General features: G+C 70.0%; 74 protein-coding genes. 38 read left to right on the plus strand and 36 right to left on the minus strand.

Annotation, left to right across the window (positions count from 1 at the left end):
* A partial coding sequence (locus tag ACFPZ3_RS47705; protein WP_379521054.1) for an AAA family ATPase occupies positions 1 to 1,130 on the minus strand: 1,130 nt, incomplete at its 3' end.
* Positions 1,131 to 1,907: 777 nt separating this feature from the next.
* Between ACFPZ3_RS47705 and ACFPZ3_RS47710 the strand changes: the two genes are divergently transcribed.
* The 3 genes from ACFPZ3_RS47710 (at position 1,908) to ACFPZ3_RS47720 (ending at position 5,049) form a co-directional block, all read left to right on the plus strand.
* Positions 1,908 to 3,176, plus strand: a complete 1,269-nt coding sequence (locus tag ACFPZ3_RS47710) for an AAA family ATPase (RefSeq protein WP_379521055.1) — start codon at positions 1,908 to 1,910, stop codon at positions 3,174 to 3,176.
* A 104-nt stretch (positions 3,177 to 3,280) separates the two neighbouring features.
* Complete coding sequence (locus ACFPZ3_RS47715) at positions 3,281 to 3,823, plus strand: RNA polymerase sigma factor (RefSeq protein ID WP_379521056.1); 543 nt, start codon at positions 3,281 to 3,283, stop codon at positions 3,821 to 3,823.
* Entirely contained in the window at positions 3,820 to 5,049 is a 1,230-nt protein-coding gene (locus tag ACFPZ3_RS47720) for a CU044_5270 family protein (protein WP_379521057.1), read from the plus strand. Before ACFPZ3_RS47715 ends, ACFPZ3_RS47720 begins: the two co-directional genes overlap by 4 nt.
* Before the next feature lie 161 nt (positions 5,050 to 5,210).
* On the opposite strand, the gene ACFPZ3_RS47725 is transcribed toward ACFPZ3_RS47720, so the two are convergent.
* The 3 genes from ACFPZ3_RS47725 to ACFPZ3_RS47735 all read right to left on the minus strand — a co-directional run bounded on the left by ACFPZ3_RS47725 (position 5,211) and on the right by ACFPZ3_RS47735 (position 6,569).
* The gene (locus ACFPZ3_RS47725; RefSeq protein ID WP_379521058.1) at positions 5,211 to 5,618 is read right to left on the minus strand and encodes a hypothetical protein; all 408 of its coding nucleotides are present in this window, start codon (positions 5,616 to 5,618) and stop codon (positions 5,211 to 5,213) included.
* Between the two features lie 12 nt (positions 5,619 to 5,630).
* On the minus strand, positions 5,631 to 5,876 hold the full coding sequence (locus ACFPZ3_RS47730) for a hypothetical protein (RefSeq protein WP_379521059.1): 246 nt from the start codon (positions 5,874 to 5,876) through the stop codon (positions 5,631 to 5,633).
* Positions 5,877 to 5,948: 72 nt separating this feature from the next.
* Positions 5,949 to 6,569 carry a TetR/AcrR family transcriptional regulator gene (locus ACFPZ3_RS47735; protein ID WP_379521060.1) on the minus strand — a complete coding sequence of 207 codons (621 nt, stop codon included), beginning with the start codon at positions 6,567 to 6,569 and terminating at the stop codon, positions 5,949 to 5,951.
* A gap of 72 nt (positions 6,570 to 6,641) precedes the next feature.
* Between ACFPZ3_RS47735 and ACFPZ3_RS47740 the strand changes: the two genes are divergently transcribed.
* The 3 genes from ACFPZ3_RS47740 to ACFPZ3_RS47750 all read left to right on the plus strand — a co-directional run bounded on the left by ACFPZ3_RS47740 (position 6,642) and on the right by ACFPZ3_RS47750 (position 10,105).
* The gene (locus ACFPZ3_RS47740) at positions 6,642 to 8,063 is read left to right on the plus strand and encodes a DHA2 family efflux MFS transporter permease subunit (protein ID WP_379521061.1); all 1,422 of its coding nucleotides are present in this window, start codon (positions 6,642 to 6,644) and stop codon (positions 8,061 to 8,063) included.
* Positions 8,060 to 8,824 carry an SDR family NAD(P)-dependent oxidoreductase gene (locus ACFPZ3_RS47745; protein ID WP_379521062.1) on the plus strand — a complete coding sequence of 255 codons (765 nt, stop codon included), beginning with the start codon at positions 8,060 to 8,062 and terminating at the stop codon, positions 8,822 to 8,824. The genes ACFPZ3_RS47740 and ACFPZ3_RS47745 overlap by 4 nt, the downstream gene beginning before the upstream one ends.
* Positions 8,825 to 8,917: 93 nt before the next feature.
* On the plus strand, positions 8,918 to 10,105 hold the full coding sequence (locus ACFPZ3_RS47750) for an RtcB family protein (protein ID WP_379521063.1): 1,188 nt from the start codon (positions 8,918 to 8,920) through the stop codon (positions 10,103 to 10,105).
* Here the strand turns inward: ACFPZ3_RS47750 and ACFPZ3_RS47755 are convergent, their stop codons facing one another.
* Complete coding sequence (locus ACFPZ3_RS47755; protein WP_379521064.1) at positions 10,106 to 11,095, minus strand: LacI family DNA-binding transcriptional regulator; 990 nt, start codon at positions 11,093 to 11,095, stop codon at positions 10,106 to 10,108. It abuts the gene before it with no gap.
* 362 nt (positions 11,096 to 11,457) lie between these two features.
* Between ACFPZ3_RS47755 and ACFPZ3_RS47760 the strand changes: the two genes are divergently transcribed.
* The 4 genes from ACFPZ3_RS47760 to ACFPZ3_RS47775 are packed head-to-tail and all read left to right on the plus strand — an operon-like array spanning position 11,458 to position 15,267.
* Positions 11,458 to 13,116 (plus strand): discoidin domain-containing protein, encoded by a 1,659-nt coding sequence (locus tag ACFPZ3_RS47760; RefSeq protein ID WP_379521065.1) that lies wholly within the window; start codon positions 11,458 to 11,460, stop codon positions 13,114 to 13,116.
* A gap of 17 nt (positions 13,117 to 13,133) precedes the next feature.
* Entirely contained in the window at positions 13,134 to 13,976 is an 843-nt protein-coding gene (locus ACFPZ3_RS47765; RefSeq protein WP_379521066.1) for a DUF1996 domain-containing protein, read from the plus strand.
* A gap of 3 nt (positions 13,977 to 13,979) precedes the next feature.
* Positions 13,980 to 14,555, plus strand: coding sequence for a DUF305 domain-containing protein (locus tag ACFPZ3_RS47770; RefSeq protein ID WP_379521067.1), 576 nt, complete (start codon positions 13,980 to 13,982; stop codon positions 14,553 to 14,555).
* Between the two features lie 10 nt (positions 14,556 to 14,565).
* Complete coding sequence (locus ACFPZ3_RS47775; protein ID WP_379521068.1) at positions 14,566 to 15,267, plus strand: phosphotransferase; 702 nt, start codon at positions 14,566 to 14,568, stop codon at positions 15,265 to 15,267.
* On the opposite strand, the gene ACFPZ3_RS47780 is transcribed toward ACFPZ3_RS47775, so the two are convergent.
* The 6 genes from ACFPZ3_RS47780 to ACFPZ3_RS47805 are packed head-to-tail and all read right to left on the minus strand — an operon-like array spanning position 15,228 to position 23,058.
* Positions 15,228 to 16,031 carry an SDR family oxidoreductase gene (locus ACFPZ3_RS47780; protein ID WP_379521069.1) on the minus strand — a complete coding sequence of 268 codons (804 nt, stop codon included), beginning with the start codon at positions 16,029 to 16,031 and terminating at the stop codon, positions 15,228 to 15,230. The genes ACFPZ3_RS47775 and ACFPZ3_RS47780 overlap by 40 nt on opposite strands.
* A gap of 38 nt (positions 16,032 to 16,069) precedes the next feature.
* Entirely contained in the window at positions 16,070 to 16,690 is a 621-nt protein-coding gene (locus ACFPZ3_RS47785) for a phosphotransferase (RefSeq protein ID WP_379521070.1), read from the minus strand.
* Positions 16,687 to 17,418, minus strand: a complete 732-nt coding sequence (gene narI, locus ACFPZ3_RS47790; protein ID WP_379521071.1) for a respiratory nitrate reductase subunit gamma — start codon at positions 17,416 to 17,418, stop codon at positions 16,687 to 16,689. Before narI ends, ACFPZ3_RS47785 begins: the two co-directional genes overlap by 4 nt.
* Positions 17,415 to 17,969: a nitrate reductase molybdenum cofactor assembly chaperone gene (gene narJ, locus ACFPZ3_RS47795; RefSeq protein WP_379521072.1), complete on the minus strand. Its 555-nt coding sequence runs from the start codon at positions 17,967 to 17,969 to the stop codon at positions 17,415 to 17,417. Before narJ ends, narI begins: the two co-directional genes overlap by 4 nt.
* The gene (gene narH, locus ACFPZ3_RS47800; RefSeq protein WP_379521073.1) at positions 17,966 to 19,567 is read right to left on the minus strand and encodes a nitrate reductase subunit beta; all 1,602 of its coding nucleotides are present in this window, start codon (positions 19,565 to 19,567) and stop codon (positions 17,966 to 17,968) included. Before narH ends, narJ begins: the two co-directional genes overlap by 4 nt.
* On the minus strand, positions 19,567 to 23,058 hold the full coding sequence (locus ACFPZ3_RS47805; protein WP_379521074.1) for a nitrate reductase subunit alpha: 3,492 nt from the start codon (positions 23,056 to 23,058) through the stop codon (positions 19,567 to 19,569). The genes narH and ACFPZ3_RS47805 overlap by 1 nt, the downstream gene beginning before the upstream one ends.
* A gap of 45 nt (positions 23,059 to 23,103) precedes the next feature.
* Between ACFPZ3_RS47805 and ACFPZ3_RS47810 the strand changes: the two genes are divergently transcribed.
* The 3 genes from ACFPZ3_RS47810 (at position 23,104) to ACFPZ3_RS47820 (ending at position 28,402) form a co-directional block, all read left to right on the plus strand.
* Positions 23,104 to 24,279, plus strand: a complete 1,176-nt coding sequence (locus ACFPZ3_RS47810; protein ID WP_379521075.1) for an MFS transporter — start codon at positions 23,104 to 23,106, stop codon at positions 24,277 to 24,279.
* Between the two features lie 677 nt (positions 24,280 to 24,956).
* Complete coding sequence (locus ACFPZ3_RS47815; RefSeq protein ID WP_379521076.1) at positions 24,957 to 26,645, plus strand: ABC transporter transmembrane domain-containing protein; 1,689 nt, start codon at positions 24,957 to 24,959, stop codon at positions 26,643 to 26,645.
* Positions 26,645 to 28,402, plus strand: coding sequence for an ABC transporter ATP-binding protein (locus ACFPZ3_RS47820; RefSeq protein WP_379521077.1), 1,758 nt, complete (start codon positions 26,645 to 26,647; stop codon positions 28,400 to 28,402). Before ACFPZ3_RS47815 ends, ACFPZ3_RS47820 begins: the two co-directional genes overlap by 1 nt.
* Before the next feature lie 379 nt (positions 28,403 to 28,781).
* Here ACFPZ3_RS47820 and ACFPZ3_RS47825 read toward each other — a convergent pair whose 3' ends face one another.
* From ACFPZ3_RS47825 to ACFPZ3_RS47835, 3 genes are all read right to left on the minus strand, one after another.
* On the minus strand, positions 28,782 to 30,197 hold the full coding sequence (locus ACFPZ3_RS47825) for an alpha/beta fold hydrolase (protein ID WP_379521078.1): 1,416 nt from the start codon (positions 30,195 to 30,197) through the stop codon (positions 28,782 to 28,784).
* Positions 30,198 to 30,642: 445 nt separating this feature from the next.
* Entirely contained in the window at positions 30,643 to 31,077 is a 435-nt protein-coding gene (locus ACFPZ3_RS47830) for a GNAT family N-acetyltransferase (protein WP_379521079.1), read from the minus strand.
* Positions 31,078 to 31,167: 90 nt separating this feature from the next.
* The gene (locus ACFPZ3_RS47835) at positions 31,168 to 33,234 is read right to left on the minus strand and encodes a S9 family peptidase (RefSeq protein ID WP_379521080.1); all 2,067 of its coding nucleotides are present in this window, start codon (positions 33,232 to 33,234) and stop codon (positions 31,168 to 31,170) included.
* 33 nt (positions 33,235 to 33,267) lie between these two features.
* Here ACFPZ3_RS47835 and mshB point away from each other — a divergent pair, with 33 nt between their 5' ends.
* Genes mshB through ACFPZ3_RS47850 form a run of 3 tightly spaced genes read left to right on the plus strand, consistent with a single transcriptional unit; the run spans position 33,268 to position 35,113 of the window.
* Positions 33,268 to 34,173, plus strand: a complete 906-nt coding sequence (gene mshB, locus ACFPZ3_RS47840; protein WP_379521081.1) for an N-acetyl-1-D-myo-inositol-2-amino-2-deoxy-alpha-D-glucopyranoside deacetylase — start codon at positions 33,268 to 33,270, stop codon at positions 34,171 to 34,173.
* A gap of 11 nt (positions 34,174 to 34,184) precedes the next feature.
* Positions 34,185 to 34,601, plus strand: coding sequence for a DUF6113 family protein (locus tag ACFPZ3_RS47845; protein WP_379521082.1), 417 nt, complete (start codon positions 34,185 to 34,187; stop codon positions 34,599 to 34,601).
* A gap of 17 nt (positions 34,602 to 34,618) precedes the next feature.
* Positions 34,619 to 35,113: a flavin reductase family protein gene (locus ACFPZ3_RS47850; protein WP_379521083.1), complete on the plus strand. Its 495-nt coding sequence runs from the start codon at positions 34,619 to 34,621 to the stop codon at positions 35,111 to 35,113.
* A gap of 124 nt (positions 35,114 to 35,237) precedes the next feature.
* Here ACFPZ3_RS47850 and ACFPZ3_RS47855 read toward each other — a convergent pair whose 3' ends face one another.
* Positions 35,238 to 36,257, minus strand: coding sequence for a hypothetical protein (locus ACFPZ3_RS47855; protein WP_379521084.1), 1,020 nt, complete (start codon positions 36,255 to 36,257; stop codon positions 35,238 to 35,240).
* A gap of 21 nt (positions 36,258 to 36,278) precedes the next feature.
* On the opposite strand from ACFPZ3_RS47855, the gene ACFPZ3_RS47860 reads away from it, so the two are divergent.
* The gene (locus tag ACFPZ3_RS47860; protein ID WP_379521085.1) at positions 36,279 to 36,686 is read left to right on the plus strand and encodes a hypothetical protein; all 408 of its coding nucleotides are present in this window, start codon (positions 36,279 to 36,281) and stop codon (positions 36,684 to 36,686) included.
* Between the two features lie 40 nt (positions 36,687 to 36,726).
* Here the strand turns inward: ACFPZ3_RS47860 and ACFPZ3_RS47865 are convergent, their stop codons facing one another.
* The 8 genes from ACFPZ3_RS47865 to ACFPZ3_RS70355 form a co-directional block, all read right to left on the minus strand.
* Positions 36,727 to 39,213, minus strand: a complete 2,487-nt coding sequence (locus tag ACFPZ3_RS47865) for a penicillin acylase family protein (RefSeq protein ID WP_379521122.1) — start codon at positions 39,211 to 39,213, stop codon at positions 36,727 to 36,729.
* 85 nt (positions 39,214 to 39,298) lie between these two features.
* Positions 39,299 to 40,666, minus strand: a complete 1,368-nt coding sequence (cysS, locus tag ACFPZ3_RS47870) for a cysteine--tRNA ligase (protein ID WP_379521086.1) — start codon at positions 40,664 to 40,666, stop codon at positions 39,299 to 39,301.
* Positions 40,667 to 40,687: 21 nt separating this feature from the next.
* Positions 40,688 to 42,532, minus strand: coding sequence for a sigma factor-like helix-turn-helix DNA-binding protein (locus ACFPZ3_RS47875; protein ID WP_379521087.1), 1,845 nt, complete (start codon positions 42,530 to 42,532; stop codon positions 40,688 to 40,690).
* A 48-nt stretch (positions 42,533 to 42,580) separates the two neighbouring features.
* The gene (locus ACFPZ3_RS47880) at positions 42,581 to 44,401 is read right to left on the minus strand and encodes a UvrD-helicase domain-containing protein (protein ID WP_379521088.1); all 1,821 of its coding nucleotides are present in this window, start codon (positions 44,399 to 44,401) and stop codon (positions 42,581 to 42,583) included.
* Between the two features lie 5 nt (positions 44,402 to 44,406).
* Positions 44,407 to 46,899 carry a hypothetical protein gene (locus ACFPZ3_RS47885; RefSeq protein WP_379521089.1) on the minus strand — a complete coding sequence of 831 codons (2,493 nt, stop codon included), beginning with the start codon at positions 46,897 to 46,899 and terminating at the stop codon, positions 44,407 to 44,409.
* 220 nt (positions 46,900 to 47,119) lie between these two features.
* On the minus strand, positions 47,120 to 47,896 hold the full coding sequence (locus ACFPZ3_RS47890; protein WP_379521090.1) for a class I SAM-dependent methyltransferase: 777 nt from the start codon (positions 47,894 to 47,896) through the stop codon (positions 47,120 to 47,122).
* Positions 47,897 to 47,998: 102 nt separating this feature from the next.
* Complete coding sequence (locus tag ACFPZ3_RS47895; protein ID WP_379521091.1) at positions 47,999 to 49,069, minus strand: ABC transporter substrate-binding protein; 1,071 nt, start codon at positions 49,067 to 49,069, stop codon at positions 47,999 to 48,001.
* A gap of 17 nt (positions 49,070 to 49,086) precedes the next feature.
* On the minus strand, positions 49,087 to 49,317 hold the full coding sequence (locus ACFPZ3_RS70355; RefSeq protein WP_465263590.1) for a putative acetyltransferase: 231 nt from the start codon (positions 49,315 to 49,317) through the stop codon (positions 49,087 to 49,089).
* 105 nt (positions 49,318 to 49,422) lie between these two features.
* Between ACFPZ3_RS70355 and fdxA the strand changes: the two genes are divergently transcribed.
* From fdxA to ACFPZ3_RS47910, 3 genes are all read left to right on the plus strand, one after another.
* A complete protein-coding gene (fdxA, locus tag ACFPZ3_RS47900; RefSeq protein WP_103960331.1) occupies positions 49,423 to 49,749 on the plus strand; it encodes a ferredoxin in 327 nt (108 codons plus the stop codon).
* 103 nt (positions 49,750 to 49,852) lie between these two features.
* Positions 49,853 to 50,923, plus strand: a complete 1,071-nt coding sequence (gene dapC / locus ACFPZ3_RS47905; RefSeq protein ID WP_379521092.1) for a succinyldiaminopimelate transaminase — start codon at positions 49,853 to 49,855, stop codon at positions 50,921 to 50,923.
* A gap of 92 nt (positions 50,924 to 51,015) precedes the next feature.
* Complete coding sequence (locus ACFPZ3_RS47910) at positions 51,016 to 51,675, plus strand: DUF4178 domain-containing protein (protein WP_379521093.1); 660 nt, start codon at positions 51,016 to 51,018, stop codon at positions 51,673 to 51,675.
* 162 nt (positions 51,676 to 51,837) lie between these two features.
* Here the strand turns inward: ACFPZ3_RS47910 and ACFPZ3_RS47915 are convergent, their stop codons facing one another.
* Positions 51,838 to 52,656, minus strand: a complete 819-nt coding sequence (locus tag ACFPZ3_RS47915) for a hypothetical protein (RefSeq protein WP_379521094.1) — start codon at positions 52,654 to 52,656, stop codon at positions 51,838 to 51,840.
* 37 nt (positions 52,657 to 52,693) lie between these two features.
* Here ACFPZ3_RS47915 and ACFPZ3_RS47920 point away from each other — a divergent pair, with 37 nt between their 5' ends.
* The 6 genes from ACFPZ3_RS47920 (at position 52,694) to ACFPZ3_RS47945 (ending at position 57,474) form a co-directional block, all read left to right on the plus strand.
* Positions 52,694 to 53,527 carry a 2,3,4,5-tetrahydropyridine-2,6-dicarboxylate N-succinyltransferase gene (locus ACFPZ3_RS47920; protein ID WP_379521095.1) on the plus strand — a complete coding sequence of 278 codons (834 nt, stop codon included), beginning with the start codon at positions 52,694 to 52,696 and terminating at the stop codon, positions 53,525 to 53,527.
* Complete coding sequence (dapE, locus tag ACFPZ3_RS47925; protein WP_379521096.1) at positions 53,527 to 54,582, plus strand: succinyl-diaminopimelate desuccinylase; 1,056 nt, start codon at positions 53,527 to 53,529, stop codon at positions 54,580 to 54,582. The genes ACFPZ3_RS47920 and dapE overlap by 1 nt, the downstream gene beginning before the upstream one ends.
* A gap of 229 nt (positions 54,583 to 54,811) precedes the next feature.
* A complete protein-coding gene (locus tag ACFPZ3_RS47930) occupies positions 54,812 to 55,609 on the plus strand; it encodes an LOG family protein (RefSeq protein WP_379521097.1) in 798 nt (265 codons plus the stop codon).
* Between the two features lie 11 nt (positions 55,610 to 55,620).
* Entirely contained in the window at positions 55,621 to 56,205 is a 585-nt protein-coding gene (locus ACFPZ3_RS47935) for an LOG family protein (protein ID WP_379521098.1), read from the plus strand.
* A gap of 94 nt (positions 56,206 to 56,299) precedes the next feature.
* The gene (locus ACFPZ3_RS47940; protein ID WP_379521099.1) at positions 56,300 to 56,926 is read left to right on the plus strand and encodes a hypothetical protein; all 627 of its coding nucleotides are present in this window, start codon (positions 56,300 to 56,302) and stop codon (positions 56,924 to 56,926) included.
* Between the two features lie 29 nt (positions 56,927 to 56,955).
* On the plus strand, positions 56,956 to 57,474 hold the full coding sequence (locus tag ACFPZ3_RS47945) for a DNA-3-methyladenine glycosylase I (protein ID WP_379521123.1): 519 nt from the start codon (positions 56,956 to 56,958) through the stop codon (positions 57,472 to 57,474).
* Here the strand turns inward: ACFPZ3_RS47945 and ACFPZ3_RS47950 are convergent.
* The 3 genes from ACFPZ3_RS47950 to ACFPZ3_RS47960 form a co-directional block, all read right to left on the minus strand.
* Complete coding sequence (locus tag ACFPZ3_RS47950) at positions 57,434 to 59,689, minus strand: polysaccharide lyase 8 family protein (RefSeq protein WP_379521100.1); 2,256 nt, start codon at positions 59,687 to 59,689, stop codon at positions 57,434 to 57,436. The two genes, ACFPZ3_RS47945 and ACFPZ3_RS47950, sit on opposite strands and share 41 nt — an antisense overlap.
* A 36-nt stretch (positions 59,690 to 59,725) precedes the next feature.
* On the minus strand, positions 59,726 to 60,481 hold the full coding sequence (locus ACFPZ3_RS47955; RefSeq protein WP_379521124.1) for an enoyl-CoA hydratase-related protein: 756 nt from the start codon (positions 60,479 to 60,481) through the stop codon (positions 59,726 to 59,728).
* Positions 60,482 to 60,585: 104 nt separating this feature from the next.
* Positions 60,586 to 61,383 (minus strand): PaaX family transcriptional regulator, encoded by a 798-nt coding sequence (locus tag ACFPZ3_RS47960; protein WP_379521101.1) that lies wholly within the window; start codon positions 61,381 to 61,383, stop codon positions 60,586 to 60,588.
* A 159-nt stretch (positions 61,384 to 61,542) separates the two neighbouring features.
* Here ACFPZ3_RS47960 and ACFPZ3_RS47965 point away from each other — a divergent pair, with 159 nt between their 5' ends.
* Complete coding sequence (locus tag ACFPZ3_RS47965; protein ID WP_020545024.1) at positions 61,543 to 61,710, plus strand: DUF3117 domain-containing protein; 168 nt, start codon at positions 61,543 to 61,545, stop codon at positions 61,708 to 61,710.
* Positions 61,711 to 61,788: 78 nt separating this feature from the next.
* Complete coding sequence (locus tag ACFPZ3_RS47970) at positions 61,789 to 63,210, plus strand: leucyl aminopeptidase (RefSeq protein ID WP_379521102.1); 1,422 nt, start codon at positions 61,789 to 61,791, stop codon at positions 63,208 to 63,210.
* On the opposite strand, the gene ACFPZ3_RS47975 is transcribed toward ACFPZ3_RS47970, so the two are convergent.
* Complete coding sequence (locus tag ACFPZ3_RS47975) at positions 63,211 to 63,849, minus strand: O-methyltransferase (protein WP_379521103.1); 639 nt, start codon at positions 63,847 to 63,849, stop codon at positions 63,211 to 63,213.
* A gap of 185 nt (positions 63,850 to 64,034) precedes the next feature.
* Here ACFPZ3_RS47975 and sigE point away from each other — a divergent pair, with 185 nt between their 5' ends.
* Complete coding sequence (gene sigE, locus ACFPZ3_RS47980; protein ID WP_379521104.1) at positions 64,035 to 64,667, plus strand: RNA polymerase sigma factor SigE; 633 nt, start codon at positions 64,035 to 64,037, stop codon at positions 64,665 to 64,667.
* Position 64,668: 1 nt separating this feature from the next.
* Positions 64,669 to 65,196, plus strand: coding sequence for an anti-sigma factor family protein (locus tag ACFPZ3_RS47985; RefSeq protein WP_379521105.1), 528 nt, complete (start codon positions 64,669 to 64,671; stop codon positions 65,194 to 65,196).
* 162 nt (positions 65,197 to 65,358) lie between these two features.
* Here the strand turns inward: ACFPZ3_RS47985 and ACFPZ3_RS47990 are convergent, their stop codons facing one another.
* Entirely contained in the window at positions 65,359 to 65,622 is a 264-nt protein-coding gene (locus tag ACFPZ3_RS47990; RefSeq protein WP_379521106.1) for a hypothetical protein, read from the minus strand.
* Between the two features lie 448 nt (positions 65,623 to 66,070).
* Between ACFPZ3_RS47990 and ACFPZ3_RS47995 the strand changes: the two genes are divergently transcribed.
* Both ACFPZ3_RS47995 and ACFPZ3_RS48000 read left to right on the plus strand, forming a co-directional pair.
* Complete coding sequence (locus ACFPZ3_RS47995) at positions 66,071 to 67,261, plus strand: S1C family serine protease (protein WP_379521107.1); 1,191 nt, start codon at positions 66,071 to 66,073, stop codon at positions 67,259 to 67,261.
* A 316-nt stretch (positions 67,262 to 67,577) separates the two neighbouring features.
* The gene (locus ACFPZ3_RS48000) at positions 67,578 to 67,946 is read left to right on the plus strand and encodes a sec-independent translocase (RefSeq protein WP_379521108.1); all 369 of its coding nucleotides are present in this window, start codon (positions 67,578 to 67,580) and stop codon (positions 67,944 to 67,946) included.
* 61 nt (positions 67,947 to 68,007) lie between these two features.
* On the opposite strand, the gene ACFPZ3_RS48005 is transcribed toward ACFPZ3_RS48000, so the two are convergent.
* From ACFPZ3_RS48005 to ACFPZ3_RS48015, 3 genes are all read right to left on the minus strand, one after another.
* Positions 68,008 to 69,144 (minus strand): Mrp/NBP35 family ATP-binding protein, encoded by a 1,137-nt coding sequence (locus tag ACFPZ3_RS48005; RefSeq protein WP_379521109.1) that lies wholly within the window; start codon positions 69,142 to 69,144, stop codon positions 68,008 to 68,010.
* A 200-nt stretch (positions 69,145 to 69,344) separates the two neighbouring features.
* Positions 69,345 to 69,824: a DUF1003 domain-containing protein gene (locus ACFPZ3_RS48010; RefSeq protein ID WP_379521110.1), complete on the minus strand. Its 480-nt coding sequence runs from the start codon at positions 69,822 to 69,824 to the stop codon at positions 69,345 to 69,347.
* The gene (locus ACFPZ3_RS48015; RefSeq protein ID WP_379521111.1) at positions 69,821 to 71,023 is read right to left on the minus strand and encodes a magnesium transporter MgtE N-terminal domain-containing protein; all 1,203 of its coding nucleotides are present in this window, start codon (positions 71,021 to 71,023) and stop codon (positions 69,821 to 69,823) included. Before ACFPZ3_RS48015 ends, ACFPZ3_RS48010 begins: the two co-directional genes overlap by 4 nt.
* Positions 71,024 to 71,119: 96 nt before the next feature.
* On the opposite strand from ACFPZ3_RS48015, the gene ACFPZ3_RS48020 reads away from it, so the two are divergent.
* A complete protein-coding gene (locus tag ACFPZ3_RS48020) occupies positions 71,120 to 72,067 on the plus strand; it encodes an EamA family transporter (RefSeq protein ID WP_379521112.1) in 948 nt (315 codons plus the stop codon).
* On the opposite strand, the gene ACFPZ3_RS48025 is transcribed toward ACFPZ3_RS48020, so the two are convergent.
* Positions 72,051 to 72,419, minus strand: a complete 369-nt coding sequence (locus ACFPZ3_RS48025) for a hypothetical protein (protein ID WP_379521113.1) — start codon at positions 72,417 to 72,419, stop codon at positions 72,051 to 72,053. The two genes, ACFPZ3_RS48020 and ACFPZ3_RS48025, sit on opposite strands and share 17 nt — an antisense overlap.
* 160 nt (positions 72,420 to 72,579) lie before the next feature.
* Here ACFPZ3_RS48025 and ACFPZ3_RS48030 point away from each other — a divergent pair, with 160 nt between their 5' ends.
* Positions 72,580 to 73,512, plus strand: a complete 933-nt coding sequence (locus ACFPZ3_RS48030; protein ID WP_379521114.1) for an HpcH/HpaI aldolase/citrate lyase family protein — start codon at positions 72,580 to 72,582, stop codon at positions 73,510 to 73,512.
* On the opposite strand, the gene ACFPZ3_RS48035 is transcribed toward ACFPZ3_RS48030, so the two are convergent.
* On the minus strand, positions 73,502 to 74,047 hold the full coding sequence (locus ACFPZ3_RS48035; protein ID WP_379521115.1) for a DUF6529 family protein: 546 nt from the start codon (positions 74,045 to 74,047) through the stop codon (positions 73,502 to 73,504). The two genes, ACFPZ3_RS48030 and ACFPZ3_RS48035, sit on opposite strands and share 11 nt — an antisense overlap.
* A complete protein-coding gene (locus ACFPZ3_RS48040) occupies positions 74,044 to 74,733 on the minus strand; it encodes a hypothetical protein (protein WP_379521116.1) in 690 nt (229 codons plus the stop codon). The genes ACFPZ3_RS48035 and ACFPZ3_RS48040 overlap by 4 nt, the downstream gene beginning before the upstream one ends.
* Before the next feature lie 102 nt (positions 74,734 to 74,835).
* Here ACFPZ3_RS48040 and ACFPZ3_RS48045 point away from each other — a divergent pair, with 102 nt between their 5' ends.
* Entirely contained in the window at positions 74,836 to 75,813 is a 978-nt protein-coding gene (locus tag ACFPZ3_RS48045; protein WP_379521117.1) for a CPBP family intramembrane glutamic endopeptidase, read from the plus strand.
* A gap of 337 nt (positions 75,814 to 76,150) precedes the next feature.
* Entirely contained in the window at positions 76,151 to 79,042 is a 2,892-nt protein-coding gene (locus tag ACFPZ3_RS48050) for a DUF6242 domain-containing protein (RefSeq protein WP_379521118.1), read from the plus strand.
* A 15-nt stretch (positions 79,043 to 79,057) separates the two neighbouring features.
* Here the strand turns inward: ACFPZ3_RS48050 and ACFPZ3_RS48055 are convergent, their stop codons facing one another.
* Positions 79,058 to 79,459 (minus strand): NUDIX hydrolase, encoded by a 402-nt coding sequence (locus ACFPZ3_RS48055; RefSeq protein ID WP_379521119.1) that lies wholly within the window; start codon positions 79,457 to 79,459, stop codon positions 79,058 to 79,060.
* 74 nt (positions 79,460 to 79,533) lie between these two features.
* On the opposite strand from ACFPZ3_RS48055, the gene ACFPZ3_RS48060 reads away from it, so the two are divergent.
* Both ACFPZ3_RS48060 and ACFPZ3_RS48065 read left to right on the plus strand, forming a co-directional pair.
* Positions 79,534 to 80,160, plus strand: a complete 627-nt coding sequence (locus tag ACFPZ3_RS48060; protein ID WP_379521120.1) for a DUF6758 family protein — start codon at positions 79,534 to 79,536, stop codon at positions 80,158 to 80,160.
* 74 nt (positions 80,161 to 80,234) lie between these two features.
* Positions 80,235 to 80,951 carry an MBL fold metallo-hydrolase gene (locus ACFPZ3_RS48065; protein ID WP_379521121.1) on the plus strand — a complete coding sequence of 239 codons (717 nt, stop codon included), beginning with the start codon at positions 80,235 to 80,237 and terminating at the stop codon, positions 80,949 to 80,951.
* Positions 80,952 to 81,009 lie beyond the last annotated feature (58 nt).

The following is an 81,009-nucleotide window of genomic DNA, read 5'->3' on the forward strand; positions in this document are numbered from 1 at the left end:
TGCTCGCGCCAGAACACGACGAACTCCCGCAGCAGGCGCGGCAGGTCGAAACGGCCGTCCCGCAGGACGAAGCTGTGCGGATCGGCCATCACGTACTGTTCCGATGCCGCGCCGAGCACCCGCAGGATGACCTCCCGGTAGATCGGGTTCGCCACCTCCAGCGGAGGCTTCTCCTTGACCAGGCCCAGATCGCGGACGTAGGACAGGTCGTCGGAGAAGGTGAGGTCGAGGTCGGGGAAGTCTCCGGCCAGGATGGGCTCGATCACCCGCTTGACCCGGGGCTCGCGCAGCCGGGCGACCAGCGTGTCCAGATGGGTGGCGCGCGCCCGGATCAGCCGCTCCTTGGCATCTTCCACCTGCCTGGCGGTGATGGCACTGGTCGCTTTCATCTTTATGGTGATCTCATAGGCGAGGGAGTTGACCAGCCACGGTTGTCCTTGGGTCAGCTCGAAGACCCGGTCCACGGCGTCCTTGGTGAACTCCTGGCCGGTCGCCTGGGTGTGCTGGTCGTAGAGCTCGGCGATCTCGTCGGTGGTGAAGTCGCCCAGGCGCAGCGACTCGGCGATGATGTTGAACGGGCTGGCGGGGTTCGTCCGGCCGGGGTCGCCGCCCGAGGCGACCTTGTAGTCACGCGGTTCGCGCAACCCGCACAGCACCACGGACGCGGGGAACGGCTGGCCCTCATGCCGCGCGTTGTGACCGTGGCGGAGCTGGCTGAGGATGCTGACCATGCTGTTGCCCTGCAGGGCGTCGATCTCGTCGAGGAACAGCACGATCCTGCGCGGGCTGCGGTGGCACCACTCGCTCAGTGCCGAACCGAACCGGCTGCCCGGCGTGACCTCTGGCCAGGGATCCGGCGGCAGCAGCTCGTCCGGCCATCCCGCCCACTTGGCGGCCTCGCGGAGGGAGTCCAGCAGAAGCGACTCCGCGGCGGCGTAGTCGTCGCCGGCCGACTTGGCACGCTCGCAGGAGAACATCAGGGCGGCGGTGTCGCCCTCGGCGGTCAGCTCGGACGCTAGCGTGCCTAGCGCGGTCGTCTTCCCGGTCTGCCGGGGCGCGTGCAGCACGAAGTAGCGATCCATCTCGATGAGCTCGCGCGCCTGCGGGAGCCGCTGCGTGGGGGGCAGCATGTAGTGATGCTGGGGGCCGCATGGGCCGGTGGTGTTGAAGTATCTCGCTCGCGGTGGCCGCATGGTCACATTCTGCCATCCCTTTGTTCGAGCCGTACCTGCCACCATGAAGCCGACGCCCAAGGTGCTCTCCAGTTCGACGTTGTGGTGACGGAGACGAATTCGTCCGCTCCTGGCCGGATCATCGCGATCGGTGAGGCCAAGTGCGCCCTCTCACCCATGGACGTTCAGCAACTCCAGCGGCCGGAACATCTGCGCGCCCTGCTGCCGGACGCCCAGGTGGATCAGCCAAGTTGTTGTTGTTCGCGCGCTCGGGGTTCACCGACGAACTCAAGGAGGTAGGCCGGGGGCGGAGCCGATGTGGAGACCGTCGATCTCCATCGCCTGTATCAGGGTGAATGACCTCGAAATGGGAGGAAGGTGCTTCGTGCAGGAGGTTGAGCATGCTTCTGCCTGGTTGCCGTGTGGCGAAGTTGGAGCTGCACGCCGTAACCTAATTAGTATGCTTCGGAGCATACAAGTTAGGTGACAACCGTGAACAAGCCAGAAAGAGTGTTGTCGAGAGATGCCGAGTGGGCCGCGCTCGCCCAGTTCGTACAGCATCCAGACCCTCACCTTCGTCTCGGCGTCGTGTCGGGGCGGCGTCGGGTGGGCAAGAGCTTTCTCCTTCGTGCTCTGGCCGAAGCCGCAGGCGGCCTCTATGTCACGGCGGTCGCCGAGGAGGGCAGGGTCGCCGCACGGCGCCGGTTGGCGGTGGAGATCGCGCGGTACGCGGGGGTGGCGGCCGAGCTGATCGCCGATGCGAGCTGGGAATCTCTCCTCTCCACGGCCATCGATCTCACATCTGGACGCGGCGGGAACGCGCCGGGAGTTCTCGTCATCGACGAGTTGCCGTACTGGATGGCGCACTCTCCTGAAGTGCCTGGTCTGCTCCAACTGCTCTATGACCAGTCACAGGCGGGTCAGGGCGTGCCCGGCGGGCGCGTGATCGTCTGCGGTTCGGCCATGTCCGTCATGAACGAGCTGCTCTCCGGCACCAAGACACTGCGCGGTAGGGCGGCACTCGATCTCTTCCTGCAGCCCTTCGACCTGGGCACTACAGCGCGGCATTGGGGGATCGAGGACTCCGCGGCGGCGCTGCGGTTGCACGCGATTCTCGGTGGTTCTCCCGGGTACCGGAACCTGGCCAATGTGGCGCCGCCACAGACCGTCGCCGGCATGGACGATTGGGTGCCTGCCACCGTTCTAGATCCGCGGCAGGCGCTCTTCTCGGCGAGCGAGGCCGAATATCTGCTGCGAGAGGATCCCAAGTTCACCGGGAGCGCGTTGCACTACGCGATCATCAATGCGGTCGCGAATGGGGCCAGTAGCCCGGCCAAGATCGGTGGGTTGCTGGAGCAATCCCGTACATCGCTGACGCGACCCATCGAAGGGCTGGTCAGCGCCGGATACCTGCGGTCCGACACCGACCCGCTGTGGGAGAGACGTCCCGTGATCACGGTTATTGATCCCATCGTGCGTTTCCACAATCTGATCACAGTGCCGCAGCGAGATCTCGTGGACACGGGGCAAGCGGCTCAGGCTTGGCGTCGCTCGCGTCCGACGTTCGTCGCGCGCATTCTGGGGCCGCACTTCGAGCTCTGCGCCAGGGAATGGCTTCGGAGTCAGGCCGATCCCGCCCTGCGAGGGAACGCGAGCACGGTGACGGCCACGGTCGTCAACGACAAGAAGGGGCAGGCCAAACACGAGATCGACGTCGTGGCCCTGGACAAGAGGGCGGGGCGGGCCGACATCAGACTCATCGGCGAGGCCAAGGCGACGGTCGCGCGAAGGAACGTGGCCGACCTGGCGCGGCTGGAACAGCTCAAGGCACTGCTGGGCGAACACGGGCATGACACGGGCTCGGCCGTGCTTGCGCTGTTCTCGATGGAGGGGTTCCAGCGGGACCTCGTTGAGGTGGCGCGTCGCAGGGGAGATGTGCTGCTGGTGGATCTGCCCGTCCTCGTCGGTGGTGGGGAGCCGGTGGCGGTGCCTCGCGTACGGTGAGTGCGGCTTGCCCGGCAGGAAATTTCGGTTGATGCGTAACAACGGGAGGGCTTGGACCACTTCCTGGTGTCAGAAGAACGCATCCCGAACGAAGGGGCTGGGCGGTGGCGGATGATGCGCACCGGTTCACCGGCATGTACGACGAATGCCGGCAACGTGTGTGGGCCTACGTGGTCAGTCGCGCGGGCCGGCAGGTCGCGGACGAGGTGGTGAGCGAGACGTTCGCGATCGCCTGGCGGCGGTTGGACGATGTGCCCGAGCCGGCGCTGCCGTGGTTGCTCGGTGTCGCGAGGAACGTGCTGCGTGACAACGTGCGTGCCGAGATTCGCAGGGAGGCGCTGGCCGCGGAGCTCAAGGCCTGGACCGAGGGGGACGTGGCCGATCAGGTGACCGAGCGGATGGGGGTGCTGCGGGCGCTGGCCTCGTTGCCTGAGGACGATCGCGAGATCCTCATCCTCCTCGCCTGGCACGGGTTGTCGCCCAAGGAGGCCGCCCAGGTCATCGGGTGCTCGTCGGCGGCGTATCGGGTGCGGTTGCACCGGGCGCGCAAGCGCCTCAAGCGAGCGATGGAGGCGGTGCCCGAGACAGGGCCGCCTGCTGCGCCGTCCATGCCCCACGTGCGGAACCTCAGCGAGGAGTGGTCATGAACCCCATCGACGAACTTCGGGCGGCCAGGCCCGGGCATCTCGGCGACCGGCCGGTGGATGAGCGGACCAGGGCCGTGGAGCTGGCCCGGGCCATGTCGCGGCCCCGGGAGGCGGGACGTCGGCCGGGGCGGCGGAAGATCGTGCGACCGGCGTGGGGGCTGGGGCTGGCGGGGGCTGTGGCGGCCGCGACGGCGGTGGTGATGGTCGTGTCAGGGAACGGGGCCGGGAATGGGAACGGTATCGGGACCGGGAATGGGAACGGGACCCTGGCGACGACGTCGCGGGCGCCCAGCGGGCAGGGCGTCGTGGCGACCGCCGGCCCCAGCGCCTCGGCGGCGCCCAGGGTGAGGTTGTCGGCGCGGGAGGTGCTGCTGGCGGCGGCCGAGAAGGCCGATCAGCGGACCGAGGGCAGTGGCGACTACTGGCACAGCGTGTCGGTGGGCAGGAACCTGTACACGGCCAAGGACGGCGGCTACCTGGTCATGGATCAGGATCGCAGCGAGGGGTGGACGCCCAGCGCCACCGGCGGCGAGCAGTGGTCGCGGAGCGCGTCGCTCGGCGCGAAGCCCGCCACCGAGGAGGATCGGACGGCCTGGGAGCAGGCGGGGGCGCCGTCCGAGATCGAGGCGCTCGTGCCGGGCAAGGGCGGCGGGAAGGGGAAGTACGGGGCGATCACCTTGTCCACCTCCCCTGGGCGGGCCACGACGAGTCACAGTCCGCTGGTGGATGGCGACAAGGTGTTCTGGCTGGGGCGGAACGTCACCATGAAGGACCTGCGCGCCCTGCCGGGCGAGCCCGGTGAGCTGAAGAAGTGGCTGATGGCCTCCTACGAGGGGCACGGGACCGAGTCCACGAGCGAGAAGATGTCCGGGGACGCGTGGTTGTTCCGGGTCAGCGTGGGGCTGATCATGGACATGCCGGTGACGCCGGAGGTGCGGGGTGCGGCGTTCCGCATGCTGGCCGACCTCGACGACGTGAAGGTCACCGGGGATGTGACCGATGCCGAGGGGCGGCAGGGTACGGCCGTGTCGGTGGAGGAGAGCGGCACTCAGGGGAGTGTCTACGAGAACCGGCTGGTGTTCGACGAGGAGACCGGGCAGGCCCTGGCCAATGAGCAGGTGGTGGTGAAGCCGGGCGGGTTGCAGGCCGACTTCGAGCCGGGCACCGTCTGGAACTCCAACGCACTGATCGAGGCTGGCTGGACGGATGACAAGCCGGCCTCCTGATTCCGCCGCCGATCGGGGGTCGCGGATCACGCTCTGAGGATGCGGTTGAGGGCCCGTCAGAGAAGGGCCCCGCTAGGGAAGGGCCCCGCCGGAACAGGGCTGCTCAGAGAAGGGCCTGCCAGAAAAGGGACCCGCCAGAGAAGGGCTGGCCAGAGAAAGGGCTAGCCGCTCTGGCGGGCCTCGTCGTTGGCGTTCGTGCGGATCTGCTGGATGCGCTGCTTGGTCAGCCCGAGCAGTTCGCCGATGTCCCCGTCGGACAGGCCCAGCTCGTGCATGTGCTTGACCCGTTTCTTCAGCGTGCGCGTGTAGTCCTCGGCGATCGCGGCGGCCTGGCGCTGGAGGGCGGCGAAGTCGTCGAGGTCCTGCTCGGACAGGCCGGGCAGCGTGTAGTGGAAGACGGGCGCGGGGGGCTGGGCGCTGTCGCCGAACAGGAACGGGAGCCCCTCGGTGACGTCCCCGTGCAACTCCTTGAGTGTGCGGGCGGACATGCCGCCGGCCACGCCGTCCACCTGGGCCAGCCACAGATTGCCCGCCATGGTGACGTGGACGTCGACGCGGTCTGCGGTCATCGGGTGCTCCAGTCAGTCCTTCAGCCAGCCGTCGCCGAACAGATGCGCCAGCCCTCGTTCGAGGGAGTCCACCAGGTGCGGTGTCTCCCCGGGGTAGAGCGGGAGGATCGCGCGGGCCGCGACCCGGCCCTCGGCGTCCCACAGCAGGAGGAAGCGTTGCCGCCTCGTCGTCTCCGCCCAGTCGCAGCGCAGGCCGTGGAGGTGGGAGAGCCCGATGATCCGATCGCGGATGGCCGCGTAGTCGTCTCGTTCCACCACACGCGGCAGACTATATCCCTTGACTACCATCGACAAGGGGTCTTGTCTGCGCTGATTCGCCATGCGTGTTGGTTAGGGCGTGGCCCAGGCCCGTACGAAAGTGTCCACGGCGGCGCCGGCCATGGCGCGGAGTTCCGCGTCCTCAAGCTGGCGGGTGCCGAGCTGGGAGCGGGCCTCCAGCGGGCCGAGGAGCAGGGCCATGAACTGCTCGGCCGCGAGGTCGGGGTCCTTGGCGCGCAGGCGGCCGGCGAGGGCGAGCCGGGCCAGGCGGTCGGCCACGGCCCCGTTGAGGCGGTCGGGGCCGCTCTCCTTGACGATGTCGAGAATGTCGGGGAAGTGGGTGATCTCCGAGTAGAGGAGCCGGCGCAGCGCGCATGAGCGGCCGTCGGTGTGCAGGCGGAGCAGGGCGTGGGCGACCTCCTCCAGCGTGGCGCGCAGGTCGTCGCCGGGCGTGGCGAGCGGCTCCAGGGCGGCGACGCGCTCGTCGAGCGTGGTTTGGGCGGCGGCCTCGATGGCGTGCCTGAACAGGGTGGCCTTGTCGGTCATGTGGTTGTAGACCGTCGGCTTGGCGACGCCCGCCTCGCGCGCGATGTCCTGCACGCAGGACTGCGCGTAGCCCTGCCGGGCGAACACGGTGAACGCGCCTTCCAGGATCGCCTGGCGCTTGTCGATCCGGCCGCGGGTGGTGGTCATGTCTTCGATTGTACTCATCGGTTCAAATCAGTGAACTTGCCATAGAACGTATGAGGTAATTATGTTGAACCCATGAGTTCAAATACCGACGATCGGATGGATCGGCGGCTGCTGTGGACGATCGGTGTGGTCCTGCTCGGAGGGATGCTGGGCATCCTCAACAGCACGATGGCGGCCGTCGCCACCGACACCCTGGCGGCGGTCTTCGACACCTCGCTCAGCACGGTCGGCTGGACGTCCACCGGATACCTCCTCGCCGTGACGGCCACCATCCCCTTCACCACCTGGGCCGTCGACCGGTACGGAGGCAAGCGGCTCTGGGTGGCGGGGCTGATCATCTTCCTGGCCGGGTCGCTGGCCGCCGGGCTGGCCTGGGACGTGGGCAGCCTGATCACGTCCCGGATCGTGCAGGGGCTCGGGGCCGGGCTGCTCGACCCGCTCGTGCTGATCCTGCTGGCCAGGGCCGCGGGGCCGCGACGGGCCGGGCGCGTGATGGGGCTGATGGGCCTGGTGTTGTCCCTGGGACCGGTGCTCGGGCCGATCGCGGGCGGCGCCATACTCGGCGCGATGACGTGGCGGGCGATGTTCCTGATCAGCCTGGGCGTCGGAGTCGTGGCGCTGGTGCTGGCGCTGCGGGCGATCCCCGCCGACTCGCCGGGCGAGCAGAGCCCCTCCCGGCTGGACGTCCTGGGCCTGGCGCTGCTCGGGCCCGGGTTCGCGGCGGTCGTGCTGGGGTTCTCGCAGACGGCCGAGCAGGGGGCGATCGGGGCGTGGCAGGCGCTGGTGCCACTGGCCGCCGGGGTCGTGCTGCTGATCGGGTACGCCGTTCACGCGCTGCGCGGGCGTCGTACTCCACTGATCGACCTGCGGTTGTTCCGTAGCAGGAGCTTCAGCGCGAGTGTCGCGATCATGGGGCTGGGCGGCATGGGGCTGTTCTCCGGGCTGTTCGCGCTGCCCCTGTACTACCAGCAGGCGCACGGGCACGGCGTGCTGGCGGCCGGGCTGCTCATGGCCCCGCTCGGGCTCGGCGGCGCCATCGCCATGCCGCTGGCCGGGCGGATCTCCGACCGGATCGGCGGGCGCGGCCTGGCCGCCGCGGGGGCGGTCGTGGCGATCGCGAGCGTGTTCGCCCTGACGCAGGTGGGCCCCGGCACGCCGGAGGTGTGGCCGGCGCTGGCGGCGCTCACGTTCGGGCTGGGCAGTGGCAGCTTCAGCGCGCCGACCATGGGGTCGCTCTACCGGACGCTGCCCGAGCCCATGGTGGCCCAGGGAAGCTCCGTGCTGTACATGCTGAACCAGCTCGGCGCGGCGATCGGCGTCGCCCTCGTCACGCTCGTCGTCCACGGCGAGGCCAGTGCGATGAGCGGTCTGCGTGGCGTCTTCTGGGTCGGTGTCGTGTCCAACCTGATCGTTCTGGCCCTCATTCCGTTGCTGCCCGGCAGGGCGGGGCCGGCGGCGGTCGTACCCGAGGAAGAACTTGTGAGGAACACGTGATCGTGATCAGCGGAGGCACCGACGGGATGGGCCGGGCGCTCGCCCGGACCTGTCTGGAACGAGGCGACACCGTCGCCGTCGTGGGGCGGGACGCGGCCAAGGTGCCGCCGGGAGCGGTGTTCATCCAGGCCGATCTGAGCCTGATCGGTGAGAACCGGCGGGTGGTCGAGGAGATCAACGCCAGGTTCCCGGTCGTGGACGCGCTGGTGTTGTGCGCGCGGTTCTTCCGTACGCACCGGTTCGTGACGGAGGAGGGGATCGAGGGGACGTTCGCGCTGGACTACCTGAGCCGGTTCCTGCTCAGCCACGGGCTGACCGCGCCGAAGACGATCGTGAACGTGTCGGGGCCCGGGCAGCCGGACGGGCGGATCCACTGGGACGATCTGATGCTGGAGCGGCGTTATGACGGAATGACGGCGCAGTTCCAGGCCGGGAAGGCGAACGACCTGCTGGGCGTGGCGTTCGCGGCGCGGCACGCGGACCGTACCCGGTATGTGCTCATGCATCCCGGCGGGGTGTCGACGAGCGTCGCCGGTGAGTACGACGCGGCGACGCTCGCGCACGTCGAGGCGCTGAAGCGGTACGGGATGCCGGTCGAGGAGGGCATCAAGCCCATCGTCGCCCGCATCGACGACCCGCCCGCCGAGCCGCTCAGCGCCTTCATGCGGGACCGCCGCATCGGCCTGGACCTGCCCTCCTTCGACGGGCGGGCGGCGGAGCGGCTGCACGAGCGCACGCTGGAGCTGATCGGTCCGAAGTAGTACGGCAATTAGCGCAAATTCGGTTGCAGGGGGTAGGGGGACTCTGGCCTGATAGATCGCGTTCGGGATGTGGCCGGGAGGAGGCGATACGGGATGACGTACAACGAGGTGACCGGGACCAGGCACCCCCTCAGGATGTGGGCGGAGCCGGAGACGGTCGATCCGCAGGCGATGCAGCAGCTGCGCAACGTGGCGAACCTGGAGTGGGTCCACGGTGTCGCCGTCATGCCGGACGTGCACCACGGCAAGGGCGCGACGGTGGGCTCGGTCATCGCGATGAAGGACGCGGTGTCGCCGGCGGCGGTCGGCGTGGACATCGGGTGCGGGATGACGGCGGTGAAGACCACCTACAAGGCTTCGCAGCTGCCCGACAACCTGGCCTACCTGCGCGGCAAGCTCGAACAGGCCGTGCCGGTGGGGTTCTCGCACCACAAGCGGCCGGTCGACCCGGGCAATGTGCACGGGATGAAGACGGCCGGGTGGGCGGAGTTCTGGAAGAGCTTCGACGACCTGGCGCCGGCCGTGATGCCGCGGCGCGAGCGGGCCGAGGTGCAGATGGGCACGCTCGGCGGCGGCAACCACTTCCTGGAGGTGTGCGCCGACGACGAGGGCGTGGTCTGGGTCGTGCTGCACTCGGGTTCGCGCAACATCGGCAAGGAGCTGGCGGAGCACCACATCGGGGTGGCCCGCGGGCTGTCGCACAACAAGGGGCTGGTGGATCGCGACCTGGCGGTGTTCCTCGGTAGGACGCCGGAGATGGACGCCTACCGTCGCGACCTGTTCTGGGCCCAGGACTACGCGCGGCGCAACCGGACGCTCATGATCGGCCTGGTGTGCGACGTGCTGCGGCGGCACCTGCCGAACATCGGGTTCGACCAGCCCATCTCCTGCCACCACAACTACGTGGCCGAGGAGCGGTACGACGGCGTGGACGTGCTCGTGACCCGTAAGGGCGCGATCCGGGCGGGCAGCGGTGACCTGGGGATCATTCCTGGCTCGATGGCCACCGGGACCTACATCGTCAAGGGCCTGGGTAACAGCCTGGCCTTCAACTCGGCCTCGCACGGGGCGGGGCGGAAGATGAGCAGGAACAAGGCCAAGAAGACGTTCACGGTCAAGGATCTGGAGGAGCAGACCCTGGGTGTGGAGTGCCGTAAGGACTCCGGAGTGGTGGATGAGATTCCGGGGGCGTACAAGGACCTGGAGTCCGTGATGGCGGCGCAGACGGATCTGGTGCAGGTGGTCGCTCACCTGAAGCAGCTCATCTGCGTCAAGGGCTGATCATGTCGACTCCCTGACGACGAGGTCGGCCGGGAGGAGCAAGGGGGCGTTACGGCCGCCCTCGAACAGGCCCAGCAGAAGGTCCACGGTCGCGGTGGCCCAGTCGGTCATCGGGCTGTGGACCGTGGTCAGTGCCGGGGTGGTGTAGAGGGCGGCCTCGATGTCGTCGAAGCCGACCACCGCGACGTCGTCCGGCACCCTGCGGCCCGATTCGCGCAGGGTGCGCAGGGCGCCGATGGCCATGAGGTCGTTGGCGGCGAAGACGGCGTCCAGGCCGGGGTCGTCCTGGAGGAGCTGGCGCATGGCGTCGGCGCCGGAGATCCGGGTGAAGTCGCCGATGGCGACGATCGAGCGGTGGCCGGTCTCGCGCATGACGGCGGTGTAGCCGGTGAGGCGTTCCTGTGAGGCGATCATGTCCAGCGGGCCGGTGATCGTGGCGACACGACGTCTGCCCTGGCCGAGGAGATGGCGTACGGCGAGGGCGGCGCCGCCGAGGTTGTCGTTGTCCACGTAGGGGACGGCCGGGTTCGTGCGGCCGAGCGAGACGATCGGGATGCCCTTGCGCGCCAGCGTGGAGGGCAGCGAGTCGGCGCCGTGCATGGACACGAGCATGACGCCGTCCACGTGACTGGCCGCCACGTACTGGGCCACCCTGGTCCGGCTGTCCTCCGAGCCGGCCAGCATGAGCACCACCTGCTTGCCCGCCGCCTCCAGTTTCCTGCTGGCCTGGCGGACCACGGCCGAGAACATCGGGTCGTCGGAGACCAGGCCCTTGGGCGGGTCGGAGACGACGAGGGCGACGGCGTTCGTACGGCGGGTAGCGAGGTTGCGGGCGGCGGCGTGCGGGACGTAGCCGAGCTCCCTGACGGCCCTCAGCACGACCTCGCGGATCGACGGGGCGACGGTGGAGGCGCCGTTGATCACGCGGGAGACGCTGGACTTGGAGACGCCGGCTCGGGCGGCGACGGCTTCGAGGGTGGGGCGGTTCACATATCCCTCCTGAGAGAGCGCTCCCTCAGAAGGGTGGGGTGCGGGTGGTGGGGGAGTCAAGACAGGGTTCGATTCCGATGTTTCTCTAGGCGGGGAACGGGTCCTCGGGCATTCCGGCGCAGGGTAGGGCGTCGTGGCTGGTCAGTGTGTACGGGACGCTGGCTGAGAAGCGATGAGAGAGCGCTCTCTCATGCGTCAGGGAGGTTTCCAGAGGGTTAACGCGGTCCTTGACAGAGATAAGAGACGCGAGCACGCTCCATCTCAGGGAGCGCTCCCTCGAACCATCCCCCCAGTTTGACGGAGACGTCGTGAGTCCACCCCACAGCCCACGCGTGCGTCGCCTGGCGACACTCGTTGCTCTCATGATCACCATGGCCTTGGTGGCCGTGCTGCCCGCCGGCGCCGCCGACACCCTGCTGTCCCAGGGCAGGCCCGCCACGGCCTCCTCCTCCGAGAACGTCGCCTTCCCCGCCTCCGCGGCCGTGGACGGGAACGCGGGCACCCGCTGGTCCAGCGCCTTCGCCGATCCCCAGTGGATCCAGGTGGACCTCGGCGTTTCCGCGAGCATCAACCGGGTCGAGCTGAGCTGGGAGGCCGCGTACGCCACCGCGTTCCAGGTGCAGGCCTCGGCCAACGGCACGACCTGGACCACCCTCCACTCCACCACCACCGGCGCGGGCGGCAACCAGAGCCTGACCGTCTCGGGCGCCGGCCGCTACGTCCGCGTCCTCGGCACCCAGCGCTCCACCCAGTACGGCTACAGCCTCTGGGAGTTCAAGGTGTACGGCCCCGGCGGCGGCGACGGTGGCGGGGACCGGTTGTTGTCCTACAACAAGCCCGGCGTCGCCTCCAGCTCGCAACACGACGGCAACTGCTGGGAGTGCACCCCGGCCAGGGCGTTCGACCTGGACCCGGCCAGCCGGTGGGCCACCTCGGCCTGGTCGGACCCGGGCTGGATCTACGTGGACCTGGGCGCGACCGCGCAGATCAGCAAGGTCGTGCTGCAGTGGGACCCGGCCTACGCCCGGTCGTTCCAGATCCAGACCTCCCCGGACGCGAACACCTGGAGCACCGTCTACACCACCACGACCGGCACCGGATTCAAGCAGACGCTGAGCGTGAGCGGCACGGGGCGGTACGTGCGCATGTACGGCACCCAGCGCTCAGGCGCCTACGGCTACAGCCTGTGGGAGTTCCAGGTGTACGGCACCGGTGGCAACCCCACCGACCCGCCGGCCCCGCCGAAGGACCCCGCCAACCCGCCCGCCCTGGTGTGGAGCGATGAGTTCAACGGCTCCTCGGGCAGCAAGCCCGACGCCGCCAAGTGGCGGGCCGACCCGGGCACGGGCCCGAACAACGAGTTGGAGTACTACACCAACCACGACAACGCCTCGATGGACGGCCAGGGAAACCTGGTCATGGAGGCGCGCAAGCAGGCCACCGCGGGCTCCGCCTGCCCGCCCGACCCGCTGACCGGCAGCACCACCTGCCAGTACACCTCGGCCAGGATGAACACCGGCACGAAGTTCCACTTCACCTACGGCCGGGTCGAGGCCAGGGTCAAGGTGCCCAAGGGCAACGGGTTCTGGCCGGCGTTCTGGATGATGGGGGCCGACTTCCTGACCGGGCGGCCTTGGCCGTACAACGGCGAGGTCGACATCATGGAGATCCTCGGCAAGGACGTGAAGACGTCCTACTCGACCGTCCACGCGCCTGCCTACAACGGCGGCGGGGGCATCGGGGGGCCGTACACGCTGCCGAACGGCGCCGACTACTCCGACGACTTCCACGTCTGGGCCGCCAACTGGGACAGCAAGGGCATCGTGTACACCCTCGACGGCCGCACGGTGTTCACCCTCAGCAAGGACCAGGTGGAGCAGACACGCGGCCCCTGGATCTTCGACCACCCCTTCTACCTCATCCTCAACCTCGCCATCGGCGGCGACTGGCCGGGGCCGCCCAACGCGGCGACGCCGTTCCCGTCGCGCATGCTCGTCGACTACGTACGGGTCTACCAATGAGCACCAAGGGAGCCGCCATGCGCACCTCTCGTCTGATCGCCCTGTTATCTGTCCTGCTCGCGACGTTCGCCGTGGCTCCGCGCCCGGCGATGGCCGAGCCCGTACGGGTGGCGGAGTTCCTCGCCGACTGCCCGTTCAGCCACCGCCTGCCCGACGACCCCATCGTCTTCCCCGGTCTGGCCGGCGCCTCGCACATGCACAGCTTCTTCGGCAGCCGGGTCACCAACGCCCACACCACGCTGGCCGACCTGCAGGTCGGCGGCACGAACTGCAACCCGGCCGTGGACAAGTCCTCCTACTGGGTGCCGACCCTCTACCGGGACGGCGCGCCCGTGGAGCCGGCCATCGTCACCTTCTACTACCTCGGCGAGGGCGTGCGGGACGACATCATCGCCCGCACCCAGGCGACGCCGCTGGGGCTGCGGATCGTGGCGGGCAACGCCAAGGCGACCGGGCCCGACAACACGACGATCTCCCGGTGGTCCTGCCTGCACGCCGGGCAAGTGGGGGCCTCCAAGGACTTCGTGAACTGCCCGTCGGGGACGATGCTGGAGTCGTACCTGGACTTCCCGCAGTGCTGGAACGGGCGGGACCTGGACTCCGCCGACCACAAGAGTCACATGGCCTATCCGGTGGCGGGGCAGTGCCCGAGCACGCATCCCGTGCCGGTGCCGAAGTTGCGGCAGGTCATCCGGTACCCGGTGAGCGGTGACCCCTCGCACTTCCGGCTGTCGTCGGGAGGCGGGTTCACGATGCACGGCGACTTCTTCAACGCCTGGCCGGTGGCGGAGATGGAGCGGCGGGTGCGGGACTGCATCCGGCCGATCTTCAAGTGCGGCGCCGACGGGCGTCCTTCGTAGATCATGTTCGCGGTCCGGGCGGAGTCCTTCCGCCCGGACCTGTTCTGGGGAGTGCCCGTGTTGCGGTGTCTGCTGATCATCCTGTTCCTGGCGGGGTGCTCCGCCGCTCCTCCCTCCGTGCCCGAGCCCGAGGCCCGGTTCACGACGACTGACGTGGCCTGGATGCAACTCACCGACGCCCTGCACACGCGGGCGCTGCCGGTGCTGGAGCTGGCGCCCGACCGTGCCGGGCGTCCGGTCGCCGATCTTTCCGTACGGCTCCGCACGACGCACGAGGCCGGGCGCGGGCGGTTGCGGGCACTGCTCGCCACGGCCGGGATCACCGGCGACAACCCGCACACTCAAATGGACATGCCCGGCATGCCCACGGCGGTGGAGGTGAAGAAGCTCACCAAGCTGAAGGGCGAGTCCTTCGACCGGCGGTTCTCGGGCCTGATGAAGGCCTATCTGGATCAGCTCGTGCTGGTGGCGAACGGGGAACGGAGCTCGGGCGGCGCGGCGGAGGTGCGGGATCTGGCCACCGCGATGGTCCGGGAGCACGGCGAGGAGCTGGCCGAGCTGGATCGCATCTCCGCGTAAATTGGGGCGCATGGAACTGCTGGGGGCCGGGCGGAGCGCGGATGTGTACGCGATCGGCGACGGGCGGGTGCTGCGCCGCTACCGGTGGGCGATCGACGTCGAGGCAGAGCTGGCGGTCATGACGTACGTGGCCGCGCACGGTTATCCCGTGCCCGAGGTCTATCCGGGTGAGAGCGGCTCCACCGACCTGGTGATGAGGCGACTGACCGGGCCGACGATGTTGCACGCCCTGTTCGCCGGGGAGATCGCGCCGGAAGAGGTGGGCGCGATCCTCGCGCGACTGCTGCTGCGGCTGCACGAGATCCCGGCCCGCACGTCCGGAAGACCGGGCGACCGCATCCTGCATCTGGATCTGCATCCCGACAACGTGATGCTGACGCCGGACGGGCCCATGGTGATCGACTGGGCCAACTCCAGGGAGGGCGACCCCGCGCTGGACTACGCGCTGTCGGCGGTGATCCTCGCCGAGGTGGCCGTGAACCCGGACCTCGGGATCGAGGAGGGAGTGCGGCCGGTGCTGGCGGCGCTGGTGGCGCGGCTGGGCGACGCCCTGGACGTGGGCGAGCCCCTGGACCTGGCCAAGGCGCGCAGGGGCGAGAATCCGACGCTCAGCGAGCGGGAGATCGGGCTGCTGGACGAGGCGGTGGCGCTGGTGCGGAAACTGCGGGCGGATCAGCGCCAGGCGCCGCCGGCGGCGGCCTCCGCCACGTAGGTCTCGAAGGGTTTCGGCGGGCGGCCGGCCACCTGACTCACCGTCTCGCCCACCGGCTGGTCGCCGAGCGCGCGGAGGTCGGCGAACGTCTTGGCCGCGTGGATCGAGTCTCCGGAGAAGCCGTTGGCCGCGATGTAGTCTTCGTCGCCGCCCAGGTAACGCACCTCGCGGCCGCTCGCCTGGCTGATGATCCGCACGGCCTCCTCGAACGACAACGAGCGCGGCCCCGTGATCTCGTAGGTGCGGCCCGCGTGGCCGTCGCCCGTGAGGGCCTCGGCGGCGACGGCGGCGATGTCGCCCGCGTCCACGAACGCCTGGCCCACGTCGCCGAGCGGCAGCAGCACCTCGCCCGACATGATCGCCGGGTGGAGGAAGCCCTCGTCGAAGTTCTGGTCGAACCAGCTCGGGCGCAGGATCGTCCACTCGGCCCCGCAGCCGCGCACGGTGCGCTCGGCCGCCAGCAGACGCTCGTCGCCCATGGTCTCGATGCCCCCGCTGGACAGCAGCACCACGCGCTCGACGCCGCGCTCCACGGCCAGGGACACGAACGCCGGATCGACCGGCGTGCCGTCGGGGGCCATGAGGTAGAGGGCGGACGCGCCGGACACGGCCGCCTCCCATGTGTCGGGCGCCGACCAGTCGAACCTGGTCTCGCCGCTTCTGGAGGCGGCACGCACGGTGTGGCCGGAGGCGCGCAGCGACTCCGTGACGCGGCGGCCGGTGGAGCCTGTGGCACCGAGGACAAGAATCACCTGCTCAGTCATGCCCCAAGCCAAGCAAAGGGCACCGACAGAAACAACCGTTACTCGGTCCAGGCGGCGGTGGCGTCGAGGCGGTCGCGCCAGAGTTTCTCCCCGTCACCGCCGGGCTCCCAGCGGGCGCAGAAGTCGAGCAGGTCGTGGCAGCGCGTCACCATGGCCGTCTGGCGTTCCTGCCAGCCGGGGACGGGGTCTCCGTACGCGGTGAAGAAGTGCGGCAGCAGCGGGACGTGCTCCGCGTGATGGCTGCGTACGATCCACTCCAGCCAGGCCAGGTCCTCCACCGGCCGCCCCGGGTGGGCCCACTCCCAGTCGAGGATCGCGGTCGTCTCCAGCGTGGCCGGGTGGAACAACATGTTCTGCGGGCCGTAGTCGCCGTGGACGATGCCGAGCCGGTGGATGCGCGACAACATGCGTCCGCACTCGGCGAACACCTCCGCCGCCCGCCCCTCGTCGATCAGGTCCTGACCGTGGGAGCCGTCGACGAAGCGGGTGGTCAGGCTCGTCGAGGTGACCTGGTGGACGCGTGGGACAGGGAGGCGGCCGCGCAGGCGCCGCAGGTATCTACTCTCCGTGCTCAGTCTGAAAGCCGCTTCGGGTCCCTGGTAGCACTTCACGACCAGGGCGCCGTCGCCGAACGTGCTGTTGGTGTACCCGTGCTTCACAAGGGTCGATTCTGGCCTACCCGGGGACCTCTCGGGCGCCTCGGCGCGCCATCCGCGCGGCTCCGATACACGATGTAAGGACGGAACAAATAGCCCAGCGGAGCGGAAAGCGCGTGCACCAGGCGGCTGAACGGGAAAAGTACGAACAGCGCCATCCCGATCAGTGTGTGCACCTTGTAAAGACTGCTCGCCTGGCTCATCGCCATGGCGTCGGGCTGGAGCACGAAGATCCCCCGGAACCAGGGTGCGACCGTGGTGCGATAGCTGGCCTCGCTGGGCACGAACCCCACGATCGTGGTCATCACGCCGGCGAGGATGGCGGCGCCCAGCACCACGTACATGATCTTGTCGTTGACCGTGGTCGCCAGGAACACCGGGCCGTTGGTGCGGCGGCGGTAGATCAGCAGGCCCAGTGCCACCAGCGTGGCCAGGCCGGCCAGGCCGCCCCAGATGAGCGCGTTGGTGTGGTAGGCCTCGTTGGAGACGCCGATCGCGTCGGTCCAGCCGATCGGGATGAGCAGGCCGGTCACGTGGCCGACGATCACGAACAGCAGGCCGTAGTGGAACAGCGGGCTGGCCACGCGCAGCAGCGGGCTCTCGTAGAGCTGGGAGGAGCGGGTGGTCCAGCCGAACTTGTCATACTTGTAGCGCCAGAGCAGCCCGCCCACGAAGATCACCAGGGTGAGGTACGGCGCGACCACCCAGAGCGCGCTCTCCGCCCAGGTCACCGGTAGCCTCCCACGCTCTCGGCCGGTGGCCCGCCGGAGGCCAGGCGTTCCGCTCTCGCCCGGTCGGCGGCGCTGATCGGCGGCAGGGCGGCGCACACCGTGTCGATCACGTGCCGGTACGGCGAGTCGCGCTCGGTCAGTGCGGTGCGCAGGAGTTCGAGCCCGGCCCGGTGCCCGGCGAGCAGGTCGGCGCCCGAGGGGTCGAGGGCGGCGAACTCCAGCATCACCGGCAGGAAATCGGGCAGTTCGTCGTCCATCAGCTCCCAGCCCGCCGCCCGGTAGCGGCCCTTCAGCGCGGCCAGCGACTCACCGCGCCGGCGGGTGTCGCCGTCGGCGTAGTAGGTCAGGTAGAGGCAGCAGCGCCGCTGCATGTCGAAGGTGTCCACGTAGTGCGCGGCCAGCTCGCCGGAGCCCAGGCTCGATGCCAGCGCGAGGAACGTGCCGAAGTGCGGTTCCGCGGCCTCCTCGATGAGGGGGAGGCGGTGCCAGAACCGTTCGTCGGGGTAGGCGAGCAGGTGCGCGGCGGCCTGCCAGACGACGGCTTTGTTCATGCCTTGCCTTTCTTCGGCGGGAACAGGCCCGCTGGGGCGCCCCGGCCGTCCCAGTTGAGGAGGTTCACCCGGTCGCGGGTTACCTCGTCGCTGGTCTGGCGCTCCTTCAGGCCGTGGAAGCTCTCGATCGAGACCGGCACAGGACGGCCCGAGGCCTCGCCGAACGGGCCCTGCATGCCCGGCCCCCCGTCGTAGTCGAGGCTGCAGCCGCCCTCGTCCACGACGCCGGGCTCGTTGCCGTAGGCGGTCGGGATCACGTAGCGATCGTTGTACTTGGCCAGGGCCAGCAGGCGGTACATGGCGCCCAGGTCCTCCTCGGACAGGCCGACGTCCGGGAGCACGGGCTCGTCGCCGAGGTTGACCGCCCGCATGTACGAGCGCATCGCGGCCAGGCGGCGCAGCGCGGCCGTCACCGGCTCCGGGTCCCCGGCGGTGAACAGCTCGGCCAGGTAGCCGATCGGGATGCGGAGCGATTCGATGGCGGCGAACAGGTTGGCCGCGTCCTCCCCGTCGTGGCCCGTGGTGGACAGGGCGTCCACGACGGGGGAGAGCGGCGGGACGTACCAGACCATGGGCAGCGTGCGGTACTCCGGGTGGAGAGGGAGCGCTATGCGATACCTCTTGATCAGGTCATAGATGGGCGATCTGCGGGCGGCGTCCAGCCAGTCGGAGGGCAGCCCGGCCGTCTCGGCCACCGGATCATCCGGGTCGATGAACAGGTCGAGCTGGGCCTCGTACAGATCCCGCTCGTCCGTCACCGAGGCCGCCTCCGTGACGCGGTCGGCGTCGTACAGCAGCACGCCCAGATAGCGCAGGCGGCCCACACAGGTCTCCGAGCAGACCGTCGGCAGGCCCACCTCCACCCGGGGATAGCAGAACGTGCACTTCTCGGCCTTGCCGGTCTTGTGGTTGAAGTACACCTTCTTGTACGGGCACCCCGTCACGCACATGCGCCAGCCCCGGCACTTGTCCTGGTCCACCAGCACGATGCCGTCCTCGGAGCGCTTGTACATGGCGCCGGAGGGGCAGGAGGCCACGCACGACGGGTTGAGGCAGTGCTCGCAGATGCGCGGCAGGTAGAACATGTACGCCTGCTCGAACTCCAGCTTGACCTCCTCCGACACCTTCGCCAGCACCGGGTCGGGCGAGGGGTCGCCGCCGAGGTTGTCGTCCCAGTTGGAGCTCCAGCGGATCTTCGTCGGCTGACCGCTGATCAGGGATCGGGGCGGCGCCACGGGGATGTCGGCGGAGAGCGGGGCGTTGGTGAGGTTCTCGTAGTCGTAGGTCCAGGGCTCGTAGTAGTCCTGGATGGAGGGCATGAGCGGGTTGGCGAAGATGTTCAGCAACTTGCGCAGGCGGCCCCCGGCCCTCGGTTTGAGCGCGCCCTTGCCGGTCAGCTCCCAGCCGCCGCGCCAGCGGTCCTGGTCCTCGTAACGCCGGGGGTAGCCCTGACCTGGGCGGGTCTCAACGTTGTTGAACCAGACGTACTCGACGCCGGGCCGGTTGGTCCAGGTCTGTTTGCAGGTGACCGAGCAGGTGTGGCAGCCGATGCATTTGTCGAGGTTCATCACCATGGCGATCTGGGCCATGACTTTCATCAGTACCGCACCTCCTGTGATCTGCGCCGGATGGTGGTGATCTCGTCGCGCTGGTTGCCCGTCGGGCCCAGGTAGTTGAAGGCGTACGAGAGCTGGGCGTGCCCGCCGATCAGATGTGTGGGCTTGATGAACACCCTGGTCAGCGCGTTGTGGATGCCGCCACGGCGGCCCGTGGCCTCCGACTTCGGCACGTCGATCAGGCGGTCCTGGGCGTGGTGCATGTAGACCGTGCCCTTCGGCATGCGGTGGGAGACGATCGCCCTGGCCACGACCACGCCGTTGCGGTTGGTCGCCTCCACCCAGTCGTTGTCGGCGATCCCGAGGTCGGCGGCGTCCGGCGTGGACATCCAGATCGTGGGGCCGCCCCTGGAGAGGGAGAGCATGAGGAGGTTGTCCTGGTACTCGGAGTGGATCGACCACTTGCTGTGCGGGGTCAGGTAGCGCAGGGCGCCGGTCTCGCCGTACAGAGCGGCCAGGTCGAGCGGGGGGCGGTAGATCGGCAGCGCCTCGCCGTACTCGTGCATCCAGTCGTGGTCGAGGAAGAAGTGCATGCGGCCGGTCAGCGTGTGCCAGGGCTTGCCGTTCTCGACGTTGATCGTGAAGGGGGAGTAGCGGCGGTCGTGGGACTCCTTGCCCGACCATTCGGGGCTGGGGGCGACGGGGACCGGCCTGGCCTGGGTGTCGCCGAAGACGATGCGGTGGCCCTCGTGGGCCAGTCCGTCGAAGCTCACCCCCGTACGCTGGGCGAGCTGCCGGAACCCCTGCACGGCCAGCCGCCCGTTGCTCACCCCCGACAGGGCGAGGATCGTCTCGCACGCCTTGGCCTCGGTGTCGAGCTCCGGCCGGCCCTTGGCCACGCCGCGCGGCACCAGCCCGCACTGCTCGCCCAGCCAGGTCACCTCCTCGTCCGGCATGAAGGTCACGCCCTTGACCGGGATGCCGAGCTTCTCCGTGAGCGGTCCCAGGGCGGCCAGCTTCTCCGCCGTGGCGCCGAAGTCGCGTTCGACCACCTTGAGGCCGGGGCCTGTCCGGCCGGCCAGCTCGGTCGGTGTGTCGTGCTGGTGCGCCACCGCCACCACGTCCTTGCGCACGCCCAGGTGGTCCTTGGCCAGGACGCTGAAGGCCTTCGCGATGGCGTGGAAGGCGGCGAAGTCCGTCCGGGTCTCCCAGGGCGGGTTGATGGCCGCGTTGAAGGCGTGCACGAACGGGTGCATGTCCGTGGAGGACAGGTCGTACTTCTCGTACCAGGTGGCCGCGGGGAGCACGACGTCGGAGAAGATCGTCGAGCTGGTCATCCTGAAGTCCAGGGTCAGGAGGAGGTCCAGCTTGCCCGCCGGGGCCCTCGGGTCGGGGTGTTCGAGGTTGGAGGTGGCGCCGAGGAGGTGGTGCAGGAAGTACTCGTTGCCCTTGGCGGAGGAGCCGAAGAGGTTCGAGCGCCAGAGGGTCAGGACGCGGGGCCAGTTGCGGGGGTCGTCCGGGGTCTCCGCCGCGAGCCTGAGCCTGCCCGCTCCGAGCTCTTCCCGGGTGTACGCGATGGGGTCGTCGGCGTCGCCCAGCTCCAGGGGGTTGCGGTCGAAGGCGGGCGACATGGGCATCCAGCCGTTGCGGATCGACTCCGTGATCAGGTCGACGGTGTGCTTGCCGCGGAACTCGCCGGGGGCCAGGGGGCTGGACAGCTCACCGGCGTCGAACTGGTCGTAGCGCCACTGGTCGGTGTGCAGGTACCAGAACGGGGTGCCGGGGACCTGCCTGGGCGGCCGCTGCCAGTCGAGGGCGCCCGCCAGGAGGGCCCAGCCGGTCTGGGGGCGGCATTTCTCCTGGCCCACGTAATGGGCCCAGCCGCCGCCGTTGCGGCCCTGGCAGCCGGTCAGCAGGAGGAGTGACAGGAAGGCGCGGTAGATCGTGTCGCCGTGGAACCACTGGGTGGTTCCGGCGCCCAGGATGATCATGCATCTGCCCTGGGTCCGCTCGGCCGTCCTGGCGAACTCTCTGACGATCTTCACTGCTCTTCTGGCCGGCACACCCGTTATGGGCTCCTGCCAGGCCGGGGTGTAGGGCTCGTCCGGGTCGTCGTAACCCGTGGGCCAGGCTCCTGGCAGGCCGTTGCGGTGCACGCCGTACTGGGCCAGGAGGAGGTCGTAGACCGTCGTCACCGTGTGGCCGGCGACCTCCTGGACGGGCACGCCCCGGCGGACCGAGTCGCCTTCGTCGAAGCGCGGGAGGAGGACCTCCGCCGTGCCGCCGCCGTACAGGGTGAGCTGGGGCTTCTCTTCGAGGTTGAGGTTCCAGCGGCCCATGCCGGAGTCCGTCCAGCGGAATCCGGCCGAGCCGTTCGGCACCACCGGCTCGCCGCTCTCCGACATGAGGACGGTCTTCCACTCGGCCGCCTCTTCCTGGTCGCCCAGGTCTTTGGCGGTGAGGAACCTGCCGGGCACGTACGCGTGCTCGCGCTTTTCGAGGGTGACCAGGAAGGGCAGGTCGGTGAAACGTTTGACGTAGTCGGTGAAGTACGGCGTCTCCCGGTCCACGAAGAATTCCTTGAGCAGGACGTGGCCCATCGCCATGGCGAGGGCGCCGTCCGTGCCGGGTCGCACCGCGAGGAACTCATCGGCGAACTTGGCCGCGTCGCTGTAGTCGGGGGAGATCACCACGACCTTCTGGCCCCGGTAGCGGGCCTCGGCCATCCAGTGGGCGTCGGGGGTGCGGGTGACGGGGACGTTCGCGCCCCAGAGCATCAGGTACGCGGCGTCCCACCAGTCCGCCGACTCCGGGACGTCCGTCTGGTCGCCGAAGACCTGGGGGGAGGCGACGGGCAGGTCGGCGTACCAGTCGTAGAAGGAGAGCATGGTGCCGCCGATGAGGGAGATGAAGCGGGCGCCGACGGCGTGGGAGACCATGGACATGGCGGGGATGGGGGAGAAACCGGCGACCCGGTCGGGGCCGTAGGTCTTGATGGTGTGGACGTGGGCGGCGGCGATCATCTCGGTGGCCAGGGCCCAGGAGACGCGGATGAGGCCGCCTCGGCCGCGGGCGCTCTGGTATCGCGCCCTCTTTTCCTGATTTGTCGTGATTTCGGCCCAGGCGGCCACCGGGTCGCCCAGGCGTTCCTTCGCCTCCGCGTACATCTCGACCAGGACGCCCCTCGCGTACGGGTAGCGGATCCGGGTCGGCGAGTAGGTGTACCAGGAGAAGGCGGCGCCGCGTGGGCAGCCGCGCGGCTCGTACTCGGGGCGGTCGGGGCCGACGCTCGGGTAGTCGGTCTCCTGCGTCTCCCACGTGATGATGCCGTCCTTGACGTACACCTTCCATGAGCACGAACCCGTGCAGTTCACGCCATGTGTGGACCTGACCACCTTGTCGTGGCTCCAGCGGTCGCGGTAGAAGGCGTCGCCTTCAGTGCCGCCGTTGAGGAAGAGGGTGTGCAGATCGCGGCTGGTGGCCGATCTGCGCAGGAAGCGGCCGGTCTTCAGCAGGAGGTCTTCGGCGCTCATAACCCCACTTCATCACAGATAGTGACTCTCTGTTACACAGGGTGTATGTCTGAGCTGTCTGTGATTCGTAAAGGTCAGGTGCGGAACCTGGTGCTGGCCACCATGGCGTTCGCGGTGACGTTCTGGGCGTGGAACCTCATCGGGCCGCTGTCCGGCAGCTACAGCAGGCAGTTGCACCTGTCGCCGACACAGACCTCGCTGCTGGTGGCCATCCCGGTGGTGGTGGGGTCGCTCGGGCGGATCCCGGTGGGCGTGCTGGCCGATCGGCTCGGCGGGCGGCGGATGTTCGCGGTCATCTGCTTCGTGTCGATCGTGCCGGTGTTGTTCGTGGGGTGGGCGAATTCGTACGGGTGGTTGTTGTTCTGGGGGTTTCTCCTGGGTATTCCTGGCACTTCTTTCGCCATCGGCATCCCCTTCGTCAACGCCTGGTACGAGCCCGCGCGGCGAGGGTTCGCCACCGGCGTGTTCGGGGCGGGGATGGGGGGCACGGCCTTGTCGGCGTTCTTCACGCCGCGCCTGGTCGAGGAGTTCGGGCGGCCCGCGACGCATGTGCTGATGGCGGCTGTGCTGGTGTTGATGGGGGTGGTCATGCTGGGTGGCAGCCGTAACTCACCCCAGTGGACGCCCGCCACCGGGCCCGCGCTGCCCCGGATGCGGGAAGCCGTGAAGATCAAGGCGACGTGGCAGTGTGCCTTTCTGTACGCGGTGTCCTTCGGTGGGTTTGTGGCGTTTTCCACTTATTTGCCGACATTGCTGCAGAACCTTTATCACTTCGCTCAGACGGATGCCGGGTTGCGTACCGCCGGGTTCTCCATCGCCGCCGTGTTGTCGCGGCCTTTCGGGGGCTCGCTGTCCGACCGGATCGGGCCCGTGAAGGTAATGATCATCTCGCTCTGCGGGACGGCCGTCATGGCGCTGGTGCTGGCGCTCAAACCGCCGGTCGAGGTGCCTGCCGGGGTGAGCTTCGTGCTCATGGCGTTCTTCCTCGGGCTGGGGACCGGCGGGGTGTTCGCGCTGGTGGCGCGCCTGGTGGAGGCGTCCAGGGTGGGGACCGTGACCGGGCTGGTGGGGGCCGCCGGGGGGTTGGGCGGCTACTTTCCGCCGTTGGTGATGGGGGTTGTCTATGCGGGTACGGGGGCTTACACGATTGGGTACGTGTTGCTGGCGGTTACGGCGGGGGTGGCGCTGGCGTACACAATAAGAACCTTCCGCACCCTCTAACACCCCTCACCCCGCCATCCGCCCGGCCCGCCATCCACCCGGCCCGCCATCCACCCCGAGCCCGGCCTGCCATCCACCCCGAGCCCGGCCTGCCATCCACCCCGAGCCCGGCCTGCCATCCACCCCGAGCCCGGCCTGCCATCCACCCCGAGCCCGGCCTGCCATCGATCCGGCCCGAGCCCAGCCCCCGAGCCCAGCCCAGCCCCCGAGCTCGCCTCGCTCGACCCTCGCTGAGCCACCTGCCCCGCCCGAGCCTCGCTGGGCTGCCTGAGTTCCCCGCACCTCGACTGCCGCTCTTGTCCGAGTCCCGCTCGACCCTCGCCAGAGCCCCTCCAGGGCGTCCCTAGCCCGTCCGCGTCCCCAGCCCGACGAGGGGGCCCGGGCGTCGGTTCGGAGGGGTCGGGGGCCAGTCTGAGGTGTCGCATACGCGGGTGGAGGTGTCGCATAGGCGGGCGTCCGAAAAGGTTCGCGTCGCGCCATCAGCGCCCCGCCGCGAATAAGCCGAGCCCGCCGCCGATTATTCGAGGAAGACCGAAATGTCCCCGCCTGGCGCGCCAGTAGCCCCGCCGCCCGAGCTGGGCGGGCATTTTCGGGTGTCACGGTTTCACTCCGGCCCTGACCCCTGGCGGGAAAATGGTTTGCCGGGCCAGGGGGTGCCTTGTCAATGTTGTCAGGCTATGCGCTCCCTTCCTGAGGCCGATCCTGGCGTGCCCGATATCCGCAGCCCGTTCCGCTATCTGTGGTGGAACGCGCGGCGCCAGGCGTCATCCCTGCTCGCGGGCATCGGCTTCGCCACTCTGTGGTGGCTGGTGCAGGCGCTGATGCCGGCCGTGCTCGGTAAGGGCATCGAGGCCGTCACCGCCAAGGACACCCGGGCCCTGCTGCTGTGGTCGGCGATCCTGTTCGGGCTCGGGCTGGTGCAGGCGTTCACCGGGATCATGCGGCACCGGATGGCCGTCTACAACTGGCTGGCCGCCGCGTACCGTACCGTGCAGCTCACCTCCCGGCAGGCGGCCCGCCTCGGGGCCACACTGCCGAAGCGGCTCTCCACCGGAGAGGTCATCAGCGTCGGCAACTCCGACATCGCGCACATCGGCGGCTCCATGGACATCCTGCTGCGCGCCACCGGCTCGATCGTGGCCATCGTCACCGTCACCGTGATCCTCATCTCGACCTCGTTGCCGCTGGGCCTGCTGGTGTTGTTCGGGGTGCCGCTCATGGCCGCCGCCGTCGGGCCGCTACTGCGCCCGATGCACAGGCGTCAGGGCGCGCAGCGGGAGCTGACCGGTCAGTTGTCCACCAGGGCCGCCGACATCGTGGCCGGCCTGCGGGTGCTGCGGGGGATCGGCGGGGAGCAGGTGTTCGCCGAGCGTTACCGCGAGGAGTCGCAGCGCGTACGCCATGCCGGGGTGCGTGTCGCCGGGGTCGAGTCGGTGCTCGAAGGCGCGCAGATCGTCCTGCCCGGGCTGCTCATCGCCATCGTCACCGGCATCGGCGCCTCCTTCGCCGTCGCCGGGGAGATCCCCACGGGGCAACTTGTCGCCTTCTACCTGTACGCCGTGTTCCTCATCGGGCCCATGCGCACGCTCACCGAGGCCGCCGACAGGCTCACCAAGGGGCACGTGGCGGCCGGGCGGGTGATCCGGATCCTGGCCATCCAGCCCGAGGTCACCGGCGGCACGGGGAGCAGTGAGGGTGGGGTGCTGCGCGACTCGTACAGCGGTGTAACGCTCCAACCCGGCTCCCTCACCGCCGTCGCCGCCAACGCGCCCGAGGACGCCATCGCCATCGCCGACCGGCTCGGCCGCTACGCCGACGGCGATGTCACGTTCGGCGCGGTCGAGCTGTGTACGCTGCCCGTGGACCAGGTCCGCTCCCGGATCCTGGTCGCCGACAACGGCGCCCGGCTGTTCAACGGACGGCTGCGGGACGAGCTGGACGTGCGCGGCGGGGCCACCGGCCGGCAGGTACGCGAGGCCCTGCACGTGGCCTGCGCCACCGACATCGTCGACGCCCTGCCCGAGGGGCTCGACGCCCAGGTGGCCGAGGCGGGGCGGGAGTTCTCCGGTGGGCAGCAGCAGCGGTTGCGCCTGGCCAGGGCGCTGCTGGCCGACCCGGAGGTCCTCATCCTGGTCGAGCCGACCAGCGCCGTGGACGCCCACAGCGAGGCCCGCATCGCCGACCGCCTGACCAAGGCCCGCCCCGGCCGTACCACCCTGATCTGCACGACCAGCCCGCTGGTTCTGGATCGGGCCGAGCATGTGATCTATGTGGAGGGCGGTCGGGTGCTGGCCGAGGGGACGCATCGCCAGTTGCTGGACAGCTCGCCCGAATACGCCGCAACCGTGACCCGAGGTGAGGACTGATGGCCCGCGAGATCCTGCCGGTCGCCGACCGGAAACAGGTGCGTGCCTACGCCAGGCGGCTCACGCTGAAGTATCCGCGCCAGCTCGCCTTCACCCTGCTCCTGCACGGCCTGGCCGCCGTCGCCGGGCTGGTCGTGCCGTGGCAGCTCGGCGACCTCGTACAGAACCTCCAGTACGGCGCCGAGGTCAACGTCACCGTCGTGGCCGCCGCCATCGGAGCGTTCCTGCTGCTGCAGGGCCTCCTCATGCGGTACGCAGTGCTGGCCTCGGCGAAGCTCGGTGAGAAGGTGCTGGCCGAGCTGCGCGAGGAATTCGTGGACCGGGTGCTCGGGCTGCCGCTGTCCACCGTCGAACGCGCCGGGTCCGGTGACCTCATCACCCGGACCTCCCGCGACGTGGACGCGCTCTCGCGCACCGTACGCCACGCCGTGCCCGAGACGTTGATCGCCATGGTCACGTTCGTGATCACCATCGGCGCGATGCTGCTGGTCAGCCCCTTGCTCATGCTGCCGATGCTGGCGGCGGGCCCGGTGATCTACATCTCCACCCGTTGGTACCTGCGGCGGGCGCGGGACGGCTACCTCCGCGAGAACGCCGCCTACGCCGACGTGACCGAAGGGCTGGCCGAGACCGTCGAGGGCGCCAGGGCCGTGGAAGCGCTCGGGCTGCGGGAGCGGCGACGGGTGCGTACGGACGAGGACATCCGCCGGTCCTACGCGGCCGAACGGTACACGCTGGGCCTGCGCACCAGGTGGTATCCCGCCGTCGAGCTGGGCTACGTGATCCCGGTGGTCGCGGCGCTGCTGGTCGGCGGGCTCTTCTACACAAGCGACTGGGTGACGCTCGCCCAGGTGGCCACCGCCACGCTGTATGCCCAGCAGCTCATCGACCCGCTCGACCGGTTCCTGATGTGGACCGACGAGCTGCAGGTGGGCGCGGCCTCGATGGCTCGGCTGCTGGGGGTGGCGAACGTACCGGACGACCGGGAGGCCACTCCCGCCCGGCCCTCCGGCGAACTGCTGGAGGCGTCGGACGTCCGCTACGCCTACCGCCCGGGACGGGACGTGCTGCACGGCGTGTCGCTGACTATCCAGCCCGGCGAGCGGCTGGCCATGGTGGGTCCCTCCGGCGCCGGCAAGTCCACGCTGGGGCGGCTGCTGGCCGGGATCCACGGCCCGCGTACGGGGTCGGTGGCCGTGGGCGGAGTGCCCCTGGTCGACCTGCCCCTGGACGACCTGCGAGGCCACGTCGCGCTCGTCACCCAGGAACACCACGTGTTCAAGGGCTCCGTACGGGACAACCTGCTGATCGCCCGCCCCGACGCCTCGGACCAGGCCGTACTGAAGGCCCTTGAGGCGGTGGACGCGCTGGACTGGGTGCTGGGACTGCCCTCGGGCCTTGAGGCCGAGGTGGGGTCGGGCGGGATCGCCGTCTCGCCCGCGCAGGCCCAGCAGCTCGCCCTCGCCCGCCTGGTGCTCGCCGACCCCCACACCCTGGTGCTGGACGAGGCCACCTCCCTTATCGACCCCCGGGCCGCCCGCCACCTGGAACGCTCGCTGGCCGCCGTCCTCGAAGGCCGCACGGTGATCGCCATCGCCCACCGGCTCTATACGGCGCACGATGCCGACCGGGTGGCTGTGGTGGAGGACGGGCGCATCACGGAGTTGGGGCCGCACGAGGAGCTGGTGGAGGAAGGGGGCTCGTACGCTGCCCTTTGGAGCAGCTGGCACGGCACCCCCACCACCACTCCCTCCTGACTCACAGCTCCCCGGGATGGGCTTGCCACGGGATGGGCTTGTCACGGGGACGGGTTGGTCAGGAGGCGGGTTGGTCACGGGATGGGCTTGCCACGGGATGGGCTTGCCACGGGGCGGGTTGGTCACGGGGCTCTCCTGAGATCGTCTTGCCGACGAGGTCGATGATGTGATCGCCGACCCGGGCCGTGGTGATCTCCTCGTCGTGCTGCCCCGTGCGGCGGGTCTGGGCTGGTTACGGTGCGGGCTGGTCATGAGGCGGGTTGGTTACGGGAGGGCTGGCCACGGGAAGGGCTGGTCGCGGGGTGGGCTGGTCATGAGGCGGGCTGGTCATGAGGCGGGCTTGTTCGTGGACGGTGGTGGGATGTTGGCGTGGGCTCGGTCAGCATTGGGTCTTTTGCGGGGGCAGGGTGCCGTCTGTGAAGTAGCGGTTGATGTGGTCGCGGGCGCAGGGGTTGGCGCCGTAGAGGGTGTGTCCGGGGCCGTTGTGGTGGATGGTGGCGCTGCCCGGCACCTGGGACAGGGTGCGTTCCACCGCCTCTGACTCGACCCATGCGCCTGCTCCGAGCATGGGGGGCAGGTTCTTGGGGAGGGCGGCGGGTGGGTTGGTGACCGGCACGGGCCAGCCGATGCAGTTGAGGGTGGCTGAGGCGAGGGTGTTGGCGGTGCCGGTGTTGGGGGCGACCTTGCGCAGGCGGGCGATGGTGGCGGTCATCTCCTTGCGACTGGCGAAGCGGGGCCAGTCGGTGCATTCCGTTACGCCGGTGGCCTGGTCGGGGTAGCGGGAGCCTCTGGCCGGGACGAAGTCGGAGGCATCACCCTTGCTTGCCTTGCGGATCGCTTCGGCCAGCTTGGGCCAGACCGTTTCGCCCTGCCGGGCGAAGGCGAGGGCGAAGGCCTGAAGGTCGCGGGTCTTGTAGGCGACATTGTCGGTTTTGGTGGGGATCGGGGTGCGGTCGGCTCGGGTGATCAGTGTGCGCCAGAGGGCCGGTACGTCCTTGCAGTCGTTGGAAGCACACCAGGTGAAGAAGCGGCGCAGGGACTGCTCGTTGGATGTGGCCGTTTCCTCCAGTTCGTGTTGCCAGTTGGCGGTGCTGTGGTTGAGCGTGCCGTCCAGGACCATCGTGCGGACGTGGTCGGGGAAGAGGCGGGCGTAGGCCTGACCGTAGAGGCCCGCGTAGGAGGCGCCGTAGTAGTTGAGCTTGTCGCCGCCCAGGGCCTTCCTGATCGCCTCCATGTCTCTGGCCTGGTCGGCCGAGCTCATGTTGGCGAACAGCTCCGGGTCCTTGAGGCGGCAGGCCTCGGCGTAACCGCGGTTGGTGTCGGACAGGCGGCCGAGGTCGGCGTCGTTCTTGGGGGTGTCGGCGATGGGGACGCGGGTCCAGGAGCACTGCAGGCCCGTGCTGAGGCCCTGGAACTGCTCTTTGCCGTAGCCGCGGGTGTCCCACGTGATGACGTCCATGCGTTGGCGCAGCTTGGTCCACCAGTCGGGGACGGACTGGGTCAGGGCGATGCCGGGACCGCCCGGGCCGCCGTAGGCCACCAGGACCGAGCCCTCCGGCGTGCCGGTGGCTTTCAGGCGGCCCATCTTCAAGGTGATCTTGCGGCCGGCGGGTTTCTGCCAGTCGGCCGGGACCGGGAGGTCGGCGCACTCCATACCGATCTTGTCGTTGGGGCACGGTTGCCAGTCCAGGGTGGCGCTGGAAGCCGTGGCCTTCGACAAACCGGGTGTCTGCGCGGATGCGGCCGGGGGGTGCAGGAGTGTGATGAGGAGGGTGAGGGCGAGGGGCTTCAGCATGGCGTTCACGATGCCGGAGTGGGTGGCGGGATCGCGTCGGACCAGGGTTTGGTTTTCGGGGGTGGGGGTCGGACCAGGGGTTGTCAGACCGTGGGTTGGTGATAGGGACCTCGGCCCCCTGACGCAGTGGGGTGGTGAGGAGAGCCGGGCGCGTTGGGGGTGGCCGTGCGAAGTGGGCGCTCCGGGGTGGTGATGAGGGCCGGGCGCTCTGGGTTGGTGGTGGGAGTGGGCGTGCTGGGGTGTGGCGGTGTGGGGGTGCTCTGGGGCGATGAGGGCCAGGCGTGTTGGGCGTGGTGGGGGGTGGGTGTGGTGGGAGCGGGCGTGCTGGAGTGGTGGGGAGCGGGTGCTCTGGGGTGGTGATGAGGGCCGGGCGCTCTGGGGGTGGCCGCGGGGAGCGGGTGCGTTGGAGGGTGGTGGTGCGTACGGTGTGGGGTTGCGCTGGCGCTTATGGGCTGACGTAGTGGTGCACCAGGGCGGGCTCACCGGCCGCGTTGATCCAGTCGGCTCGGCTGCTGCCAACCCTGCGCCATCCGCACCGCTCGTACAACGAAATGGCCGCAGTGCCCTCGGACGACACGTCCAGCCGCAGTGGCTCGCCCGCCGCAGTACGCACCGAGCTGAGAAGCTGGGCGGCCAGGCCCTGCCCACGCGCCGCCGGAGTCACGAACAGCCGGACGATTTCCGTGTCCCGGGTGAGGCCCACATGCCCGAGCACGACCCCCGCCTCGATCGCGACCCAGGCAGACCTCAGATCCGCCGGGCTCAGCCAGCCCCAAGGATCGTTCGGCCAGTCCACGGGATACCGGTCGGCGGCTTGGACCTGGGCGAGTGCCTCGACGCAGGCGTCCTTGTCCTTGGGACTTCTGGGGCGGATTGTCACGCAGGCAAGCGTAAGGCCGCGGCCAACAAGTGCCGGCCCGGCCTCGTGCGGGCAGGTGTCAGGCCGTGGTCGTCGAGTGCCGGAACCGGCTCAGGAGCCCAGCGACCTCTTCAGGAAGTCCACCTGGAGCAGCAGCAGGTTCTCCGCCACGACCTCCTGCGGCGTCATGTGCGTGACCCCCGACAACGGCAGCACGTTGTGCTGGCGTCCGGCCGCGAGCAGGGCCGAGGAGAGGCGCAGGGTGTGGGCGGCCACGACGTTGTCGTCAGCCAGGCCGTGGATCAGCAGCAGCGGGCGTTCGAGCTTGGCCGCGTCGGCGAACAGCGAGGAGTTCTCGTAGACCTCCGGCTGCTCCGCCGGATGGCCCAGGTAGCGCTCGGTGTAGCACGTGTCGTACAGGCGCCAGTCCGTCACCGGGGCGCCCGCGACGGCCGCGTGGAAGACGTCGGGGCGGCGGAGCACCGCGAGCGCGGCCAGGAAGCCGCCGAACGACCAGCCGCGGATGGCCACGCGCGTCAGGTCGAGGTCGTCGGGGTACTGCTCGGCCACGCCCTGCAGCGCGTCGATCTGGTCCTCCAGGGCGGGGGTGGCCAGGTCGCCCAGCACGGCCCGCTCGAACTCCGTGCCCCGGCCGGGCGTGCCGCGGCCGTCGGCGACGATGACGGCGAAGCCCTGCTCGGCGAACCACTGGCTCTCCAGGAACGCGCCGCGCCGGTTGAGCACCCGCTGTGCGTGCGGCCCGCCGTACGGGTCCATGAGCACGGGCAGTTTGCGGGACCCCTGCTCGTGCCAGGAGGGCAGCACCACGGCGGTGGCCAGTTCGCGCCGGCCGGAACGGCCGAGTGAGACGCGCAGGTCGAGGCCGGGGCGCTCGGCGAAGGACGGGATCGGCACCGCCATGCCGTCACGGCGTACGACCGTGACGGAGACGCCCTCGGCGTCGAGGCTCTGCTCGGTCAGCACGCCGACCCCGCCCGACATCCGCCCTGAGAACACTCCGGAACGGGTCGAGACGGGCAGCAGCGAATGCCCGTCCCACGTCCACAGCTGGATCTCGGTCGGGTCGCCGCTCGCGCTGAACAGCACGCTGTCGTGATCGACGTCGAGCACGGCCCGCACCTGCAACGTCGGCGGCGTGACCGCGCGGTCGCCCACGAACAGCCGGTGCCCGCCCTCCGCGTTGGCCACCCACACCAGCGAACCGTCGTCGAGGTGCGCGGGCACGCCGCCGACGATGTCGACCCAGGCCGGGTCGGTGTCCTCGCGCACCGGCGTGGACGCGCCCGTCGCCGGATCGACCGAGAACAGCCGCATCGTCCGCTGGTCGCGGGTCAGCGTCACGATCGACAGCGCGTGGGAGTCCCAGGCAGCCGTGGTCAGGTATTCCTCGTCGTAGGGGACCGCGACCCGCGACCCGTCGAGCCCCAGCACGAACAGCTCGGTGAGCGCGTTGGGCGTGCCCGCGGCCGGATAGCGCTGGGCCGAGGGGGTGCGGTCGGGGTTGGCCGGGTCGGCGATGTGCCACACGGGCACGGGGGCCTCGTCGGCGCGCTCGACCAGCAGGGCGTCGCTCGACGGCGCCCACCAGTAGCCGCGCATCCGGTCCATCTCCTCGGCGGCGATGAACTCGGCCAAGCCGTAGGTCACCGTCTCCGACTCCGGCTCGGCCAGCGGCCGGTCCGCGCCCGTGCCCAGGTCCTGGACGCGCAGGGCGCCACCAGTGACATAAGCCACATGACGCCCGTCGGGGGACAGCCGGGGGTCGATGACCGCGCCTGGAGTGTCCAGTCTGCGCCAGTGCCCGCTCGCCAGGTCGACCACGTGCAGCCCGCCGGACAGGGCGAAACAGGCCCTGGTCAGGGTGGCGTCGGCGGCGTATGCGACCACGCCCCCCGCCGCCTCGCGGCTGCGCTCCCGCCTGGCCCGCTCCTCGGGCGGCAGGTTCTCCTCGTCGGCCCGGAGCGCCCGCGGATCGACGACCAGGCGTTCGACGTGGGTCTCTGTGTCGAGCTCCCACAGACAGGTCACCGGGTCGGTGCCCGACTTCGTCCGCAGGAACACCACCCGGCCGCCGTCCGGGGAGATCGTGAAGCCTCTGGGCACCCCGAGGGTGAACCGGCGGGTCCTGGCAGACAGGCGCGGGAAGCTCTCGCTCATGGCCTCAATCCTGCCATTGCTACGCTCGTGGGCATGACTGATCGACGGCTCCTGCTCGTGCACGCCCACCCGGACGACGAGTCGATCGGCACCGGAGCGACCATGGCCAAATACGTCGCCGAGGGGGCTCACGTCACGCTGGTGACCTGCACGCTGGGCGAGGAAGGGGAGATCATCCCCGGCGATCTCGCGCATCTGGCCGCCGACCAGGACGACGCGCTGGGCCCGTACCGGATCGGTGAGCTCGCCGCCGCCTGCCAGGCGCTCGGCGTCGAGGACCACCGCTTCCTGGGCGAGTCCGGCCGCTGGCGCGACTCGGGCATGATGGGCGTGGCCACGAACGACCACCCGAGGGCCTTCTGGAGCGCCGACCTCGACGAGGCGGCGGGAGAGCTGGTCAAGGTCATTCGCGAGGTACGCCCCCAGGTGCTCGTCACGTACGACGACAACGGCTTCTACGGCCATCCCGACCACATCCAGGCCCACCGAGTTTCGCGCAGAGCGTTCGAACTGGCGGCGAAACCCGGCTTCGGCGAGGGCGAACCCTGGCAGATCGCGAAGTTCTACCACACGGCCGTCGCCAGGTCCGTCATGAGGAGCGCGGCGGAGGCGCTGAGCGAGGCCGAGACCGGCTTCCTCACCGAGGACGTCGACGACATGCCGTTCGGCAGCCAGGACGAGGACATCACCACCGAGATCGACGCGCGCCCCTGGATCGGGAACAAGCTGGAGGCCATGCGCGCGCACGCGACGCAGATCAGCGTGCGGGCGCCCTGGTACGCCCTGTCGAACAACATCGGCCAGGAGGTGCTCGGCGTCGAGCACTACACGCTGGCCATCGGCGTGCCCGGCCCCTCGGTGCCCGGTCCGCCCATCGAGGCCGGGGGCCTCGGTGAGCCGCACGACCGCGAGAACGATCTCTTCGCGGGCATCCACTAACCTCGTTCGACATGGAACATCGCAGCCAGGCCGAGTCGGCGCTGGGCGGGGCCGCGTACGGCATGCTGTTCGTCCTCGGGGTCGTCATGGGGATCGTCGGCGGGTTCACGCATCCCACATGGCGGTTCGGCCCGGTCCCGATCTCGGCGATCGTCTGGGTGCTGGCGTTGTTCGTGGTGTGCGTGGGGGCGGGCAAGCTCATGCGCGCACGGCTCGGCGCCATGGCGGCGGCGCTCGGGTGGCTGCTGGTGACAATGCCGTTCACGCTGCAACTGGGACCTGGCGACCTGGTGATCGCTTCGGGCCTTCCTGGGTACGTCTACCTGTACGGAGGCTTGGTGGGTCTTGTAGCGGCCTATTTGCTTTCGCCCTCGTCGGGAGGGGGATCTTGGCTGTTGCGTGGGTACACTCCGAAGAATCCGACGTAAAGGCATAAAGTGGCTAGGTGCATTCCATAGAGCGGCACGCGGACCCGGGCACCTATCGCAAGGTCGTCGGCCGCTTCGCCACTGGAGTCGCGATCGTGACGACCAGGCTGGGCGACGTCGATCACGCCATGACCGTCAATTCCTTCACCTCCGTCTCGCTCGAACCCCTGCTCGTGCTGTTCTGCGCCGAGAAGGTGGCCCGCTTCCACGACGCCGTGCTGGAGTCCGGCGTCTGGGGGGTGTCGGTGCTGCCCGCCTCCATGGAGGACGCCTCGCGCTTCTTCGCCCACCGGGGGCGGCCGTTGAACGGCCAGGTCGCCAGGTGGGAGCATCACCGGGGGGAGTCGGGGGTGGCGTTGTTCGATGGTTCGATCGCCACGGTGGAGGTGGCCACCACGGCGGTGCACGATGGCGGGGATCATTCGATCGTGGTGGGTGAGGTGACGGGGCTGGGCATTCCGGCCGAAGGGGCACCGCTGATCTACCACGAGGGCCGCTACAAGTCCCTCTGACCGCTCGCCGGGAAGCCGCGGGACGTCTCCCCCTACGGGGGCTGGGATGCCGAAGGGCGTGACCGCCGGCGCATGAGTCGGGCCAGGCACGTGGCCTGGCCCGATCATTTGCCGTGTGCCGGCCCTACTGGGCGGGAGCGCTCACCGATTCGGACGGTGTGGCCGTCGTGGTCGACGTCTCGGTCGGGACGGTGGTGTCGGTCGGCGCCGGGGTCTCCGTGGGAAGTTCGGTCGGAGGCTCGGACGGCGGCGGACAGGTCGGAATCTCCGTCGCGGTGTCCGTGGGAGACACGCCGGCAGTCGGAGAATCGGTCGGTATCGCGGTCGGGGTTTCTGTCGGGGTGTCGGTCGCGGTTTCCGTCGGCGTCGGCGTGACGGTCTCGCTCGGCGGCGGAGTGTCGGTGACGGTGCCGGTCGGAGCGACGGTGTCCGTCGGAGTGACAGTGCCGGTCGGAGAGACGGTGTCGGTCGGCGGGAGCGTGTCCGTCGGTTCGACGGTGGGCTGACAGGTGAACGTTTCCGTGACCGTCGGGCCGGGCTCTGTGACGGTGACCGTGGGACCGGGCTCGGTCACCGTGACCGTCTCTCTCACCGTGACGGTCGGCAGCGGCGCCAATGTGACCGCGGCCTGCCCTCGCTTCTTGTACGTGCCCGAGCCCAGCCTCTTGCTCGCGCTTCCTTCGCCACCGACCACGGTGAAGTCCAGATCCGCGGTCTTGCACGAACGCTTCTTGCACACCCTCTGCTTGACGTTGAAGAGAGCCGCTCCCTCGTAGGTGACGGAGACGTTCAGATACGAAACGCCTCTTCTCTTGACCACCTGCGCCTCGGCGGTGTACTCCCCGGTTGTGGGGCTCTCCGTCGGGGCGGGGGTCTCGGTCGGGCTCGGTGACGTCGTCGGTGATGTCGGGGGCGTCGAGGTCGTGGGGGGAGGCGACGTGGACGGGTCGCCTGCTAACGCCACCCGTGCGTTGAGAGAGGTGTCAGTGATTCGTAGGGGTTCGGTCGCTGACGTCTGGGTGATCGCAGCTCCGCCGGCTCCTGCCAGTGCGACGGTGCCGAGCAGCGCGCCCAGGATGGAGAATCTCATAATCCTGCTCTTGTGGAGGATTTCAGGACGGGGATCATTATTCCGACTTGTCAAGATTGGTCAAGACTGAGACGCATGGACAGGCGCTTCCGGTTCCGGCGGGCGGCGAACTACATCAATCTCTCCACGCCGCTCGGTCTGCTGATCGCTGTCGTCGGCCGCGCGGCCAGGCAGCCCGGTCCCAACGGGCTCATCCTGGCCTTCGGCTACCGCTACCGGTTCCCCATCGCGGGGGCCTTCACGGTGGGAAATGTGGTCCTGACCAGGAGAGACGGGCTGGATGAGCAGCTCATCCTGCACGAAGGCCGGCACGCCACGCAGTGGGCCTGGTGCGTCGGGCTGCCGATGTTGCCGTTCTATGTGGTGGCCATGCTCGTCTCGGTGATCGTCTGCGGCCATCAGGCTTCGTACAACGTTTTCGAGCGGCTCGCCGGGCTGGACGACGGGGGCTATCCCCGCAAGCCGCCGTGGTGGAAGAGTTAGACACCACACCGCGAGCCGGTTCCCGGCCCGCGGCGTACGGTCATGGGTTCAGCCTGAGGGTGTTGGTCGCGGCCTTCTTGACCGACTCCGGGGTGGAGCGCATCGGGAGCAGATCGCCCCTCGCCCAGGTCTCCGCCTGGTCCCAGTAGTTGTCGTGGAAGGCGTGGCCCGAGGCGCCCGTCAGGTTGACCCAGCGGGACTTGTCCAGGTCCGAGAGATCGACGATCATGCGCATGGACGGCACGGCGGTGACCGAGTAGTCCTGCTGAACGTTCCAACCCGTGGCGTTCACGGCGTCCTTGCTGCCGGGAACCGCCAGCGGGCCGCGGTTGAACAGGGCCTCGATCGGGGCGATGCCCGAGGTGCCGAGTGAGCCGTTGACCAGTTCGAGCTGGTGCAGATCGCCCCAGCGCCACGCCTTGACGTCCGCTCCGAGCCGGTCGGCCAGCTCCTGGTACGCCGAGGCCATCGCCTGGCGGAGGATGTCGTCGCGGGTCTCCTTGAGGTTCTTCGTGCTCACGTCATCCCAGAACGGGTCATCAGGGACCTCCAGGAGGCGCCTGACGACCTCGTACCAGCGGTCCCCTCCCGTGGGCCTGGCCGCCTCCGGCAGGTCGTCGCCGAACGTCAGCACGAGCACCTGCCGCCAGACCGCGTTGAAGTAGGCGGCGGCGGCCGAGTCGAGGCCCTGTGAGCGGTCCCACGTCTTCAGCAACTCCCTGGCCCGGCCGCCGGGGCCCGCCAGGTCCACCCGCATCAGGGCGGGGACCAGGGTCTCGGCGAAGCCGTTGGAGGAGTCCTGCTGGATGCGCGACATGGTGTCCGCGTCGATCGGGCCCTTCTTGATCGCGTCTTTGATGAGGGTGCGGATGCGTTCGGAGCGGTAGCCGTACGACCAGTCCTTGGTCAGGAGGGGTCTGTAGCGGCTCGGGTCGATGACGGCGTTGTTGGCGGTGACGATGAAGCCGTCGGCGGGGTCCTCGACGGAGGGGAGCTGGTCGTACGGGATGGGTACGCTCTGCCAGTCGTAGTCGCCCGTCCAGCCCGGGACCGGCCAGGTGCCGTCGCCGTGCTCGCGTACGGGGATGCGCCCGGGAGCCTGATAACCGATCTTGCCCGTCGTGTCGGCGTAGATCAGGTTCTGGGAGGGCACCTCGAACAACGCCGCGGCCGCCTTGAACTCCTGCCAGTTCCCCGCCCGGTTCAGCGCGAAGATCGCGTCGGCGGTCCGCCCAGGCGTCAGCGCCGTCCACTGCAGCGCCACCGCGTTGGCCTCGCCGCTGGGTTTCGCGCCGTTCACCACCTCGTTGATCAGCGGCCCGTGCCGGGTGGTCTTGACGGTGATCGTGACCGGCGAGCCGCCCGCCACCTTGATCTGCTCCTGCCGCGTCTCCAGCGGGATCTGCTCGCCCCGGTACAGGTAGGAGTCTCCGTCCACCTGCTCCAGGAAGAGGTCGGACACGTCAGGCCCCAGGTTGGTGAAGCCCCACGCGATCTTGTCCGTGTGCCCGATGATCACCCCGGGGACCCCGGAGAAGCTGAACCCCGTTACGTCGTACGGGCACGCCGCCGTGACCTTCCTGCAGTGCAGCCCCACCTGGTACCAGACGGACGGCAGCGCCGCCGACAGGTGCGGGTCGTTGGCCAGGAGCGGCTTGCCGCCGGCGGTGTACTCGCCGGAGACCACCCACGAGTTCGACCCGATGCCCTCGCGGTCCGCGGTGCCCATCGTGCTCGGCACGTCATCCAGCGTCTTGGCCGCCTGGCCGAGGAGCCGGTTGGCCCGCTGCCGCGGCTCCGCCTGCTGCTCGAAGCGGCCGCGGACGACGGCGCCTTCGTTGACGATCGGGAGGTGCCGGTCGTAGGGGTAGCCGGGGTAGAGCTGATCGACCCGCGCCTTGGGCAGGGTGGTCGCCGCGAGGGCGCGGTCGATCTCGTCCTCCATGTTGGAGCGCAGGTCCCACGCCATGGCCTTCAGCCAGGCCAGCGAGTCGACCGCGGTCCACTTCTCCGGCTCGCCGCCGCTGCCCTGAAGCTTCAGCAGGGAGTATTCGAGGCTGCGGTCGGAGGCGTTCGGGTTGGCGGCGAGCCAGGCGTTGACACCCTTGGCGTACGCGCTCAGAAAGCCCTGCGTCTCCTTGGCCAGCTCGGGCAGCTCCTGCTCGGCCACCCTGCGCCAGCCCATGGTCCGCAGGGCCTTGTCGTTGGCGAGCGTGGAGGTGCCGAAGAGCTCCGAGAGGCGCCCGGCCGTCAGGTGGCGGCGGAAGTCCATCTCGAAGAAACGGTCCTGCGCGTGCACGAACCCCTGCGCCATGAACAGATCGGCAGTGCTGTCAGCATAGATGTGCGGAATTCCCGTTTTATCCCGAAAAATCTCCACATTTCCGGATAAGCCGGGGAGTCGCAGCGCACCATCCACCTGCGGAAACGACTTCCGCACCGTGTACACGAGGACCCCTGCGAGCACCACGACCAGTGCGAGCAGCACGGTCAACACCCGAGCGAACCACCGCAACGGCCATGGCATCCACGCATAGGGCCTCACCGCCACCTCCTTAACGCCGAAAAGCTGGCATCAAGTCTTGCAGTTCGTGATCACTCCTCGGGCCCGCTCAAACCCAGGTCTGACCCTCCGGCGTGTCCGACACCCGCACTCCCAGCTCGGCCAGAGAGCCCCGCAACCGATCGGCCTGCGCGAAGTCCCCGGCCTCCCGCGCCCTGGCCCGCGCCTCCAGCAGCTCGGAAGCCCCGGCCGGCAGCACGGGCGTCTTGCCGATCTCGATGGACAGGTCGAGCGCCAGCACCTGATCGAGATGCAGGAACGTCTCGAACTTGGCCCCCGGCGGCACCGACTCGTCCCGCTCCAGCTCCCGCAGGATCCGCAGCGCCGCAGGGGTGTCGAGGTCGTCGTCGAACGCCGCCTCCACCCGTTCGACATGGGACTGGGACAGGGGCGCGCTGACCGACTCGGCCCACTCGGCCACCCGCGTGCGCCACCTGCGCACCGTCCGGTCGGCGGCCCGCAGCGTGTCCCACGTCAGGTTGAGCTGCTGCCGGTAGCGGTGCTCCAGGAACGCCATGCGCACGGCGAGCGGGTCGAGCCCGGCCGCCACCACGTCGGAGAGCAGCACCACGTTCCCGGTGGACTTGGCCATCTTCCGCCCGTCGAACAGCAGATGCTCGCCGTGCACCCAGTGCCGCACCACCTCGTGCCCGGCCGCCGAGTCGGACTGGGCCCGCTCGTCCTCGTGATGCGGGAACCGCAGGTCCATCCCGCCGGTGTGGATGTCGAACCTGGACCCGAGGAAGCGCAGCGACATGGCCGAGCACTCCACGTGCCACCCGGGGAACCCGCGCCCCCACGGCGTCTCCCAGGTCAGCTCGCCCTTGCCCGGCTTCCACAGGGCCCAGTCGGCGTGGAAACGCTTGCGGGGATCGACGGCCTCGATGCGGTGGGCGGGCTTGAGCTCGTCGAGCCGGTTCCCGGAGATCTCGCCATATGTCGGGAACGACCGTGCGTCGAAGAACACCGACCCGTCCGGCACCGTGTACGCGTGCCCCTTCTCGACCAGCGTGGCGATCAGGTCGATCATCAGGTCGATGGTCTCGCTGGCCCGGGGCGTGTGCTCGGGCGGCCGCAGGTTGAGCGCGGCGGTGTCGTTCCTGAAGGCGTCCTCGTAGAAGCGCGCCATCTCCAGCGGTGAGCGGCCCTCGGCCCGCGCCTGCGCGAGGACCTTGTCCTCACCCTCGTCAGAGGAGTCGTCGATGAGGTGGCCGACGTCGGTGATGTTCTGACAGACCACGACCCGCACCCGCCGCCGCTCCAGGACCCGCCTGATCAGATCGGAGAGCACATAGGTGCGTAGATTGCCCACGTGCGCGTAGCGATAGACCGTCGGCCCGCACGTGTACATCCGCAGCGCCCGCTCGGCGGCGATCTCCTCGACCTGCCTGGCACGCGTGTCGTAGATCCGCAACATCTCCCGAGCTTAGCCCGGCCGTCAGCCCCCCAGGAAACCGAGGATGTCCCTGTCGCCCCGCTCGCGCAGCCTGCCCAGGATCTCCTCGCGGGTGGCCGTGTCCGGCAGCCCGATCCTGGCCCCGATCAGCCGCAGCCCCTCGATCTCCGAGCTGACCGGCGCGGTGTAGCCGAACAGGTAGAGCGCCCGGTTGATGGGCGGCATCCCGACCGGCGCGGCGGGCAGGTAGCGGGTCAGCAACTCGCCCCCGTCCGACACGGTCAGGAAGACGTGGTCGCCGTCGGCGGCCTTGTAGTCGGCCAGCACGTTGCGGATCGACCCCATGGTGGGCTGGTTGTGCCAGCTGATCACCACGTCGCCGGACGGCGAGGAGGCCGTGAGCTGCCCGCCCGGCGCCATCCCCAGGTACGCCGCGAACCCCGTCGGCAGCGGCGACCCGGAGCCGCGCAGATGCTCGGCGTTGACGTCCACCCGGTGCCACCAGCGGCCGTCGCGGGAGCGGAAGCTGCGCCGGGTCGAAGAGACGTCCTTACGCGGCTGGTACGGCTCCGCCTCCCCGCCGGGCGCGGTGCCCGCCACCCTGATCCAGCCCCGCTGGGTCCGCTCGAACCCGGGCCCGCCCGAGTAGGCGCGGACCGAGCTCTCGCTCACCTCGTAGCGTGAGGTCAGGTTCGCCACGATCGTGCCCACGGAAGCCTCGCCACCGGCCCGCTCGATCTCCCTGGCGATCATCTCCCTGATCCCCAGGTATTCGTCGCCGCCCCACCTGGTCAGGCCGTACTTGTTGCGATCGACCCGGTGGAAGCGCTCGTCGGCGGTGAGCTGGTTGCGGATGCCGACCAGGCTGTAGTCCTCGCCGATGCGTTCCTGGATCTCCTCCGGCGTCAGCGGCGCGCCCGCCACCGCGAGCACCGCCTCGGCCTTCTCGTTGATGCTGCGCGGCCACGGCACCACGTGGCGGCCCAGCACGCGCAGTTGCGGCACGGCCAGGATCCACCGCTCGGCCACGTCCTCGCGCACGCCGAGCTGTGTCACCATGGCCACGGCCTCGCCGAGCGGGCGCGGCCCGTCGGCGAAGAGCTGGCGCGTCTTCTCCCTCAGCTCGTCGGCCCCGCCGGCCACGAGCCAGCCGTCGGCCTGCTCGTAGCCGGTCAGCAGCGTACGCACGAACCGCCACGCCGGGATCCCCAGCGAACGCAGCTCGCCCTGGTGCCACGGCACGGCGGCCTGGAGGTCGTCGGCCGGCACGGCCGAGCCCAGCCGCCCGCGCAACCACGTCACGTGCGCCACCAGGGGGGCCGAGTCGGGCTTGCCGAGCCAGGCCTCCACGTGCTCGCGCAGGTCACGCTCGATCTGCCTGATCCGCTCCCGCGTCACCGAGAACCGCTGCGCCAGCTCGTCGAGGGTGGCCCGCTGCGTCGCGTACAGCCGGTCGCGGGCGATGGCCCGCTGCCGGTCGTCCATCGCCCCGAACAACTCGTCGATCAGGTCGGGCGGCGGCCTGTCCGGCCTGGACGGCGCGGGCACCACCTCGGGCGCGGGTTCGAGCAGCCGTTCGAACACACCGATGAACAGCTTCTGCACCACGTCCTTGCCCAGCGTCTCCGGCGTCCGCTCGGACTCGGCGGGGTCGGAGAAGCGCAGCAGCGGCAGGATGTCGCCGAGCATCAGATGCCCCCAGCAGGCCACGGCCAGATCGGCCAGGTGGCCCGCCACGGTCTGCGTGCCGACGATGGAGCACGCTCGATCGAGGGGAATCGCCTGCCACCAGGCCTCGGGCAGCTGGGGCTCCTCCACGATCGGCGCGATTTGACCAGGGGAGGTCCAGCGCAGGGGTGGCGCGAGGTCGCTCAGGCTGAGGTTCATTGAGGTCCAACCGGCAAAGGGAAGATATCCGCAGTTCAGACTATGTGATCAGAGGGGTAAAAACGGGCTGCCTCTTCCGGAATGGGAGATATAGAGCATCGACCGCGCCCGGGTACAGGCGACGAACAGTATGCTCCGTTCGCGTTGCAGGGCACGAGCCCGGGCAGACGGATCCTCCGGTGACGGACCAGGCACCACGCCCTCCGCCACCCCGATGAGCGCCACCCGTTCGAACTCGAGCCCTTTCAGATGCTGGAAGGTCGACACCCGCACATCCAGGCCGTCCAGCGCGCGCGTGGCGTCACGGACGAGCCCCTGGTTGCGGGCCCCGACGGCGATCTCACTGGGAGCCAGCCCCGCTGCCAGCCACGCGTCGACGGTGGCGCGCAGCCCGGCCAGCTCCGACTCCATTGTGTCGTACGCCCGCACGATCGGCCGATGGCCATTACGCGTCGCGCTGAACCCGTACATCTCCGTCACGCCCTTGACCAGGCCGGGCGAGGGGCCGCCGCCGCGCAGCCGTACGGCGAAGGGCAGCAGTTCCTGGGGCAGCCGGTAGGAGAGCCTGAGCGTGCGCTGGTCGGCGGGGATGCCGACCGCGCCGAGCACCACCTGCGTGTCGGTGACGCGCTGGTGCGGGTCGCCGACGATGAACAGGTCGTCGCGCGCCCGCGGCACCGCCGCCCGCAGCAACCGCCACTGCGCCGGGCTGATGTCCTGAGCCTCGTCCACAACCATGTGACGGTACGGCTTGCGCCCAGGATCCACGTCGTCGAGCAGATCACCCGTCGTGATCGAGAGCAACCTGAGCGCCTCGTCCGTCAGCTCCGCCAGCGAACGCGCCCCGGGGCCGACCAGCGCGGGGCGGCGGCCCTCCTGGGCGGTCACGATGCGCATGGCCAGGCGTTCGGCGTTGTCCACCTCGACCCGCTTGCGCACCACGTCGTCCTCGATCAGCAGGTCCAGCCGCGCCGACAGCTCCTCGGCCAGGCTCTGCGAGAACGTCACCAGCAGCACGGGCCCGGCGCCCCTCGCGGCCAGGTGAGCCGCCCGGTGCAGGGCGGTGACGGTCTTGCCGGTGCCCGCGCCGCCCACGACCAGCATGGGGTGCTCGTACCTGGCGGCCCTGGCCAGCCGGTGTTGCGGCGGGTGCAGGAACGTACACCAGTCGGGTGCCTGGAGCACCCGGTCGAGCGCCAGCTTGTCGGGGACGAACACCGCCCGGTCGGGGCTGCGCCGCAGCGCCGCGTACAGGTCCTCGGTGTCGATCGGGCCGGTGTCCTCGTCGGACGCCCGCCAGGCGTCCAGCTCCCGCCACGCCTCCGACAACGAGCCGCCGCGGGCGAGCACGGCCAGCGGCACGTACTGGGTGGGCGGCAGCAGCGGTTCGAGCGCCGCCACGTCGGCCTCGGTCGTGATCAGCCGGAACAGCGGCAGCGCGTGCCCGTCCAGGCCGAGCCCGAGCAGGTCGCCGTCGCAGATCGGGTCGAACAGCCGTCCGCGCCCCACCGACCTGCGTAACGCCGGCTCCACCCGCTCCAGAGCCTCGGCGTCCCACTCCTCGACGACGCCGATCACCGGGTTCACGCCGTAGCGGTGGCGGCGGGCGTACGACCAGGCCTGGGGGTCGGGCAGCACCGTCCGCAGCCAGTACACGTCCCGCTCCCGCACCACCACCCCGCGATGCCCGTCCGCCAGGCGCAGGGTCGCCGCCCGCGGATCCCTGGCGCCCCTGACCCGTTCGGGGTGCGGGGCGCCGGACACGTTCAGCAGGAACCGGCGCAGCGCGACCACGGCGTCCCTGCGCACCGGCTGGGCCAGTGCGCTGAGCTCCCTGGGAAACTCAGGGCCGATCGCGAGCCGCGGCACCGGCCTCAGCCCAGCAGCTCGAGCAGATCGCGGTCCCCACGTTCGCGGAGCCTGTTGAGCAGATCCTGCAGGGCGACCGGGCCCGTCATGCCGATTCTGGTGGCGATCACTCTCGCCGCCTGATCTCGGGTGCCTCCAGGGGCCGTGTACCCGACCAGGCGCAGCGCCTTGGTGATCTTCTCGGCCCCCTGGGCGGCGACCGGGAGGTGCCTGGCCCGCAGCACGCCCTCGTCCGACAGCGTCAGGAACAGGTGCCCGCCCTCCCGGGCTCCCACGTCCACCAGGAGGCGCTCGATGGATTCGAGGACCGGCTTGCCGTGCCAGACCATGGTCAGCTCGCCCGCGGCGCTCCTGACCGTCCTGCTCTCGCCCGGCGACAGCCCCAGGTACGACGCGAATCCCGTCGGCAACGCGCACTCACCTCCGGCCAGTTGCTCGCCCGTCACGTCGATGCGCAGCCACCACCTGCCGTCCGGCTGCCGGAAACAGCGCCTGGTCTGGGAGACGTCCTTCAGGGGCTGGTACGGCTTGTCGTGCTCGCCGTTGCTCTCAGCCGCGGGCGGGGCGCCCGGCGTGAACGCCTGGAACTGCGGCGGGCCAGGGGGAGGGGGCGGCGGCATCTGCACCACCTGCCCGAACGCCGACGGGGCCTGCTCCACCGGCTGCTGCTGGACCTGAGGCGCCGCCGGGGGCGGTGGGGCCAGCGTCGCCAGCACGAACTGCCATGCAGGGACCTCCAGCGCGCGGATCTCCACGTTGTGCCAGTCGGCCGCGCCGATGACCTGCTCCTTGGGGGCCGTCCTGCCGAGGGTCCGCACCAGCTCGTCCAGATGAGCGCGGTACGGGGCCGCCACGTCGCTGGTCAGCCACTGGTCGAGGCGGGCGCGCAGCTCGTCCTCCGTGGCGGCGATCTCGGCCGGGGGGACGGCGAAGAGCTTGGCGAGCTGGTCCACGGCGGACGGCTCGTCGGTGAACACCCGGTTCTGCGCCACCGCCCAGCTCTTGTCATCCAGCCCGGCGAACGCGGCCTCGATCAACTCAGGCAACTCCCGCTCCCCAGACTCCTGCCCGGGGGCCGCCGCCTCCTCGGGATCCCGCTGTTCGTGTGCGGCCTCAGCCTCTAGCGCGGCCGCCTCCTGGGCAGCCGCCTCTAGCGCGGCCGCCTCCTGGGCAGCCGGCTCGGGAGCGGGCTCCTCAGCGGCGTCCAGCACAGGCTGGGGCTCCGGCTGGGGTTCCTCGTCGGCCACCGGCTCCACGTCGGCGTCCACGACCCGCTCAACGGCCTCGCCAGCCTCGCTGCCCGGCGCGCCCTCATGCGACGCAGCGCCCTCGTGGGCGGCCTCATGGCGAGCGTCAGCGTCCTGCGACGCCTCGGCGCCCTGTGCCCCGGCGTCGCCCTGTGCCCCGGCGTCGTGCGGTGTCCCGGCGTCGTGCGGTGTCCCGGCGTCGTGCGGTGTCCCGGCGTCGTGCGGTGTCCCGGCGTCGTGCGGGGCCTCGACGTTGTGCGGGGCCTCGACGGCGTGGGGGGCCTCCGCGTCGTGCCGTGCCACGGCGTCTTGAGGCGCCTCGGCTTGAGCTGCCTCGGCTTGAGCTGCCTCGGTCTGAGGTGTCTCGGCCTGAGCGGGGGCCTGGCGGGACTCGGCCTGCTCGCCTTCAGGGGCGGGCAGGTCCTCGTCGGGCACCGGGCCGACGTCGGCGAACTGCGCGAGGGCCGGGGGCTCCTCGGCGGCGGCACCACGCCCCTCGGCGGCCTCGGCGGCGTGCTGGGCGGCGTGCTCGTCGGCCGCCTCAGCGGCGCGCTGAGCGACGGCCTCAGCCGCGTGCTCGGCAGCGGCGTGCTCGGCAGCGGCGTGCTTGGCCACGACAGACTCGGCGGCGTGCCCGGCCGCAGCCTGCCCGGCCGCAGCCTGCCCGGCCGCAGCAGGGTCGGCCGCAGCAGGGTCGGCCGCAGCAGGGTCGGCCGCGGCGGGGTCGGCCGCGACGAACTCGGCGGCGTGCTCGGCCGCGACGGGCTTGGGGGCCGTCTCCGAGCGCTCAGGCGCCGCAGCGGCGGCCGCGGGGGCCACCGGCGTCTGCCTGGCGCCCTTCGGGCCTGTGGCGGCCTGTGAGCGGGCGATGGGCTCGACAGCCCGACGCTGGGCGGCGGGCTCGGTGGCCGGACGCTGGGCGACGGCCTCAGCGGCCGCGTCGGCCTCGGCGAGCGGGTGCGCGAGGCGTACCAGGACGGCGGAGAACAGTGTGTTCAGCACCGGCCGCGCCTGGATGAAGGGCTGGTCCACCAGCTCCCTGCTGGTCAGCGCCAGCAGCCCCGCCCACGACCCGGCACGGTCGAGCGCGATGGCGACGGCGGGCTCGTCGGCCTCCTCCGGATCCAGGACGTGCAGCGCCGGCAGGACATCGCCCACGGCCGCCGCGGGCCAGTGCTCCAGGGCGATCTCGGTCAGCAGCTCACCCAGGGACTCGGGGCCGATCGCCGCCAGGACGCGCGGTATGGGCAAGCTGCGCCACCATGCGTCCGGCAGGTCCGGCTGCCCGGTGAGTAGCGTGATCGTCGACGCGTCGCTCCACCTCAACGGTGGTACGAGGTCGCTCAGGCAGAAATTCATCCCGTTCCGTTCACCAGCCCCTCACGCCGCCGCAGCGGTGCAGCCATAATCTCGCCGCCCACGGAACAGACCATAGTCCGGCAAAACAGCCCTACGCATCATGCCCGACGCATCAACGCCGAACAGCGGCAAAGCGTAGACGCACGTAGTCGGCCATCCAGCCAGTCTCCCTGCGAAGTGCGGGCGCGGCCAGTTCGTTGACGCGCCGGAGCAGGGGTTCCACGATCTCCGGGGGAAGTCCTTCGAGCACCGACCCGGCGAACATGCGCACCCAGTCGGCGGCCCCTCCGGGGCACTCGTCGAGGGGGGTCGGCCGGTCGAAGTATTCGAGCAACCTGACGACGAAACCCTCCTTCTCGAGGCGGCGGGCGTACTCGGCAGGCGTGGGAAAATACCACGGGAGCTCGGGTTCGCGCAGGCCGTACTCACGCCAGGCGGTCAGCATCGCGGTGGTGAGCTCGGCGCAGTTGCCCGACCCGCCCAGTTCGGCGACGAAGCGCCCGCCAGGCTTGAGTGCCTCGCGGACGCTGGCGATCACGGCGCTCGGGTCGCGGCTCATCCAGTGCAGCGCCGCGTTGGAGAACACCGCGTCGTACGGGTCCACGATCGTGAAGTCGTGCCCGTCGCCGATGATGAAGTTGATGCCCGGGTACTGCGCCAGTGCCTTCTCGATCATCGGGGCGGAGCCGTCGATGCCGAGGACGTCCGCGCCTCTGAAGGCGAGTTGCGCGGTCAGCACCCCGGTGCCGCACCCCAGGTCCAGCACGCGTTCGCCGGGCCGGGGGTCGAGCAGGTCGAGCAGTGGCGCGCCCTGCGTCGAGACGTAGCCGAAGCTGCTGTCGTAGGCACGACTGTTCCACCGCTCCAAGCTCGGTGTGTCGTATCGCAAGACGATCAGCTCACATTCGATCAGACATCGGGCCCCCGTGGCCGTGCTGTCCGTTCACTTTAGAGCCTGATTGTCCCTACGACATATCAAGTCACTTCGGACTCATCCCACGCTCTTCGCCCACTCCTTCCTCAGGTACGCCTTCGCCGCGTCTGCCTGCGGAATCGTCATGAGCACCGGCGGACCCGGCGCCCTGGGCAGTTTCGCCGCCTGCTCTGCGTCGAGGGTGCCCTTGATGAGCATCGCCTCGCCGCGGGCCGGCCGGGTGAAGCCCTTCTGGAGCAGGTTCTGGCCCTCGTCGGAGAACAGGAACTCCTGCCACAGCCGGGCCGCGGCCGGATGCGGGGCTGCCTTGTTGATCGCCTGCATGTGGTAGCCGCCGAGCGCCGCGTCCCGTGGGATCGTCACCTTCCAGGCGTCGGAGTGGTTGGCGCTGCGGGTGGCGTTCAGGTGGTCCCAGGCGATGACCACGTTGGCCTTGGCCGGTTCGGTGAACCGCCCGGCCTGCTTGAGCTTGGCGAACAGCTCGACGCCCTGCTCGGGCTGCGGCGCCCCCGAGCGCATGGAGGCCGCCATGACGCCGCCGAACGCCGACGCCGAGCGCAGCGGGTCGCCGTCGAGCGCGACCCGGTATCCGGGCTGGAGCAGGGCGGCGAAGGAGGCGGGCGGCTTGACGGCGCGCGGGTCGTAGCCGATGGACATGTAGTCGCCGTAGGCGGCGTACCAGCCGCCGGACGGGTCCTTGATGTGGTCGGGCAGGTCCTGCCAGCCCGTGACCTTGTAGGGCGCGAACTGGTCGGCCCCGGAGACGGCCATGTCCATGGTCAGGTCGAACACGTCGGGCTTGAGCTGCGCGGCGGCGTCGAGTTCCCGCTTGCTGCTCGCTCCAGGCTCCAGTTCGTTGACCTTGAGGTCGTACTTGTCGGCGAAGGTGTCGATGATCTCGCCGTAGTTGGCCCAGTCGCGGGGCAGCCCGATCACGTTGAGCTGGCCCTCGTGCTTGGCGGCCTCGGCGAGGCGGTCCATGGTGCCGAAGCCCGCCTTCATCGAGGCGGCCTTGGCGTTGATCGGCGGCAGGTTCTTGGCCTCGGTGGAGGCGGTGTCCGTGGACGACGCGCCGCATCCGGCGCTGGCGAGGATGGCTGCTGCGGCGGCGCAGGTACGTACAGTCACAGAACGAATACTTACCGTTACATCCGTCCAGGTCGAGGAGGCGCGGCCGGAACGACCTTGGCGGCCACGAGTGTCTCTTCGCGGATCTCCACCAGAGTGCCGTCTTTTTTGCGGACTTCGAGCACTCCGTCGGCCCAGGACACGAGAATCCCGACCGCGTCTCGGAACCCGCCGGGGACGCGCCTTCGGGTTGTGACCCGTGCACCTATATCCTGACTAGTGATGGCGATAACGAGGCGTGCGGCCACGAGTTTGCCACCCTCCGTTTCGGCCAGTCGGCAAGCACGGCAATACTAGGGCCTAGCAAACCGCGGTCAGAGTCATGTCATGGTGCGGAGAAGAAGGAGCTCGAGGTGACCTACGTCATCGCGCAGCCTTGCGTGGACGTCCTGGACAAGGCGTGCATCGAGGAGTGCCCCGTCGATTGCATCTACGAGGGCGAGCGCATGCTTTACATCCACCCCGACGAGTGCGTGGACTGCGGCGCGTGTGAGCCAGTGTGCCCCGTCGAGGCGATTTTCTATGAGGATGACCTTCCCGAGCAGTGGAAGGACTTCTACAAGGCGAACGTGGACTTCTTCGAAGACCTCGGCTCGCCCGGTGGGGCCTCGAAGGTCGGCAAGATCGAAAAGGACCACCCGGTGGTGTCCGCCCTGCCACCGCAGGCCGAAGACCACTAGCGGGGCCCGGTCGGCGCCGTGCACGGGGGCATCCGGTGGATGCGCCCCGTTCGCGCGGCGTTCGAACGCGCTTCAGTACGGCAATGCGAAACCCTGGAGAATCGTGAACAAGCTGCCTGACTTCCCCTGGGACCGGCTGGAGCCGTACAAGGAGCGCGCCAGGGCACATCCCGACGGCATCGTCGACCTGTCGGTCGGCACGCCCGTCGATCCCGTGCCCGACCTCGTCCAGGACGCCCTCGTACGCGCCGCCAACAGCCCCGGCTACCCGTTGACCCACGGCACCAAGGCCTTGCGCGAGGCCGCCGCGGGGTGGTTGCGGCGCCGGCACGGCGTCGCCGTCGATCAGCAGGACGTGCTCCCGCTGATCGGCTCCAAGGAGTTCGTCGCCTGGCTGCCCACCTACCTGGGCGCCAAGCGGGTGGTCTTCCCCGAGCTGGCCTACCCCACCTACGACGTGGGCGCCCGGCTGGCGGGGGCGGCGGGCACGGCCTCGGACAGCACGCTCGCGCTCGGCCCCGAGCACGTGGACCTCCTCTGGATCAACTCTCCTGGAAACCCCACGGGCCGGGTGCTGCCCGCCGAGCACCTGCGCAAGGTCGTGGCCTGGGCCCGCGAGCGCGGCACGGTCGTGGCCTCCGACGAGTGCTACATCGAGCTCGGCTGGGAGGACGAGCCGATCTCGATCCTGCACCCCGACGTCTGCGGCGGCTCCCACGAGGGGCTGCTCGCCGTCCACTCGCTCTCCAAGCGCTCCAACCTGGCCGGATACCGGGCCGGGTTCGTGACGGGCGATCCCGTCCTGGTCAAGCGCCTGCTGGAGACCCGCAAACACGCGGGCATGCTCATGCCCCAGCCCGTACAGGCCGCGATGACGGCGGCGCTCGCCGACGACGAGCACGCCGGCCGGCAGCGCGATCTCTACGCCGGCCGCCGCACCCTGCTGCGGCCCGCGCTGGAGAAGGCGGGGTGGCAGATCGACCACTCGACCGCCGGTCTCTACTTCTGGGCGTCGAACGGGCAGAGCGCCTGGGACCAGGTGGCCGAACTGTCCGAGATCGGCGTTCTGGTCGCGCCCGGCGAGTTCTACGGATCGGCAGGTGGACGGCACGTCCGCATCGCCCTCACAGCGACTGATGAGCGGATCGGTGCGGCAGTGCGCCGCCTCCAGTAGGATCGCCCGTCATAGCCAGCCGAACGGCTTGTGCACGCATAAATTGATAAGGGCTTATGCCGAGGCAGACCGCGAGTGGAGCGAGCTGATCGATGAGCATGACCTCCATGGTCGTTCTCGGGCTGAGCATCGCCACCGTCCTGTTGTTGATGGGCGCCTTCTGGGCCACCCTGAGGCAAGACAGGAAGGGCCGAGCCGGCGCGCCGCCGGTTGCCGAGGTCGCCACCATCGAGACCCCGCTGGCGGCGCCGGTGAGCGCCCCAGGGCATGCCGGCACCGACTACACCGACCCTCGCACGATCCGCGCCGGGGACCGGATCGCGGTGCACGGGTCGCCCGCGCGCGTGCTCGGCGCCATGTTCATCAGCTGGCAGGGCCACCAGTGGACCGAGTTCCTCCTGCGTGACAGCTCGCGGCGCTACCAGTGGCTCTCGGTCGAGGTGCTCGACGGCGACCCGCCGCACCTGGAGGTGCAGCTCTGGACGAACGTGCCGACGCAGGGCATGGTGCCGGCCAGGAGCATGCTGGTCATGGAGGGCGTGGAGTTCTTCCCCGTCGAGCGGGGGACGGCCGCGTTCAGGAGCGAGGGCGACACGGGCAACCCGGACAGAGGGCTGCTGGACTTCGCGGACTACCGGGCCTCCGACGGCCGCCTGCTCTCCTTCGAGCGCATCCAGGGCTCCGCCTGGACCGCCAGCTACGCCCAGCCCCTCCCGCCCGGCTCGATCACGATCGTCCGGCGCGCGACCTAAAACCCCTTCCATCCCTTACGCGCTGCCGTGGCTCGCCAGACGCCGTCGCGGGCTCGCCTCCATCCAGGGAAACGCCCTCTGACCGGTCAGTGGCGCGCCGCCGTTACGGAGCGAAACGCCGGCCGGGGGTCGTGGTCATGACCACGTCGCGGCCGAGAGTGGTCATGAGAGCTCGACCCGTTGGTCGCCCGCCGCGCCGCCGGCCTCCCACCCCTCGACCTCGAGGTTGTTCGACCACGTGGCCCCGCTGTAGCCGACCCGGTTGAGCGCGTATTTCTCCGCGTGCGCCACCGACCAGGCCGCCACCAGCCACCCGCGCTTCTTCGTGGTGATCGCCACACTCCCCAGCGCCCGCGCGAGCTGCTTGCGCGCCTCCGTGGCCTTGGCCTTGGGCGTGGGTGTCTTGCCCGGGGGATACCAGCAGTGCACGGACTGCGGGACGCGCCCGGTGAAGGCGGCGGCGAGGATCTTCGCGTCGCTCTCGTGCGGCGCGTACGCGTAACCGCCCGCGGAGCGCTGCACGGCCTGCGCCGCCTCCGCCAGCGGGATCTTGCGGTAGTTCTTGACCTTGACCAGCGCGGCGAAGAACTTGTTCGTCGCGTAGACCGGATCCTGGAGCTGCTTCTTGGTGCCCCACCCCTGCGACTCGCGCTGCTGGAACACTCCGACCGAGTCGCGGTCGCCGAAGCCGAGGTTCTGCAGCTTCGACTCCTGCAGCGCCGTCGCGTACGCGATCACCACGGCCCGCTCGGGCAGCCTGCGCCGCGCCGCGACCGCCGCGATGGTGGCGGAGATCTGGGCCTGCTCGGGCAGCAGGCTCACGCCGCCCCCGGGCGTGTTCACGGTGCAGTAGGCATCGGGAACGGCGGCCAGGCGCGGCGCGCTTTTCAGCAGGTGGTAGAGCCCCACGGAGATGCCCACGGCGAGCACGATGACGATGATCGCGATGGTGATGACTCCACGGGAGAAGCGTGGTCGCACGCTGAAGAACCTACCCGGCCGGATAAGCTCCGTGGCCATGAGTCACGTGAGCACCGCCTCGCCGATACCCTCGGTGGTGGACGAGCTGTGGGAGCGCCGGGCGGAGCTGTCCCCGGCCGACGCCGAGGCGCGTCACCTGGTGGTCTCCGCCGTGGACCTGCTCGACAGGGGCGAGGCCAGGGCCGCTCACCTGGTCGGCGGCGAGGTCGTGGTGGACGAGCGGGCCAAGAGGGCCATCCTGCTCAGCTTCAAGGTGCTCGGCATGGCGCGCTCGCAGGTGGGCGACTTCCACCACCACGACAGGCATCCGCTGAAGAGCTCCTTCGACGGCGTCCGGGTGGTGCCGGGGGCGATCGCGCGCTGGGGCTCCTACCTGGCGCCCGGCGTGGTGCTGATGCCGTCGTTCACGAACGTCGGCGCGTACGTGGACTCCGGCACGATGGTCGACACCTGGGCCACGGTCGGATCGTGCGCCCAGATCGGGAAGAACGTGCACCTGTCGGGCGGCGCGGGGATCGGCGGCGTGCTGGAGCCGCCCAACGCCGTGCCGGTCGTCGTCGAGGACGACGTGCTGATCGGCAGCCGGGCGATGATCGTCGAGGGCGCCCGGGTCGGCCAGGGCGCGGTCGTCGGGGCCGGAACGATCTTGTCCGCCTCGATCCCGGTGATCGACGCGGAGACCGGCGAGGAGCTGGCCCGTGGCCGGATACCCGCGTGGTGCGTGGCGGTGAGCGCCATGCGGCAGAAGGAGTTCCCCGGCGGCACGTTCGGACTGCCGTGCGTGCTGGTGATCAAGCGCCTGGAGCCGGGGCGACGGCACGACAAGGCGGCGCTCAACGAGGTGCTGCGCGAACACGGAGTGAACACCTGATGCTTGACCTGACCCAGGACGTACGCGACCTGACCGCCGCGATCGTGGACATCGAGTCGGTGAGCGGAGCCGAGCAGGCGCTGGCCGACGAGGTCGAGCGCGCGCTGAGCGTGCTCCCGCACCTCAAGGTGACCAGATCGGGGGAGACGGTCGTCGCCCGCACCGAGCTGGGGCACCCCGAGCGCGTGCTGATCGCCGGGCACCTCGACACCGTCCCCGTCGCGGCCAACCTGCCCAGCCGGGTGGAGGGCGACCTGCTCTACGGCTGCGGCACCACCGACATGAAGGCCGGCGTCGCGGTGGCGCTCAAGCTGGCGGCCACCGTGCCCGCGCCCAACAGGGACCTCACCTACGTCTTCTACGACTGCGAGGAGATCGAGTCCGAGCGCAACGGCCTGACCAGGGTCGCCAGGGAGCACGCCGACTGGCTGGCGGCCGACTTCGCGGTGCTGATGGAGCCCACCGACGGCGTGATCGAGGGCGGTTGCCAGGGCACGCTGCGGGCCGAGGTCACGGTGAGCGGCAAGCGGGCGCACAGCGCCAGGTCGTGGTTCGGGGTGAACGCCATTCACGGGATCGAGCCGGTGCTGGCCAGGCTGAACGCGTACGAGCCGCGGCGGCCGACGGTGGACGGGCTCGAATACCACGAGGGGCTGAACGCGGTCGGCGTCCGTGGCGGGGTCGCGGGCAACGTCATCCCTGACCTGTGCGTGGTGAGCGTGAACTACCGGTTCGCCCCCGACCTGTCGATCGAGGAGGCGCGGGAGCACGTGCGGGAGGTGTTCGCCGGGTTCGCGGTGAGCTTCGTGGACGCCGCGCCGGGCGCCAGGCCGGGGCTGACGCATCCGGTGGCGGCGGCCTTCGCCGCGGCCGTCGGCGGCACCCCGCGCGCCAAGCTGGGCTGGACGGATGTCGCCCGCTTCTCCGCGCTGGGGGTCCCCGCCGTCAACTACGGTCCCGGTGACCCGAACCTCGCGCACCAGCAGGGTGAGTACGTGTCGCTGCCGAAGATCGTCGAGAGCGAGCGGGCGATGCTCAACTGGCTCTCCACATGAAAGTGGCCTTCCGCGCCGGCCATTTGGCGGGGAAGACCACTTTCAGTCCCGAGCAGCACCCTCGACGGTTAGACGCGAGGGAGTCGAAATTCGGTTCCACGGATCTTTCAAGATTTTTTAGGACGATGTTCTGCCTGGGTAACCAGCGATTTCGCCCTGGGAAGGCAGTCTAGGACCTCCGATGGACGTGCTGAACCGGCCGTGTCCGAGAGGGGCTAGCGTGATCCGCATGAACCAGAACCGTCGGGAACACCGCCAGGGCCAGGCAGTCGTGCGCGGCAAACTCGTCCCCACCTCCACCCACGACCAGCGCCTGCTGGCCCGCCAGGGGCCCTCCGACTGGGTCCACATGGACCCGTGGCGGGTGCTGCGCATCCAGGCGGAGTTCGTGGAGGGCTTCGGCCAGCTCGCCGAGATGCCGCCGGCGGTGACCGTCTTCGGCTCGGCGCGCACCAGGCCCGATTCGGAGGAATACGAGCTGGGCCGCGCGCTCGGCAGGAAGCTGGCCCAGGCGGGCTACGCGGTGATCACGGGCGGCGGGCCCGGCGTCATGGAGTCGGCCAACCGGGGCGCGAGCGAGGTCGAGGGCGCGATGTCGGTCGGGCTCGGCATCGAGCTGCCGTTCGAGCAGCGCATGAACGACTACGTGGACCTCGGCATCGAGTTCCGCTACTTCTTCGTACGCAAGACGATGTTCGTCAAATACTCCTGCGGCTTCATCACCCTGCCGGGCGGCTTCGGCACCCTCGACGAGCTGTTCGAGGCGCTCACCCTGGTCCAGACCGGCAAGGTCACCTCCTTCCCCGTGGTGCTGATGGGCTCGGAGTTCTGGGGCGGGCTGCTCGACTGGATCAAGAGCTCGCTGCTGAGCACGGGGAAGATCGCGTCCCAGGACCTCGACCTGATCACGGTCACCGACGACGTGGACGAGGCCGTGCGCATCATCGCCGACGCCGACGTGGCCCGCTCCCAGCAGCGCATGGACGAGTCGGAGGCCGCCGCCGTCCAGACCGCCGAGCCCCAATAGGCTTGTCCAGCGTGAACATCTGTGTCTTCTGCGCCTCAAGCCTCAACATCGATCGCAAATACATCGACCTGGCCGCGAAGGTGGGCACCGAGCTCGCCAGGCGCGGCCACACGCTGGTGAGCGGCGGCGGCTCCGTCTCGTGCATGGGCGCCGTCACCTCGGCCGCCCGCGCGGCCGGCGCCCACACGGTCGGCGTGATCCCCCAGGCGCTGGTGGACATGGAGGTGGCGGACGAGGAGTCGCCCGAGCTGATCGTCACAGAGGGCATGCGCGAGCGCAAGGGGATCATGGACGCCCGCTCCGACGCGTTCCTGGTGCTGCCCGGCGGCATCGGAACGCTGGAGGAGCTGTTCGAGATCTGGTGCTCGCGGGTGCTCGGCATCCACGACCGGCCCCTGGTGCTGCTCGACCCCTTCGGCCTGTACGACCCGCTCAAGGACCTGGTCACCCGCATGTACGACGAGGGCTTCACCCGCCCCGAGGTCTTCGACGCGATCTCCTGGACCTCGACCGTGGAGGAGGCGTTCGCCCACCTCGAATCGCGCACTCAGCCGGTCAGGCCAAGCGTCGCGGAACTGGGCGAGGCCACCGGCTGACCTGCGCTTCTGGCACACGAAGACGTGCCCGGAGAAGCCCTGCGCGCGGCAAGTGCGTGACCTCGTGCCCCGATGCTATGAGTACGATGCCAATGTGCTGGTCATACTCGCCATCGCCGCCATCGCCATCCTGGCCTGCGTGGTCCTGGTATCCCTGGGCAGGGGCGGTGAGCTGACCGAGTTCCCGCCCGACGTGCCGCCGCTCGACCTTCCCGAGGCCGGGCAGCTCACCGCGGTCGACTTCATGGCGCTCCAACTGCCGGTCAACCTGGTCGGCTACCACACGCAGAGCGTCGATGAGACCCTGCGCAGGGCCGCCGGCGCGATCAGCGCGCGCGACACGCGGATCGCGGTGCTGGAGCAACGGGTCTCGGAGCTGCTGTCGAGCCGGTTGCACGCGCGGCAGGAGGTCTACGCCTCGCCAGGGGCGGGGCCGCGCACCGAGCACGAGCCCGAGGCCCCGTCCGCGCCCCGCGAGCTGCCCGAGTCCGGCGATCCGGTGTCGGCGAGCGGAGCCACGGTGTCCTGGGACGGCGGCCCGGAGATCGAGCAGAAGCCGCCGGAGGACGCGGAGTGGCGCCTTCCCCCTCAGACGGAGGAGAACGAATCCGCCGACGAGGTGAAGGCCGAGGAGAGCGAGCCCGCGGAAGAGCCCGCGACCCCCGAGGAGGAGCCCGTACGCGCCTCCCTGAACGGTAAGGACAGTGACCAGAAGCAGTGACCGATCTGATCCGTTGTACGTGGGCGGGCATGACCGACCCCGTCTACATCACCTATCACGACGAGGAGTGGGGCCGCCCGCTCAAGGGCGACGACGAGGTCTTCGAGCGGGTGTCCCTGGAGGCGTTCCAGTCGGGCCTGTCCTGGCTGACGATCCTGCGCAAAAGGGAGAACTTCCGCGCCGCCTTCGACCGCTTCTCGATCCCCAAGGTCGCCGCCTACTCCGAGCAGGACGTCGAGCGGCTGCTCGGCGACGCGGGCATCATCCGCAACCGGGCCAAGATCGAGGCGGCGATCAGCAACGCCAGGGCCGCGCTCGACCTGCCTGACGGCCTGTCGGAGCTGGTGTGGCGGCACGCCGACCCCGACGCGCCCGTGCCCAGGACGATGGCCGACGTGCCCGCCGTCACCCCGGGCTCGAAGGCGCTGGCCAAGGAGCTGAAGAAGCACGGCTTCAAGTTCGTCGGCCCGACCACGGCCTACGCGCTGATGCAGGCGATCGGGCTGGTCAACGATCACGTCGAGGACTGCCTGGCGCGTACGCGCTGAGCTCCACGCTGTGGCTGCGCCCCAGTGACCCGCCGACCCTGACGCTGATGACGGGCGTCTTCCCGGTCTGCACAGTGACGGTGTCGTCGGCGCGCACGACCCCGCGCGCGGAGCGGTCGAGCGTGATCTTCAGGACGTCCACCGTCCTGCTCGGGTCGGCCACGGTCAGGATGAGCCGCTCGCTGGCCCGGCGCATCATCAGCAGGCAGGGCGCGTCCACGCTGACGACGCCGATGCGGCCCTCCGACCAGAACGTGGCCCCCATCAGCGTCCCCGACTGCACGGCCTGGAACTGGCTCGTGTTGCACAACACCTTCACCGGCTGCCGCCCACGGAAGAACCGGGTGCGCTCGCGGGTCGCGTTGGGCAGCAGCACGTAGGAGTAGTTGGCCTCCACGGGGTTCACGCCGTGGTCGAACCAGATCGTCACGTAGCGCCGCGTCACGGGGTCGAAGGCGCCCTTGGTGTCGTCGCCCCCGTTGATGTCACGCCAGCGGCCCGTACGCGTCTCCACGAGCATCCTGGCCCCCTCGAAAACGTATCCGCCCACCCCCGCCATATGCGCCCAACCGTCCCCCATGTACGGCTTCGCGTCCGTGGCCCGGTTCTCCACCACGGTCTCGATCACCCGGCCGTCGAAGCTGGTGATGCCGCTGCCCAGCACCACCACGGCCGAGTCCAGGCAGAACCACGACTTGCGCGCCCGCAGGCTCGCCCCTTCGCCGGCCAGGTCCATGGCGGTGAGGCCGTAGCGGCCCTCCAGCACCACGCCGCCCGCGAACGCGCTGGGCGGCCGGTGGGCGCTGAAGCTGAGGTCCTCGCGCTCGCGCGTGTCGACCGTGATCCCCGGCAGCCGGTAGGGGTTCACCGTCGGCCAGAAGTCCCGCCCGTAGGCCTCCAGGTCGGAGGTGTAGGTGTAGGTCATGCCGTCGCCGGTGTACCAGCCGTGCAGGTTCTCCTGGTTGATCGCCTCGTAGGCGGCCGTCCGGCACGAGGACAGGCTGATGGCCAGCGACCAGCTGGGCCGCCGGTGCACGACCCGGTCCATGCTGGGGAACACGAAGTGCCCGACGGGCCCCGGCGCCGCCTCGACGCCCTTGTCGTCCAGCACCGCGACCGCCCGACGGGTCTCCGGCACGTTGGCGTGCTCCAGGTAGGGGCGCGCCCTGCCGCGCTCGATCCACCCCTTGGCCAGCGCCATGAACCGGCTCCGGTACGGCTCGGGCGCGCTGCGCGCCAGCAGCAGCACGGCCCCGATCGCCGCGTGCCCCGCCACGCCGTCGGAGAAGGCCTGACGGCTGGCCGCCCGCCCCCTGACGGTGTCCATGAGCAGCCCGTCGTGCATGAAAGGGGCGAACGAGCGCTCGACCGCGTCCAGCACGACCTGCCGGCCTGGGTCGGTGACCTCCCAGGGCGAGCCGTGCAGCAGCGCCACGGCCTCGGAGACGGCGATGAGCAGCGACAGGCCGTACGAGCCCGTGTAGGCGACGTTGCCGTGCTGGATGAAGGAGCCGTCGCGGTAGAAGCCGTCGCCGGACTCCGCGTACCCGAACACGCTGTGCCGCCCGCCGTCCCGCACGTCGGAGAGCCCGTCGCGGGCCAGGGCGAGCTTCTCAGCGCTGCGCCCCGCCACGCCGCGGAAGGCGACGATGGAGGCCTTGTCGGCCCGGTTGGAGCCGCTCTCGCTGGCGTCCGGCCACCCCGCGCGGCGGTCGGCGTCGGGGCAGAACCGGTCGATCGCCCGCAGGTACGCCCCCATCCTGCCCTCGTCGAGCCGGTCACCGAGCAGCACGCACACGCGGGCCAGTTCGGCGGGCGTGCCGATCTCCCAGAACCACCAGTTGCCCGTCTCCGGGAGCCCTTCGTTGTAGTGCCGCTCGTGCAGCAGGTCGAGCGCCTCGACCACCTTCGCCACCACGGCGTCGTCGCCGTGCTGGGGAGTGCCGGGCGTGGCCCAGGCGGTGGCGATCAGCCGCAGCCGGCCGTAACTGGTCGTCACGTGACCCGCCCGGCCTTCGAGCGGCAGGTCCGGCCAGATCAGCCCGGGGACCATCTGGGCCAGCCAACCGGTGGCCCGCTCGCCCAGCGTGGCCAGCGGCCGTTCGTAGACCGGGTCGGAGCCGTCGAACGAGCCGCCGGTGAGCAGGGTCACGGCGCTCGCGCGGATGGTCTCGAACCGGTCTTCGAACGCCTGCGAGGCGTCGGAATCGCGCATGGCGCTAGCCTTACCCATGCGGTCGTGGTCGATCAGTTACTCAGCGTTGAATGTTGGCACTTCTTTCGCGAGAAACGCTCGCGTGGCGTTCACGTGGTCATGGGTCGCCACGCATTCGTCCTGAAGGTCGGCTTCCATGGCCAGCGCGTCGGACAGCCCGTTCGAGGCGGCGTAGGCCAGCGCCCGCTTGGTGGCGGCGTAGGCGAGCGTCGGGCCCTGAGCCAGGCGTGCCGCCAGGTCCTGGGCGGTCTTCAGCACGTCTTCCGCGACGATGGTGACCAGGCCCAGCTCCAGGGCGCGGGCCGCGTCGATCGGCTCGCCCAGCAACATCAGCTCGGCGGCGCGGCCCCGGCCCACCAGGCGCTGCAACGTCCACGACGCGCCCGAGTCGGGCGCCAGGCCGATGCCCGCGAACGCCAGCGCGAACTTCGCCCGCTCCGAGGCCACCCGCAGGTCGCAGGCGAAGGCCAGCGACGCGCCCGCGCCCACGGCCACGCCGTTGACGGCGGCCACCACCGGCTTGGGCATGGTGGCGATCAGCTCCACGATCGGGTTGTAGTGCTCGCGGAGGGTGTCGGCCAGGCCGCGGCCCGCCTCCAGGTTGGCGGCGTGCTCACGCAGGTCCTGGCCCGCGCTGAAGGCCCGGCCGGAGCCGGTGAGCAGCACGGCCCTGACCTCCGGATCGGCCGCGGCGCGGCGCAGCGCATCGAGCAGGGCCTGCTTGACCTCGGCGGTCAGTGAGTTCATCGCGTCGGGGCGGTCGAGGGTGATGGTGGCGACGGCGTCGGCCATGTCATAGCGGATCAAAGCAACTCCCTGTCGACTCATAGCGGACCACAGCAGCTCCCTGTCGACTCATAGCGGACCACAGCAGCTCCCTGTCGACTCATAGCGGATCACAGCAGCTCCCCGTCGACGAACGCGGCGGCCGCGGGCAGCAACCGGGTGGCCTCCTGCTCGAAGTAGGCCCTGGCCTTCTCGCCCGGCCAGCCCGCGGGCAGCAGCTCGGGCGGCAGGCCGGGGTCGCGGAACAGGAAGTTGCGCCAGCCGTGCACGAGCCGGCTCCGGGTGGCGAACACCTGGTCGGCCGGGGCCCCCTCCGGCAACGTGCTGATCAGCGTGACAGCCTCGGCGTGCCAGCTCTCGTACGCCTCGCCGATGGCGGCCAGATCCCATGCCCTGGCCACCAGCTCACGCGGGTCGCCCTCCAGCGCGGCGTCGAACCTGTCGGCCCGCACCCCCTCGCCCTCCAGCAGGTTGTCCAGCTCGATCGAGGAGCGCGGACCCAGCCAGGTGGTCTCGGACAGCGAGGCGTAGCCCAGGAACGTCAGATCGGCGCGCAGCCGCTCCCTGCGCGGACGCTCCTTCACCGGCTCGAAGACGATCAGATGCCAGCGGCCGTGCCAGGTCAGCGTTCCGGCTCGGTAAATTCTCAGTGCTGCCTCATCCAGCCGTCTGACGCACTTCGGCGTCAGCCCGTAGCCGGCTCCCTGCGGCAGCCGCAGCGGCCGCAGCCAGCCCTGCCGCACCATGCGGGAAACCGCTGTGCGCACGGCTGGAGCGGCTATTTCCAGGGGTTTCATCAGCCGTACGAGCGCGGCGACCGATGCTTGCCCACCGCGCGAACGCAGGTGGTCTCCGTAGAGATCGAACAGAGCGGCGCGAGCGTGCACGAAGTCCAGTTTGGACGTCATCGCACGCCGCGACAACGCATTCTGGGAGGAGATCGTTACCCATGAGCGCTCTCGATGCGGGAGAATAGGACATCACAGAAGACGTGAATGCGCCGACCGCCGTTTCGGGGGGTCGGAAATCGCGGGCCGCGGGAGCCCAAGGCAGGAAGGGATGCACGCATGGCGGCGATGAAGCCGCGGACCGGCGATGGTCCGCTCGAGGTCACCAAGGAAGGGCGCGGCATTGTCATGCGGGTCCCCCTGGAGGGTGGCGGCCGGCTCGTCGTGGAGATCTCCGCCGACGAGGCAAAGGCGCTCGGCGAGGCGTTGAAGAACGTCGTCGGCTGAGCGCTCCCGAGTGACAACTTGACCCACGGCCCTGGCGTAGTCCGACGCCAGGGTCGCTGACGTTTGAGGAGAGGTTCCGTGCCGATTGAGACCACTGCGTCGGTGGTCGCCGAGGTTCCCGACGATACCGAGTTGCTGGCCGTACCCTACGCCTCCGATCTCAGTCCCGCGGTCGAGCTGCACCTGCCGGCGCCCGACCTGCTGGCGCACTACGAGGCCAAAGGGGAGGCGGGGGAGATCGTCGAGGTCCCGGTGGCACGGGCCGGCGGCGTCGGCAGGATTCTGCTGTACGGCGTCGGCGACGGCTCCCCGCGTGCCCTGCGCAAGTCCGCCGCCGCGCTGACCAGGAAGGTCAAGGGCAGGGACACGCTGATCGTGGTGCCGCCCGACGGTGATGTGGCCGTGTTCGCCGAGGCGGCGTTGCTGGCCGCGTACACCTTCAAGATCGGTGAGCCCGGCAAGCGGGCCGTGCGGACGCTGGTGTTCACCGGGGCCGACGAGGAGCGGGTGCGCAGGGCGGAGACGCTGGCGCACGCGGTGGCGCTCGCCCGCGACCTGTCCAACACGCCCTCCTCGGTCAAGACCCCCGCCTGGCTCGCCGAGCGAGCCGGCGAGGTCGGCGTGCCGGTCGAGGTCTGGGACGAGGAGCGGCTCCAGGCCGACGGGTTCGGCGGCATCCTCGCCGTCGGGAAGGGCTCGGCCAGCCCGCCCAGGCTCATCCAGCTCTCCTACACGCCCGACGAGCCGGCCGAGCGGCACGTGGTGCTGGTGGGCAAGGGCATCACGTTCGACTCGGGCGGGTTGTCGCTCAAGCCGACCGAGAACATGAAGTTCCAGAAGACCGACATGGCCGGTGGCGCGGTCGTCATCGCCGTGCTCGGCGCGCTGGCCGCGATGCGGGCGCCGATACGCGTCACGGGGCTGGTCGCCGCCGCCGAGAACATGCCCTCGGGCACCTCCCAGCGGCCCAGCGACGTCATCACGCACTACGGCGGGCGCACGGTCGAGGTGCTCAACACCGACGCCGAGGGGCGGCTCGTGCTGGCCGACGCGCTCGCCTACGCCGACGCCGTCCTCGACCCCGACACGGTCGTGGACATCGCCACCCTCACCGGGGCGATCACCGTGGCGCTCGGCCGCAACGTCGGCGCCGTCTACTCCTCCGACGACGCGCTGGCCGAGCAGCTCGTGGAGGCCGGACAGGTCGCCGACGACCGGCTGTGGCGGATGCCGCTGATTGAGGACTACAAGCCCGCGCTGGAGTCGTCGATCGCCGACATGGCCAACGTCGAGGCCGGATCCAGGTTCGGCGCGGGCTCGATCACGGCGGCGCTGTTCCTGCGCGAGTTCGCGGGTAAGCGGCCCTGGGCGCACCTCGACGTCGCCGGGGTCGGGCGCAGCACCGTGGACGAGGGCACCCTCAGCAAGGGCGCCACCGGATTCGGTGTGCGCGTGCTCCTGGAGTGGCTGACCAAGGGCCGCCCGGCCGGCCGGGACTGATCAGCCGGCGACCTTGACGGCGGCCAGGAGGCCGTCGCCCAGCGGCATGAGCACCGAGCGCAGCCGCTCGTCCGACTGCACCAGCTTGCCCACCTCGCGCAGCGTGACCGTCTCGGGGTCACGTTGCGCGGGGTCGGCCACGCGGTTGTGCCACAACATGTTGTCGAAGGCCACGATGCCGCCCACGCGCAGCAGGCGCACGGCCTCGGCCAGGTAGTCGGCGTATTCGTGCTTCGCGCCGTCGGCGAAGACCATGTCGTAGCCGCCGTCCGACAGCCGCGGCAGCACATCGAGCGCCCGGCCGGAGATGAGGCGCACCCGGCCGCCGGAGAAGCCGGCCTCCGTGAACGCCTGTCTGGCCAGCCGCTGATGCTCGGGCTCCACGTCGACGCTCGTCAGAGTCCCGTCCGTGCGCATGCCGCGCAGCAGCCACAACCCCGAGACGCCACAACCCGTGCCGATCTCGACGACGGACTTGGCGGTGATGGCGGTGGCGAGCAAACACAGCGCCGCTCCGCCGCCAGGAAGGATGGGTGTCGCCCCCATCTCCAGCCCGCGCTGCCGCGCCGCGTGCAGGATCTCATCCTCGTGATGGAACTGCTCTGCATAGGCCAGAGTGGCCTCCACCGGAGTGGTCATCGGCCTCCTCCCCCCACTTTCGTGCGATTGGTCGCAGAAGGTCATACACGTATTAGCACCGATCGCAGCCTAGGGGAGACACGCCGGTCCGGGAACTCAGGAGGGTCCCGAGGCGTTGCAGGTTTAAACGGGCTTTGCCGGTCCGGAAGGCAGGCAGTGCGCACGAAGGGACGAAACCAGGCACTATGACGGTAGCGGTGGTCCCAGAGAGAGGAGTTCTGGTGGACGAAAGCGACCACCAGACCGATACTCCCGTGTCGTCCGAATGGACGCCTCCCACATGGGAGGAAGTGGTGCGGACACACTCCGCACGCGTGTATCGGCTGGCCTACCGGCTGACCGGCAATGTCCATGATGCCGAGGACCTCACGCAGGAGGTCTTCGTCCGGGTTTTCAGGTCGCTGTCGAGCTACACCCCCGGCACGTTCGAGGGGTGGTTGCACCGGATCACGACGAACCTGTTCCTCGACATGGCGCGGCGCAAGCAGCGCATCAGGTTCGAAGGTCTGGCCGACGACGCCGCCGAGCGGTTGCGTGGCCGCGAGCCGTCTCCGGCGCAGGCTTTCGACGACGCCCACTTGGAGCCCGACATCCAGGCCGCCCTCGACGCGCTCGCCCCCGAGTTCCGGGCCGCGATCGTGCTGTGTGACATCGAGGGCCTGTCTTACGAGGAGATCGCGGCCACGCTCGGCGTCAAGCTGGGTACGGTCCGAAGCCGTATTCACCGTGGCCGGGCGCAGTTGCGGGAGGCGCTCGACCATCGGGCCCCCCGTAATTCCCAACTCCCCCCGACCGTTATCCGTGGGGAGGAAGTCTGATATGGCTCATCTTGGAGAACGCGTTTCCGCGCTGGTCGACGGAGAACTCAACCACACCGAGCGTGAGCGCGCGCTGGCTCATCTGACTTTCTGTGCTGACTGCAGGCGAGAAGTCGAGTCGACGCGGGCGCTCAAGACGCGCCTGCGCTCGCTCGACACCCCGGCGATGCCGGCCGACCTGACGATGTCCCTGCTCCGGATGTCGGAGCCGGGCGGCCCGCTGCCGCCGAGGGAGCGCCCTTTCCCGTCGCGCTCGTTCGGGGGAGTGGCCATACCTGGACCGCACAGCATCGCGCCGCTGGACAACCGCCCGCGCAGGGACGCCACCGGTGGGGCTTCGGGCCCTGGTCGCGGCACTAGAAGGCGCACCACGTACGTGGCCGTCGGGATGGTCTCCGCGGCCGTCGCCCTGGGCACCTTCTTCGCCGCCACCGGTGTGGGGCAGAGCAATCCCGCGCCGCCCGTTGAACTGTTCCAGCAGCAGCCTCGTACTACGCCTACGAACGCTCCTTCGACCGCCACGCCCTGAACCCCGGTTATGCCGGGGGCACTCGGTTGGCGTAGTCGGCGGCGCGTGGGGCATACGATCTGGGTTCGGGAATTGTCACAAGCAAGTCCTGGTTAAAGCTTTATAACCCTCGTATGCCGCGATAGCGAGGATTGCGGTGGCCGAGCCAAGGAGTGGTGAGACTTAGATGACCGACGAGACGCGCCCCACAGAAGGACGCAGGCCGTCGGACTCCCCCGAGCCACAGGGGCGGCCGGACTTCTTGCCCGCGGATGACATGGCAGAACAGGACAGGCGGCCCGAGCCGCCCGCCTCGTTCGGCACGTCCTGGGGTGACCCGTCGGGCCGCTCCGACGTCTTCGGCGCGTCGCCGTACGAGTCGCGCTCGTACGACGGCTCGTCCCAGAGCGGCCCTTCGTACGGGAGCCCTTCGTACGGCCAGGACACCTCCGCCCAGACCGGCCCCCAATACGCCGTTCCTTCGTTCGGCCCGCCCGGCGGGCGCGACAGCGGCCCTTCCTTCGGGTCTCCCGGCGGGCGCGACAGCAGCCCTTCCTTTGGCTCTCCTGATGGGCGTGACAGCGGCCCTTCGTTCGGCTCTCCTGACGGGCGTGACAGCGGCCCTTCCTTCGGGTCTCCCGACGGGCGTGACAGCGGCCCTTCGTTCGGGTCTCCCGACGGGGGTACGCGGTCTTACGACAGCCCTTCGTTCGGGCCTCCCGACAGCGGGGGCACGCGGTCCTACGACAGTCCGTTCTTCGGCTCGCCCGACAACGGCGCACGATCCTATGAGGGTCCCGCGTTCGGGTCGGACGGGCCCTCGTTCGGCGGGCCTCCTCCCTACGGCGGTGGTGGTGGGAACCCGCCGCCGCCACCTCCGCGTCAGCCTCTAGGCATGGGGACCGGCTGGGCGCCGCCGCCTCCGGGTTCACAGGGCGGCGCGGGTACGGCCAGACGCGGGCCCTCCGTCGGCGTCATGGTCGCGATGGCCGTGGTCATCGCCCTGGTGGCCTCGGTGCTCGGCAGTGTCGGCACGTACCTGCTCACCAAGCCCGCCAGCGGCAACGACCCCTCCTACAGCCTCGGCCCGATCCCGAGCGGCGCCACCAACCGGGCGCCCGACTCGGTCGCGGGCGTGGCCTCGCGGGTGCTGCCCAGCGTGGTCTCGCTGGAGGTGGGCAACGGCAGCAACACCGAGGGCGCCACGGGCTCCGGGTTCCTGATCAAGAACGGCTACGTGGTGACCAACAACCACGTGGTGGCGCTGGCCGCCAAGGGCGGCGAGATCACGATCATGTTCAACAACCGCAAGACCACCACGGCCCGCATCGTCGGCCGTGACCCCGGCTCCGACCTGGCCGTGGTCAAGCCGGAGGAGACGTTCGCCACGCCGGAGATCACCCTCGGCAACTCCGACCAGGTGGTGGTCGGTGACCCGGTCATCGCCATCGGCTCCCCGCTGGGCCTGACCGGCACCGTGACCACCGGCATCGTCAGCTCGCTCAACCGCCCGGTCATCGCGGGTGACGACACCGGCACCAGCACCGAGGAACCCGCCTACATCAGCGCCATCCAGACCGACGCCGCCATCAACCCGGGCAACTCCGGCGGGCCACTGGTGAACGGCCGGGGCGAGGTCGTCGGGGTGAACTCGGCGATCGCCACGCTCGGGCGTTCGATGAGCAGCCAGAGCGGCAGCATCGGGCTGGGCTTCGCGATCCCGGTCAACCAGACGCGGCGCGTGGCCGAGGAACTGATCACCACCGGCAAGGCCAAGCGGCCCAAGATCGGCATCGTGGTGGACAAGGACTATCGGGGTCAGGGCGTACGGATCGCTCTGGAGCCCGCCGGTGGTCAGCAGCCGGTCGACCCGAAGGGGCCCGCCGGCAAGGCCGGGCTGAAGGCCGGTGACGTGATCCTTGAGGTCGACGGGCTGGTGCTGCAGGACGGAAACGAGCTGATCGCCCTGATCCGCAGCAAGGCGCCGAACTCGCAGATCAACATCAAGTATCAGCGTGACGGCCAGGAGCGCACCGCCAAGCTCGTCGTGGCCAGCGACGACGAACCCACACCGTCCCCGTCCTGATCCACGTTTTTCATCGCGCCGCAGGTGGCAACCCGCCTCCTGCGGCGCTTTTGTCTCCGAGGGCCTCCTTCCGGCGGGCGCGCCGCCTCGCCACCAAGCCCGGTCGCCGTCGGCGCGGCGCGGCGAAGTCCTGGGGCGTTGGTGGGGTGGTTGGGGGCCCTGTTCGAGGGACCAGTGAGTGGGAGGTCGGGGCGGTGGGGGTGTTCGAGGCGGTGATATGACCTAGGGGAGACGACCGACCTACCCCCCAGAGCCCTTAGTCTGTGGATAGGCCGGGGTTGTCCTCGGAATGGTTGGACTGCGGTAGGAGCTCACGGTGTTCGGACTCGGGTGGATGGAGATCGGAGCGCTGATCGTGATCGCGCTGCTCGTCTTCGGTCCCGACAAACTGCCTCAGGCCGCCTCACAGGCAGGCAGGCAGCTGCGCAACCTGCGCAGGATGGCCAACAACGCGCGTGACGACCTGCGTGCCGGTCTGGGCCCGGAGTTCTCGAACTTCGACCCCGCCGACCTCAACCCGCGCAACTTCGTCCGCAAGCATCTCCTCGACGACCTCGAGGACGACTGGAACAACAACAACAAGTCGCCGGAGCTGGAGTCGGCCGCTACGGCCCCGTACGCGCCGGAGCCGGTCGACGAGCTCGGCTATGGGGAATTGCCGCCCTTCGACCCCGAAGCGACCTGAGCGGCCCCCACACACGCGAACGGGCCCGCTTCAGAAGCGGGCCCGACGGGTGAGAGAGCGGTCAGCGGCGCGGAGCCAGGCCGAGCTGGAGCCCCTTGATGCTGGATGAGCGCTTGCTCAACCCGGCCGCGATCTGCCGCAGCTCGGTGGCGGCAGGAGAGTCGGGGTCGGTCAGCACGAGCGGCTTGCCCTCGTCGCCGCCCTCGCGCAGCCGCAGGTCGATGGGGACCTGACCGAGCAGCGGCACCCGGGTGCCGAGAGTCCGGGTCAGCGCGTCGGCCACGGTCTGGCCTCCGCCCTCGCCGAACACCGCGATGCGTTCGTCGCAGTGGGGACACGGCAGCCACGCCATGTTCTCGATGACGCCGGCGATCTGCTGGTGGGTCTGCGCGGCGATCGAGCCGGCCCGCTCGGCCACCTCGGCGGCGGCCATCTGCGGCGTCGTCACGACCAGGATCTCCGCCGACGGCAGCCGCTGGGCCACCGAGATGGCGATGTCGCCGGTGCCGGGCGGCAGGTCGAGCAGGAGCACGTCGAGGTCGCCCCAGTAGACGTCGGCCAGGAACTGGTGCAGCGCCCGGTCGAGCATCGGCCCGCGCCAGACCACCGGCGTGTTGCCCGGCGGCTTGAACATCCCGACCGAGATGACCTTGATGTCGTGGGCCACCGGCGGCATGATCATGTCCTCGACCTTGGTGGGCCGTTCGGCGGCGCCCAGCATGCGAGGAATGCTGTGGCCGTAGATGTCGGCGTCGACGATGCCGACCTTGAGGCCGCCGGCAGCCATGGAGGCGGCCAGGTTGACCGTCACGGAGGACTTGCCGACCCCGCCCTTGCCGCTGGCCACCGCGAACACGCGGGTCAGCGAGCCCGGCTGGTTGAAGGGGATCTCCTTCTCCGGCCCGCGGTCGCCCCGCAGCTTGGTCTGCAGGACCTTGCGCTGCTCGGTGCTCATGACGTCGAGTTCGACCTGGACGTCCGTCACACCCTCGACCTTGGCGACGGAGGTCTTGACGTCGCGGGTGATGGTGTCCTTCATCGGACACCCGGCCACCGTGAGGTAGACGCCCACGCGCACCGCCCCGTCGGGAGCGATCTCGATGTTCTTGACCATGTCGAGGTCCGTGATCGGGCGACGGATCTCGGGGTCGATGACGGTGGACAGTGCCGCCGTCACCAGTTCCTGGGTTGGTGCCATCGAAGTCTCGGCACGAGGGAGTGCCGTCCCTCCTTTGTCGATATATGTGTGACAGGCGCTGGGCGCCAGCGAGGATGCCCCTCCATGGTATGAACCTGAAGCCCCGCTGAGTTAATCCGCACTGATAGATGTCCGTGCGAGCGGACGTCCTAAGGTTACTCCGTGAGTCTTCCGCTGTTGCGGTTCGCGGCCGGGCGACCTCACCGGCGCTCCTCCGAGTCCCCCCTGAGCTCCTCCAGCAGCCGCCCCAGCTCGGCGCGCAGGTAGTCGCGGGTGGCCACGTCGCTCATGGCCATCCGCAGCCCGGCGATCTCCCGCGTCAGATACTCGATCTCGGCCTGGTTGCGGTCGGCGGCCTCGCGGTCCTGCTCGTACTGGACGCGGTCGCGGTCGTCCTGCCGGTTCTGGGCCAGCAGGATCAGCGGCGCGGCGTAGCTGGCCTGCAGCGACAACATCAGTGTGAGGAAGATGAACGGGTAGGGGTCGAACTTCAGGTTCGCGGGCGCGAAGGCGTTCCAGAGCACCCAGACCGCTACGAACACGGTCATGTACACGAGGAAGCGGGCGGTCCCGAGGAAGCGGGCGATCTGCTCGGACAGGCGGCCGAACGCCTCGGGGTCGTAGTGCGGGCGCAGCGAGCGGCGCAGCGCGCGGGGCTGGTCGAGTCGTTCGCTCGTCATGGTCGCCGGCCTTCCCGCCAGTCCTCGGGCAACATGTGGTCCAGCACGTCGTCCACGGTCACCGCGCCGACGAGCCTGCCCAGTTCGTCCACGACAGGGGCGGCGACGAGGTTGTAGTTGGCGAGGTAGTAAGTGACCTCACTCAGCGTGAGCTCGGGCTTGATCGGGCCGATCGAGGGGTCGAGCACGCCGCCGAGCAGCGTGGACGGCGGTTCGCGCAGCAGCCGCTGGAAGTGCGAGACCCCCAGGTACGTGCCCGTCGGCGTCTCGGTCGGCGGCCTGGTCACGTAGACCTGGGCGGCCACGGCGGGCGTCAGGTCGTTCTGCCTGATGTGCGCGAGCGCCTCGGCCACGGTGGCGTTGGGCGGCAGGATCACCGGCTCGCTGGTCATCAGACCGCCCGCGCTGGTCTCCGGGTAGGTCAGCAGCCGCCGCACCGGCGCCGCCTCACCCGGCTCCATCAGCGCCAGCAGTTGCGCCGCCTGCTCCTCCGGCAGGTCGTGCAGCAGGTCGGCGGCGTCGTCGGGCCCCATCTCCTCCAGCACGTCGGCCGCCCGCTCAGGCTCCAGCGTGCCCAGGATGGCGATCTGGTCGTCGGGCGGCAGTTCTTCCAGCACGTCGGCGAGGCGGGTGTCGTTCAGCGCGCGGGCGATCTCGACGCGCCGCTTGGTCGGCAGGTCGTGCAGCGCGCTGGCCATGTCGGCGGCCCGCAGCGACTCGAACGCGGTGATCAGCCCGGCGGCCCCCTGGTCCTGCTGCAGCTTGTCGAACCCCGACACCTCGCCCCAGTCCACGGTGCGCGGCTCGCGCCGCCTGCCCCGGTAGACGGCGACCTTGGTGATCTCCCAGGCGAACGGCTTGATCTCCTCCATGGCCACGTCGTAGACCGTCATGGGCTGCTCGCCGAGGTGCACGGTCAGGTCGAGCATCTCGCCGACGACCAGCGTCTCGGTGGCGCGCTGCTCGAACCTGCGCATGTTGAGCCGCCCGGTGAAGACGACGGCTCCGGCCTCGATGCGGCGTACACGAGTGATCGGCAGGAACACCGGGCGGCGCGGCTGCACCTCCACCACGAAGCCGTGGACGTTGGGCGGGCGGCCGATGCGCAGCCCGACCACGACGTCCCTGACCCGGCCGATCTGGTCGCCCGCGGGGTCGAAGACCGGGGTCCCCGGCAGCCGGGCAACGAAGATCTTCACGTGGCCAGGCTAACAGCGTGACCCCATTGCGCCCGGGACGTCCGACGTGTAAGTATCAAACGCTTTTAACGGTCATTACTCGGCAGGTGGTGTGCGGTGAGGTATGCGGGGCTCGCGCTCGCGTTCGTGTCGTCGTGCTGTTTCGCGTTCTCCGGGCCCATGGCCAAATACCTCATCGCGGCCGGACTGGCGCCGATCGAGGCCGTGTGGACGCGGATGGCCGGCGCGGGGCTGCTGCTGGTGGCCGTGCTGGCCATCGTGCGGCCGCGGGCGCTGCGGATCCCGCGGTCCAGACTGCCGTTCCTCGCGCTGTACGCGATCGTGGCGGTGGCCGGGGTGCAGTCCCTCTACTTCGTGGCGATCACGCGGCTGCCGGTGGGGATCGCGCTGCTGCTGGAGTTCATGGCGCCGGTGATGGTGGTGGCCTGGGTGCGGGTCATCCGCAAGGTACGGCTCGCCAGGGCCGCGTACGTCGGCGCGGTCGTCGCCGTCGTGGGCCTCGGGATCGTCGTCGAGGCGTGGCAGGGCCTGCGGATCGACGCGCTGGGCCTGTTGCTGGGCCTGCTGGCCGGGGCGTGCTGCGCCGGATATTTCCTGATGAGCGATAGCTTCGGCGACGACGTGGACCCGCTCGGCCTGATCGCCTGGGGCATGACGGGGGCGGCCGTGGTGCTGATCCCGTTCTCCCGGCCCTGGGACATCCCGTGGGGGGCCTTCACGGTCTCCGCCGCGCCAGAGGGCGGGCTCTCCCTGCCGGTGCCGGTCGCGTACCTGTGGATGGTGCTGGTGGCGACCGTGGTCGCCTACATCCTGGGCGTCAACGCCGTGCGGCGGCTGTCGGCCGCGGTGGGCGCGACCGTCGCGTCCCTGGAGGTCATCGGCGGCGCCGTCGTGGCGTGGGCCCTGGTCGGCGAGACGCTCGGCGCGTTCCAGATCGTGGGCGGGCTGATCGTGTTGTCCGGCGCGCTGCTCGCGCAGACCGCCACCGCCAGCGCTCAGCCACAGGTCGTCGTGCCGCCGGAGCCGGTCACCGCTCAGGGGTGAGACGCCAGACGGTGGACTCGCGGGCCCACCGCTCGGGCAGGTGCTCGCTGTCGCGGGCGTTGAGCCGCTCCTTCGCCAGCACCGCCACGGCCTCGGCCGCCTCGCCCTGGTCCACGACCGAGACCGCCGCCTCGAACTCCACCAGCCTGGCCCCGTTGTCCTTGCTGCGGAGCGTCACGTGGACGCGGTCCTTGGCGTCGAGCCCGGGCATCGGCTGTTCCTCGCCCCCCGTCACCAGGTAGATGGCGCCGTCGTGCCAGGCGTGCCAGGCCAGCCTGGGGCGGTCGAGGGTGAGCCAGAGGATGCCCGACTTCTTGGCGCCCTCCTGGATGGCCGCGGTGTCGTCGCTCACGGATCCGACTGTAACCGGCGGGGTCCCGGAGCCGTTAGAGGGGCATGAAACGGATCTCGCTGCTCTTCCTCCTCCTGGCGACCGGCTGCGGCATCGGCGGCCTCGTCGCCCGCCTGGAGGCGAACGGGTTCACCGGCTGAGGCCCTTGTAGCGTGTGCGCATGCGCTCACGACGTTCGGTGCTCGCCGTGCCAGGCAGCAACCCCCGGTTCCTGGAGAAGGCCCAGACACTCCCCGTGGACGAGGTCTTCCTCGACCTGGAGGATTCCGTCGCGCCGCTGGCCAAGGAGGAGGCGCGGGGCAACATCGTGGCCGCGCTGCGCGAGGGCGACTGGTCGGGCAAGACGCGGGTGGTCAGGGTGAACGACCTGACCACTCAATGGACGTACCGGGACGTGATCGAGATCGTCGAGGGGGCGGGGGAGTTCCTCGACTGCCTCATGCTGCCCAAGGTGCAGGATCCGACCGAGGTCATCTGGCTCGACACCCTGCTCACCCAGATCGAGAAGACCATGGGATTCGAGGTCGGCCGCATCGGCATCGAGGCGCAGATCGAGAACGCGCGCGGCCTGGTGAACGCCGACGCCATCGCCGGGTCGTCCAAGCGGCTGGAGACGCTCGTGTTCGGCCCCGCCGACTTCATGGCCTCGGTCAACATGCGCACGCTCGTCGTCGGCGAGCAGCCGCCCGGCTACGTCGAGGGCGACGCCTACCACTACATCCTCATGCGCCTGCTCATGGCCGCCAGAATGCACGATCTGCAGGTGATCGACGGGCCCTACCTGCAGATCAAGGACGTGGAGGGATTCCGCAGAGTCGCGCGGAGGGCGGCCGCGCTGGGGTTCGACGGCAAGTGGGTGCTGCACCCGGCGCAGGTGGACGCCGCCAACGAGGTGTTCTCGCCGGAGCAGGAGGACTACGACCACGCCGAGCTCATCTTGGAGGCGTACGAGTACTACACCTCGGTCGAGAAGCGCGGCGCGGTCATGCTGGGTGACGAGATGATCGATGAGGCGTCCAGGAAGATGGCGCTCGTCGTGGCCGCCAAGGGGCGGGCGGCCGGACTGAGCCGTACGAAGAGCTTCACACCTTGAAGCCGATGGCGGTGAAGAACCAGAACGACGAGGTCAGCCAGAGCCCCACGAGCGCCGTGAACGTCAGCCCGCCGAACACCGGCAGCGTCCAGCCCGGGGTGCCGCGTTTGGGCAGGGCCAGCAGCTTCGCGGTGATCAGGCCGTAGAAGAAGCAGCCGAGCAGCGAGTGCGCGAGCACGCGGGGCACGTCGTACTGCAGGCCCAGGGCGTACAGGCAGTGGAAGGCGACGGGGATCGTGAGCACGAACGCCAGCCGCCCCGACCAGCGGTGCACGGCGGGCGGGATCGTGATCCCGATCTTGCCCCACATCGACAGGGCCGAGACGACCTGGACGATCGCCAGGACGAACGCGCCCGTCGTCAGCCACGCCTTCATCGGCAGGGCGGCGGAGAAGCCGGCCACGCCGACGGCGAAACCGGTCGGCGTGTGCGCGCGCCCGTAGACGCCGAGCGCGAGCACCACGAGGCCGCCGAGAAGCAGCGGCACCAGTAACGGGGTCAGGCCGCGCGTGGGCTGCTGGGGTAGGGCGGTCATTGCATCTCCTCGATGAATCCGTCGACGTCCTTGGGGTAGACCGTGGTGTCGTCGACGGTCACGGGGGCGGTGGGCTGCTCGCTGTCGAGCTGCGGGATCCCGCGCGGCTCGCCGTTCGACTCGGCGAGGCCGACCTGGTAGGAGCGGCCGTCCGTGTCCTTGATCATGATCCAGCCGGCGCGGAACTTGGCGCCTCTGACGATGGCGGTGGCCCGGTACAGGCCCGACGGCTTGACCACCGTGGGCGCGACGAAGTCCCACTTCCCGCCGGCGACGGAGACCTCGCCCTTCGCCCGGCCGCCGCCCAGCTCGGCCGTGATCTTCGAGCCGGCGTTCGCCACGCCTTTGAGTTGTACCTCTCCCTCCGACTCCGAGCCCTTGAACCAGGCCTCGCTCTTTCCGTCGCAGAAGTAGCCGACGGCCTTGCCGTTCCTGATCGAGATGGCGATGAGGGCGCCGTTGCCCTTCACCCGGCCGCCGTAGTCGGCCTTGGCGATCTTCTTGGGCTCCGTGCGCGTGGGTGATGGTGACGCCGCGGCGGAGCTCTCCTCCGCCGGTGGCGCATCCGCGGCCGTACTGGCGGCCGTTTGCTCGGCCGCCGGTGTCGCGGTGATGCTGGCGACACCGAGCCCCACGGCGAGCACTGCTCCCGCCGCGAGGGTGATGACAGGTCCCAGCCTTGACATGGACTGCTCCCAGGGATCGAAATGTCTTTCGCCCCCTGAGCATCCGCCTAAAACGGCGAGTCGTCTGTGAACTAATGCGCATCAAGCGGACAGAATGGAGAGATGCAGGAATATCCGGGGCCCCAGCTTCCCTACGCGGGGCCGCCGTACCCGCCGCCGCGACCGCCGTCCTGGTTCCTGCCGACTCCGCGCGGGGCTCGGTTCGACCACCTCGCCAGGACGCCGGGCGCCCGTGTGTGGCAGGCGATCGTCGGCACGCTCATCGTCGCCGCCGGGTTCGTCGCGATCGGTGTCGTGGTCGTCATCGGGTTCGTCGTCGCGACGGTCGTCCTCGGACTTCCCTCGCCGGTGGACCCCGTGACCGGGATCCCCGAGCCCACGCCGCTCGGGCTGGCCATGACACTGCTGTCCATCGCGCCCGTACTGCTGGTGGTGTTCGGCACCGCGGCCCTCATCCAGCGGCGGCGGCCCGGCACGCTCTCGTCCGTGGCGGGGCGGTTGCGCTGGACCTGGATGGGGCGTTGCGTCGGGGTGGCCGTGCTGGCGCTGATTCTCGGCCAGGTCGCGCAGTGGGCGGCCCTGTCGGTCTCGGGCCTGGACTCCGAGGTGCTCGGGTGGAGCGGGTGGTCGGTCTTCCTGCCGCTGATCATCGTGATCGTGCTGCTGGTGCCGTTCCAGGCGGCGGCGGAGGAGTACATCTTCCGCGGGTGGCTGCTGCAGGCCGTCGGGGCGCACGTACGCAATCCCATCTGGGCCATCGTCTTCGGGTCCGCCGTGTTCGCGTCCTTGCACGGGTACTCGTGGGCCGGGCTGGTCGACGTGTTCTCGTTCGGGGCCGTCATGGCGTGGCTGGCGTTGCGTACCGGAGGGCTGGAGGCGCCCATCGCGCTGCACGTCGTCAACAACGTGGTGGCCTTCGGGCTGAGCGCGGCCGCGGGGAACCTCGATGACGCCCTGGACCAGGGTAAGGTTCCTGTGCCCTGGCAGGCGTTGACGGGGACCGTGGTGCAGCTCGGGGTGTATGCGTTTGGTGTGATGTATCTAGCCAAAAAGCGGTCTATTAGCACTCTTTCGGGATAAATCAGGCGGCAGGTACGGGGAATCTCGCTAGAGAGGTCTCGCTATTCCGGCTCAACCATGCTGGTCTGGATGCTGTCGGGATGGTGAGGGTCTCCCCCGGACCTTCCTGGAACGGTCCGTGAGAGCGGCCGAGATCCACCTGTACGACGAGTTCGACTAGGAGGTGCGGCGCGTGGCCTCCGGCCCCAGCGAACCGCCACGGCGATCGCCGGAAGACGACCCGCGTTCCGAGAGCGCATCAGGCCCACACCCTCCAGAAGAGCCAAGGATCAGCCATTCTCCGCCCGGTCCCACCGACGATCGGGCCAGAGGCTTACCCCTGACCTCTCCGTGGGGCATGCCGCCGTTCGCCGCCCCCATACCGGACGACGAGCCGCAGGAACCGCCCAAGGGGCGCAGACCGTACAGTTCGCCGACCGCGGAGCCCGAGGTGGAGCCGCGCCGGCGGCCCCGGCGCATCGTCAACCGGCCCGACAAGCTCGTCGCCGGCGCCCCGCCCCGCCCCGAGCTCGCGGCGCCCGCCGTCGAGACCCCCGAGGCGCCCGGCCGGGAGTCCGATGAGCGGGAGGCGCGCACGCCTCCCTACCGCCTCGTGTACCCCGTCGGCCAACGCGACGATCCCGCGCCCGCCGCCGCGCCCGCGCCCGCGCCCGCCGACGAGCCTGCGCGCGCCGATCGGAAGGAGATCGCCGCCCAGGACGTTCCGCGCGACGAGCCTCTTCCCGAGGACGAGTCCCTCTCCGAGGACGAGACCGCTCCGGAGGACGGGACCTTCCCGGAGGAGGAGACCCTCCCTGAGGAGGAGTCCTTCGAGGAGGACGAGACCGAGGTGCGGCGGGTCGGGCGGCCGCCGGCCGGCCGTCCCACCAGGCCCGACCTCCTCGTCGCCACCGGCCCGCCGCACCCCCAGGGGTCGAGCGGCCGCCACCACAGAGGCCCGGCCCCCGCCGCCGTACGCAGGTCCAGTCCCGTGCACCGGAGCAACAGGGCCATCCCGATCGTCCTGACCGTGGCCGCGGCCGTCCTGGTGGCCACCGGCGTGCTCGTGTGGCAGTGGAGCGACGACGAGACCCCCGGCCTGCGCCTGGAGGCGGGCACAGGCCGTTCGGGAGACGAGCTGTTCACCGTCCCCGCCGCCGGCGACGGCGCCGACCAGAAGCTCAACGACATGACGTCGGTGGGCCGCGCGGTCGTGGCGGTCGGCAGCGACACGACGAGCCCGACCCCGCGCCCGCTGTTCCTGTTCTCGCCCGACGCGGGCAAGAACTGGCGGCTCGGCCGGGTGAACGGCGCCTCCACGCCCACGGTGCGGCGCGTGGTCGGCGGCGACGGCCACTGGCTGGCCACCGGCGGCGACGAGGCCGCGGGTGAGCGCGGCCTGTGGACCAGCACCGACGGGTTCAACTGGACGGTCGTGGAGGCGTCGGGGCTGGCCGCGTTCAGGGCCGGTGACCGCATCGAGGACATCGCCAGGACGGGCTCGGGCTTCGTCGCCGTGGGCAGCACGTCCGGGGCCGACGGCGGCTCGGGACCCGCGGCCTGGCACTCGGAGGACGGCACGACCTGGGAGCGCGTCGAGACCAGGGAGCTGGAAGTACGGGAGCTCAAGGCCGTGGTGGCCAAGGGCGACACCGTCGTGGCCATCGGAGTACCCGCGGACGGCGAGGGATCGCGGGTGCTTCGATCGGCCGACGGCGGGCGCGGCTGGCAGGCGACCGGCTTCCAGCTCCCCGAGGCGACCGACCTGCGGGCCGGGATGGTGGCCGTGCTGCCCAAACGGTTCGTGCTGGTGCCGACGTTGCGGCAGACGGCCGAAGGGGACGTACGCGTCTATTGCTCCCCGACCGGGACACAGTGGTCGCAGTGCGGCTCCATCGGCGGCCTCGACGCCGAGAGCCGGGGTGTGGAGTCGCTGATCTCCTACCCGTCCGGCGTCGCCGCGGTCACGCAGGCCGGGCTCGGCCGCTACTCCGTGCTGACCACCACGGACGGGCGCGCCTGGACCAAGCGGGCCGACCTCGGCGACCTGACGGGTGCGACGCTGCGCGGGTTCACGATCTCCGACGGCGGCACCCTGTTCGCCGGCGGCGACCGGGCGGCCTCCGACGTGGACAACCAGCTCGTGCTCATGACCTCGCCCAAGTCGGGCTCCACCTCGCGGGTGAAACTCGGCGAGGTCGAGGGCCTGAACAGGATCGCCCGCGAGACGAACGCGCTGGCCGGCCACGACGGCCGGTACGTGGCCGTCGGCTCCGCCTCGGGCGACGCCGGCCTGTGGACGATCAGGAACTGGCAGAGCTGGAAGTCCATGAGCCTCGGCGGCCCCGGCAGGCAGACGCTCGAGGACGTGATCCACGGCTCCCGTGGCTGGCTGGCCGTCGGCGGCACCGAGCCGAACATCTCCGTCACCGACCCCCTCCTCGTCACCTCCGGCGACGGCGAGAACTGGAAGCGGGTGGACGCCACCGGAGACCTGGCCAGACAGCCGGACCAGCCCTACCTGCAGGCCCATGTCGTGACGGCGGGCAAGCAGGGGTACGTGGTGGCGGGCGAGTCGAGGGACCAGGCGGGCACCATCGCCGCCGCGATGTGGTTCACCCCCGACACGCGCAAGTACACCAGGTCGAACAAGTTGCCCCAGGGCGGCTCCGGCGTGCGCATCCACGACGCGATCGCCGTCGCCGACGGGTACGTGGCCGTGGGCGGCGCGGGGAACGCCGATGACGAGAGCACCGTGGTGTGGTACTCGGAGGACGGCGTGAACTGGAGCGCGCGCGACCGGGTGACCCCGCAGGACGCGACGTCGGCCGGGCTCCGCCGGGTCACGACGTACCAGGGCAAGCTTGTGGCCATCGGTACGGCCCTGACGGATGGGGTGCGGCGGGCGTTCGCCGCGGTCTCGGACGACGACGGCCAGAGCTGGGAGACGGCGTGGCTGCCCGCGGACCGGGCGGCGGCGGTGTACGACCTGGCGTCGGCCGCGGAGGGCCTGGTGGCGGTCGGCTGGCACGGCGTGCCCGGCGAGGGCGACAGCGCGGCCTGGACCTCGCAGGACGGGCTGTCGTGGAACCGCATGGAGCTCACCAAGGACCGCCTGGCCGGACAGGGGACGCAGTGGTTGTCGGCGGTGGCCGTGGAGGGGGAGGAGGTGGTGGCGCTCGGCCGGTCCACGACGTACAGCGCCGACCATCTGATCCTGTGGACCTCCAGCCTGACGTCGAGCAGATAGCCCAGGTGGGCCGTCTCACCTTCCCCGTGGGAGCACGTGCCATTCCGTGAGCGACTCCAGGAGGCCCTCGGACAGCGGGAGGCGTACCAGGTCGTCCTGGCCGCACCAGCGCACGTCGGCGGCGTCGTCCCCGGCGGTGGGGACCCCTTCCTCGGCGGTGGCGAGGTAGTCGCGGATCACGTACGTGACCCCGCCGGGACCGGGGCGGTCCACCGTGCCGGCCAGGCGGCCCACCTCCACGCGCAGCCCCGTCTCCTCCAGGACCTCACGCCGCACACCGGCCTCGTCCGTCTCGCCCTGCTCCAGCCGGCCGCCCGGAATCGACCACAGGCCCATGCCGGGCGGATGGCCGCGCTTGATGAGAAGAAGCCGGTCAGAGGCGTCGAAAATGATCGCGCCGACACAATTTACGCGCACATGACCAAGATTACGACGGGATAACGAGGAGCGGCCTTGACGTGGCCGTGCCGGAGAAAGCACCGTGGGTAGTTGTGAGAGCGGTTCCGACCTGCCCGCGGTGTTTTGGCCCTCTTCACGGGCCGAGCGCCAGGTCTAGTGCGTTTCGATGCGGCACGCACGGTGACGTGCTGCCGTATCAGCCCCCGTGGCCGCCGTCCAGCACCGCGCTTGAGGCGATACGCAAGACTTCCGTCGTGCCCGTGTGGTTGCCGTGGCCCTTGCCTTCCGGCTGGCTGGTCACCGGCTTCGGTGAGGTGGGCGACCAGAACACCGGCGCCCGCGCGAGCCTGGTCGCGCTGACCGGGCCGTCGCTGATGGAGGGGCCGGCCGACATGATCGTCATCGCCGAGGAGCCCGGCATCGGGCTCGGCGCCGCGTTCGCGGGGCTCGACGGCCCCGATCCCGGCGAGGGGTTCGACGCGGGGCCGCCGAACGCCAAGATCGGGGTGCTCGGCCATCCCACCGCGCTGTGGTGCGTGGACGGCCAGAACGACCGGGCGGTCTACGCGGGCGAGGCGATGGGCAACTGGTTGTGGGCGATCGCCTGGCCGGCCGACGCGGGATGCATGATCTCGCTCGCCGAGCTGTCCCTGCTCGACGCCCGTGACCACGAACTGGACGTGCCGTTCGGCGCCTTCTCGCCCAGGCTCGAAGACTAGCCCGGCCCCGGTTCGGGAGCGTGACGCGCGAACGCGATTCGCGCTGTCTGGCAGACGGGCTAGAGTTCGGAGGCGTGACAGCGCGTATCGAGCGAGTGGTGACCGAGGGCGTCGTCGACATCGACGGCACCGAGCACAAGGTCGAGAACAACACCTGGATCGTGGGTGACGACGACGAGGTGATCGTCATCGACGCGGCGCGTGACGCCGAGAAGATCCTTGAGCAGGTGGGCGAGCGGGAGGTGCTGGCCGTCATCTGCACCGCGGGCCTGCCCGACCACGTCGGAGCGGCCATCGAGGTGGCCAGCCGAGACGAGGCCGTGGTCGCCCTGCACCCGAAGGACAAGCCCCTGTGGCGTGAGACCTGGCGTGAGACCTGGCCCGACATCGACATGGAGGACGACGGCATCTTCGGTGTCGCCGACGTCCAGCTCGATGTCATGGAGACGCCCGGCATCTCGCCCGGCGGCGTGTCGCTCTACTGCGAGGCGCTCGGGGCCGTGTTCACCGGCAAGGCCCTGCAGGCCGACGGCCCCGGCAAGCTGGGCGGCGAATACCCGGCCCTGGCCGACCAGCTCACCTCGATCGGCGGGCGGCTGTTCACGCTGCCCGGCGACACGCGGGTGCTGGCCATCCACGGTGACGAGGTCACGGTCGGCGACCTGGAGCCGCACTTCGACGACTGGGTCTCCGGCTCGCTGACCCGCGTCGCCGGCGACGACGAGCAAGAGGGCCCGCTGACCGACGGCACCAAGATCTCCGGCATCAAGCTCAACCCGGACGACGAATAGGTGAGGGAGTGCCGTCGCCTGGAGGAGTGGCGGGAGCGTAGCGACCAGAGCGGGGGAA

This window comes from Nonomuraea insulae, from assembly GCF_042656245.1.

Bases quoted from the DNA above. Each gene is read 5' to 3' on its own strand.
- ACFPZ3_RS47820 (WP_379521077.1), top strand. From the start codon at position 26,645: ATGGCCCGCGAGATCCTGCCGGTCGCCGACCGGAAACAGGTGCGTGCC.
- ACFPZ3_RS47960 (WP_379521101.1), bottom strand. From the start codon at position 61,383: ATGACGTCCAAACTGGACTTCGTGCACGCTCGCGCCGCTCTGTTCGAT.
- ACFPZ3_RS47805 (WP_379521074.1), bottom strand. From the start codon at position 23,058: ATGAGCGCCGAAGACCTCCTGCTGAAGACCGGCCGCTTCCTGCGCAGA.
- dapE (WP_379521096.1), top strand. From the start codon at position 53,527: ATGCTTGACCTGACCCAGGACGTACGCGACCTGACCGCCGCGATCGTG.
- ACFPZ3_RS47865 (WP_379521122.1), bottom strand. From the start codon at position 39,213: ATGCCATGGCCGTTGCGGTGGTTCGCTCGGGTGTTGACCGTGCTGCTC.
- ACFPZ3_RS47930 (WP_379521097.1), top strand. From the start codon at position 54,812: ATGAACCAGAACCGTCGGGAACACCGCCAGGGCCAGGCAGTCGTGCGC.
- ACFPZ3_RS47760 (WP_379521065.1), top strand. From the start codon at position 11,458: ATGATCACCATGGCCTTGGTGGCCGTGCTGCCCGCCGGCGCCGCCGAC.
- ACFPZ3_RS48010 (WP_379521110.1), bottom strand. From the start codon at position 69,824: ATGACGAGCGAACGACTCGACCAGCCCCGCGCGCTGCGCCGCTCGCTG.
- ACFPZ3_RS47740 (WP_379521061.1), top strand. From the start codon at position 6,642: ATGAGTTCAAATACCGACGATCGGATGGATCGGCGGCTGCTGTGGACG.
- ACFPZ3_RS47815 (WP_379521076.1), top strand. From the start codon at position 24,957: ATGCGCTCCCTTCCTGAGGCCGATCCTGGCGTGCCCGATATCCGCAGC.
- ACFPZ3_RS48050 (WP_379521118.1), top strand. From the start codon at position 76,151: ATGCCGCCGTTCGCCGCCCCCATACCGGACGACGAGCCGCAGGAACCG.
- ACFPZ3_RS47875 (WP_379521087.1), bottom strand. From the start codon at position 42,532: ATGAACCTCAGCCTGAGCGACCTCGCGCCACCCCTGCGCTGGACCTCC.
- ACFPZ3_RS47765 (WP_379521066.1), top strand. From the start codon at position 13,134: ATGCGCACCTCTCGTCTGATCGCCCTGTTATCTGTCCTGCTCGCGACG.
- ACFPZ3_RS47910 (WP_379521093.1), top strand. From the start codon at position 51,016: ATGAGCATGACCTCCATGGTCGTTCTCGGGCTGAGCATCGCCACCGTC.
- ACFPZ3_RS47775 (WP_379521068.1), top strand. From the start codon at position 14,566: ATGGAACTGCTGGGGGCCGGGCGGAGCGCGGATGTGTACGCGATCGGC.
- sigE (WP_379521104.1), top strand. From the start codon at position 64,035: ATGACGGTAGCGGTGGTCCCAGAGAGAGGAGTTCTGGTGGACGAAAGC.
- ACFPZ3_RS47770 (WP_379521067.1), top strand. From the start codon at position 13,980: ATGTTCGCGGTCCGGGCGGAGTCCTTCCGCCCGGACCTGTTCTGGGGA.
- ACFPZ3_RS47950 (WP_379521100.1), bottom strand. From the start codon at position 59,689: ATGCGCGATTCCGACGCCTCGCAGGCGTTCGAAGACCGGTTCGAGACC.
- ACFPZ3_RS47955 (WP_379521124.1), bottom strand. From the start codon at position 60,481: ATGGCCGACGCCGTCGCCACCATCACCCTCGACCGCCCCGACGCGATG.
- ACFPZ3_RS47835 (WP_379521080.1), bottom strand. From the start codon at position 33,234: ATGAGCGAGAGCTTCCCGCGCCTGTCTGCCAGGACCCGCCGGTTCACC.
- ACFPZ3_RS48040 (WP_379521116.1), bottom strand. From the start codon at position 74,733: ATGTCAAGGCTGGGACCTGTCATCACCCTCGCGGCGGGAGCAGTGCTC.
- ACFPZ3_RS48035 (WP_379521115.1), bottom strand. From the start codon at position 74,047: ATGACCGCCCTACCCCAGCAGCCCACGCGCGGCCTGACCCCGTTACTG.
- ACFPZ3_RS47860 (WP_379521085.1), top strand. From the start codon at position 36,279: ATGGACAGGCGCTTCCGGTTCCGGCGGGCGGCGAACTACATCAATCTC.
- ACFPZ3_RS48005 (WP_379521109.1), bottom strand. From the start codon at position 69,144: ATGGCACCAACCCAGGAACTGGTGACGGCGGCACTGTCCACCGTCATC.
- ACFPZ3_RS47845 (WP_379521082.1), top strand. From the start codon at position 34,185: ATGGAACATCGCAGCCAGGCCGAGTCGGCGCTGGGCGGGGCCGCGTAC.
- ACFPZ3_RS47725 (WP_379521058.1), bottom strand. From the start codon at position 5,618: ATGACCGCAGACCGCGTCGACGTCCACGTCACCATGGCGGGCAATCTG.
- ACFPZ3_RS47945 (WP_379521123.1), top strand. From the start codon at position 56,956: ATGACCGACCCCGTCTACATCACCTATCACGACGAGGAGTGGGGCCGC.
- ACFPZ3_RS48030 (WP_379521114.1), top strand. From the start codon at position 72,580: ATGCGCTCACGACGTTCGGTGCTCGCCGTGCCAGGCAGCAACCCCCGG.
- mshB (WP_379521081.1), top strand. From the start codon at position 33,268: ATGACTGATCGACGGCTCCTGCTCGTGCACGCCCACCCGGACGACGAG.
- ACFPZ3_RS47975 (WP_379521103.1), bottom strand. From the start codon at position 63,849: ATGACCACTCCGGTGGAGGCCACTCTGGCCTATGCAGAGCAGTTCCAT.
- ACFPZ3_RS47985 (WP_379521105.1), top strand. From the start codon at position 64,669: ATGGCTCATCTTGGAGAACGCGTTTCCGCGCTGGTCGACGGAGAACTC.
- ACFPZ3_RS47780 (WP_379521069.1), bottom strand. From the start codon at position 16,031: ATGACTGAGCAGGTGATTCTTGTCCTCGGTGCCACAGGCTCCACCGGC.
- cysS (WP_379521086.1), bottom strand. From the start codon at position 40,666: ATGTTGCGGATCTACGACACGCGTGCCAGGCAGGTCGAGGAGATCGCC.
- ACFPZ3_RS47825 (WP_379521078.1), bottom strand. From the start codon at position 30,197: ATGCTGAAGCCCCTCGCCCTCACCCTCCTCATCACACTCCTGCACCCC.
- ACFPZ3_RS47965 (WP_020545024.1), top strand. From the start codon at position 61,543: ATGGCGGCGATGAAGCCGCGGACCGGCGATGGTCCGCTCGAGGTCACC.
- narJ (WP_379521072.1), bottom strand. From the start codon at position 17,969: ATGAACAAAGCCGTCGTCTGGCAGGCCGCCGCGCACCTGCTCGCCTAC.
- ACFPZ3_RS47810 (WP_379521075.1), top strand. From the start codon at position 23,104: ATGTCTGAGCTGTCTGTGATTCGTAAAGGTCAGGTGCGGAACCTGGTG.
- ACFPZ3_RS47720 (WP_379521057.1), top strand. From the start codon at position 3,820: ATGAACCCCATCGACGAACTTCGGGCGGCCAGGCCCGGGCATCTCGGC.
- ACFPZ3_RS48045 (WP_379521117.1), top strand. From the start codon at position 74,836: ATGCAGGAATATCCGGGGCCCCAGCTTCCCTACGCGGGGCCGCCGTAC.
- ACFPZ3_RS47750 (WP_379521063.1), top strand. From the start codon at position 8,918: ATGACGTACAACGAGGTGACCGGGACCAGGCACCCCCTCAGGATGTGG.
- ACFPZ3_RS47920 (WP_379521095.1), top strand. From the start codon at position 52,694: ATGAGTCACGTGAGCACCGCCTCGCCGATACCCTCGGTGGTGGACGAG.
- ACFPZ3_RS47995 (WP_379521107.1), top strand. From the start codon at position 66,071: ATGGGGACCGGCTGGGCGCCGCCGCCTCCGGGTTCACAGGGCGGCGCG.
- ACFPZ3_RS47735 (WP_379521060.1), bottom strand. From the start codon at position 6,569: ATGACCACCACCCGCGGCCGGATCGACAAGCGCCAGGCGATCCTGGAA.
- narH (WP_379521073.1), bottom strand. From the start codon at position 19,567: ATGAAAGTCATGGCCCAGATCGCCATGGTGATGAACCTCGACAAATGC.